At 62.4% G+C, this 102,904-nt stretch carries 89 protein-coding genes and 1 pseudogene; 53 read left to right on the forward strand and 37 right to left on the reverse strand.

All coding sequences use genetic code 11. The features are described from left to right. The 3 genes from PRZ03_RS21005 to PRZ03_RS21015 form a co-directional block, all read right to left on the reverse strand. A protein-coding gene (locus PRZ03_RS21005) for an IS3 family transposase (RefSeq protein WP_273602111.1) occupies positions 1-1,207 on the reverse strand; the annotation gives its coding sequence in 2 pieces (ribosomal slippage) (positions 1-863 and positions 866-1,207; 1,205 coding nt annotated over the 2 pieces). This gene is flagged as partial in the annotation. Positions 1,208-1,315: 108 nt separating this feature from the next. Beyond that, positions 1,316-3,895, reverse strand: coding sequence for a cyanophycin synthetase (cphA, locus tag PRZ03_RS21010; protein WP_263534383.1), 2,580 nt, complete (start codon positions 3,893-3,895; stop codon positions 1,316-1,318). Positions 3,896-3,939: 44 nt separating this feature from the next. Continuing rightward, positions 3,940-6,129: a cyanophycin synthetase gene (locus PRZ03_RS21015; protein ID WP_273602112.1), complete on the reverse strand. Its 2,190-nt coding sequence runs from the start codon at positions 6,127-6,129 to the stop codon at positions 3,940-3,942. A gap of 280 nt (positions 6,130-6,409) precedes the next feature. Here PRZ03_RS21015 and PRZ03_RS21020 point away from each other — a divergent pair, with 280 nt between their 5' ends. After that, positions 6,410-8,704 carry a cyanophycin metabolism-associated ABC transporter gene (locus PRZ03_RS21020; protein WP_458296234.1) on the forward strand — a complete coding sequence of 765 codons (2,295 nt, stop codon included), beginning with the start codon at positions 6,410-6,412 and terminating at the stop codon, positions 8,702-8,704. Positions 8,705-8,721: 17 nt separating this feature from the next. Continuing rightward, positions 8,722-9,189 carry a cyanophycin metabolism-associated DUF1854 family protein gene (locus tag PRZ03_RS21025; protein WP_263534386.1) on the forward strand — a complete coding sequence of 156 codons (468 nt, stop codon included), beginning with the start codon at positions 8,722-8,724 and terminating at the stop codon, positions 9,187-9,189. On the opposite strand, the gene PRZ03_RS21030 is transcribed toward PRZ03_RS21025, so the two are convergent. Genes PRZ03_RS21030 through PRZ03_RS21055 form a run of 6 tightly spaced genes read right to left on the reverse strand, consistent with a single transcriptional unit; the run spans position 9,190 to position 12,614 of the window. Further along, positions 9,190-10,161 (reverse strand): sodium-dependent bicarbonate transport family permease, encoded by a 972-nt coding sequence (locus PRZ03_RS21030; RefSeq protein ID WP_263534389.1) that lies wholly within the window; start codon positions 10,159-10,161, stop codon positions 9,190-9,192. A gap of 45 nt (positions 10,162-10,206) precedes the next feature. After that, positions 10,207-10,842 (reverse strand): exopolysaccharide biosynthesis protein, encoded by a 636-nt coding sequence (locus PRZ03_RS21035; RefSeq protein ID WP_273602113.1) that lies wholly within the window; start codon positions 10,840-10,842, stop codon positions 10,207-10,209. An 18-nt stretch (positions 10,843-10,860) separates the two neighbouring features. After that, positions 10,861-11,316, reverse strand: a complete 456-nt coding sequence (locus PRZ03_RS21040; protein WP_273602114.1) for a TerB family tellurite resistance protein — start codon at positions 11,314-11,316, stop codon at positions 10,861-10,863. A gap of 22 nt (positions 11,317-11,338) precedes the next feature. Further along, entirely contained in the window at positions 11,339-11,494 is a 156-nt protein-coding gene (locus tag PRZ03_RS21045; RefSeq protein ID WP_273602115.1) for a hypothetical protein, read from the reverse strand. A 9-nt stretch (positions 11,495-11,503) separates the two neighbouring features. Continuing rightward, positions 11,504-12,220: a Bax inhibitor-1/YccA family protein gene (locus tag PRZ03_RS21050; RefSeq protein WP_263534393.1), complete on the reverse strand. Its 717-nt coding sequence runs from the start codon at positions 12,218-12,220 to the stop codon at positions 11,504-11,506. A gap of 37 nt (positions 12,221-12,257) precedes the next feature. Then, positions 12,258-12,614, reverse strand: coding sequence for an HPF/RaiA family ribosome-associated protein (locus tag PRZ03_RS21055; RefSeq protein WP_263534394.1), 357 nt, complete (start codon positions 12,612-12,614; stop codon positions 12,258-12,260). A gap of 117 nt (positions 12,615-12,731) precedes the next feature. Between PRZ03_RS21055 and PRZ03_RS21060 the strand changes: the two genes are divergently transcribed. The 10 genes from PRZ03_RS21060 (at position 12,732) to PRZ03_RS21105 (ending at position 23,938) form a co-directional block, all read left to right on the forward strand. Beyond that, positions 12,732-13,616 (forward strand): LysR family transcriptional regulator, encoded by an 885-nt coding sequence (locus PRZ03_RS21060; RefSeq protein ID WP_263534395.1) that lies wholly within the window; start codon positions 12,732-12,734, stop codon positions 13,614-13,616. Between the two features lie 95 nt (positions 13,617-13,711). Continuing rightward, the gene (locus PRZ03_RS21065) at positions 13,712-14,890 is read left to right on the forward strand and encodes an isovaleryl-CoA dehydrogenase (protein ID WP_273602116.1); all 1,179 of its coding nucleotides are present in this window, start codon (positions 13,712-13,714) and stop codon (positions 14,888-14,890) included. Next, complete coding sequence (locus PRZ03_RS21070; RefSeq protein ID WP_273602117.1) at positions 14,891-15,472, forward strand: GNAT family N-acetyltransferase; 582 nt, start codon at positions 14,891-14,893, stop codon at positions 15,470-15,472. It abuts the gene before it with no gap. After that, the gene (gene can, locus PRZ03_RS21075) at positions 15,469-16,149 is read left to right on the forward strand and encodes a carbonate dehydratase (protein WP_263534398.1); all 681 of its coding nucleotides are present in this window, start codon (positions 15,469-15,471) and stop codon (positions 16,147-16,149) included. The genes PRZ03_RS21070 and can overlap by 4 nt, the downstream gene beginning before the upstream one ends. Positions 16,150-16,168: 19 nt before the next feature. Continuing rightward, positions 16,169-18,010: a bifunctional isocitrate dehydrogenase kinase/phosphatase gene (gene aceK, locus PRZ03_RS21080; protein ID WP_263534399.1), complete on the forward strand. Its 1,842-nt coding sequence runs from the start codon at positions 16,169-16,171 to the stop codon at positions 18,008-18,010. Between the two features lie 15 nt (positions 18,011-18,025). After that, complete coding sequence (locus tag PRZ03_RS21085; RefSeq protein ID WP_273602118.1) at positions 18,026-19,204, forward strand: acetyl-CoA C-acyltransferase; 1,179 nt, start codon at positions 18,026-18,028, stop codon at positions 19,202-19,204. Next, positions 19,204-19,872, forward strand: a complete 669-nt coding sequence (locus PRZ03_RS21090) for an SDR family oxidoreductase (protein ID WP_273602119.1) — start codon at positions 19,204-19,206, stop codon at positions 19,870-19,872. The genes PRZ03_RS21085 and PRZ03_RS21090 overlap by 1 nt, the downstream gene beginning before the upstream one ends. 15 nt (positions 19,873-19,887) lie before the next feature. Then, positions 19,888-21,018 carry an acyl-CoA dehydrogenase family protein gene (locus tag PRZ03_RS21095; protein ID WP_273602120.1) on the forward strand — a complete coding sequence of 377 codons (1,131 nt, stop codon included), beginning with the start codon at positions 19,888-19,890 and terminating at the stop codon, positions 21,016-21,018. 115 nt (positions 21,019-21,133) lie between these two features. Continuing rightward, on the forward strand, positions 21,134-22,744 hold the full coding sequence (locus tag PRZ03_RS21100) for a GNAT family N-acetyltransferase (RefSeq protein ID WP_273602121.1): 1,611 nt from the start codon (positions 21,134-21,136) through the stop codon (positions 22,742-22,744). Positions 22,745-23,011: 267 nt separating this feature from the next. Then, positions 23,012-23,938, forward strand: a complete 927-nt coding sequence (locus tag PRZ03_RS21105; RefSeq protein ID WP_273602122.1) for a hypothetical protein — start codon at positions 23,012-23,014, stop codon at positions 23,936-23,938. A 2-nt stretch (positions 23,939-23,940) separates the two neighbouring features. Here the strand turns inward: PRZ03_RS21105 and PRZ03_RS21110 are convergent, their stop codons facing one another. Together PRZ03_RS21110 and PRZ03_RS21115 are read right to left on the reverse strand one after the other, a co-directional pair. After that, a complete protein-coding gene (locus PRZ03_RS21110) occupies positions 23,941-24,702 on the reverse strand; it encodes a substrate-binding periplasmic protein (protein ID WP_273602123.1) in 762 nt (253 codons plus the stop codon). A 66-nt stretch (positions 24,703-24,768) separates the two neighbouring features. Continuing rightward, entirely contained in the window at positions 24,769-28,356 is a 3,588-nt protein-coding gene (locus PRZ03_RS21115) for an indolepyruvate ferredoxin oxidoreductase family protein (RefSeq protein ID WP_273602124.1), read from the reverse strand. Positions 28,357-28,473: 117 nt separating this feature from the next. Here PRZ03_RS21115 and PRZ03_RS21120 point away from each other — a divergent pair, with 117 nt between their 5' ends. From PRZ03_RS21120 to PRZ03_RS21135, 4 genes are all read left to right on the forward strand, one after another. After that, complete coding sequence (locus tag PRZ03_RS21120; RefSeq protein WP_273602125.1) at positions 28,474-28,947, forward strand: Lrp/AsnC family transcriptional regulator; 474 nt, start codon at positions 28,474-28,476, stop codon at positions 28,945-28,947. A gap of 154 nt (positions 28,948-29,101) precedes the next feature. After that, entirely contained in the window at positions 29,102-29,593 is a 492-nt protein-coding gene (locus tag PRZ03_RS21125) for a response regulator (protein ID WP_273602126.1), read from the forward strand. After that, a complete protein-coding gene (locus tag PRZ03_RS21130) occupies positions 29,590-30,942 on the forward strand; it encodes a GAF domain-containing sensor histidine kinase (protein WP_273602127.1) in 1,353 nt (450 codons plus the stop codon). Before PRZ03_RS21125 ends, PRZ03_RS21130 begins: the two co-directional genes overlap by 4 nt. Before the next feature lie 12 nt (positions 30,943-30,954). Next, on the forward strand, positions 30,955-31,419 hold the full coding sequence (locus tag PRZ03_RS21135) for an Lrp/AsnC family transcriptional regulator (protein WP_273602128.1): 465 nt from the start codon (positions 30,955-30,957) through the stop codon (positions 31,417-31,419). Here the strand turns inward: PRZ03_RS21135 and PRZ03_RS21140 are convergent. Continuing rightward, entirely contained in the window at positions 31,411-31,944 is a 534-nt protein-coding gene (locus PRZ03_RS21140; protein ID WP_273602129.1) for a GNAT family N-acetyltransferase, read from the reverse strand. The two genes, PRZ03_RS21135 and PRZ03_RS21140, sit on opposite strands and share 9 nt — an antisense overlap. Before the next feature lie 101 nt (positions 31,945-32,045). On the opposite strand from PRZ03_RS21140, the gene PRZ03_RS21145 reads away from it, so the two are divergent. Beyond that, positions 32,046-32,969, forward strand: coding sequence for an SMP-30/gluconolactonase/LRE family protein (locus PRZ03_RS21145; protein ID WP_273602130.1), 924 nt, complete (start codon positions 32,046-32,048; stop codon positions 32,967-32,969). A 14-nt stretch (positions 32,970-32,983) separates the two neighbouring features. On the opposite strand, the gene PRZ03_RS21150 is transcribed toward PRZ03_RS21145, so the two are convergent. From PRZ03_RS21150 to pdxR, 3 genes are all read right to left on the reverse strand, one after another. Continuing rightward, positions 32,984-33,376 carry a rhodanese-like domain-containing protein gene (locus PRZ03_RS21150; protein ID WP_273602131.1) on the reverse strand — a complete coding sequence of 131 codons (393 nt, stop codon included), beginning with the start codon at positions 33,374-33,376 and terminating at the stop codon, positions 32,984-32,986. Between the two features lie 234 nt (positions 33,377-33,610). Continuing rightward, entirely contained in the window at positions 33,611-34,006 is a 396-nt protein-coding gene (locus tag PRZ03_RS21155; RefSeq protein ID WP_273602132.1) for a nuclear transport factor 2 family protein, read from the reverse strand. Positions 34,007-34,036: 30 nt separating this feature from the next. Continuing rightward, complete coding sequence (pdxR, locus tag PRZ03_RS21160; RefSeq protein ID WP_273602133.1) at positions 34,037-35,485, reverse strand: MocR-like pyridoxine biosynthesis transcription factor PdxR; 1,449 nt, start codon at positions 35,483-35,485, stop codon at positions 34,037-34,039. An 89-nt stretch (positions 35,486-35,574) separates the two neighbouring features. On the opposite strand from pdxR, the gene PRZ03_RS21165 reads away from it, so the two are divergent. Both PRZ03_RS21165 and PRZ03_RS21170 read left to right on the forward strand, forming a co-directional pair. Beyond that, positions 35,575-36,042, forward strand: a complete 468-nt coding sequence (locus PRZ03_RS21165; RefSeq protein ID WP_273602134.1) for a rhodanese-like domain-containing protein — start codon at positions 35,575-35,577, stop codon at positions 36,040-36,042. 28 nt (positions 36,043-36,070) lie between these two features. Next, positions 36,071-36,520 (forward strand): GNAT family N-acetyltransferase, encoded by a 450-nt coding sequence (locus PRZ03_RS21170; RefSeq protein WP_273602135.1) that lies wholly within the window; start codon positions 36,071-36,073, stop codon positions 36,518-36,520. Between the two features lie 46 nt (positions 36,521-36,566). Here the strand turns inward: PRZ03_RS21170 and PRZ03_RS21175 are convergent, their stop codons facing one another. After that, positions 36,567-37,112 (reverse strand): carboxymuconolactone decarboxylase family protein, encoded by a 546-nt coding sequence (locus PRZ03_RS21175; protein ID WP_273602136.1) that lies wholly within the window; start codon positions 37,110-37,112, stop codon positions 36,567-36,569. 139 nt (positions 37,113-37,251) lie between these two features. On the opposite strand from PRZ03_RS21175, the gene PRZ03_RS21180 reads away from it, so the two are divergent. After that, on the forward strand, positions 37,252-38,124 hold the full coding sequence (locus PRZ03_RS21180; protein WP_273602137.1) for an AraC family transcriptional regulator: 873 nt from the start codon (positions 37,252-37,254) through the stop codon (positions 38,122-38,124). A 61-nt stretch (positions 38,125-38,185) separates the two neighbouring features. On the opposite strand, the gene icmF is transcribed toward PRZ03_RS21180, so the two are convergent. From icmF to PRZ03_RS21205, 5 genes are all read right to left on the reverse strand, one after another. Beyond that, a complete protein-coding gene (gene icmF / locus PRZ03_RS21185; protein ID WP_273602138.1) occupies positions 38,186-41,476 on the reverse strand; it encodes a fused isobutyryl-CoA mutase/GTPase IcmF in 3,291 nt (1,096 codons plus the stop codon). A 167-nt stretch (positions 41,477-41,643) separates the two neighbouring features. Further along, a complete protein-coding gene (locus PRZ03_RS21190) occupies positions 41,644-42,882 on the reverse strand; it encodes an HD-GYP domain-containing protein (protein ID WP_273602139.1) in 1,239 nt (412 codons plus the stop codon). A gap of 85 nt (positions 42,883-42,967) precedes the next feature. Further along, positions 42,968-44,593 carry a GDYXXLXY domain-containing protein gene (locus PRZ03_RS21195; RefSeq protein ID WP_273602140.1) on the reverse strand — a complete coding sequence of 542 codons (1,626 nt, stop codon included), beginning with the start codon at positions 44,591-44,593 and terminating at the stop codon, positions 42,968-42,970. Continuing rightward, complete coding sequence (locus PRZ03_RS21200; RefSeq protein ID WP_273602141.1) at positions 44,590-45,591, reverse strand: DUF2157 domain-containing protein; 1,002 nt, start codon at positions 45,589-45,591, stop codon at positions 44,590-44,592. Before PRZ03_RS21200 ends, PRZ03_RS21195 begins: the two co-directional genes overlap by 4 nt. A gap of 58 nt (positions 45,592-45,649) precedes the next feature. Next, positions 45,650-45,865, reverse strand: coding sequence for a YgdI/YgdR family lipoprotein (locus PRZ03_RS21205; protein WP_273602142.1), 216 nt, complete (start codon positions 45,863-45,865; stop codon positions 45,650-45,652). Between the two features lie 218 nt (positions 45,866-46,083). Here PRZ03_RS21205 and PRZ03_RS21210 point away from each other — a divergent pair, with 218 nt between their 5' ends. The 11 genes from PRZ03_RS21210 (at position 46,084) to PRZ03_RS23995 (ending at position 59,576) form a co-directional block, all read left to right on the forward strand. Then, positions 46,084-46,746, forward strand: a complete 663-nt coding sequence (locus tag PRZ03_RS21210) for an ANTAR domain-containing response regulator (protein ID WP_273602143.1) — start codon at positions 46,084-46,086, stop codon at positions 46,744-46,746. Positions 46,747-47,006: 260 nt separating this feature from the next. Next, positions 47,007-48,236 carry a CmpA/NrtA family ABC transporter substrate-binding protein gene (locus PRZ03_RS21215; protein ID WP_273602144.1) on the forward strand — a complete coding sequence of 410 codons (1,230 nt, stop codon included), beginning with the start codon at positions 47,007-47,009 and terminating at the stop codon, positions 48,234-48,236. 13 nt (positions 48,237-48,249) lie between these two features. Next, positions 48,250-49,134: a nitrate ABC transporter permease gene (ntrB, locus tag PRZ03_RS21220; protein WP_273602145.1), complete on the forward strand. Its 885-nt coding sequence runs from the start codon at positions 48,250-48,252 to the stop codon at positions 49,132-49,134. Between the two features lie 4 nt (positions 49,135-49,138). Next, positions 49,139-49,966, forward strand: a complete 828-nt coding sequence (locus tag PRZ03_RS21225; protein ID WP_273602146.1) for an ABC transporter ATP-binding protein — start codon at positions 49,139-49,141, stop codon at positions 49,964-49,966. After that, positions 49,963-52,443, forward strand: a complete 2,481-nt coding sequence (gene nirB / locus PRZ03_RS21230; protein ID WP_273602147.1) for a nitrite reductase large subunit NirB — start codon at positions 49,963-49,965, stop codon at positions 52,441-52,443. Before PRZ03_RS21225 ends, nirB begins: the two co-directional genes overlap by 4 nt. 14 nt (positions 52,444-52,457) lie before the next feature. Beyond that, the gene (gene nirD / locus PRZ03_RS21235) at positions 52,458-52,835 is read left to right on the forward strand and encodes a nitrite reductase small subunit NirD (RefSeq protein ID WP_273602148.1); all 378 of its coding nucleotides are present in this window, start codon (positions 52,458-52,460) and stop codon (positions 52,833-52,835) included. A gap of 140 nt (positions 52,836-52,975) precedes the next feature. Further along, complete coding sequence (locus PRZ03_RS21240; RefSeq protein WP_273602149.1) at positions 52,976-55,777, forward strand: nitrate reductase; 2,802 nt, start codon at positions 52,976-52,978, stop codon at positions 55,775-55,777. Beyond that, positions 55,777-56,610 (forward strand): uroporphyrinogen-III C-methyltransferase, encoded by an 834-nt coding sequence (gene cobA, locus PRZ03_RS21245; RefSeq protein ID WP_273602150.1) that lies wholly within the window; start codon positions 55,777-55,779, stop codon positions 56,608-56,610. Before PRZ03_RS21240 ends, cobA begins: the two co-directional genes overlap by 1 nt. A 52-nt stretch (positions 56,611-56,662) precedes the next feature. Beyond that, positions 56,663-57,220, forward strand: coding sequence for a sugar O-acetyltransferase (locus PRZ03_RS21250; RefSeq protein ID WP_273602151.1), 558 nt, complete (start codon positions 56,663-56,665; stop codon positions 57,218-57,220). A gap of 61 nt (positions 57,221-57,281) precedes the next feature. After that, positions 57,282-58,061, forward strand: coding sequence for a type III pantothenate kinase (locus tag PRZ03_RS21255; RefSeq protein ID WP_273602152.1), 780 nt, complete (start codon positions 57,282-57,284; stop codon positions 58,059-58,061). Positions 58,062-58,604: 543 nt separating this feature from the next. Continuing rightward, positions 58,605-59,576: a phosphatase PAP2 family protein gene (locus PRZ03_RS23995; protein ID WP_273602153.1), complete on the forward strand. Its 972-nt coding sequence runs from the start codon at positions 58,605-58,607 to the stop codon at positions 59,574-59,576. 231 nt (positions 59,577-59,807) lie between these two features. Here the strand turns inward: PRZ03_RS23995 and PRZ03_RS21265 are convergent, their stop codons facing one another. Then, on the reverse strand, positions 59,808-61,385 hold the full coding sequence (locus tag PRZ03_RS21265) for a winged helix-turn-helix domain-containing protein (RefSeq protein WP_273602154.1): 1,578 nt from the start codon (positions 61,383-61,385) through the stop codon (positions 59,808-59,810). 236 nt (positions 61,386-61,621) lie between these two features. Between PRZ03_RS21265 and PRZ03_RS21270 the strand changes: the two genes are divergently transcribed. Beyond that, positions 61,622-62,233, forward strand: a complete 612-nt coding sequence (locus tag PRZ03_RS21270; RefSeq protein WP_273602155.1) for a helix-turn-helix transcriptional regulator — start codon at positions 61,622-61,624, stop codon at positions 62,231-62,233. 209 nt (positions 62,234-62,442) lie between these two features. Further along, positions 62,443-62,925, forward strand: coding sequence for a hypothetical protein (locus PRZ03_RS21275; protein ID WP_273602156.1), 483 nt, complete (start codon positions 62,443-62,445; stop codon positions 62,923-62,925). Positions 62,926-63,016: 91 nt separating this feature from the next. On the opposite strand, the gene PRZ03_RS21280 is transcribed toward PRZ03_RS21275, so the two are convergent. Continuing rightward, positions 63,017-63,805, reverse strand: coding sequence for a potassium channel family protein (locus tag PRZ03_RS21280; RefSeq protein ID WP_273602157.1), 789 nt, complete (start codon positions 63,803-63,805; stop codon positions 63,017-63,019). A 182-nt stretch (positions 63,806-63,987) separates the two neighbouring features. Here PRZ03_RS21280 and PRZ03_RS21285 point away from each other — a divergent pair, with 182 nt between their 5' ends. After that, positions 63,988-68,715: a beta strand repeat-containing protein gene (locus PRZ03_RS21285; RefSeq protein ID WP_273602158.1), complete on the forward strand. Its 4,728-nt coding sequence runs from the start codon at positions 63,988-63,990 to the stop codon at positions 68,713-68,715. Here the strand turns inward: PRZ03_RS21285 and hslU are convergent. The 5 genes from hslU to PRZ03_RS21310 all read right to left on the reverse strand — a co-directional run bounded on the left by hslU (position 68,705) and on the right by PRZ03_RS21310 (position 74,462). Further along, positions 68,705-70,027, reverse strand: coding sequence for an ATP-dependent protease ATPase subunit HslU (gene hslU, locus PRZ03_RS21290; RefSeq protein WP_273602159.1), 1,323 nt, complete (start codon positions 70,025-70,027; stop codon positions 68,705-68,707). The two genes, PRZ03_RS21285 and hslU, sit on opposite strands and share 11 nt — an antisense overlap. Then, positions 70,024-70,587 carry an ATP-dependent protease subunit HslV gene (gene hslV, locus PRZ03_RS21295; RefSeq protein ID WP_273602160.1) on the reverse strand — a complete coding sequence of 188 codons (564 nt, stop codon included), beginning with the start codon at positions 70,585-70,587 and terminating at the stop codon, positions 70,024-70,026. The genes hslU and hslV overlap by 4 nt, the downstream gene beginning before the upstream one ends. Before the next feature lie 46 nt (positions 70,588-70,633). Next, a complete protein-coding gene (locus PRZ03_RS21300) occupies positions 70,634-72,460 on the reverse strand; it encodes a hypothetical protein (protein WP_273602161.1) in 1,827 nt (608 codons plus the stop codon). Between the two features lie 78 nt (positions 72,461-72,538). Next, the gene (dksA, locus tag PRZ03_RS21305) at positions 72,539-73,258 is read right to left on the reverse strand and encodes an RNA polymerase-binding protein DksA (RefSeq protein ID WP_263534436.1); all 720 of its coding nucleotides are present in this window, start codon (positions 73,256-73,258) and stop codon (positions 72,539-72,541) included. A 160-nt stretch (positions 73,259-73,418) separates the two neighbouring features. Further along, positions 73,419-74,462 carry a CobW family GTP-binding protein gene (locus PRZ03_RS21310; protein WP_273602162.1) on the reverse strand — a complete coding sequence of 348 codons (1,044 nt, stop codon included), beginning with the start codon at positions 74,460-74,462 and terminating at the stop codon, positions 73,419-73,421. A gap of 312 nt (positions 74,463-74,774) precedes the next feature. On the opposite strand from PRZ03_RS21310, the gene PRZ03_RS21315 reads away from it, so the two are divergent. From PRZ03_RS21315 to PRZ03_RS21345, 7 genes are all read left to right on the forward strand, one after another. Next, positions 74,775-75,569 (forward strand): HlyC/CorC family transporter, encoded by a 795-nt coding sequence (locus PRZ03_RS21315; RefSeq protein ID WP_409993983.1) that lies wholly within the window; start codon positions 74,775-74,777, stop codon positions 75,567-75,569. 10 nt (positions 75,570-75,579) lie between these two features. Next, on the forward strand, positions 75,580-77,061 hold the full coding sequence (gene lnt, locus PRZ03_RS21320; protein ID WP_273602163.1) for an apolipoprotein N-acyltransferase: 1,482 nt from the start codon (positions 75,580-75,582) through the stop codon (positions 77,059-77,061). A gap of 62 nt (positions 77,062-77,123) precedes the next feature. Beyond that, a complete protein-coding gene (glyQ, locus tag PRZ03_RS21325) occupies positions 77,124-78,041 on the forward strand; it encodes a glycine--tRNA ligase subunit alpha (protein ID WP_263534439.1) in 918 nt (305 codons plus the stop codon). A gap of 3 nt (positions 78,042-78,044) precedes the next feature. After that, positions 78,045-80,150 (forward strand): glycine--tRNA ligase subunit beta, encoded by a 2,106-nt coding sequence (glyS, locus tag PRZ03_RS21330; protein WP_273602164.1) that lies wholly within the window; start codon positions 78,045-78,047, stop codon positions 80,148-80,150. A gap of 55 nt (positions 80,151-80,205) precedes the next feature. Next, complete coding sequence (gene gmhB, locus PRZ03_RS21335) at positions 80,206-80,826, forward strand: D-glycero-beta-D-manno-heptose 1,7-bisphosphate 7-phosphatase (RefSeq protein WP_263534441.1); 621 nt, start codon at positions 80,206-80,208, stop codon at positions 80,824-80,826. Beyond that, positions 80,826-81,620 (forward strand): lysophospholipid acyltransferase family protein, encoded by a 795-nt coding sequence (locus PRZ03_RS21340; protein WP_263534442.1) that lies wholly within the window; start codon positions 80,826-80,828, stop codon positions 81,618-81,620. Before gmhB ends, PRZ03_RS21340 begins: the two co-directional genes overlap by 1 nt. A gap of 12 nt (positions 81,621-81,632) precedes the next feature. Further along, complete coding sequence (locus PRZ03_RS21345) at positions 81,633-82,475, forward strand: M48 family metallopeptidase (RefSeq protein WP_273602165.1); 843 nt, start codon at positions 81,633-81,635, stop codon at positions 82,473-82,475. A 319-nt stretch (positions 82,476-82,794) separates the two neighbouring features. Here the strand turns inward: PRZ03_RS21345 and PRZ03_RS21350 are convergent, their stop codons facing one another. Beyond that, positions 82,795-83,943, reverse strand: a complete 1,149-nt coding sequence (locus tag PRZ03_RS21350; protein ID WP_273602166.1) for an MBL fold metallo-hydrolase — start codon at positions 83,941-83,943, stop codon at positions 82,795-82,797. A gap of 107 nt (positions 83,944-84,050) precedes the next feature. Here PRZ03_RS21350 and PRZ03_RS21355 point away from each other — a divergent pair, with 107 nt between their 5' ends. After that, positions 84,051-84,467, forward strand: a complete 417-nt coding sequence (locus PRZ03_RS21355) for a MerR family transcriptional regulator (RefSeq protein ID WP_263534445.1) — start codon at positions 84,051-84,053, stop codon at positions 84,465-84,467. A 118-nt stretch (positions 84,468-84,585) separates the two neighbouring features. Further along, entirely contained in the window at positions 84,586-87,471 is a 2,886-nt protein-coding gene (locus PRZ03_RS21360) for a histidine kinase dimerization/phosphoacceptor domain -containing protein (protein ID WP_273602167.1), read from the forward strand. Between the two features lie 118 nt (positions 87,472-87,589). Here PRZ03_RS21360 and PRZ03_RS21365 read toward each other — a convergent pair whose 3' ends face one another. Then, a complete protein-coding gene (locus PRZ03_RS21365; protein ID WP_276595332.1) occupies positions 87,590-88,024 on the reverse strand; it encodes a PACE efflux transporter in 435 nt (144 codons plus the stop codon). 197 nt (positions 88,025-88,221) lie between these two features. Here PRZ03_RS21365 and grxC point away from each other — a divergent pair, with 197 nt between their 5' ends. Together grxC and PRZ03_RS21375 are read left to right on the forward strand one after the other, a co-directional pair. Next, positions 88,222-88,485 carry a glutaredoxin 3 gene (gene grxC / locus PRZ03_RS21370; RefSeq protein ID WP_273602169.1) on the forward strand — a complete coding sequence of 88 codons (264 nt, stop codon included), beginning with the start codon at positions 88,222-88,224 and terminating at the stop codon, positions 88,483-88,485. Between the two features lie 49 nt (positions 88,486-88,534). Continuing rightward, the gene (locus PRZ03_RS21375) at positions 88,535-89,200 is read left to right on the forward strand and encodes a pyridoxamine 5'-phosphate oxidase family protein (RefSeq protein ID WP_273602170.1); all 666 of its coding nucleotides are present in this window, start codon (positions 88,535-88,537) and stop codon (positions 89,198-89,200) included. Here PRZ03_RS21375 and PRZ03_RS21380 read toward each other — a convergent pair. Continuing rightward, on the reverse strand, positions 89,193-90,092 hold the full coding sequence (locus tag PRZ03_RS21380; protein ID WP_273602171.1) for a LysR family transcriptional regulator: 900 nt from the start codon (positions 90,090-90,092) through the stop codon (positions 89,193-89,195). The two genes, PRZ03_RS21375 and PRZ03_RS21380, sit on opposite strands and share 8 nt — an antisense overlap. A gap of 153 nt (positions 90,093-90,245) precedes the next feature. On the opposite strand from PRZ03_RS21380, the gene PRZ03_RS21385 reads away from it, so the two are divergent. Continuing rightward, the gene (locus PRZ03_RS21385) at positions 90,246-90,794 is read left to right on the forward strand and encodes a carboxymuconolactone decarboxylase family protein (protein ID WP_273602172.1); all 549 of its coding nucleotides are present in this window, start codon (positions 90,246-90,248) and stop codon (positions 90,792-90,794) included. Positions 90,795-90,877: 83 nt separating this feature from the next. Next, positions 90,878-91,354 carry a nuclear transport factor 2 family protein gene (locus tag PRZ03_RS21390; RefSeq protein WP_273602173.1) on the forward strand — a complete coding sequence of 159 codons (477 nt, stop codon included), beginning with the start codon at positions 90,878-90,880 and terminating at the stop codon, positions 91,352-91,354. Between the two features lie 48 nt (positions 91,355-91,402). Here PRZ03_RS21390 and PRZ03_RS21395 read toward each other — a convergent pair whose 3' ends face one another. Both PRZ03_RS21395 and PRZ03_RS21400 read right to left on the reverse strand, forming a co-directional pair. After that, positions 91,403-91,942 (reverse strand): cysteine hydrolase family protein, encoded by a 540-nt coding sequence (locus PRZ03_RS21395; protein ID WP_273602174.1) that lies wholly within the window; start codon positions 91,940-91,942, stop codon positions 91,403-91,405. A 100-nt stretch (positions 91,943-92,042) separates the two neighbouring features. Beyond that, entirely contained in the window at positions 92,043-92,420 is a 378-nt protein-coding gene (locus tag PRZ03_RS21400; RefSeq protein ID WP_273602175.1) for a TipAS antibiotic-recognition domain-containing protein, read from the reverse strand. Between the two features lie 338 nt (positions 92,421-92,758). On the opposite strand from PRZ03_RS21400, the gene PRZ03_RS21405 reads away from it, so the two are divergent. Together PRZ03_RS21405 and PRZ03_RS21410 are read left to right on the forward strand one after the other, a co-directional pair. Next, complete coding sequence (locus PRZ03_RS21405; protein ID WP_273602176.1) at positions 92,759-93,394, forward strand: glutathione S-transferase family protein; 636 nt, start codon at positions 92,759-92,761, stop codon at positions 93,392-93,394. Positions 93,395-93,413: 19 nt separating this feature from the next. Continuing rightward, positions 93,414-95,525, forward strand: coding sequence for an FAD-binding oxidoreductase (locus tag PRZ03_RS21410; protein ID WP_273602177.1), 2,112 nt, complete (start codon positions 93,414-93,416; stop codon positions 95,523-95,525). Here the strand turns inward: PRZ03_RS21410 and PRZ03_RS21415 are convergent. Both PRZ03_RS21415 and PRZ03_RS21420 read right to left on the reverse strand, forming a co-directional pair. Next, positions 95,503-96,933, reverse strand: coding sequence for an MATE family efflux transporter (locus PRZ03_RS21415; protein ID WP_273602178.1), 1,431 nt, complete (start codon positions 96,931-96,933; stop codon positions 95,503-95,505). The genes PRZ03_RS21410 and PRZ03_RS21415 overlap by 23 nt on opposite strands. 185 nt (positions 96,934-97,118) lie before the next feature. Continuing rightward, complete coding sequence (locus PRZ03_RS21420) at positions 97,119-98,183, reverse strand: zinc-dependent alcohol dehydrogenase family protein (RefSeq protein ID WP_273602179.1); 1,065 nt, start codon at positions 98,181-98,183, stop codon at positions 97,119-97,121. 96 nt (positions 98,184-98,279) lie between these two features. On the opposite strand from PRZ03_RS21420, the gene PRZ03_RS21425 reads away from it, so the two are divergent. The 3 genes from PRZ03_RS21425 to PRZ03_RS21435 all read left to right on the forward strand — a co-directional run bounded on the left by PRZ03_RS21425 (position 98,280) and on the right by PRZ03_RS21435 (position 99,964). Next, a complete protein-coding gene (locus PRZ03_RS21425) occupies positions 98,280-98,909 on the forward strand; it encodes a TetR/AcrR family transcriptional regulator (protein ID WP_273602180.1) in 630 nt (209 codons plus the stop codon). A 228-nt stretch (positions 98,910-99,137) separates the two neighbouring features. Then, entirely contained in the window at positions 99,138-99,638 is a 501-nt protein-coding gene (locus PRZ03_RS21430; protein WP_273602181.1) for a YHS domain-containing (seleno)protein, read from the forward strand. Between the two features lie 38 nt (positions 99,639-99,676). Next, entirely contained in the window at positions 99,677-99,964 is a 288-nt protein-coding gene (locus tag PRZ03_RS21435; protein WP_273602182.1) for a BufA1 family periplasmic bufferin-type metallophore, read from the forward strand. 104 nt (positions 99,965-100,068) lie between these two features. On the opposite strand, the pseudogene PRZ03_RS21440 reads toward PRZ03_RS21435, so the two are convergent. Together PRZ03_RS21440 and PRZ03_RS21445 are read right to left on the reverse strand one after the other, a co-directional pair. Beyond that, positions 100,069-100,917 (reverse strand): annotated as a pseudogene (locus PRZ03_RS21440) (DUF535 family protein); the annotation flags it as partial. Positions 100,918-101,028: 111 nt separating this feature from the next. Then, positions 101,029-101,646, reverse strand: a complete 618-nt coding sequence (locus PRZ03_RS21445) for an outer membrane beta-barrel protein (RefSeq protein WP_273602183.1) — start codon at positions 101,644-101,646, stop codon at positions 101,029-101,031. Positions 101,647-102,287: 641 nt separating this feature from the next. On the opposite strand from PRZ03_RS21445, the gene PRZ03_RS24135 reads away from it, so the two are divergent. After that, the gene (locus PRZ03_RS24135; RefSeq protein WP_409993984.1) at positions 102,288-102,839 is read left to right on the forward strand and encodes a TniQ family protein; all 552 of its coding nucleotides are present in this window, start codon (positions 102,288-102,290) and stop codon (positions 102,837-102,839) included. Positions 102,840-102,904 lie beyond the last annotated feature (65 nt).

Genomic DNA, 102,904 nt, shown 5'->3' on the forward strand with positions numbered 1-102,904 from the left:
GCCATGGACGCCCGGTGCACTGCATCGGGCGTTTGCATTTTCAACGACAGATGCGGTCGCTCGAAGTTGTAGATCTGAACTGACTCCGCAACCATGCGACGAGCTTGGGCGAGGTCTAAAGGCCGATTGAGAAGCAACTCGTTCTTCAGGATGCCATTGACCCGTTCGGCCAAGGCGTTCTGGTAGCAGTCGTAGCCATCGGTCATCGAGCATTTGACACCGTGGCGGCGGTGCAGCGTCTGGTAGTAGGTCGAACAGTATTGAATGCCACGGTCCGAATGATGAACAAGCTGCTGTTGGGTCTGACGGCCACGCAATGCCATTCTCATAGCTTGGGCAACCTCTTCGGTCTGCAAGCTCGGGTGCACATGCCAGCCAACAATCTTGCGTGAGTGCGCGTCGGTCACCAAGCTCAAATAGACGAACTTGTCTGCTGTGGGCAAGTACGTGATATCAGCGACCCACAGCTGTTCGCTTCGTTTGACCTTGATCTGCTCGGGCCCTTCCTTAACCAAGTTTGGATGCCGCCTGAAGCGATGATGGCTGTCGGTGGTCTTGTGATACGCCCGCCGCGTCGGTACGAGCATCCTGGCGTTGCGCAGCACGTCAAACATGGCGTCTCGCCCCAGGGCGATGCCTGCCTGTTGTAGCGGCTGGCGAAGCAAGTAATGCAGCTTGCGAGTGCCCAGCCGCGGCTGGCGTATCCGCTGCTCATTGACCAACTTCACCACCGCCTCGGCGCGCAGCCCTCGCTCAACATTTCTCTGGCGTCCTTGGTAGTACGCCTGGCGGCTGATGCCCATGTAGTGGCAAGCCCTCGACACGCTCAACCCCTGGACGAGGACTTGCCCACAGGCTTTTTTACGACACGCACGCCGTAGTCCTTCTTCAGCACGTCCACGACGGCTTCGAAGAACTTGGCCCGTTCTTGTGCTTGCGCGAGTTGCACCTGCAGCGCCTTGATTTGTTGCTCCGGCGTGAGCGCTTTGGGGTTCTTGTCTATCGGCATAGCCGCCGATGATGCCGCACGCCCCCAACCTTGGCGACCGTGCTTGCGCAACCAGGTCAGCACCGTGCTGCACCCTTGAATGCCATACCGGGTCTGCGCCTGTTTGTAAGTCAGTTCGCCCTTTTCGACCTGCTCCACCACGGCCAGCTTAAAAGCCATCGTGTAGTCGCGCTGTGTTCGCTTGACGCCTGTATCCATCACACATGCCCTTTCTTGAAGGCAAATGTGTCAACCCCGGTCAGGACGGGTCAACACAAAGAAAAAGGCGCTGAGTTCAGCGCCTTTTTTGTGGGGTCAGCGTCAAGCTCAACCCTCGGCGATACGCTTGGCCAAATGCGCCAAGGCCTCTTCGACTTGGTCGACCAGAACCAGGCATAAGTCGCCCGGCTGCAGGCGCGCCAAGGCCTTGTCGATGGCCACAAACTCGCCGCGGATCTCATCGATGAAGGTCGTGCGCTCCGCACCCACCAGGCCTTCGCGCAGCAGGGCCAGCACTTCGCCGTCCGAGCGGCCGCGTTGGCAGGCGTCTTCGAACAACAGCACATCATCAAAGGCGGCGCCCAAGATAACGGTCTGCTCGCGGATGTCCTCGTCGCGCCTATCTCCCGCGCCGCTGATCACGACCGAGCGCCGTTTGCCCGGCAGGGCCGCCACGGCGCTGACCAGCGCCCGCATGGCGTCGGCGTTATGGCCGTAGTCAGCGATCACCGTGGCACCGCGATAGTCCATCACATTGAAGCGGCCAGGCGCGTTGTCGGCGTCGTTGGCGAAGCTGGCCAGGCCACGGCGTACGGTGTCCCAGTCCAGGCCAATGCCCCAGGCGGCGGCGACCGAGGCCATCGCGTTTTCGATCTGGAAGCCGATCGCGCCATTGCGGGTGATGGGGATGTCGCGCAGCGCAATGTTCTCGCGCCATGAGCCTTGCGCGGCCACCAGCATGTCGCCGTCGATATAGACACAGCGCTTGCCCTGCGCCCGGTGGGTGGCCATCAGCGGGTGGTGGCGGTCGGAGGCAAAGAAGATGATCTGGCCCGGGCAGACCTCGGCCATCTTGGCCACCACGGGGTCGGCGGCGTTCAAGACCGCATAACCCGAAGCAGCGACGTTTTGCACGATCACGCGCTTGACCAGGGCCAACTCGTCCACTGTGTTGAGGAAGTTCATGCCGAGGTGGTCGCCGGCGCCCAGATTAGTGACGACCGCCACTTGGCAGCGATCGAAGCCCAGGCCTTCACGCAGCACGCCGCCGCGCGCGGTCTCAAACACCGCAGCTTCAACGTCCGGGTGCATCAGCACATTGCGCGCGCTCTTGGGGCCCGAGCAATCGCCGCTGTCGATCTGGCGGCCGTCCACATAGACGCCATCGGTATTGGTCATGCCGACCTTGAGGCCGCAGGTGGCGAACAAATGGGCGATCAGGCGCGAGGTGGTGGTCTTGCCATTGGTGCCTGTCACAGCAACGACCGGGATGCGGCCGTCTTCACTCTTGTGGCCGTGACCATAGAGGTGGGAGATGATGGCCTCGCCGACATTGCGGCCCTTGCCATAGCTGGGGCTCAGGTGCATGCGCAGCCCCGGTGCGGCGTTGACTTCAACCACGCCGCCATTGATTTCTTCCAGCGGGCGCAGCACGCTCTCGGCCACCACATCGACGCCGCAAACATGCAGGCCGACCACTTGTGCCGCAGCGATTGCGCGTGCCGCTACCTCGGGGTGCACGTCGTCGGTCACATCGGTGGCGGTGCCACCGGTGGACAGATTGGCGTTATTGCGCAGGATCACGCGCTGGCCCTTGGGCGGCACCGACTCGGGGGTCAGGTCTTGCTGCACCAGCCGAGCCACCGCGATATCGTCGAAGCGAATCTTGGTCAGCGAGGTGGCGTGGCCGTCTCCGCGTTTGGGGTCGGCGTTGACCTTGTCGACCAATTGCTTGACGGTCAGCTTGCCGTCGCCGATGACATGCGGCGGGTCGCGGCGTGCGGCGGCGATCAAGCGGTCGCCGACCACCAAAAGCCGGTAATCGCTGCCGGGCAGGAACTTCTCCACCATCACCTGGCCGATGTCTTCGGCGGCCTTGTAGGCAATTTCCATATGCTCGCGGGTGACGACATTGACCGTCACGCCCTTGCCCTGGTTGCCGTCGAGGGGTTTGACCACGACCGGCAGGCCGATTTCCTCGGCCACGGCCCAGGCTTCATCGACAGAATCCACTGGCGCGCCGATCGGCACCGGCACGCCGGCCGATTGCAGCAGGCGCTTGGAGAGATCTTTGTCCTGCGCGATCGACTCGCTGACGGCGCTGGTCGCGTCGACTTCGGCAGCCCAGATGCGGCGCTGTTTGGCGCCCCAGCCGAACTGCACCAGGCTGCCCTGCGTCAGGCGGCGAAAGGGTACACCGCGGGCGAGCGCGGCATTGACGATGGAGCCGGTCGAGGGGCCCAGGCGCACATCCTCGTCCAGCTCGCGCAGCTGCGCCAAGGTCGCGTCGGCGTCGAAGGTGCCACCGTCTCGGGCTGCGGCGACCAGCTTGCAGGCCTCATTGAACGCGAGGCGACCGACGTCTTCTTCGCTGTATTCGACCACCACCTGGTAGCTACCGGCTTCCGAGGTGATGTGAGTCTGGCTGAAGGTCACCGGGCAGCCGGCTTGGGCCTGCAGGGCTAGCGTTGCCTGCTCCAAGACATGGGCCAGTGAGATTGGCGTGCGTGTGGCGCTGGCTGGACGCAGGGCGCCGATGCTGGGGAAAAGGGCGCGCAAGCGAGCCTCGAAGTCGGGCATGTCGGCGATCGACTGCTCGGCGGGTGTGCAATGCACCACGGCTTCGATGGCGGTGTGGCGGCTCCACATATTCGGGCCGCGCAGGGCGCGGGTGCGAGAGACTTCCATGGATGGTCTTCCTCGAAGAAATATTGTTTATGAGTAGCGCGTGCTCAGGCGGCGAGCTCAGGCACAAAGGTGTCCAGCCCGGCTGAAATAAGTTCGGGCGAGATGTTCATGGCCCAGGCGGTGGCGACGGCGCCCAGCACGGTGGCGGCATCAATTTCTGCCGCAGCCTCCATGTCGGCAGCTGCGAAGCGCCGCAGCAAGGCGTCCACATTGGCGCCGACCGTTTCGGACTGGCCATGCGCCAGCACGGCCGCGCCCCCTTGCAAAAAGACCGCCCGCCCGCCTTGTTCGCGGTGCGCGGCCAGGGCCGGCAGCGTGGCGTCCAGGGCATAGAGCACGACCTCGCCGTCGCACAGATCGCTCATCTCGACCAGCAGCGGCTCGGCCGCGTTGAGCACCGCAGCGCCTTCGCCCAAGACCACATCGACTTGCGTGCGCAAGACCTTGAAGAGCTGGTCCGGGTTCATCACGTCGAACTCGGCCAAGCCTTCGATGCCGCCCATATCGGTGACCAAGCCGACTTGGCAGCGGTCATAGGACAGACCGTCACGCAAAATCGCCTCGGCGTTGTTTTCAATCACCACCGCGTCGACGCCGCGATTCATCAGCAAACGGTGGGCAGCGTCCCAACGCACGCTGCTCTTGCGTTCCACGCGGCGGGTGCCGAGGAACAAACCGTTGCGGCAGGCCAGGCCCACATGGCGGCCGTTCAGGTGCAGCAGCCACGCAACCAGGCGCGCGATCGTGTGCGTGCCGCGTGAGCCGGCCACGCCGACGATGGGGATGCGGCCGGTTTCGTCTTCGGCAAACAGGTGGTCGATGATGGCCTTGCCAACCGGCTGGGGCATGCCCTCGGCGGGCTTCAGATGCATCAGCAAGCCTGGCCCGGCGTTGACCTCCACAATCGCACCGCCTTGTTCGGCAAGAGGGCGGCCGATGTTCTCTGCCACCAGATCCACACCGGCGATGTCCAGGCCGATCACACGCGCAGCCAGGCTGACGGCATGGGCCACATCGGGGTGGACCTCGTCGGTGCAGTCAATCGAGACATTGCCATTGCGTTGAATCATCACCTGGCGACCGGCCTCCGGCACGCCGTCGATCTGCAAGCCTTGGCGCTCCAAGTCGAGGGCGATCACCGAGTCTTCCAGCACATTGATGCGGTTGAGCGGGAACTCTTCGGTCAAGCCGCGGCGCGGGTCGTTATTGATCTGCGAATCGATCAGCTGAATGACGGTTTGCACGCCGTCACCGGTGACATAGGCCACCTCGCCACGCGCGGCCGCTACCACCCGCCCGCCCACCACCAGCAGGCGATGCTCATTGCCGGGGATGTAGCGCTCGACCAGCACCTCGCTGCCATGCTGTTCGGCCAAAGCGAAAGCTGCCATCACATCGGGGCGGGTCTTCAGATCCAGCGTGACGCCGCGGCCGTGGTTGCCATCCGATGGTTTGACGACGACCGGCAGGCCGAGGTCCTCGGCCGCTTCCCAGGCTGCTTCGGCGGTTTTGACGGCCACGCCTTCGGGTACCGGCACGCCAACGGCCTTCAGCAGCGATTTGGTCAGGTCTTTGTCGCCGGCAATGCCTTCGGCGATCGCGCTGGTCATATCGGTCTCGGCCGTCCAGATGCGACGTTGGCGCGCACCGTGGCCCAGTTGCACCAGATTGCCGTCGTTCAGGCGGATATGCGGGATGCGACGGTCGGTCGCGGCGGCGACGATGGCGGCCGTCGAGGGGCCGAGATAGCAGTCGTCGAGTTTGTCGCGCACGCGCGCCACGGCTGCATTGACATCGAAGGCTTCGTCATTGATGGTGGCCATCAACAAGGCGTGGCCCTCGGCCAGGGCGCTGCGGGCCACATGTTCGTCGCGGGCCCGGAACACCATGCGGTAGACGCCGCGCTGGCTGGTCGAGCGGGTCTGGCCGAAGCCGGTCGGCATTCCGGCCAAGTTCAGCAACTCGATCACGATGTGTTCCAAGACATGGCCGCACCAGGTGCCTTCGACCAGGCGCTGCAAAAAGCCGCCGCGCTCGCCCACGCCGCAGTGATGCTCGATCAGTGCCGGCAAGGCCTTGGTGATGCGGTCGGTGAAGCCGTCCAGCAGATTGGTGGGCCAGTCTTCCAATTCGCCCAGATCCAGCCAGACTTCCAGCACAGGACGGTAGGTCCACATATTGGGGCCGCGCAAATAATTGATGCGCAGCAGCTTGATGTCTTCTTTCTTGCTCATGTGTGACGAGGAGGTTGAGGGCTGTTTGGGAGCCTGATGCAGGGAGGCGGATTTCTAAACTGGCGCAATTGTGCGCCCTTTGCGGCTGGCTTTGAGGCAGGCTTTGAGGTGCAGGGCCGAGCTGTCGCTAATGCAGGGTTTGAGCAACGTTTGAGCAAGGCTTGGCACGCGCCGTGGCGTCAATGTGCATGAATTCGGCATTGCCCTGGTGGCGATGAGTGAAAATCCGGTCTTGAACCTTGCCGGAGACCCCTTTTGAGGTGGCCGGCCAATAAATAGATTGCGTCATCACATGTCAGTTGAAGTGTCTGTGCAGCACCCCCGATGGCCCGAAGTCCAAGCGCGATTGCTGCCGCATGAGAACGTGCTGGCCCCGCTGGAGGTTGACCTGGACTCGCAATGCCGTTTCGCGCGCGGTTTGCTTGTCTTGACATCGCAGCGTCTGCTGGCCTGGGACCCGGCCAGCGCCCAATGGTCAGACTGGCCGCTGACGGCCGATTTGCGCATGCAGATCTCGGACCATGCCGGCGTCGGCTCGCTGGAGCTGCTCAACGCCGAACGGCGCTTGGGGCTGTGGCGCTTCACATTACAAATGAATCTGCAGGCGCAGCGCTGGCAAGATTTATTCACTCGGCGTATCGAGTCGGGCGGGGTGCAAGAACAGGCTCAAGTTGAGGAAGCGGAATATTGCCCCAGTTGCCAAGCCCCGCTGCCGCCGGAGAGTGAGGAATGCCCGGCTTGCGCGCGCGAACTGCACACGCCGCCGTCGACCTGGGTGTTGCTGCGCCTAGCGCGCTTTGCCAAGCCCTATCAGGGTCAGCTCTTGCTTGGCTTCTTGTTGATGCTCGGCTCGACCGGCGCGACCTTGGTGGCGCCGTACCTGAGCATTCCGCTGATGGACAAGGTCTTGATCCCCTTCCAAGCCGGCCACAAGATCGATCCCTATCTGGTGGCGCTGATTCTGAGCGGCTTGTTCGGCGCATCCCTGGTGTCTTGGTTGCTGGGCTGGGCCAAGACCTATATCTTGGCCTTGGCCTCGGAGCGTATTGCCGCCGACCTGCGCACCGCGACCTTCGAGCATTTGCTCAGCCTGTCGCTGGAGTATTTCGGCAACAAGCGCACGGGAGACTTGATGTCGCGCATCGGCTCCGAAACCGACCGCATCAGCGTGTTTTTGTCCTTGCATGCGCTGGACTTCATCACCGACGTCTTGATGCTCTTGATGACGGCGACGATTTTGTTCTCGATCAACCCCTGGCTGGCGCTGGTCACCTTGGTGCCGCTGCCGTTCATTTCCTGGATGATTCACTTGGTGCGCGACCGTCTGCGCACCGGCTTCGAGAAGATCGACCGCGTCTGGGGCGAGGTCACCTCGGTGCTGGCCGACACCATTCCCGGCGTGCGCGTGGTCAAGGCCTTTGCGCAAGAAAAGCGCGAGGCGCAGCGTTTCCGCGAAGCCAATGCCAATAACCTGAAGATCAATGACAAGCTGAACAAGACCTGGAGCTTGTTTGGCCCGACGGTCTCGCTGCTGACCGAGTTCGGTCTGCTGGTGGTGTGGGCCTTCGGTATCTATCTGGTGTCCAAGCAGGAGATCACGGTCGGTATCTTGACCGCCTTCATTGCCTATATCGGGCGCTTTTATGGCCGCATGGATTCGATGAGCCGTATCGTCTCGGTGACGCAAAAAGCGGCTGCCGGCGCCAAACGCATTTTCGACATCCTCGATCACCAATCGAATGTGCCCGATCCGGTCAACCCGACGCCGCTGCACAACTGCAAGGGCGGCATACAGATTCAAGACATCGGCTTCCGCTACGGCAACCGGGCGGTGATTCGCGGCCTGTCCCTGGACATCAAGCCGGGCGAGATGATTGGCTTGGTCGGCCACAGCGGTTCGGGCAAGAGCACGCTGGTCAACCTGATTTGCCGCTTCTACGACGTCACCGAAGGCGGCATCCGCGTTGACGGGATTGATTTGCGCCGCATCGGCGTGGCCGATTACCGTCGCCATATCGGCTTGGTTCTGCAGGAGCCGTTCTTGTTCTTCGGCACGATTGCCGAGAACATCGCCTACGGCAAGCCCGAAGCGTCGCGGGCCGAAATCGTCGCCGCCGCGCGTGCCGCTCATGCGCATGAGTTCATCTTGCGCCTGCCGCAGGGCTATGACTCGCTGGTCGGCGAGCGGGGGCAGGGCTTGAGCGGCGGCGAGCGTCAGCGCATCTCGATCGCACGCGCTTTGCTGATTGATCCGCGCATCTTGATCCTCGATGAGGCCACGTCCTCGGTCGACACCGAGACCGAAAAAGAAATCCAAAAGGCGCTGGACAACTTGGTCAAGGGCCGCACGACGATTGCTATCGCCCACCGTTTGTCGACGCTGCGCAAGGCCGACCGGCTGGTGGTGATGGATCGCGGGCAGGTGGTCGAAGAAGGCCCGCACGACGTTTTGATGGAAAAGCGCGGCGCTTACTGGCGCTTGTATGAGGCGCAGGTGCGCAGGGTGGACGCCGACGGTGAGCAAGTGCTGCCGATGCTGCCGCCGAATTTGAATGCACACACGGCGCAGCAATGAGGACGAGCGAGAAGACCATGAGCAGCAATCTGAACCTGTCACGCAACGCCTTTGGCCGCCTTTTGCTGACCGATGCGCAGGGCCGTGAGCATGCCGACATCAGCGTCGTGCGGGCTCATCCGATTTCGGCGCCGGATGAGGGCGTGTCCTTGATCGGCAGCGATGGCCATGAATTGGCCTGGATCGAAGACCTGGCAGCCTTGCCTGTGGCCCAGCGCGAGTTGTTGACGGCCGAGTTGGCGAGTCGCGATTTCATGCCGACGATTCAGCACATCACAGCGGTGTCCACCTTCTCCACGCCCAGCCAATGGACGGTAGCGACCGACCGCGGCGAAACGGTCTTCATCTTGAAGACCGAAGAAGACATTCGCCGCTTGCCCGATGGCCGCTTGTTGATCGCCAGCAGCCATGGCCTGCAACTGATGATTCAGGATCGCTTCGCGCTCGACCGGGCTTCGCGCAAGTTCTTGGAGCGCTTTCTCTGATCAAGCGGGAATCACGCGCTGTGCCACGCCGACGTAAAGCGGGATACCCAACAAGATGTTGAAGGGGAAAGTCAGCCCCAGCGACATGCCGAAATAAAGGCTTGGGTTGGCTTCCGGGATGGCGTGGCGGATCACGGCGGGCACGGCGATATAGGAGGCGCTGGCCGCCAACACCATCAGCAGCGCCGCATTGCCTTGCGACAAGCCGAAGACCAGGCTCAGCCCTAATGCGATGCTCGCATGCACCAGCGGCGCACCCAGGGCATAAGCAATCAGCAGCGGTGGCTGGCGTTTGAGCCCACCCATATTGCGCGCCGCCAGCAGGCCCATGTCTAGCAAAAAGAAGGCCAACATGCCTTTGAACAAGTCGCCGGCAAAGGGCTTCATCGCGGCTTGGCCCGACACGCCGCTCAAGATGCCCACCACCATCGCGCCGATCAGGAGCAGCTGCGCGCCGTCGGTGAGGGCTTCGTGCAGCACCTTGGATAAAGGTCCGGGGTTCTGGGTTGCTGCCGTACTGCCCTGTTTGCGCCGCACCAGATTGGCCAGCAACACGGCCATGATGATGGCGGGCGACTCCATCAGCGCCATGGCCGCAGCCATATGACCGCCGAAGGCGATTTCATGCGTGTCCAGGTATTGCACGGCGGTGATGAAAGTCACCGCGCTGACCGAGCCATAGGTGGCCGCAATGGCCGCTGCGTCAAAGCCGGAGAGGAAGCGGCGCAAGACCCAGTAGCCCATCGCCGGCACCAACACCGCCATCAGCAAGGCCAAGCCCAGGCTGACGCTGACTTCGTGCGTCAGGCCGGATTTAGCGAGGGCAAAGCCACCTTTCAGGCCCAGGGCCATCAGCAGATAAAGCGATAGGAACTTTGATATCTGCGGCGGTATCTCGAGATTGGATCTGAGTGTGCCGGCAATGATGCCGAACACGAAAAAAAGGATGGCTGGATCCAGGAAGCTCTGCATGGTTGAATTTTTCTATTGTTGATGCAGGCCAGCATTGTCCTTTAACTAGAGTTGACGCGCGATCCATGAGGGTATTTGCTGCGCGAGCGCCAGCGCTTCAAGGCCCCAAAACCAGGTGGCGGCTGCGACGGCGAGGCTGAACAGCAAGGCCAGGGCGGCCATGGCGGCGCCGGCCAGGACGGCCAAACCGTCGCGGGCCACCAGGCCCACGCCGAGCAACATCAAGGCCAGCGCCGGAAACAAATTGCCCATCGGGATGGGCAAGATGATCAGGGCCGCCATTAAGCCAACCTTGGCGCTCAAGCAGCGTTCTAGCGCGCCGTCGGTCAGATGCGTTAGGCGCTGCCGGGTCAAGCGGCCCGAGTGCGCATAAAAGCGTGCCAGCATGTGCAGCACGCGGGTGGCCCAAAGCCTGGACAGGCCGAACTCACCGACTCTTTGAGGCAGAGCGGCAGACGCTGCCGAAGCGCCGCGCCAAAAAGCCATAGCCATGGCCAGCAGGCCAAAGCCCAGCACTGAGCCAACGCCCGGCAAGGGCATCAGGCAGGGCGCGGCCAAAAGGATCAACAAGGTGCCCTGCGCGGCCGGCCCATGGGCAGCGGCCAGATGCTGCAGGCTGGTACCCTCTGCAGGCAGGTCGGCGGCCGCCTGGCGCAGGCGCTCTGACAAGGCTATGGTCATTGCGTGGCCTAGCCGGCCTCAGTGCATCGCGGCTTGGGGTGCCAGCGTGAGGCCGCTGTCTCTCGGCAGTGCTTGCGGTTGCAGCACGTGGTGCAGATCCCATTGTTCCAGCGCGGTCAACAGCAGCAAGGATTCGCCCGCGTCGATGTGCTGGTCGGCCTCGATCACGGTCACGCAAAGCTGCAGCAGCGTCATGCGCAACTGTGGGTCGTCGACTTCGGCCATCAGGGCTGACATCGCGGCCGGCGCGACGCGGCAGACGCCGGCTTCGGTGAGCTCGGCCTGATTCAGCAAATCATGGCAAAGCGCCCGCATCACCTCTTGCATTTGCAGGCGGTGCAGACCGAGCTGCGCATAGGCATTCGCCTCTTCCAAGGCTTCGAGTTCAAGCATCGAGAGGCTGCCGTCGGCAAGTGCCGCCAGCGACAAGATGCGGGCAGCGGCTTCGGGGCTGTTGCGGGGGTAGTGACGCATGGGTAAAACTTTTGGACAGTGTTTAGAGCAAAAAGAGGCCGGCGCCGGCAATGGCACTGGAGGCACCAATGCCGGCCAAGAGGCGGCCATCGCGGTGGTTCTTGGCCTTGAACTCGATATAGGCCACATAGAGGACGCTGGCCGCTAACAGTGCGATGGCAATAGCAAGTACGTTCATTTGATTTGATTACTCGTCTGAGCCACCGAAGCCGAACAGGCTCAAGAGGCTGGTGAACAGATTGAAGATGGACACGAACAGGCCGACGGTGGCGAGCACATAGTTGGTCTCGCCGCCATTGACGATGCGGCTGGTCTCAAACAAGATCAAGCCGGCCGACAACAAAGCGACCATCGCCGACACCGCCAGGCCCAAAGCCGGGATCTGCAAGAACACGGCGCCCAAGCCAGCCAACAGCGCGATCACCATGCCGGCGAACAGGAAGCCGCCCATGAAGGAAAAGTCCTTCTTGGTGGTCAGCACATAGGACGACAGGGCCAAGAAGGTGGCGCCGGTGGCGGCCAGGGCCAACATGATGGTCTGCGCGCCACCCGGCAAGGCCAGCGACTTGGCCAACACCGGGCCCAGGCTATAGCCCATAAAGCCGGTCAGGGCAAACACGGCCGGGATGGCCCAGCCGCTGTTTTGCAGCTTGTGGATGGCAAACAGCAGGCCGAAAGTGGCGCCTAGCGTCAAGATCAGGCCGGGCGCCGGCAGCTTCATGGCGACCCCTGCGGCAGCGACGGCGGCGCTGAACAGCAGCGTCATCGACAGCAGGGCGTAGGTATTGCGCAAGACTCGGGCGGTGGCCGGGCTGCTGACGGCGGATTGGTCTCGGCTGCCGCTGTGTTGTTCGATGCTGTCAATGACGGCAGGGCTAGCGTAGGTTTTGGTGGCGGTTTCCATGATGGGGTGTTCTTTCGCTTGAAGAGGGTTGATCGGATCAGCGCTCGCTGGATGCGGCGACCACGAACTGCAGCCGCTTGTCGCCACGCGGGTGGCTGCGGCCGCGCTGCCAGGCCTTCACCAAGGCATGTGCGGCGCGCGTCAGGGCGGCCTCGAAAGCGGCGCGCCAGGCTTTTGCCGTGGCGACGATCACCAGCGTGCCGGCGCCATGCGTGCGCAACTCCAGGGTGCAGCGCTTGTCGATGCCGCCGCGCGGGCCGTTGACATCACTCATTTGGACGCGGGCAAGGGGTACGTTCAAGGCGACACGGCGCATGGCAAAGCGCAGCCGCTCGGTGGCGACCTCGCGCAGTGCCAGCGCGTCTGCGTCTTTGGATTCGAAATGGACTTGCATATCGGAACTCCTATGGGCTTGAAGGTGAACGAAGAATAGGTTGCCGCTGACAAATGAAAAAGCAGATAATCGCGCAACAATACTTCTGTTTAACATGATGAATGGCAGGGCCAAGCGATGAGTCTGAGCTACAGCTACAAGCATCTCTATTATTTTTGGGTGGTGGCCAAGGAGGGCGGCGTGTCACGCGCGGCCGACCGGTTGGGTATGGCCGTGCAGACCGTCAGCACGCAGGTGCGGGAGCTGGAACGCGCGCTGGGCTATGCCTTGCTGAAGCCGGCTGGGCGCGGCTTGGTGCTGACCGAGGCGGGGCAGGTGGCGCTGCAGCAGGCCGACCAAATCTTTCAGTTGGGTGAGCAACTACCCGCGCTGGTACGCGACGCGGCCAGCACGCCGACCGTGCGCTTGGCGGTGGGCATCTCCAATGGCCTGCCCAAGCTGGCGGTGCGGCGTCTGCTGCTACCGGTGATGGACGAGCCGGGCCTGCGCCTGCTCTGCCATGAAGACCAGTTCGAGGGCCTGCTGAGCGAATTGGCGCTGCACCGCCTGGATGTCGTGCTGGCCGACCGGCCGGCGCCGCCCAATCCGAATCTGAAGGTTTACAGCCATTCACTCGGCGAGTCGCCAATGGCCTGGTATGCGCCCGAGGCCTTTTATGAGCAGGCCTTGCTCGACTTCCCGCGTTCGCTGGCCAAGGTGCCGGTCTTGCTGCCGACCACGCATTCGGCGGTGCGTGCACGCATTGACCAATGGTTCGAGCGCGTGGGCGTGCAGCCGCGCATCGTCGGTGAGTTCGAGGACAGCGCCTTGCTGGCGACGTTTGGCGGCGGCGGCATGGGCGTGTTTCCGGCCACCGAGCTGGTGCAAGACAAGCTGATCTCCCGCTATGACTTGCGCCGCGTCGGCGATTGCGAGGGCGTGCAGGAGAGCTTTTACGCAATCGGCGCGGACAAGAAGGTGGCCCATCCGCTGATTCGGCAGCTGCTGCTGGCCTGGCATTGAACTAGAATTTGCAAGTTGACGTTTACGTAAGCGTCAACCAAAAAAGCGCGCGTACGGCCTTACGATGGCCGGCGCCCAACAATCTTGGAGACGATATGAACTTGCCCGGCCTGAATTTCCAACTTGGTGAAGACATCGACGCGCTGCGCGATGCCGTGCGTGACTTTGCGCAAGCCGAGATCGCGCCGCGTGCGGCCGAGATCGATCACTCCGACCAGTTCCCCATGGACCTGTGGCGCAAGATGGGTGATCTGGGCGTGCTGGGCATTACCGTCGGCGAGGAATATGGCGGCGCCAATATGGGCTATCTGGCCCACATGATCGCGATGGAAGAAATCAGCCGGGCTTCCGCCTCGGTCGGCCTGAGCTACGGCGCGCACAGCAATCTGTGCGTGAACCAGATCAAGCGCAATGGCAATGCGGCGCAAAAAGCCAAATACCTGCCCAAGCTGATCAGCGGCGAGCATGTGGGCGCGCTGGCGATGAGCGAGCCGGGGGCTGGCTCTGACGTGCTGAGCATGAAGCTGCGCGCCGAAGACAAGGGCGGCTACTTCCTGCTCAACGGCAGCAAGATGTGGATCACCAACGGGCCCGACGCCGATACCTTGGTCGTTTACGCCAAGTCTGAGCCCGAGTTGGGCGCGCGCGGCGTGACCGCCTTCTTGATCGAGAAGGGGATGCCGGGTTTCAGCGTTGCGCAAAAGCTCGACAAGCTGGGCATGCGCGGCAGCCACACAGGCGAGTTGGTGTTTAGAGATGTTGAAGTCCCGGCCGAGAACGTGCTGGGTACGCTCAACGGCGGCGCCAAGGTCTTGATGTCGGGTCTGGACTACGAGCGCGCGGTGCTGACCGGCGGCCCGCTGGGCATCATGCAAAGCGTGATGGACAACGTGATCCCCTATATCCACGACCGCAAGCAATTCGGCCAAAGCATCGGCGAATTTCAGCTGATCCAGGGCAAGGTCGCGGACATGTACACGGTCTTGCAGGCCGGCCGCTCGTTTGCTTATACCGTCGCCAAAAACTTGGATTTGCTCGGCGCCGAGCATGTGCGCCAGGTGCGCAAGGACTGCGCCTCGGTGATTCTGTGGACGGCAGAGAAGGCCACCTGGATGGCCGGCGAAGGCGTACAGATCTTCGGCGGCAACGGCTATATCAATGAGTACCCGCTCGGCCGCTTGTGGCGTGATGCCAAGCTGTATGAGATCGGAGCGGGCACCAGCGAGATCCGCCGCATGCTGATTGGCCGGGAACTGTTTGCGGAGACCATGTAATTGGTCGAGGCAGCGGTTCAGATCCCGACGCTGCAAGGCCAGCGTTGTCGTTTGCGCGAGTTGCGGCCGTTTGATGCCGGCTCGCTGCAAAGGCATGCCGATGACGAGGCGGTCTGGCGCAATATGTTTGAAGGCTTTCCTCACCCCTATTTACAGGGCGATGCCGAGGCCTGGTGCAGTGGCGGTTGGCGTGATGGTGGGCATGTCTGGGGCATTGAGGTCGACGAACAGATCATCGGTTGCGTCGGTTTTCAGGCTCAGGCCGGTTGGCTGCGCTGCAACGCCGAGATAGGTTACTGGATTGGCCAAGCCTTCTGGCGCAGAGGCATCAGCAGTGAAGCGCTAGGCCTGGTGACCGAATGGGCTTGGGCGCATCAGCCTGAATTGAGCCGGCTCTGTGCAGGCATCTTTGCCTGGAATGAAGCTTCGCAGGCAGTGGCTCGAAAAGCCGGCTATCAACTCGAGGCCCGCCTGCCGCAAAGTGCCTTCAAGGCAGGCCGCCTGATCGACCGCGTTGTCTGGGCCAGCTACCGCAATCCCGCAAGTCCGGTGTCATCCGGCGCCGTGACAATGTCCACATGACTACTGAACTCAAAGAACTGCTGGACAGCAACAAGCATTGGGCGGCCGAGACCGAAACGCGGGAGCCCGGCTTTTTCTCACGCCTGCTGAAGCAGCAAACCCCGCAATATCTGTGGATTGGCTGCGCCGACAGCCGCGTGCCGGCCAACGAGCTGGTCAATCTCTTGCCGGGCGAGTTGTTCGTGCACCGCAATGTGGCCAATGTGGTCGTGCACTCGGATCTGAATTGCCTGTCGGTGATGCAGTTCGCGGTTGATGCCTTGAAGGTCAAACATGTGATCGTGGTTGGGCATTCCGGCTGCGGTGGCGTCAAGGCTGCTTTGAACGACACCCGCACCGGCCTCGCCGATAACTGGTTACGTCATGTGCAGGATGTGCGCAACCACCATCAGGAATGGCTGGACACGGTGCCAGCGGCTCAGCGCGTAGACGCCTTGTGCGAGCTCAACGTGCTGGAGCAGGCTCGCAATGCCTGCCAGACCACCGTGGTGCAAGACGCCTGGGCGCGCGGTCAGGAAATCGTCGTGCATGGCTGGGTTTATGGCCTGCACAACGGTTTGCTGGAGGATCTGCGCATCACGGCGGCTTCGGCCGAGCAGGTCGGCCCGGCTTTTTCACGCGCCTTGAGCGCGGTCAAGCTGCGCTATGACAGGCAGCGGCTACAGTCGGCCGACTGACTCAACGCCGAGGCCGCCAATGTTCCCGCAAAAGCTGACCGACTCCCGAGCGTTCGAAATTGCGCAGGCGATGTTGGGCGGCTTTAATCGGCATTACGGCCTGTTTCGCGCTACTTCGGCCGCGGCCAAGGGCCGCTTCGAGCGGGCGGACTGGCACGGCCAGCAGCGTGCTCAGCGCGAGCGTATCGAGTTCTATGACGCCCGGGTCGATGAGGCGATCGCGATGCTGGAGCAGCGCTTCCAGACCAGCAGTTTGCCGATGGACGTCTGGCAGCAGGTCAAGCTGCATTACATCGGCTTGCTGATCGACCACCACCAGCCCGAGCTGGCCGAGACCTTCTTCAATTCGGTCTGCACGCGCGTGCTGCACCACGGCTACTTCCACAACGACTTCATCTTTGTGCGACCCGCCGTCTCGACCGAATACATCGAAAACGAAGAGCCGGCCGCCAAGCCAACCTACCGGGCTTACTACCCGACGCCCGCCAATTTGCGCGAGACCATGCGCCGCGTGGTCACGAACTTCCAGCTCGACCTGGAGTTCGAGGACCTGGGGCGCGATGTGGATTGGGTGCTGAGCGCGGTGCGCAAGGAGTTGGGCAACTTCCGCTGGCGCACCAATTTTCAGATCCAGGTCTTGTCCAGCCTGTTTTATCGCAACAAGGGTGCCTACCTGGTCGGCAAGATCATCAACGGCTTTACCGAGACACCGTTCGCGCTGCCCATTTTGCATAGAGAAGCCCCAGGCAAGCAGGGCCCAGCCTTGCTCTATATCGATGCGATGCTGTTTGGTGAAGACGATTTGCTGATGTTGTTCAGCTTCGCGCGCGCCTACTTCATGGTCGATATGGAGGTGCCCAGTGCTTTTGTAGCTTTTCTGCGTTCGATGATGCCGCGCAAACCGCGCGCCGAAATCTACAGCGCCATCGGCCTGCAAAAGCATGGCAAGAACCTGTTCTATCGCGACTTCCTCTATCACCTGCGCCATTCCTCCGACAAGTTTCGCATCGCACCCGGCATCAAGGGCATGGTGATGCTGGTGTTCGACTTGCCGTCTTACCCCTTCGTCTTCAAGCTGATCAAGGACTTCTTCCCGGCGCAAAAAGAAACCACTCGCGAGCTGATCCAGAGCAAGTATTTGCTGGTCAAACAGCATGACCGGGTTGGCCGCATGGCGGACACGCTGGAATACAGTAACGTCGCATTCCCTCGCCACCGTTTCGAGGATGAGTTGGTGGCGGAGTTGAAGCATTTTTGTCCCAGCCTGCTGGAGATCAAGGGCGACGATCTGGTCTTGAAGCATGTCTATATCGAGCGCCGTATGGTGCCGCTCAATATCTATCTGCAGGAAGCCACACCGGCGCAGATGGAGCATGCGGTGCTGGAGTATGGCAACGCGATCAAAGACCTGCTCGCGGCCAATATCTTCCCCGGCGATATGTTGTGGAAGAACTTCGGCGTCACGCGTCACGGCAAAGTCGTGTTCTACGACTACGACGAAATCGAATACATGACCGATTGCAACTTCCGCCATGTGCCGCAGCCGCGCAATGAGGAAGAAGAAATGTCGGGCGAGATTTGGTACCGGGTCGGCCCGCGCGATGTTTTTCCCGAGACCTTCGGCCCCTTCTTGCTCGGCCACCCCGGTGTGCGCGAGCTGTTCATGCGCCACCATGCCGATCTGCTCGACGCCGACTATTGGCAGCAACACAAGCTGCGCATTCAGGCCGGCCATGTGCACGATGTCTTCCCCTATGACCCGCACAAACGCTTTGCCTACACGGCGGGTCAGAACAAGCATCCCCATGTCGATGGTGCAGCGCTGATCGCAGCAAGCCATCACGATCTTCCCGTTCAATAAACCAGGAGCATTCCCATGTCTGATTCCATCGTCATCGTTTCCGCCGCCCGCACCCCCATCGGCGGCTTGTTGGGCGACTTCGCCGGCCTGCAGGCCTGGGAGTTGGCAGCCGTAGCTATCAAGGCGGCAGTAGAGCGTGCCGGCGTCCCCGGCGACGCGATTCAAGAAGCCTTCATCGGCAACTGCCTGATGGCCGGTCAAGGCCAGGCCCCGGCGCGCCAAGCGGTGCTGAAGGCCGGCCTGCCGCAGTCGGTTGGTGCAGTGACCTTAAGCAAGATGTGTGGTGCCGGCATGCGCGCCACCATGTTCGCGCATGACACGCTGAAGGCCGAGAGCGCCGACATCTTGATCGCCGGCGGCATGGAGTCGATGACCAATGCCCCGCACCTGATGTTCGCCCGCAAAGGCGTCAAGTACGGCGCTGCGCAAATGTTCGACCATATGGCCCTGGACGGCCTGGAAGACGCTTACCAGCGCGGCAAGGCGATGGGCGTGTTTGCCGAACAATGCGTGGCCAAGTACGGCTTCACACGTGAGGCGCAGGACGCCTTTGCGGTCGCATCGACCGAGCGGGCCAAACGTGCCAACGAGGACGGCAGCTTCGCCTGGGAAATGGCGCCGGTCACGGTCAGCGGCCGTGCTGGCGACACCGTCTTCAGCCGCGATGAGCAGCCCTTCAAAGCCAAGCTGGACAAGATCGCCGGCCTTAAAGCCGCCTTCGTCAAGGACGGCACCATCACCGCCGCCACTTCGTCCAGCATCTCCGACGGCGCCGCCGCCATGGTCTTGATGCGCGAGAGCCATGCTGCGAAGTTGGGTCTGAAGCCGGTCGCCCGCATCGTCGGCCATGCCGTGCACGCGAACGCGCCGGAGTGGTTCACCACCGCCCCGGTCGGCGCGATTCAAAAGCTCTTGGCCAAGAACGGCTGGGATGCCAAGAGCGTCGATCTGTGGGAAGTCAACGAAGCCTTCGCGGCCGTCACGATGGCGGCAATGGCCGAGTTCAAACTGCCGCATGAAATCGTCAACGTCAACGGCGGCGCGGTCGCCTTGGGCCACCCAATTGGCGCCTCCGGTGCCCGCATTCTGGTGACCCTGATCGGCGCCTTGAAGCATCGCGGCCTGAAGCGCGGCGTGGCCGCGCTGTGCATTGGCGGCGGCGAGGCGACTGCGATGGGCGTTGAGCTGATCTGATGGCGCAGACCCTGATCATCGGCGCCTCGCGCGGCATCGGCCTGGAGTTTGTGCGCCAATGCCGCGCCGCTGGTGACAAGGTCGTCGGCACGGCGCGCAGCGAGGCCGGTTTGGCCTTGTTGCAGGCCGAGGGCGCGACCGCGATCAAGCTGGATGTGGCCGACACGGCCAGCGCGTCCGGTCTGGCCTGGCAGATCGATGGCTACCAATTCGATCAAGTGCTGTTCGTGGCCGGCGTCTTCGGCCCGCGCAGCGCCGGCCTGCAAACGCCCACCGAGGCCGATTTCGATGCCGTCATGCATGCCAATGTGCTGGGGCCTATGCGGGTCTTGCCGCAGCTGGTGGACGCCTTGGCGCCGGGTGCAAAGCTAGGCCTGCTGTCCTCGCGCATGGGCTCGCTTGCCTTGCGCGAGAACAGCAGCGGCTGGCTCTACCGCGCCTCCAAGGCGGCCGTCAACTCGGTGCTCAAAGATGCGTCGATTGCCTTGCGTGAGCGCGCCATCTGCATCAGTTTTCACCCCGGCTGGGTGCGCACCGAGATGGGCGGCGAAGGCGCCGACATTGATGTGCAAACCAGTGTGGCCGGCATGCGGGCCGTGCTGGCCGGCTTGAAGCCGGCCGACAACGGCAGCTTTTTCAATTACGACGGCCAGCCCCTGGCCTGGTGACGAGACAAAATCAATATGTTGCTTAGCGAAGACCATCTGGCCGTCCAAGACGCGGTGCGCGCCTATGTGCAGGCCGAGATTGCTCCCAAGGCCGCGCAGTGGGACAAGACCCATCACTTTCCTGCCGCTGAGTTGCAGGGTTTGGCCGAACTCGGCTGCTACGGCGTGGCCGTGCCGACCGAGTACGACGGCGCCGGCCTGGACTATCTGGCGCTGAGCGTCATCCTGGAAGAAATCGCCGCCGGCGATGGCGCGACCTCGACTGTGGTCAGTGTGAATAACTGCCCATGTTGTTCGATCCTGATGGGCTTCGGCAATGAAGATCAAAAGCAGCGTTTTCTGAAGCCGCTGGCGCGCGGCGACATGCTCGGCGCTTTCTGCCTGACCGAGCCGCATGTCGGCTCCGAGGCCGGCGGCCTGCGCACCACGGCCGTGCTGGACGGCGGCGAGTATGTGCTCAACGGCGTCAAACAATTCATCACCAGCGGCAAGAACGGCGACGTGGCCATTGTGATGGCGGTCACCGACAAAGCCGCCGGCAAGAAAGGTATCAGCGCCTTCCTGGTGCCGACCAACACGCCCGGCTACGAAGTCGACCGGGTCGAAGACAAGATGGGCCAGCATGCCAGCGACACGGCGCAGATCCGTTTCGAGAACTGCCGCGTTCCCGTTGCCAATCGTCTGGGCGAAGAAGGCCAGGGCCTCAAGATCGCCTTGGCCGGTTTGGAAGGCGGCCGCATCGGCATCGCATCGCAGGCGGTCGGCATGGCGCGCGCCGCCTTCGAGGCGGCGCTGAGCTATGCCAAGCAGCGCGAATCCTTTGGCCAGCCCATCTTCAATCACCAGGCGATCAACTTCAAGCTGGCCGATATGGCCACACAGATCGAAGCCGCAAGGCAGTTGATCCACCACGCCGCCAGCCTCAAGGATGCCGGCAAGCCCTGCTTGAAAGAAGCGGCGATGGCCAAGCTCTTCGCCACCGAGATGGCCGAACGCGTCTGCTCCGACGCGATCCAGGTCCATGGCGGTTACGGTTATGTCAGCGACTTCCCCGTCGAGCGCATCTACCGCGATGTGCGGGTCTGCCAGATCTATGAGGGCACGTCCGAGGTGCAGAAGATTCTGATCGGGCGCGCGCTGGCTTGACCCTTTGGGTAGCGGTTTACGCTACTTGGTCAGATCATTCTGTTCTTGTGCCGCGGCAGGTCTACAGTGCGTCACCGCCGTAGACCGTGCGCTGCACAAAAGGACAGGAATGCCCATGAGCTTGGAGACAAGGCAGCTTGGACCACTCAGCTTCAAGATTGCCGATCAGGCGCAGGAGTTCGAGGCCATTCATGGCCTGAACTACCGCACCTTCGTTGATGAAATCCCGCAGCATCAGAGCAACCCCGAGCAGCGCCTGGTGGACCGCTTCCATGCGCAGAACACTTATGCGATCTGCCTGCACCAGGGGGAGCTGGTCGGCATGATCGCGGGCCGCTGCGAGCGCCCGTTCTCGCTTGACGGCAAGCTCGGCGATCTGCAGCAGCATTTGCCGCGGCATCGGAAGGCGGTGGAGATTCGCTTGTTGGCGGTGGCACCGGCGTTTCGCAAGCATGGGGTGTTTGCTCGGCTTGCCGGTGTTTTGGCCCGTTACTTCCGTGCCCAGGGCTGCGATCTGGCCCTGATCTCGGGCACGCTGCGCCAGACCAAGCTGTACGCGCATCTCGGCTTTCAGGCCTTTGGCCCGCTGGTGGGCAGTGCCGATGCGCCGTATCAGCCGATGCTGATGCGGCTGCCCGACTATGCGGCTAAATCCGGCCATCTGGAGTTCTTGTCTGATGGCCAGCATGCAAGCTTTTTGCCGGGCCCGGTGGCGATCGCCCCGGCCGTCGCGCAGGCCTTGGCGGCGCCGGCACTCTCGCACCGCGGCGCCGTCCATTTGCAGCGTTTGGCGCGGGTGCGGCAGCGTTTATGTGAGCTGGGTCACTGCGAGGGCGCCTTGGTGTTCCCGGGCACCGGCACCTTGGCCAATGATGCGGTGGCGGGCCAGCTGTCCCTGCTCGGTGGGCGCGGGCTGGTGATCAGCAATGGCGAGTTCGGTGAGCGGCTGGCCGACCATGCGCAGCGCTGGCGCCTGCCACACCAGCTGATGCGTCTGCCATGGGGTCAGGCGCTCAGCGCAGCGGCGCTGGAGCAAGCGCTGGCCGAGCAGCGGCCCGATTGGGTTTGGGTGGTGCTGAGCGAGACCTCCACCGGCATGCTCAACCCGCTTGACATGTTGCGCGAGGCCTGCGCGCGCTTCGGTGCGCGCTTGTGCGTGGATGCGGTCAGCGCGTTTGGATTGCAGGCCTTGGACTTGCGCGGCGTGTGGCTGGCGAGCGCTGTCAGCGGCAAGGCCTTGGGTTCTTATGCCGGGCTGGCCATCGTCATGCACAACGGCGATCTGCAGCCCGCCGGGGCCCTGCCTCGTGCGATTGATCTGGGTGGTTTTGCGCAGGCCGACGGTGTGCCCTATACGCAAAGCTCCAATTTATTGGCCGCGCTTGAGGCGGCGCTGGCGATCGACTGGCCGGCGCGCTGGCAGGCTGTGCGCGAGGCCGACGCGGCGCTGCGGCTTGCGCTGGGCGCCGATGGCGAGGTTGAAGCTTGGCGTTTGCTGGTAGATGGCCCGCACGCCATGCCGGGCATTTTGACCTTGGCGCTGGGACCCTCCTTGCGGGCGGGCCGCGTTGGCCAGCGTCTGGAGCGAGCCGGCTTCAAGCTTGCCTGGCAGAGCAGTTATCTGCATGAACGCAACTGGCTGCAGATCTGTTTGATGGGCGCTTGGAGTGAGGCGGCGCTAGCTTTGCTGCCGCAGCGGCTCAGGCTGGCTGCCGGCACGGTCTGAGTCCTTAGCGCCACTGTCGCGCTCAATCAGCTCGCTTTGAGTTGCGAAGCCCGAACGCTTGGAGTCTGGGTCATCTCAGCCCAATTGCTGCATGGACTCGGTTTGTTGCGGCAAGCTCCGATCGTGGGCGCGCCGGCGCGCTGTACAAAACGTACACAGACACTCGAAATCACTTTTCCTAGAATGGCGTCACTTTGCAGCAAGGCCCTCCGATCTGCGTTCAACAGACGGGCCTGCAGCGCCTTCATAAGCTTCTAGGGAGAGATCATGTTCACACCGTCCGTTCAACTCAATCAAAACTCAAGTTTTCGCCCCTTCTTGTTGGGCCTGAGCCTGTCCGCTGCAGTCTTGCTGAGCGCCTGTGGCGGCGGAGGTGGCGGCAGCGACGGTGGCGGCACGGTCGTCCCACCACCACCGGTGGATGGGCCAGACTTGATGGTGACGGCAGACCCGACCTCGATCGGCGAAATTCCTTCCGGCACCGCGCAAACCATGATCAGGTTCAAGTTGAGCAATGTGGGCAAGGGTGCGGCGGTGACGACCGACTTCAATATCGTCGCCGATGCGCTGCTGCAAGACATGAAGGTGCTCAACTGCAAATCAGACAATGCGGGCACCGCCTGCCCGACGATCCTCGGATCGCGCATGGCGATCAGCAATTTGCTGCCGGGCGCGACGCTCAGCTTCGATGTGTTCGGCACGGTCAAGTCCGGCACCAGCGGGACGGTCAATTTCGAGGCTTCAGCCAATTCGACGGGAGCCGGCCAGCTTTCCAGCAGCAAGCAGGCGGTGGGTCTGAAGGCCTACACCGTGGACGTCGGTGTGCAGGTCACCGGGCCGACAGCACCCGTGCCCCCGGGCGACAGTTTTGAATTTGTGGTGACGGTCGGCAACCAGGGGCCCGATGCAGCCAAAGGTGTCGATTTGATCCTGACTGCGTCGAGCATTTCGGTCGGAACAGCGCCTACCCTTGGCGCGATGACCTGCACGGCATCCGGCGGAGCTGTCTGCCCGACTGCTTTGAGCGTCGCCAAGATGACCCTGCCCAATGTGCCCAAGGACGGCAGCCTGGTGTTCAAGCTGCCCTACAGCTTTGCGCCTGGCCAAAGCGCAAAAATGGTGTTCAACGCCGACCTGACTGCCAAGGGTGACAACAACCTCAGCAATAACAGCTTCACGCTGCTGACGCCTTAATCTCAGGGCAAGGTGTTGGCGAGCCCGCCACTCTTGAGGATTCTCTGCAGGCTGCCATCGGCCTTCATGCTGAGCAAGCCCTTGTCGAAGGCGGCTATCAGTTCGCTGGCCTGCGGGTGCGTCTTGGCGAAGGCCAGGTAGGTGTCCTTGCGCTCCAGGCCCGGTGACAGCCATTCGACCTGGGCCTTCAGCGAGGGCTCACGCTCCAAGCTGGCCAGGCCGGCCTCTTTGGCGCCGAAGGCCAGGTCGATGCGGCCAAGGGCTAGCTTTTGCAGGTTCTTTTGCAGCGAGCCGACGGGGTCAAAGCGCAGGCTCTTGTCGCTCAAGATCGGCGGCAGATAACTGCCTCGCTCGACGCCAATCAAGAGGCTCTTCAGCTGTTGTGCCGTTTGTAATTGATGCTTAGCGCCCTTGCGCGCAAAGAAGCCTAGCTCTTGCTGCAAGATCGGCTGGCTGAAATCAAACATCAATTCGCGCTCGGCGTTACGCCAGATACCCAAGATGCCGCAGCGACCGTCGCTGCCGTCCTTCAAGATCCGCGCCCAGGGCATGAATTCGGCCTTGAGTTCATAGCCCGAGCGCCGCAAAGCCTCGGTAGCAATTTGAATCACCGGCCCGCCCTGCGGCAGCTCGGGGCTGTTGTAAGGCGAGAAGTTTCCGACGCAAATGTCCACCGGCGGCCCTGCTGCTCTGGCCGCGCCCATGCCCAGCCAGAGCAGCAGGGCTGCATGCGCAAAGAAACCTGAGAACTTCGGATGGGACATGGCTCGCCCACCATAGCGCCTAAGCGGCGCTGGCTCAAGTGGGTTTAGCCCGGCTGGATCGGAGCGTCAGAGTTCTGCCACGCTCTTGATGCGCTGCGGCATGGCCACCACCTGCTCGGTGGCCGGCGCTGCCCGACCGTGGAATCTATCCAGCAAGGCTTGCTGCTTGGCCCGCACGGTGACCACATTGGCATGTTTGACATGACCATAACCACGGATCTGCTCGGGCAAGCGGGCCAGTTGCACGGCCAGCTCCAGCTTGTCGGCGCTCAAGCCTGTCAGCAACTCATTGACGAGGCTTTCATAGTCACCGATCAGGCGGCGCTCCATGCGGCGCTCATCGGTCTTGCCAAAAATGTCCAGCGCACCGCCTCGCAAGCCCCTGAACTTGGCCAAGACCTTGAAGGCCTTGAAGGTCCAGCTGCCTAGCTCGATCTTCTTGGCGCGGCCATCGGCGCCGGGCTTGGAAACCAAGGGTGGGGCGAGGTGGAAGGAGAGGGAGGCCCAGTTGTCGAACTGCGCCTTCATCGCAGCTTCAAACGTGCCGTCGGTATACAGGCGCGCGACCTCGTACTCGTCCTTGATCGCCAGCAGCTTGGCGTAGTAGCGCGCCACCGCCTTGGCTAAACGCTCGGTCTTGCCGGCTTCACCCAGGGCGGCCTCGGCTTGGCGGACCTTGTTCACCAGACTCATATAGCGCTGCGCATAGGCGCTGTCCTGATAGGCCGTCAGGTGGCTGGCGCGGCGAGCGAGCAGGCCGTCTTCACCGTCAAGACGGTCGAAGTTGAGGACTTGTATGACCTGGCCCAACTTGCCGGCCAAGCGGCGCAAGGCCTCGGGGTTCGCGATCGCCAAACGACCCAGCGCAAACGCGGTCTTGTTGCCTTCGACCGCCACACCGTTGAGTTCCATCGCTCGAATCAGCGCGGCCTCGCTCAGCGGCACCAGTCCGCGCTGCCAGCAGGCACCCAGCATGACGATATTGGCCGGCATGGTGTCGCCCATTAGCTCTTGAGCGATGGCTTGAGCGTCGATGCTGCTCATCAAGCTGGCGTCGCCGCCCACCGCATGCAGCATCTTTGCCAGCAGCGACTCGCCTTGCAAGCTGGCATCCGGGTTGCGCACAAAGGCTGCGGTCGGCAGCTCATGCGTGTTGGCCAGCACGACCGTACGGCCAGGCTTGACGGTGCCCAAAGCGTCCGGCGAGGCGCCGACCACCATATCGCAGGCCAAGAGCACATCGGCCTGTTGCGTATCGATGCGAACCTGGTTGAGCAGGTCTTGCGTCTGCGCCACGCGCACAAAGCTCAAGACCGAGCCGCCTTTTTGCGCGAAGCCCATGAAGTCCAGCACCGAAGCCTGCTTGTGTTCCAGATGCGCGGCCATGCTGATCAAGGCGCCGACGGTGACGACGCCGGTGCCGCCGACGCCGGTCACCAGCAGGTCGAATGGACCGGTCCATTGCCAGGGCGCGGGCGCCTGGATCGCGGCGATTTCACGTGCCAAGTCTTGCGGCGTGAAGCCGGCGCCGCTGCGCTTTTTCAGCTGCGCGCCGTGCACCGACACAAAGCTCGGGCAAAAGCCATTGACGCAGGAGAAATCTTTGTTGCAACTGCTTTGCTCGATCTGGCGCTTGCGGCCAAAGTCGGTTTCCACCGGCACGACAGACAGGCAGTTGGACGCCTGGCCGCAGTCGCCGCAACCTTCGCAAACCGCCTGGTTGATGAAGATGCGCTTGGGCGGATCAATCATCTCCTTCTTCTTGCGGCGACGCCTCTTCTCGGCCGCGCAGGTCTGGTCGTAGATAAGAATCGTCACGCCTTCAATCTCGCGCAGCTCGCGCTGCACCGCGTCAAGCTCGCTGCGGTCGTGAAAAGTCGTGCCGGCCGGGAACAGGCCGTGGTGCCCGTCGTACTTGCCAATTTCATCGGACACCACGACCAGGCGCTTGACGCCCTCGGCCTCGACTTGGCGCGCGATCTGCGGCACGCTGGTCTGGCCGTCCACCGGCTGGCCGCCGGTCATCGCGACGGCGTCGTTGTAGAGGATCTTGTAGGTGATATTGGTCTTGGCCGCGATCGCCTGGCGGATCGCTAAATAGCCGGAATGGTAGTAAGTGCCGTCGCCCAGGTTCTGGAACACATGCTTTTCGGTCGTGAAGCGGCTGTGCGCCGCCCAGTCCACGCCCTCGGCGCCCATCTGAATCAGGCCCGAGGTGCCGCGCTCCATCCAACTGGCCATGAAATGGCAGCCGATGCCTGCCAAGGCGCGCGAGCCTTCGGGCAGCTTGGTCGAGGTGTTGTGCGGGCAGCCCGAGCAGAAGTAAGGCTGGCGGCGCACGCCGTCGGCCGCATTGGAGAGCAGGCAGGGCGTGAGGAAGTCCACCACCAGATGGCGCCGGTCTAGCGCCGGATTCAAGCGGGCCAGCCAGTCGGCGACCGTCGCCATGATGCGCGAGGGCCGCAGCTCGCCCAAGGCGCTCAACACCGCCGCGCCATGCTCATCGGTCTTGCCGATCACATGCGGGCGCTGAGCGTCGGGCAGGTGGTAGAGCAGCTCCTTGATCTGGCGCTCGACGACGGGTGCCTTCTCCTCGATCACCAGCATATCGGTCAGGCCTTGGGCGAACTCGCTCATGCGGGTCGATTCGAGCGGGAACACCAGGCCAACCTTGTAGACGCGCACACCGGCGGCAGCCAAAGCGTTCGGGTCCAGGTCCAGACGGCGCAAGACCTCCATGAAGTCGTAATGCGCTTTGCCGACGGTGACGATGCCTAAAGTTGCCGCCGGGCTGCTGACGATGTGTTTGTCAATGCTATTGAGCTTGGCGAAGGCCTTGACGGCGTTCAGCTTGTGCTCAAGCCTTGTCTCCAGCTCCAGCGAGGGCAGGTCGACCGCGCGGATATGCAGGTCCACCGGCGGCACATGGTCGACAGGCAGTTCGAAGTCCAGCGGCACGCCGTCCAGATCGACCGTCATGCCACTTTCCACCACCTCGGAGATCGCCTTGAAGCCAACCCAGGTCGAGGAGAAGCGGCTCAGCGCCCAGCCGTAGAGCCCGAACTCCAGATACTCGGCCACATTGCCCGGGTGGACGATGGGCATATGCCAAGCTTGCAGGGCCAGATCGCTTTGGTGCGGGGTGCTGCTTGAGACGCAACCATGGTCATCGCCGCAGACCACCAGCACGCCGCCTAACTTCGAAGTGCCGTAGACATTGCCATGCTTGAGCGCGTCGCCGCTGCGGTCCACGCCCGGGCCCTTGCCGTACCACATGGCGAACACACCGTCTGCCGTGCGCTTGGGGTCGAGGGCGACGCGCTGCACGCCCAGGCAGGCGGTGGCGGCGAGGTCTTCGTTGATGGCGGGCAAGAAGTTGACCTTGGCTGCATCGAGGAACTTTTTGGCCTTCCAGAGTTGCTGGTCGACCATGCCCAGCGGGCTGCCGCGGTAGCCGGAGACGAAGCCGGCGGTGTGCAGGCCTTTGCTTTCGTCCTGCGCTTTTTGCGCCAGCAGCAGGCGCACCAAGGCTTGGGTGCCGGTCAAAAAGACCGCGCCGGAGGTGGCGGCGAGGTTGTCCGAGAGCTTGTAGTCCCGCAGGGCTTGCTCGCCGTCTTGTGCGCCATCTTGGGCGGTGGTTTTGATGTCGGACATGGGCTCTCCTGGCGGCGTTGGGCTGGCGAGATTTTTCATCAAGTCAGCAAGTGTTTGTTGCCCTCATTGCCGCTGTCAAGCATTCAAATGAGAGAATTCAACTCAAAGAGGTGGCAAATGGAGAGTGAACGTTTTGATCGGGCAAGCCGCGAGATTCTTGCGGCTTTGCAGGACGATTGCCGGCAGAGCACGCAGGCGCTGGCCGACAAGGTGGGTTTGTCAGCCACACCGGTCTGGCGGCGCATCAAGGAGCTGGAAGACAGCGGCGTGATCCGTCGCCATGTGGCGTTGGTGGACCGCGAAAAGCTGGGTCTGAATATCTGCGTGCTCGCTAACGTTAGCCTGGTGCGGCATAGCGAAGGGGCGGTCGAGCAGTTCGAGCGCCTGGTGCTGGCCAGCCGCGAGATCATCGAATGCCACGGCATCACCGGCGAGGCCGATTACGTGATCAAGGTGGTGGTGCCCGATATGAAGGCCTATGACCTGTTCCTGCAGGGCCAGATATTCAAGGTGCCGGGCGTGGCCAGCGTGCGCAGCAATGTGGTGCTGCGCGAGGTCAAATACGAGACGGCGCTGCCGGTGAATATATAGACCTTGTGGGTTGGACCTTGCCGTACCCGGCAAGCTCCGACCCCAACTGATTGAGCGGGTTTGTGGCGCGCGTTGAGTGGCTCAAATTTATTCGTTTGGCCTCCACTCGTTTCAAGGGTTTGCAATACCATGTGTGAGCTTGCGAGAGGATGCCGTGAACGACGACGATTTGATTGCCTTTGCGGACGAGGAAGTTGCCCATCGATGCGTCCCCGGTGCGTCCTGGGTGTTGCTGGTCGTGGACGACGAGCCCAGTGTGCATGAGGTGACCGCGCTGGTCCTTGCCGAATTGGTGTTGGATGGGCGCGGCGTCGATTTTTTGCATGCCAGCAGCGCTGGCCAGGCCCAGGCGCTGCTGGGGCAGCGCGACGATGTCGCCGTGGTGTTGCTGGATGTGGTGATGGAAACCGAAACGGCGGGTCTGGATTTGGTGGCGCGGATACGCCACGAGTCGCTCAGCCCAAGCACACGCATCGTCATTCGCACCGGCCAGGCCGGCGCGTTCTCGGAGCAGGAGGTGCTGCGCCAGTTTGACGTGAATGAGTATTGCCACAAGACCGACATGACCGATCGGGTCCTGAACAGAATCTGCCTGTTGGCCTTGCGCAATTACCGCGATATCTTGACTGCCAGGAGCCTGCCATGAGTAGCGTCGATGTTGCCGACCGCAGTGCGGCGCTGTTTTCCGCCGATGAGGGCCGCAGCTTGGCCGAAGCGGCTTTGCGCTCCATCACGCTGAGCACCTCGCGTGCGCAAGGCGAGGAGTTCTTTCGCGTGCTGGTGCGCGACTTGGCGCAGGCGCTCGAGGTGCAATACGTGATTGCCGCTGAGGTCTGCACGGTCGAGACCGGTGAAGCCTCGCGCACCTTGGCGGTTTGGGCCGGCAGCGACTTTGCGCCGAATATGACTTATTCGCTGGAAGGCACCCCCTGTCAGAACGTGGCCGACCAGAGCATGTGCTTCCATGCCTGCGGCGTGCAGGCCGCTTTTCCGCAGGATAGCCTGTTGGTAGAGATGGGCGCGCACAGCTATATCGGCATGCCGATGGTCGGCACCCATGGCAAGACCCTGGGTATTCTGATTGCCCTGGATGTGCAGGAGATGCAGGAAAGCAAGCGGCTGCTGGCGCTGTCGCTGTTGTCGATTTTCGCCGCACGCTGCGCCGCCGAACTGCAGCACCGGGCGCGCGAGGCCGAGCTGGAGGCCAAAGTGGCACTGCGTACACGTGCGCTGGAGGAGGCGCGCGCCCATCTGGTCGAGCATGAGAAGCTGGCTGCCTTGGGCGGGTTGGTGGCCGGCATGGCTCACGAGGTGAACACGCCGATCGGGGTGGCGGTCACTTCGGCCTCGGGCCTGCAACGTTTTGCGACCGAGATCACCGAGATGCTGGCCACCGAGAAGGTCTCGCGCAGCCGCTTGGCGACGCTGGCCTCGCAGATCTCACAGTCGGTGGAATTGGTCGAACGCAATCTGCAGCGCGCGGCGGAGTTGATGGGCAATTTCAAAAGCCTGGCGGTGGACCAGAGCTCCGAGGTGGTGACCGAGTTCGAACTGGCCGACTACCTGCGCAAGGTCACGACGGCCCACCAGGCCGAGATCAGCAAATGCGGCGCCAGCCTGAGTTTGCGCGTACCGCCGGGCTTGCGCGTGCGCATGGCGGCCGGCATGCTGGCGCAGATCACGTCCAATCTGCTGATGAACGCGCTGCTTCACGGGGCTCGCCCCGCGCTGGAGTTGTGCCTGACGGTAGAGACGCGTGGCCGCGACCTGCGCTATGTGTTCGAGGACAACGGCGTAGGCGTTAGCGCCGAGGTGCGCGCCCATATGCTCGAGCCCTTTTACACCACCCGCCGTGGCGCGGGCGGCAGCGGCCTGGGCTTGCACATCGTCTACACCCTGGTGCAGCGTCTGGCGGGCAAGCTGTCGCTGGAGAGTCGGCCGGGCGAGGGGCTGCGCGTGACGCTCGACTTGCCCGACTTGCTGGTGGCGGCTTAGAGCTTGTCCGGTTTGGATAAATTCGACCGCCGCATCCTCGAGATGCTGCAAGATGACGCGCGCATCAGCTCGGAGCTGATAGCTGCCGAGGTGGGCCTGTCGGCGACCGCCGTGCAGCGCCGCATCAAGAAGCTGCGCGAGGACGGCGTGATCGTCGCGCAGGTGGTGGTGCTGGAGCCTCGAGCACTCGGGCGCGGCGTGACGGCGCTGATCGAGGTCACGCTGGCCGAGGCCAGCCGCGAAGCGGTGATCGACGGCTTCAAGCGCCGCATGGCCGAGCAGGCAGAGGTGCAGCAATGCTATTACGTGGCCGGCGAGAGCGACTTTGTGCTGATCGTGACGGCGGTCGATATGGCCGACTACGAGCTGTTGACCCGGCGCTTGTTTTTTGACGACAGCAATATCAAAAAGTTCCGCTCCACCTTTGTGCTGGAGGCCAGCAAGCGCAGCCTCAGTCTGCCGGTCGTTTCAATCTAGATTCAAGTCACATTGATAGGCGAGGAGTTCGGGGTCTTTGCCTCGCAGCGCTTCCGACGCGGCCGGGTCTAAACGCACAAAGCCGCATTTCTCCATCACCCGGGCGGAGGCTGGATTGGCTGGGCTGACCACGGCGATCAGGCGCCGCAGACCCAGTTCTTGCAACGCCAAGGCCTTCATTTGAACGACCGCTGCGGTCGCCACGCCGGCGCCGGCCTGGTCTTGCCCCACTCGGTAGCCGAGCTCGGCCACGCCGGCCAGCGAATCCACGTCTTTCAAATTGGATCGCCCCACAATGACGCCGGCCTCGTCCAGCAGCAGGGCGGGAAACCAACGTCCTTGGGCATGAGCTGCCAGCAGCTCGGCGATATGTTGCTCTACACCTGCTCGGGTGTAGAAGGCCTCGCCGCGCGGGGCAACATGCTGCTCGAACCAGCCGCGATTGCGGGTTTCAAAGTCCAGCAGCGCTGGGCAATCGGCCGGCGTCAGCAGGCGTATCTTGACGGTTTTCTTGATGGTTTTCATGCCTGTATTTTGAAGTGGAATCAGCCTAGTACGCAGTTTCGCGGCGCGCAGCTTCAAAGATTCGCCGCTCCGCTGCAGCCTTGTTTGCCGACAATTTCTGCATGACGACATCACACACCACCTCTGCCCCAAGCCACTTCGAAATTCTTGACCCTCGCTTCGAGGACTGCGTGCGCAGCAGCGCCCAGATCGAGCAGCTCTACACCGGCTGCCGCTGGGCCGAAGGGCCGGCCTACTTTCCGGCGCAGCGCTCGCTGGTCTGGAGCGATATCCCGAATGAGCGCATGCTGCGTTTTGACGAATGCACGGGCCAGGTCGGCGTGTTTCGGCAACCCAGCGGCTATAGCAATGGCAATACGGTTGACCGCGAGGGTCGCTTGATCACTTGCGAGCATGGCGGCCGACGCGTCGTGCGCACCGAACATGACGGCAGCCTCACCGTGCTGGCTGATCGCTATCAAGGCAAGCGTCTGAATAGCCCCAACGACGTGGTCGTCAAGTCCGACGGCACGATCTGGTTCACCGACCCGAACTACGGCATCACGTCCAACTACGAAGGTATCAAAGCCGAGCAGGAGCAGCCCGGTTGCTACGTCTACCGCCTTGATCCGCTAACCGGCGAATTGCGCGTGGTGGTGGATGACTTCAAGGGCCCGAATGGACTGGCGTTTTCGCCCGATGAGCGAACGCTCTACATCGTTGATACCGAGCAGGACTGCGGCACCATGCGTCGTTTTGCAGTGGGCGCCGATGGCGTGAGTTTGAGCGGCGGCGAGGTCTTCATCACCTGCGAGACTGGTTTTTATGACGGCTTTCGCTGCGATGAAGAAGGGCGCATCTGGACCAGTGCCGGCCGCGCCATTCACTGCCACTTGCCGGACGGCACCCTGATCGGCCGCATCAAGATGCCCGAGCGCGTGTCCAATCTCGTCTTCGGCGGCCCCAAGCGCAATCGCTTGTTCATCTGCGCAACGACGTCGCTTTACGCTGTCTTGCTGGCTGTGGATGGGGCCAAGACCTTCTGACCCGGGCCAAGCTATCAATGCTCGATCGACTTGCCCAGCGTCTTGCCCAGCGCAATCGCCCCGCCGCCGTTGCGCACATTGGTGTAGCCCATGCGTTGCAGCAAGCCCAATGCTTGCTCAGCGCGGCCGCCCGAAGAGCAATACAGCACGATGGGCGCGTCATGGTCGGGCGCCATCTGAGAGACCAGATGACTCATCTGCGGCAGCGGCAGGCAATGCGCATCAGGGAGATGGCCGGCCATGTATTCGGCATAGGAGCGCACATCGATCAGCAGCGCATCCTCTGGCAGCGCTTGTTCGCGCTGCCTGCCGCCGGCCTGCGGCTGATCGGATTCATGGTGGTAGTGCGGCTCTTCTTGCGCAGCCATTTGCGCGTCAATCGGTAAATAGAACGATGCCCAGGTCATGATGGTCTTCTCCTAAAGCGCAGGGTCGACGGGCTTTAGAGCAAAAACATGGCTAGGCCAAGGAGGCTGTCTTGATCTTGCTGCGAGCCGGACCCTGTTTTACATCAAGTACCCAGACTTGGCGAGTGGGAATTCAGTGCCCGCTTTGTCCGTGGGCCCGCGTGTGAAATATTGTCGCTTTCCGGCCAATCGGGTGACTTGCTCTGGAAGGGGCGACTGCTCTCCCGTAACTCATCAATTGCGCGCCATTGACTGCAGCATTTCGCCCATCTTCTGGTGCAGCAGATTGATCGCCTTGAGCGGTCGGATCATGACCTTGAAGTCGCAGATGCGGCCGGCTTCATCCCAACGGATGATGTCGACGCCATTGATTTCAATCCCGTCCACCTCGGCGATGAATTCCAGCATTGCGTCCCGAGGCCCGGCGATCTCTCGCAAGTAGCGGAACTTGCCCGGCTTGAGCAGCACCTGCAGCGCGCCGGCCAAATACATGCGGGTCAAGGCCTTGCCCTGCTGCGGTTTGTGCACCACGGGCGAATGGAAGATCACGTCATCGGCCAGCAAGTCATCGAGCGCCTGCGCGTCGGCGCTGTCGATGATGTGATGCCAAAGCTTCAAGGTGTCCAACATGCGAGTTCCTCAGTGTTTGTATAGCCCATGCTATATCTTCGCCAGCTGCTTCACGGCTGCCTGAATTTCTGCCGGCGTGAGCGCGGCGAAGCCCAAGAGCCAACCGTCCAGTTTCGAGGGCCCAAGGTATAGACCGCTCAATCCTGGCGTCAGCAGACCCAAGCGGGCGGCTCTTTGAGTGAGCTGCTGCTCTTCGCCCGGTGGCAGCAGGGCGGCAATTTGCAAACCACCAGCGCTAGGCTGTGGCCGCAGCCAGCTGCCAACTTTCGACTGCAGCTCGTTTAAAAGCAGCTCCCGTCGTTGGCGGTAGAGCTGGCGCATCAGGCGCAGATGGGCGGCGAAATGGCCTTGTTTGATGAAGTCGGCAGTGACGGCCTGGGTCAATTGCGCGCTGTGGCCATCTTGCACGCTGCGCGCCAGTCTCAACGGCGCAATCAGCTCGCGCGGCACCACCATATAGGCCAGGCGCAAGGACGGAAACAGGGTTTTGGAAAACGTGCCCAGATAGAGCACCCGCTGCGGGTCTTGCTCGGCCTGCAGGCCTTGCAGCGCGGGCATCGGGCGTCCCTCATAGTGGAACTCGCTGTCGTAGTCATCTTCAATCAGCCAACAGCCTTCGCGTTTGGCCAGATCCAGCAACTGCAGGCGCCGCGGCAAACTGAGTGCGACCCCGCTGGGGTATTGGTGCGAGGGCGTCAGGTAAATCAGCTTGGGCGACGGACCTTCGCTGGGCGCCTGCATGCCCTCTTGATCCACCGGCACCGATTGCAGCTGCGCCCCGGCTGCGGCGAAAGCAGTGGCCGCACCGCGGTAGCCGGGTTCCTCCAGCCAAACGCGGTCGCCTTCGTCCAGCAGCAGGCTGGCCAGTAGCTGCAAAGCTTGCTGCGAGCTGGTCAGCACCAGCACTTGGTCGGCATCGCAGCGCAGGCCGCGTGACTGGCGCAGGTAGTCGGCTATGGCGACCCGCAGTTCCTCGCGTCCCTGCGGGTCGCCATAGCCCAAGAGCTGGTGGCCTTGCGGCCCGTTCAAGCGGCGGGCTTGCAACTTGCGCCAAAGCTGAATCGGGAAGGCTCGTAGATCGGGGCTGCCGGCGGCAAAGGGCAGGGGCAGCTGAGGATCCTCGCAGCCGCCGCCCGCGACGATGCGCTCGCCGCGCTTGGACAAGCTCAAGGGCGTCGCTATAGCGTGCGGCTGATTGCGCTTGCTGTCCGTGAAGCCTTTGAAGGCCACAAAGCTGCCCTGGCCCACGCTGCGGCGCAGATAGCCCTCGGCCTCCAACTGGGTGTAAGCCGCTTCAACCGTCACGCGAGACAGGCCCAAGTCCAGCGCAAGCACTCGGCTGGCCGGCAGCCGCTCGGATTGCCGCAGCTCGCCCGTGTGCATGGTCTGGCGCAAGCTGGCACAGAGTTGCTCGCGCCGGCCCAGGCCTTGTTGAGCTTCGCGCTCAAAACGTTGCAACCAGAGTCTGGGCTTGTCCATTGGTCTTATTGCATGTGCTGAATGGGTATTAATGTTAAGGCCAAGCTGGCAGACACTGTGTACACCTTTTCACCACGAGACGCCCCATCATGAGCACGAATGAAAACCTTGCACCCGCGTCGGTGCTGCTGTCCTATCCTGCGCCCAGCCCGGCCGAGAGCGCCGCCTTCATGCTGGCCAAGCTGAACTATCACGCTGATGCTTGGGATGTGGCCGAAGACCTGAGTGCTGGCGTTGATGCCATCGTCGTCGTCGACACCCGCGCCGAAGCCCATTACGCCGCCGGTCATGTGCCCGGTGCCGTCAATCTGCCGCACCGCCTGATGGATGCCGCCAGCACCACGACGCTGGACCGCAGCAAGACCTACATCTGCTACTGCGACGGCATAGGCTGCAACGGCTCCACCAAGGGTGCCTACAAGCTTGCCAGTTTGGGCTTCAAGGTCAAGGAAATGCTCGGCGGCCTGGACTTCTGGAAGCGCGATGGTCATCCGGTCGCCACCGGCAGCGAGCCCGGCAGCCTGCGCGGCGCGGCGCTGATCGCTTGTGCTTGCTGAGCCGAGCCGCCGGCTCGGATCTGGCGTGATGACGATTCGCTCGGTCATGCCTAGCCAGGCCGCAGACATGGCGGAACTGGCGCAGCTCTGTGTCGAGCATGCCGAATATGAGGGCCTGACTCCTTGTCGTGATGCAGACTTCAGCCAGCGTTTGGCCATCGCAATTGGTGCCGGGCGTTTGCATGTCTGGCTGGCGCAGCAGGGCGAACAAGCACTCGCCTATGCCAGCGCGACCCTGGATTTTTCAACCCTGGCGGCCCAGCCTTTTATGCATATGGACTGCCTCTACCTGCGTCCGGCAGCGCGAGCCCAAGGCCTGGGTGCACGCTTGCTGCACACGGTGGCGGACTTTGCTCGGCAGCGGCGCTGCCAGGCCATGCAATGGCAGACGCCGCTGTGGAACGAAGGCGCCACGCGCTTTTATCTACGCCAAGGTGCGATGGCGCTGAGCAAAACGCGCTTCAGTCTGGCGCTGTGACATGGCGACTCTGTGCCGGTCAGGCGGGACAGGGCGCGCCCTTGGGTCAGGCCGCCCGGCGCAGCTTGACGGCGGGGAAGTCCACCGGCACGGCGAAGGCGATGTTCACATAGTTGGTGAACAGATTGAGCGCCACATGGGCGAGGATCTCGGTGATCTCCGCGTCGCCGAAGCCCACGGCGCGCAGCGCTTGAACGTCGGCACCGCCGACCTGGCCGCGCTCATTGACGAGCTTGAGCGCGAAGCGCAATGCCTCCTGCGTCTTGGGATCAGCGGATTCCCCGGCCTGGGCATGCCGCATCTCCTCGGCGCTGGCGCCGGCCTTGCGACCCAGCGCGGTGTGCGCGGCCAGGCAGTACTCGCAGGCATTGCGGTCGGCCACCGCCACGGCGATTTGCTCGCCGAGTTTGGCCGGGATCACGCTGCCGCCTAGCGCGCCAAACGCGCTCCACATGCTGCTCAAGGCGGCCGGCGAATTCGCCACGGCGCGGAACATATTCGGCACCGTGCCGAAGGCGCCGTGGACGGCGTCGAGCAAGGCTTTGCGCTCGGCAGTGGTGTTGGCGCGGTCGATCAGAGGAATGCGGTTCATGGTGTGTCCTTGTGTAGTTGCTTGGGGTTTGTGTCTTGCGGCACACCAGCAGTTTCTGTCCGCTTGAAGAGCGAATTGCTGCTTAAAATCCATACAACATACCAATTCGTCCAAGGCTTGCTTGGATCCTCGCTCGCTCATGCCTGCCAATTCAGCGCCACCTCTTGATCGTCTGTCGTCGCTGCTCGATCGCTTTCGGGTGCGAGCGCATCTATTCCATGCCGGGGCCTTGTGCGGGGTGACGCATTTCGACGCCCAGCCGGGCCGCGCTTTTATGCATGTGCTGCGCCGGGGTGAAATGGTGCTGACGCACCCGCCGGGCAGCGCCGCGCCACGCAAAGTGAAAGTGAGCGAACCCACGCTGCTGTTTTACCCGCGGCCGCTGGCGCATCAATTCCGTAACGCGCCCAGCGAAGGTGCCGACTTTGTGTGCGCCACCCTGGACTTTGAAGGCGGCGAGCGCCATCCGTTGGTGGTGGCCCTGCCGCCGGTTTTGGTCTTGCCCTTGCGATCGGTGGACGGGCTCGAGCCGACGCTGGCGCTGCTGTTCGCGGAGACCGAACGCTTGCGCTGTGGTCAGCGCCTCTTGGCCGACCGTTTGTTTGAGGTCTTGTTGCTGCAGTTGCTGCGCTGGTTGCTCGATCACCCCGAGCAGGCCGGCATGCCGGCGGGCCTGATCTATGGGCTGGCGAACCCGAAGCTGGCGCGTGCGCTGACGGCCCTGCATGAGGCGCCGGGCGAGGCTTGGTCGCTGCAGAGCATGGCGCTGGTGGCGGGTATGTCGCGCAGCAGCTTCGCAGCCGAGTTCAAACAGCAGCTTGGCCGCACGCCGGCCGAATACCTGTTGCAGTGGCGGGTCTCGCTCGCGCGATCGATGCTGCTGGGCGGCTCGTCCATCAAGAGTGCCGGTGAGGCGCTGGGTTATGCCAGCGCCGCCTCGTTCTCGCGCGCGTTCACCCAAGCGAGTGGGCAGGCACCCCGGGCATGGCTGTTGCAGCAGCGCCAGGGCTAGGCCTCAGGTCTTGGGCACTAGGCTGTAAGCACTGAGCAGGATGCCTTCTGCCTAGTCGGCCTTACATGCTGCGCCGATACTGCCCGCCCACCTCAAAAAGCGCCGAGGTGATCTGGCCCAGCGAGCAAACCCGCACCGCGTCCATCAGCACCTCGAAGACGTTCTTGTTGTCGATGACGGCTTGCTGCAAACGCTGCAACTGAGCGGCGCTGTCGGCCGCATGCGTGGCGTGGAAGTCGCGCAAGCGATGCAGTTGGGACTGCTTTTCTTCGTCGGTCGAGCGCGCCAGCTCGATGCTCTCCATCACCTGATCGCCATGCGGGTTGCGGAAGGTGTTGACGCCGATGATGGGGTACTCGCCGGTGTGCTTGAGCATCTCGTAATGCATGCTCTCTTCCTGGATCTTGCTGCGCTGGTAGCCGGTTTCCATCGCACCCAGCACGCCGCCGCGCTCGGCAATCTTCTCGAACTCGCTCAGCACCGCTTCTTCCAGCAGCTCGGTCAGCTCCTCGATGATGAAAGCGCCTTGTGAGGGGTTCTCGTTCTTGGCCAGGCCCCATTCGCGGTTGATGATCAGTTGGATCGCCATCGCGCGGCGCACCGATTCTTCGGTCGGCGTCGTGATGGCCTCATCGAAGGCATTGGTGTGCAGGCTGTTGCAGTTGTCGTAGATGGCGATCAGGGCCTGCAGCGTGGTGCGGATGTCGTTGAACTGGATCTCCTGCGCGTGCAGGCTGCGGCCCGAGGTCTGGATGTGGTACTTCAGCTTTTGCGAGCGCTCGTTGGCGCCGTACTTGTCACGCATCGCCACCGCCCAGATGCGCCGCGCCACCCGGCCCAGCACCGTGTATTCCGGGTCCATGCCGTTGCTGAAGAAGAAGCTTAGATTCGGCGCGAAATCATCGATGTGCATGCCGCGCGCCAGATAGGCTTCGACGAAGGTGAAGCCATTGGAGAGTGTGAGCGCCAACTGGCTGATCGGATTCGCGCCGGCCTCGGCGATGTGATAACCGCTGATCGAGACGGAGTAGAAATTGCGCACATTGTGGTGCACGAAAAACTCGGCGATGTCACCCATCACCTTCAGGCTGAACTCGGTCGAGAAGATGCAGGTGTTCTGGCCCTGGTCTTCCTTCAGTATGTCGGCCTGCACGGTGCCGCGCACATTGGCAAGCACCCAGTCCTTGATCTTGGCGGCTTCGTCGGCGGTCGGGTCGCGGTGGTTGTCGCACCTGAACTTGGCGAGGTTCTGGTCGATCGCGGTGTTCATGAACATCGCCAGAATCGTTGGCGCCGGGCCGTTGATCGTCATCGACACCGAGGTCGTCGGGCTGCACAGATCGAAGCCGTCGTAGAGCACCTTCATATCGTCCAGGGTCGCGATGCTAACGCCTGAATTACCGACCTTGCCGTAGATGTCGGGGCGCGGTGCGGGGTCGGCGCCGTAGAGCGTGACCGAGTCAAAGGCGGTGGACAGGCGCTTGGCTGGCATGCCTTCGGAAACGAGTTTGAAGCGGCGGTTGGTGCGAAAGGCATCGCCTTCGCCGGCGAACATGCGGGTCGGGTCTTCGCCCTCGCGCTTGAAGGCGAACACGCCGGCGGTGTAGGGGAAGCTGCCGGGCACGTTCTCCAGCAACAACCACTTCAGCAGCTCGCCATGGCATTCGTAGGCCGGCAACACGACCTTGCGGATCTTGGTGCCCGAGAGGCTGGTGTGGACGAGGTTGGTGCGGATCTCCTTGTCGCGGATCTTCACCACATATTCATCGCCACCGTAAGCTTGCTGCATATCGGGCCATTGCTTGAGCAGTTGGCGCGCCGGGGCGTCCATTTGCGCTTCACGCGCTTCGGCCAGCTCGCCCAAGGCCAAGCGGGCGCCTTGCTTGTCCGGGTTGGACTCCAGCAGCATGCGTGAGCTGCCCCAGAGCTGCTGGATCTCGCGCGCCAGCGTCGCTTGTTGACGGGCACGCTTTTTGTAGCCGCGCACGGTGTCAGTGATCTCGGCCAGATAACGCACACGTGCTGCGGGCACCACCGGGGTCTGGTGAGTGCTGTGGCGGGTGTTCACCTGTGGCAGACGGCCTTCTTTCAACTCCAGGCCGAGCTCCGCCAGGCGCGGCTTCAAGGCTTGGTAGAGCGCGGTCACCCCGTCATCATTGAAACGGCTGGCCATCGTGCCGAAGACCGGCATCTGATCCGGCGGCGTGGTCCAGGCTTCCTTGTTGCGCTGCACTTGTTTGGCGACATCGCGGATCGCGTCGAGCGCGCCCTTGCGGTCGAACTTGTTGATCGCCACGAACTCGGCGAAGTCCAGCATGTCGATTTTTTCGAGTTGGCTGGCGGCGCCGAACTCGGGCGTCATCACATACATCGGCACATCGACATGCGGCACGATGGCCGCGTCGCCTTGGCCAATGCCTGAGGTCTCGACGATGATCAGGTCGAAGCCGGCGACCTTGGCTGCGGCGATCGCGTCGGGCAGGGCAGGGGAGATTTCGCTGCCGAAGTCGCGCGTGGCGAGGCTGCGCATGAAGACGCGTTGGCCTTGGCTCCATGGGCCAATGGCGTTCATGCGGATGCGGTCACCCAAGAGCGCACCGCCGCTCTTGCGGCGCGACGGATCGATTGAGATCACGGCCACGCGCAGGCCATCGTTCTGGTCCAGACGCAGGCGGCGGATCAGCTCATCGGTCAGGCTACTTTTGCCGGCGCCGCCGGTGCCGGTGATGCCCAGCACGGGCACCTTGATGCTCTTGGCGGCGGCTTCCAACTCGGCGACCAGCGCCGCGTCGGCCTTGTCGTTCTCTAAAGCGGTGATCAACTGGGCCAGCGAGCGCCAAGCGCCTTCGCCATGGCCTTGCAGGCTGCTCAAGGCCTTGGGGGCATAGACGCTGAAGTCTTGGTCGGCCTTCATCACCATCTCGCCGATCATGCCTTGCAGGCCCATGCGTTGGCCGTCTTCTGGGCTGAAGATGCGCACGCCATGTTCGGCCAGATCGCGGATCTCGGCCGGCACGATCACGCCGCCGCCGCCGCCGAAGACCTGGATATGCGAGCCGCCGCGAGCCTTCAGCAACTCGACCATGTATTTGAAGTACTCGACATGGCCGCCCTGGTAGCTGCTGATGGCGATGCCTTGCGCGTCTTCTTGCAGTGCTGCGGTGACGACCTCGTCGACCGAGCGGTTGTGGCCCAGGTGGATCACCTCGACACCCATGCCTTGCAAGATGCGCCGCATGATGTTGATGGCGGCGTCATGGCCGTCAAACAGGCTGGCGGCCGTCACAAAACGCACCTTGTTGGACGGGCGATAGTTGGCGAGGGCCTTGTATTCGGCGGACAAATCGGTCATGGCGGGTCTCCAGCGGCAGCAGCTAATGTCATCAGGCTTGCCGGTTTGTAGCAGCAAAACTCCTGCGATTCTAGGGCTTGATTGACGTTTACGTAAACGTCAGTTTGACGCGGTGTTGGCAATATGGCTGGCAATTAAATGAACCTGACCCCATTTAAGGGGGTGCTTTAAGCGCCGCCGGGCTGCTGCCAGATATCGTCCAAATAGCTGAAGCCCCAGTCCGAGGGGGTTTCGCGGCTGAGGACCTTGTCGCGCGTGCTGGGGTGCGAGAGGTCCAGGGTCAGAACTGGAATCGGCATGCTGGAGCGGGTCGAATAGAACACCCGCACCACCGGCGCGGCAAGGCTCGCCGCATTCAGCTCGGAGACGACCGCCAGCCGCCCCGACTCCAGCTTGACCAGACTGCCAACAGGGTAGATGCCGACGCTTTTCACAAAGGCCTTGAACACGACCGGGTCGAAATGATCACCCGCCCATTGCGCCATGCGCTGAATCGAGCCGGCCGGGTCCCAGGCCGATTTATAGGGGCGGGTCGAGGTGATCGCGTCATAGACATCGCAAACCGCGCCCATGCGGGCCAAGAGGCTGATCTGCTCGCCCTTGAGCTTTTTCGGGTAGCCAGTGCCGTCCATTTTTTCATGGTGGTGCAGGCAGACATCCAAGGCGCCAGTCGGCACCGAGGCGCCTTCTTTGAGCATTTGGTAGCCGCGCACCGGGTGGGAGCGAATGACGTTGAATTCGGCGTCGGTCAGCTTGCCTGGTTTGTTCAACACATCCATCGGCATGGCCATCTTGCCAATGTCATGCAGCAGGCCGGCCAGGCCGGCCTCGCGGGTCTGCTCGTCACTGAGGCCGAGCTGTTTGGCCAGGGAGACCATCAAGGCGCAGACCGCCACCGAATGCATATAGGTGTAGTTGTCCTTGGTCTTCAAGCGCGCCAGGCTGATCAGCGCGGACGGATTGCGCGAGACCGAGTTGCTGATTTCTTCGACGATGGGCAGGCATTGATCGGCGTCCAGGGCCTTGCCCAAACGCGCCTCGCCAAACATCGAGGTCACGGCCTCGCGCGAGCGGTTGACAAGGATATTGGCGCGGGCCATTTCGGCGGCCATGCTGGTGGGCGCGCGCTGATCCTCCGACTTGGGCTTGGCGGCGGCAGCCGGTTCGGCGGTGGGCGGGCTCACTTGCTGTTCCGGCGGCGCGGTCGGCCTTGCGTCGCTCACGTCCAAGCCGCGCTCGGTATCAATCACCAGCATGGGCACACCGCTGCTCAGCAAGGCATCCAAGTCTGCTGGCTCTTGCAGCAGAAACTTGGTCTTCCAAAAGGGATGGGCCAGCCAAGACCCTTCCAGTGACTGGACAAACATGCCGATGCGGACTTGTTGTACGGAGATTTTCTTCAGCATCAAAAAAGGTCCGGTGCTCGCGCCTGTTCGCTACTTCAAAGGATTGTCATCGGCAACAATGGCAAAAAACTGAACCTGACCCCATTTAAGGCGCGATGCGCTGGAGCTTGGCGTCGGCCAGTCCGACCAGCAAGGCTTGGCCATCGGGGCGGACCCTGAATTCGCCGTATTTGGCCGCTTGCCAGCGCGCGCCATCACCTTCGCGGAAGAACCAGGCATCGCTGACCAGCGTCCAGCTGCCATTCTTGGGGCTCAATTCCATCAATTGCTCATCTGGGGCCAGAGCCCTGCCCGCAGCACCCGGCTCATGCAAGCGCTGTACGCGCGCGACGCCGCGCGCGTCAAGCTTCAGCACCACTTGGGGCCGCGCAGTGCCAAGCCGGTACAACTGGGCCGCATTGATGTCGGAACCTAAATCGTAATTCAGGCGCATAAAGTCGCCCTGCATCAGTGAGCGCGGATCAACGGGTGCCAGCGCTACAAAGAGCGGTCGACCCTCGCTGATCAGGCGCTGCTTTTGCCAGATGCCGGTGTTGACGACGGCCAGGCCCAGCAAGCCCGCGCTCAAGAGCCAGGCGGCGCCGGGCATCCGCCGGGCTTGCGAGTTGGCGCTGACGGTGCTTGCCTCCGTGCTTTGACCCCGAGCCGCGAGCCCGGCGATCAGTGCCAGCAAGCCGGCTGCGCCCACCAGCACCGCCGCCTTGCTGCTCAAACTCCAGCTGAGTTGATAGTAAGACGCCCCCAGCACCCAGACTGCAGCGCTCGCGCTGGCCGTGGCCAATTCCCAGCGCCGGTTGGAACTGCTCCAGGCCAGTAGCATCAAGAGGCCGCCCAGGCAAGGCAGCCAGATGCAAAGGCCGGCCAGCACCAGCGCGACGGCAACAGGGATTGGGCGGCGCAGATCCGGCCAAGCTCGCGCGGCCAGTGCAAAGCCACCCAGCGCGAATGCGACTGCGCCAGCCTGGTAGGCCCATCGCAAGCTGGCGGGCATCTCCAACTCGGGGCCGAAAAAGCCCTGTTCCAGAGCGGCGAAACTGCCCAAGACTGCGAGGCCGAGCACCAGCATCAAGAGCCAACCGGTGGCAACTGCCTCCAGCAGCGCCGCCTTGGCCGCATGCCTGCCGTGCAGCAGCCGGGCCTGCTGCAAGAGCAGCGCGGCCAGCCCCATCGCCAAACCCGCATGCAGGATCAGCCAGTACACCCCGAGCCCCTTGCGCTGGCTCAATCCCGTTGGAATCAGCATGATGCAGAAAAACAGTCCGGCAGCCGCTCCCAGCAACACGCGCAGCCAAGCTTTGTCAATGGCCAGGGCCAGCCCGAAGCAGACCATCAGCAGCAGGGCCGAAGCGACTGATTCGTGCAAATCACGGTACAGACCCAGGCTCAAGGTCAGCGCGCCGCTCAGCAGCAGCGGCAGGGCCAATTGCTCGACGAACAAGGTCGCCTTCCTGGCGCGCAAGATGATGCTCGCCGCCACCATCAGCAGGGCGCCGACGAGATAGGCGCCGCTCCCTTCTGTCAACGCCGGCCCCAGCAGCAAGTAGATGCAAATCAGCAGTGGTACCGCCGCCAACCAGGCGCCCAGCGCCGTCAGCAGCACCAGTGACCAGGGGCGTTCCTCAGTGGCAGGCAACTCTGCTGAACTGGGTAACAAACCCGCTGTGATCGCGCGCTGCAACACTTGCGCCGACGTCAATGCTGCTGTGTTCATTGGGCCGCTCCCGCCGCGCCGGCGTGGTGACGTGCGAGCCGCATCAGGCCGCTGACGCTGGCCGCCAGCAGCAGCGCCGCAAACGCCCCGAGCAGCAGAAGCCGCAGCGGATCGTCGCCGAGCGAGCCATGGCCCAGGCTCAGCCAATGTGCAGCACCGAACACCAGCAGCGTGTTCAGCCCTAAGGCCACTATGCTCAGCTGAGCCATGTCAAAGCCTTGAGCACGGCGGGCGACCAGTGCGGCAGCCAGCAGCCCCAGGATCAGGCCGATCCAATACTGCGGCATCACCTCTGTACGCAGTAAACCATTCAGAGCCACTGCGGTGCCTAAGGCGGTGGCCAGTCCCATCGCCACACGCAGCGTGAGCAGACCAGCGCCGGTCTGGCGGCGGCACAGCGGCCCGAGCAGAATCAGCATCAGGCTGATTGCGCCAAAAGCCAGCGCGTGCACCACGATATCTGCGTCTTGGCCAGCCGGCAGCGCGCTCCAGCGCCCACCTAAATGGGTGTCCAGCCATAGCGCAATCGCTGTTGTCGTGATCGCAGCCCATGGCGTCCACAAAACATCGGAGCGCGCGCCCAAGCACAGCGGCAGGCCCAAGGCGGCCCAGAGCGCAAACAGCTGCCAAGGGTCGGCGCCGGTTTGGTAGGTTTGGCCGAAAAAGGCAAGCAAACCGCCCAAGCTCAGCAGGCATAACAAGGCCAAGGCGGCGCGGGCCTTGGGCCACAGCGCCGCACCTAGCGCGCTGCCGAGCAGCAGAGTTTGCAAGAGAGCAAAACGCCCGGCACGCCCCAGCTCGGCCCAGTTGGCCGCCACCCACATCAAAAGCCCTAAGCCGGCCAAGCCTGCCGCCAACAAGGCCGTACCGCGCAGCAGCTGTGCGCTCAAGTTGCGCGGCTGCTCGGTCAGGCCTGCCGCGCGCTGTAGCTGAAGCGCGGCTTGTTCGTCCAAGCCATATTGGGCGCCAAGTTGAAGGAGCAGGAGTCGTGTTTTCATTGGCGCAAATGATAAGGGCGGCCATGCCGCCCTCAATGACTAGCTTTTGCGGCGGGTGTCAGCGTTCCATGATCTGGACGACGTCGGACTTCATGATGGTGACGCGCTTGCCATCGGCATCGCGGTACTCGTAGCTGCCGGCTTTCTCATCCAAGTCGGGCTTGCCGTGGCTGACGATCATGCGGCCTTCTTTGGTGCTCATGATGTATTGCGTGGAACTGCAGCCGGCCAAGGCTGCAAGCAGAACCAAACAGATGGAAGCGCTGAGTTTCATGGCTTGATCTCCTATCTAAAGTTGATTTGTGAGGCCGGTCGACAAAGGCCGACGCGGCGAGTATTCCATGGCGAGCTGGCGTTAGCACAAGGAATTTCCCACCCTGGCCTTGGCAGCGCAGATTCAAATTAGGGGATTGATCTGGGCCTATGTTCGCGCTAGGGGCTATGCCTAGCTGGGCACGAAACTTGCATTTGGCTGATGACTCGGTCCAGACTATGCAAAACCCCAGCAAGCCCACTCCGCCCATCAAGGCCATCGCCATCGCCGCACCGCCCAGCCCCGCCCAAGGCTTGCGTGTGCTGCTGATCGACGATGGCGCGCACCGTGTGCAGCTGATTCAGCAAGAGCTGGCGCGCCAAGGCTGCGAGGTGGTCGGCGTGATCGAGCAGGGTGCCTTGATCCATGACTGCGTGCTGCGTCTGAAGCCCGATGTGGTGATTGTCGACAGCGAATCGCCGACGCGCGACACCTTGGAGAACCTCGCCACGCTGTCGCTGCAGATGCCGCGGCCGGTGGTGGTGTTCTCGGAGGACGGCGACCAAGGAACGATGCGCCGAGCGCTGCAGGCCGGCGTCAGCGCCTATGTGGTGGCGGGGCTGCAGCCGCAGCGTCTGGCTTCGGTGCTGCAAGTGGCCTGCCTGCGTTTTGAGCAAGACCTGGCCCTGCGCCAGGAGCTGACGCAGGCGCAAGCGCAACTCAGTGGGCGCAAGCTCATCGAGCGGGCCAAGGGCATCTTGATGGCGGAGATGGGCCTGGATGAAGACGCAGCCTACAAGCGCATGCGTCGCTTGGCCATGGACCGTGGCTCGCCCTTGATTGATGTGGCTGAACGCATCATTGATGCACAGGCCTTGTTGCGCTGCACCAAACTGGGTTGATTCTGGCTGGGCATGCCTTCAAAGCGTGCGCAAACCGCTCCCGACCCCCAGCGTTTTGGCTGGCACGAGTCCTGCTAAGTAGATCCTGAGACTCACAACGGCGTGGGTTCACTCAAGCGCAATATAGATTTTCGACGGACAACGGCGTCCGACCTTGGTTCTCGCTTTCTTTGGAAAGCCTGAGCGGGTCGACGCCGTTTTTGTTTTTGGAACTGGAGATGTTGATGAGCAAGAGTCTTGAACTTCAAGGAGAAGGTTTGATGAGCGCAGATCGTCGCAAACTATTGACCGGTGCTGCCGCTGGGGCTGTGACAGGTCTTGCTAGCAGCTTGCCCGGCGGCGCCTGGGCCGCCGGCTCCGACAAGCCCGAGAAGGAAGAGGTCCGCATCGGCTTCATTCCGCTGACCGATTGCGCCAGCGTCGTGATGGCCTCGGTCTTGGGCTTCGACAAGAAGTACGGCGTCAAAATCATTCCGACCAAGGAAGCCTCTTGGGCAGGCGTGCGCGACAAACTGGTCAACGGCGAGCTGGACATGGCGCATGCGCTCTACGGCATGATTTATGGCGTGCACCTCGGCGTGGCCGGCCCCAAGAAAGACATGGCCGTCTTGATGACCCTGAACAACAACGGCCAGGCGATCACGCTGTCCAAGAGGCTGGCCGACAAGGGCGCGGTCGACGGCGCGACGCTTGCCAAGCTGATGGCGACCGACAAGCGTGAGTACACCTTTGCCCAGACCTTCCCTACCGGCACCCACGCGATGTGGTTGTACTACTGGATGGCCGCGCATGGCATCAACCCGCTCAAGGACGCCAAGGTCATCACCGTGCCGCCGCCGCAGATGGTGGCGAATATGCGGGTCGGCAATATGGACGGCTATTGCGTCGGCGAGCCCTGGAACCACCGCGCCATCGTCGACGGCATCGGCATTACCGCCGTCACCTCGCAAGACATCTGGAAAGACCATCCCGAGAAGGTGCTGGCCAGCAGCGGCGACTTCGTTAAGCAGTACCCGAATACTGCGCGTGCCGTCATCATGGCCGTGCTGGAGGCCGGCCGCTGGATAGACGCCGGCCTGCAAAACAAGCTCAAGATGGCCGACACCATCGCCGAGAAGGCCTATGTCAACACCGGCGTCGACGCGATCAATCAGCGCATTCTGGGGCGCTACCAAAACGGCTTAGGAAGGACATGGGACGACCCCAACTACATGAAGTTTTTCAACGACGGGCAGGTCAACTTCCCCTATTTGAGCGACGGCATGTGGTTCCTGACCCAGCACAAGCGTTGGGGCTTGCTGAAAGACCACCCGGACTATCTGGCGGTCGCCAAGCAGATCAACCAGATCGATCTGTACAAGCAAGCGGCCAGCGCGCTCAAGGTCAATGTGCCCAAAGACGCCATGCGCAGCAGCAAGCTGATCGACGGCGTGGTCTGGGACGGGCGCGAGCCGGCCAAATATGCCGACGCCTTCAAAGTCAAAGCCTGAGGAGCAAGCCATCATGGTCAGTGCCGTCTTCCATTCGCCGCGTGACGTCAGCATCGAGCTGGTCAAGCCGCCTGTATCTCCCCCGCAGAAAGTGAAAGCTAAACCGCAAACCGCGCGGATGCCGATCGACTGGCGCGGCGTCTGGCTGCGCGTGCTGCCGCCAGTGCTGGGTCTGGCCTTGTTGATCGGCATCTGGGCGCTGGCGACCCAGAAAGGCGGGCCCTTTCCAAGCCCGTCGGCCACCTTCGATGCCGCCGTCAAACTGTTCGCCGACCCCTTCCGCAGCAACGGTCCGAACGACCAAGGCATAGGTTGGAACATCCTGGCCTCGCTGCAACGGGTCGCGCTGGGCTTTGGCCTGGCGGCGCTGGTCGGTATTCCGCTGGGCTTTGTGATCGGCAGGTTCGAGTTCGCCAGCCGCATGATCTCGCCGCTGATCAGCCTGCTCAAGCCAGTCTCGCCGCTGGCCTGGTTGCCGATTGGCTTGTTGGTGTTCAAGAGCGCCAATCCGGCGGCGATCTGGACCATCTTTATCTGCTCGATCTGGCCCATGGTGGTCAACACAGCGGTCGGCGTGCAGCGCGTGCCCGAGGACTATCTGAACGTGGCGCGGGTTTTGAAGCTATCTGAATGGAAAGTTATCACCCGCATCCTCTTGCCGGCCGTGCTGCCTTACATCTTGACCGGCGTGCGCCTGTCGGTCGGCACCGCCTGGCTGGTGATCGTGGCGGCCGAGATGCTGACCGGCGGTGTCGGCATCGGTTTCTGGGTCTGGGATGAGTGGAACAACCTCAATGTCGCCCACATCATCATCGCGATCTTCGTCATCGGCATCGTCGGGCTGGCGCTGGAATGGATCTTGATGGCCGTGGCCAAACGCTTCTCTTTCGAGGACTGATGTGATGAGTACTCTTGTGAACAAAGCGAAAAGCTTCATCGAAGTGCAGGCGGCCGAGATGGTCTTCAACACCCGCAAGGGTAGCTTCCATGCCCTCAGCAAGATTGACTTGCAGGTGCAGCGCGGCGAGTTCATCACGCTGATTGGCCATTCGGGCTGCGGCAAGTCGACGCTGCTGAATCTGATCGCCGGCCTGCTGCGGCCCAGCAGCGGCGTGCTGCTGTGCGATAACCGCGAGATCACCGAGCCCGGGCCCGAGCGCGCAGTGGTGTTCCAGAACCATTCGCTCTTGCCGTGGCTGTCGTGCTTCGAGAACGTCTATCTGGGTGTCGAATCGGTGTTCGAGCGGGCCGAGTCCAAGGCCAAGCTGATCGAGCGCACCGAGGCCGCGCTGGCGCTGGTCGGCATGAGTCACGCGACACACAAACGCCCGCATGAGATCTCCGGCGGCATGAAGCAGCGCATAGGCATTGCTCGCGCGCTGGCCATGCAACCCAAGGTCCTCTTGATGGATGAGCCCTTCGGCGCGCTCGATGCGCTGACCCGCGCACATCTGCAAGATGAGCTGCTGAAGATCGTCGCCGCGACGCAAAGCACGGTGGTGATGGTCACGCATGACGTCGACGAGGCGGTGCTTTTGAGTGACCGCATCGTGATGATGAGCAATGGGCCGGCCGCAACGATAGGCGAGATCCTCAGCGTTGACCTGCCAAGGCCGCGCAGCCGTGTCGAGTTGTCGGAGAGCGCCGCGTACACCGCGGCCCGCAAGGCGGTGATCGACTTTCTCTACACCCGCCACGCCAAGGAAGCCCGTAGCGAGGTGGCAGCATGAACGCGTCGAGCAAGTTCTTGGGGCCTAAACAGAAACTGGTCTTGATCGGTAACGGCATGGCCGGCGTGCGCACGCTCGAAGAGCTGCTCAAGATGGCGCCGGATCTCTACGACATCACCGTCTTCGGTGCCGAGCCGCACCCGAACTACAACCGCATCCTGCTGAGCCCGGTACTGGCCGGCGAGCAGACGATTGAGGAGATCATCCTCAATCCGCTGGATTGGTATGCAGACAACAACATCACCCTGCACTTGAGCAAGACGGTCACGCAGATCGACCGGATTCGTCGCAAGGTCATCGCCTCAGATGGCACCGAGGCCGATTACGACCGCCTGCTGATCGCCACCGGCTCCGTGCCTTTCATCCTGCCCATTCCCGGCAAGGATCTGGACGGCGTAATCGCCTATCGCGACATCGCCGATACCAACGAGATGATCGACGCTGCGACCAAATACCAGCACGCAGTCGTGATCGGCGGCGGCCTGCTGGGCCTGGAGGCCGCTAACGGCTTGATGCTGCGGGGCATGCAGGTGACTGTCGTGCATATCGGCGATTGGCTGATGGAGCGTCAGCTCGATGATGTGGCCGGTGACCTGCTGCGCAAATCGCTGCAGGCACGCGGCCTGAAGTTCAAACTCGGCGCGCAGACGCAGGCCTTGATAGGAGGCAAAGACGGCCGCGCTGACGGGGAGGACACGACCCGAGGTCGTGTACGGGCCGTCCAGTTCAAAGACGGCAGCGAAATCCCAGCCGACTTGGTCGTGATGGCCGCCGGCATCCGCCCCAATACGGCCTTGGCCGAAAGTGCCGGCATCCACTGCAGCCGTGGCATCGTCGTCAGCGACACGCTGCAGACCACCACCGACCCGCGCATCTACTCGGTCGGCGAATGCGCCGCGCATCGCGGCATCGCTTACGGTCTGGTGGCGCCGCTGTTCGAGCAGGGCAAGGTTTGCGCCACACACCTGGCGCAGTTCGGCATCGGCCGCTACACCGGCAGCTCGGTGTCGACGAAGCTGAAAGTGACCGGCATCGACTTGTTCTCGGCCGGCGACTTTACCGGAGGCGAAGGCTTCGAAGAAATCGTGATGAGCGACCCCTTTGCCGGTGTCTACAAAAAGCTCGTGATCAAGAACGACCAACTGGTGGGCGCCTGTTTGTACGGCGACACGGTCGATGGGTCTTGGTATTTCAAGTTACTGCGCGAGGGCCGCAAGGTGGCCGATATCCGCGACAAGCTGATGTTCGGCGAATCCAATATCGGTGACGTCGGCCATCAAGGTCACAACAAGGCAGCCGCCATGGCGGACAGCGACGAAGTCTGCGGTTGCAACGGCGTCAGCAAGGGCACGATTTGCAAGGCGATCAAGGACAAGGGCCTGTTCACGCTGGACGAAGTGCGCAAGCACACCAAGGCGAGTGCGTCCTGCGGCAGTTGCACCGGTCTGGTCGAGCAGCTGCTGATGTTCACCGCCGGGGGAGACTATTCGGCCACACCGAAGAAGAAGGCGGTTTGCGCCTGTACCGATCTCAGCCATCAGGATGTCCGCGACGCCATCGACAAGCAGCATCTGATCAGCCTGGATAGCGTTTACACAGCCTTGAGCTGGAAGACGCCCAATGGTTGCCCGACCTGCCGCCCGGCCCTGAACTACTACCTGATCTCCAGCTGGCCCAAGGAAGCGCAGGACGATCCGCAAAGCCGCGCCATCAATGAACGAGCCCACGCCAATATCCAGAAGGACGGCACCTACTCGGTGATCCCGCGTATGTGGGGCGGCGAGACCAACAGCTCCGAGCTGCGCCGCATTGCCGACGCGGTGGACAAGTACAAGATCCCGACGGTCAAGGTCACCGGCGGCCAGCGCATCGACTTGCTGGGCGTGAAGAAGGAAGACCTGGTCGGCGTCTGGAAGGACATTGGCATGCCCTCGGGCCATGCTTACGCCAAGGCGCTGCGCACGGTCAAAACCTGCGTTGGCTCCGAGTGGTGCCGCATGGGCACGCAGGACAGCACTCAGATGGGCAAGGACCTGGAGCGCGCTTTCGTGGGCATGTATGCGCCGCACAAGGTCAAGTTCGCGGTGTCGGGCTGCCCGCGCAACTGCGCCGAAGCCGGCATCAAGGACGTCGGCATCATCGGCGTCGACAGCGGCTGGGAGATGTATGTGGCGGGCAATGGCGGCATCAAGACCGAGGTCGCGCATTTCTTCACCAAGCTCAAGACCGCCGAGGAAGTGCTGGAGTACACCGGCGCCTTCATGCAGCTCTACCGCACCGAGGGCTGGTATCTGGAGCGCACCGTGCATTACGTTGCGCGGGTCGGCCTGGACTATGTGAAGCAGAAGATTCTGGATGATGTTGAGGGTCGGCGGGCGCTGTGGGCGCAGCTGCAATTCGCGCTTGCAGGTGAGCCCGATCCTTGGTTCGAGTTCGATAAAGCCAAGGTCGATCTGCGTCAGTTTGAAGCGTTGTGAGAGGGAGATCAGCAATGAAGGAATGGAAAAACATCTGCGCTTTGACCGACATCCCGGTGCTGGGCTCGCGCCGCGTGCAGCGCAGCCAAGGCCCGCAAGTCGCCTTGTTTCGCACGGCCGATGATGCGGTGTTCGCGCTGCTGGATCGCTGCCCCCACAAGGGCGGGCCACTCAGCCAAGGGATCGTGTTCGGCAACAAAGTGGCTTGCCCGCTGCATAACTGGACCATCGCCCTGGACAACGGTCAGGCGCATGCGCCCGACGAGGGCTGCACGGCCAAGTTCAGCGTTAAGGTGGAGGCGGGTCAGGTGATGCTTTGCGAAGGCGAGCTGGCCAGCATAGGCCTGGAATTTGAGCCGATCAAAGCCGGACCCTGCACGCGCAGCTGCTGAACTCAGTATGGATACGCGTTCGACCTGTCCCTATTGCGGCGTGGGCTGCGGACGCGCGCCTTGGCGCGGTCCGCGAAGCGGTGTCATGGGGCTCCCCCCTGCCCCCCTCCGAGAGGGGGGAGTTGCTTCCGGGAGTCGTCATGCTTGAGACCAAATCTACTTGCCCATATTGCGGTGTTGGCTGCGGCATCATTATCGAGAGCGAGGCCGGCGCCATCACCGGCGTGCGGGGCGACCCGGAGCATCCGGCCAACTTTGGCCGCCTGTGCAGCAAGGGCTCCACCCTGCACCTGACTGCTGCGCCAGTGGTGCTGCAAACCCGGCGCTTGCTGCAGCCGATGCTGCGGGCGGAGCGGACGGCACCCATGAAGGCGAGCAGCTGGGATGCCGTCAACCAGCATGTGGCCGACAAACTGGCCGCCGTCATTGGCGAGCACGGACCCGACTCGGTCGGCTTCTACATCTCCGGCCAGTTGCTGACCGAGGACTATCACGCCTTCAACAAGCTCGCCCGCGCGCTGGTCGGTACCAACAACATCGACAGCAACTCGCGTCTGTGCATGAGTTCGGCCGTGGTCGGCTACAAGCAAAGCTTGGGCGTCGACGCGCCGCCGGCCTGCTATGAAGATTTGGATCATGCCGACTGCGTCTTCATCAGCGGCGCCAACCCGGCCTGGGCGCACCCGATTCTGTTTCGCCGGCTGGAGGCTGCCAAAGCCTCGCGCCCGGCGATGAAGGTCATCGTCGTCGACCCGCGCCGCACCGAAAGTGCCGAGTTCGCCGACCTGCATCTGCAGATCCTGCCCGGCACCGATGTGGCGCTGTGCCTGGGTCTGCTGCATGCCTGCATCTGGGACGGCCTGCTGGCTCAGCCTTTTATCGATGCGCATACGACTGGCTTTGCCGAGCTCAAGGCGCTGGCGCGCGACATGACGCCGGCGCAAGCCGCGCGCATCTGCGGCATCAAGGAAGTGGAGCTGCTGCAAGCCGCGCGCTGGTTTGCCCAGTCGCCCGCCACCTTGTCGCTCTATTGCCAAGGCCTCAACCAAAGCAGCAGCGGCACGGCCAAGAACACCGCCTTGATCAATCTGCATCTGGCTACCGGCCAGATCGGTCGGCCCGGTGCCGGACCTTTTTCGCTAACGGGTCAACCCAATGCCATGGGTGGGCGCGAGGTCGGCGGCATGGCGACGCTCTTGCCCGGACATCGTGACCCCAATGACGCCGCACACCGCGCCGAGATCGCCGCCCTGTGGGGTGTGGACGCCTTGCCGAGCAGGCCTGGCAAGACGGCGGTCGAATTGTTCGAGGCGGCCGCGCGTGGCGAGGTGAAGGTCTTGTGGATAGCCTGCACCAACCCGGCGCAGTCGCTGCCCGACCAAGCGCTGGTGCGGCGCGCGCTGGAGCGCTGCGAGTTGGTGATCTTGCAAGAATGCTTTGCCGGCACGGCGACAGCCGCCTACGCAGACGTGATTTTGCCGGCCGCCACTTGGGGCGAGAAGGACGGTAGCGTCACCAACAGCGAGCGCCGCATCAGCCGCGTGCGCGCCGCGATTGCCCCCCCGGGTGAGGCGAGGTCAGACTGGCAAATCGTGCGCGATGTGGCGCGCTTGTTGGAGCCTGTGCTGAGACCTGGCCGCGCGAGTCTGTTTGATTTCGAACGCAGCGAGGCGCTGTGGCTGGAGCATCGCGAAGCGACCCGTGGCCGCGACCTCGACATCAGCGGCCTCAGCTATGCCTTGCTGGACCGCGACGGCCCGCAGCAATGGCCGTTTCCAGAAGGCGCGCTGAAGGGCCGCGCGCGGCTCTATGAAGATGGCCGTTTTGCCGCGCCCGACGGCCGCGCGCGCTTTATTGCCAAGCCCTACCAAGCCTGCGCAGAGCAGGTCGACGCACGCTTTCCTTTGGGCTTGACCACCAGCCGCATGCGCGATCAATGGCATGGCATGAGCCGCAGCGGCGTGGTCAGCCGCTTGTTCGGTCACAGCGGCGCACCGGTTTTGCGTATGAACCCGCAGGACATGCCGCGCCGAGGGCTCAAGGACGGCGATCTGGTGCGGGTGCGTTCACGGCGTGGCGAGATCACCCTACTCCTGCTGGGTGACGCCGACGTCGGCGCGGCGCAAGCCGATCTGGCCATGCATTGGGGCCAGGAATTTGTCTCCGGTCGTGGTGGCCAGGGCCAGCCCTTGCTGGGCGCCAACGCCCTGACACAGCCAGCGTTTTGCCCCGATTCCAAACAGCCCGAATTGAAATTCACGGCGGTGGATATCAAACGCCTGGATTTGCCCTGGCGCCTGAGCGCGGCGGTCTGGGTGGCGCCGGCCGAAGCGGCTGCATTGGGTCTGGCCCTGCAGGGTTTGATGGCCGAATTTGACTATGCCTGTTGCGTGCCGGTCCCGGCTCAAGCCGGCAAAGAGGGCTGGTCTTTCGAAGCCGCGCATGCGACCGCGCCTGCGCCGGAACTGATCGCAAGGATGGCTGCACTGCTGAAGCTGCAGGGCGCCAAGCTGCTGCGTTATGCAGACGCACAGCGCGGCCGCACGCGCCTGCTCTTGCTCGACGGCGTGGGCGCCGAGGCTCGCTTGCAGGCGCTGCTGCGTGTGGGCGAGGTGGATGAACGGGGTGGAGGCGCCTGGCTGAACCAGCTCTGGCGAGACGCCGCTTTGGTGGCGCCCTATGGCCGCAGCTTGCTGGCGCCCGAGGCCGGTGCGCCGCAAGACCTGGCCCCGCGCAGTCCGCAGGTGTGCAATTGCTTTGATGTCTCCGAGGCGAGCATTCGCGCTCAGTTGAGTGCCAGTGGTGGTGCCGGTACGCCCGCGGAGCGACTGCAGTCCTTGCAGGCCAAGCTGCGCTGCGGCACCCAATGCGGCTCCTGTTTGCCGGCGCTGCGGCGCTTGGTCGATGCTCCCATGCCCCAAATCAAGGAAGAGGTGGCCTGATGATGAACAAACTCCCCCATGCAGTCAGTCTGGTCGGCGCCGGCCCCGGCGACCCCGAGCTCTTGACTATCAGGGCCTATCAGCGCATCCAGGCCGCCGATGTGATCCTCAGCGACGATCTGGTCGACCCGCGCGTGCTGGCGCTGGCCAATCCAGCGGCACGCATCTTGTATGTGGGCAAACGCGGCGGCTGCGTCTCCACCGAGCAGCGCTTCATCCATGACTTGATGATTCGCGAAGCCCGCAGCGGTGCCCGCGTCGTGCGTCTGAAGGGCGGCGACCCCTTTATGTTCGGGCGTGGCGCCGAGGAAGTTGACGCGCTGCGCGAAGTCGGCATCGCGGTCGAGGTGGTCAGCGGCCTGACCTCAGGCATCGCCGCGCCCGCCAGCATCGGCATTCCGGTCACCGATCGGCGCCACGCACCCGGTGTTGCCTTCGTCACCGGCCACAGCCGCGACGGTGCGCGCGCCGGCGATGGCCCCGACTGGGCGGCGCTGGCGCGCAGCCGGCTGACCCTGGTGATCTATATGGGCCTCAGCCAGGCCGAACACATCGTGCAAGCCTTGATTGCTGGCGGCTTGGCTGCCGACACGCCGGCCGCTGCGATCTCGGCCGCCCACACAGCGCAGCAGCGCCAACAGGTCTGCCTCCTGGCCGAGTTGCCGGCAATGCTGATGCGCGAGCAATTGCCCAGTCCGGCGATTCTGGTGGTGGGCCAGGTGGTGCGGCAGGCACAGGCTTGGGCTGATCTGCAGCTGAACCTGCAGTCATCTGCGCCGCGCACAACGCAGCAGACGCAGCTGTCCGCGCAAGCGAGGCTGAGACGGGCTTGAGTCTCTGCGCTCGTCGGCCCCGCCGTTACAGTCAAGTTCCACTGGAGCTGACATGTTGAAAACCGAGAAAGAAAAAATGCTGGCCGGCGAGCTCTACAGCGGTGCCGACCTGCAGCTGGTGGGCGAGCGCCTGCGCGCCCGCGAGCTGTGCCGGGCTATTGCCGAGCTGTCGCCGCAGGCCCCTGAAGCTGAGCGCTCTGACTTGCTCAAGCAGCTGTTCGGCGCCGCCACCGACGCCTACATCACGCCGCCCTTCTTCTGCGACTATGGCCGCAATATCGAACTGGGCAAGGGCGTCTATTTCAACTTCAACTGTGTGCTGCTCGACGTCGCCAAGATCAGCATCGGCAACCATGTGCTGTTCGGCCCGGCGGTGCAAATCTATACCGCCAGCCATCCAATGGACGCGGCCGAGCGCCGTAGCGGCTTGGAGTTCGCCAAGCCCATCGCGATAGGCAACGATGTCTGGTTGGGTGGCGGCGTGATCGTCTGCCCCGGCGTCACGATAGGCGCCGGCTCGGTGATAGGCGCCGGCAGTGTGGTGCTGCGCGACATCCCGGCCGGGGTCTTCGCGGCCGGCAATCCTTGCCGGGTGATTCGCACGCTTTAGCCTGAGCTGGCCTTGAGCTGTTAGGCTGGCGGCCCTTGCCCGCTTTTAATCGCCCACACACATGAGCTTTTTGGCCATCGACATCGGTAACACTCGCCTCAAATGGGCGCTCTATGCTTCACCGCAGCCCGGCGCTGTGCTGCTTGCTCATGGTGCGGTGTTTCTGGAGACGATAGAGACCCTGGCCGACAGCGACTGGCGCGGCCTGCCGGCGCCGCACAGCGTGCTGGGCTGTAATGTGGCCGGTGACGCGGTGCGCCGGCGGGTCGAGGAACAGTTGGAGCTGTGGGATCAGGAGCCGCGTTGGGTGGTGTCGAGCGCGCACGCGGGCGGTGTCAGCAATGGCTACGACCACCCCGGTCGGCTTGGCGTTGACCGCTTCGTGGCGCTGATCGGCGCACGCTCCCATATGTTGCAGCGGGCTGTTGCGCCGGCGGGGCCGAGTGCGGCGCTGGTGGTGATGATTGGCACCGCAGTCACCGTGGACGCGCTGGATGCCGAAGGGCGTTTCTTGGGCGGCATGATCATGCCCGGCCACGGCATCATGTTGCGCGCGTTGGAAGGCGGCACCGCCGGCCTGCGCGTGCCCACCGGCGAGGTACGCGACTTCCCCACTAACACCTCAGATGCGCTGACCAGTGGCGGCACTTTTGCCATCACCGGCGCGATCGAGCGCATGCACAGGCATCTGGCGAAAAAAGTCGGCAGCTCGCCGCTAACGCTGATGACCGGCGGCGCCGCCTGGAAGGTCGCGCCGACGCTGGAAATCGAGCATGAGTTGATCGACTCCTTGATCTTCGACGGCATGCTGGCGTTGCAGTCGCACCGGCTGGCGCTTTAGTGGGCCGGCTTCGATCGTGTACTTGCGCGCTGTTGATGCGTTTTATGCCTGGCTAAAGTGGCTCATCGACAGGCCCGGCGGGCCCAATGCCCTCTGAAATGGCCAAATTCATCGGTCTACTTGTCTGCCTTCAAGTGCGCCGCACTACGCGGGTTGACGCGCCCTGGTCGGATCTGGCCGCCGAGAAAGTGCAGCATAGTCGGGTAGTTTGGTGCGAATCGGGGCACTCGCCTCACGGCTGTGGTGGCGCCAATCAGGACGGCGTTTTTTGCGCGCTTGAGTGGTGCAGCCTGGGCGCCTGAACCCCCGGGCGAGGTCATAGCGTGCGCGCATGCTGGGTTTGTTGCGCCACCGAGTCCCGACTGTGTTTTGCCGAGCTATCTGTGCGGTATCCGAATTAGGGAGGGACGACGGCGGCCTTCTGGGTAAACATGGAGCTCCGGCCTGTCTGCGCCGACGTCACGGACCAACCCAGGAAATGCCATGCCAAACAATGTTGCCGTACAAGCAAGTCATTCGCCCGCTCCACAGGAGCCTCCATTCGTGCCATGGTCCCAGAGCGGCTTTCCGCCCTATGGCGCCATTTCGCGGCACTACCGTATCGTCACCGACCATACCTTGGTGCCGGCCTATTTCAAGGTGGACGGGGCTGCTGCCAATGCGGCGCAGTGGCAGGGTTTTATCGATACGAATATGCGGGACATGAGTGACTTTCTGTGGCCCGAGTACGACCGCGCGCGAGGCGCCTGGGTCGGCGCTGCAATCGCCCAGATGGAATCGCTGACGCGTGCCGACCTTGATTTGATGGTCCAGTTGCGCGCGTTTCTTCCACGCGAGGCCGCGGTAGAAGTCATACCTGGCGGTGAGCCTGTCGGTCTTGCGCGCAGTCATCTGGATCTGTTCAAGGCCGAGGATGAATCGGCCAAGCCGACCTTGGCTGTCTATTTGCCCATGTTGAGTACTGATTTGCAGGCTCTAGTGACTTCGGCCGTTGGCGCCGAACTCGAAGGCTTTCCGCGCGCACACATTGCCTTCAAGCAGCGTTTTCAGCGCCCTCGACCCTATCAAATGAGTTTTTTGCTGGACCCGCCCGGAGCAACTTACGCCTATCAATTCGCCAGTTCGGCGGTGACGCCCTCGATGGTCAGCGGGCACTGTTTTTCGGGCATCCTGGCACGCGCCGGGGCCCTGGTCGCCAAGTTGGAGGAGCTTGAGGTGAGCCTGCATGCAGTGGCCTCCATGCAGCAATACATGGTCGATATCGGAGACCGCAGGGTGTTTGCGGGCGTGCACTATCCGAGCGACAACCTGGGATCTTGGTTTCTTTCGCTGCGGCTATGCAAGCATTTGTTCGGCGGCGCCGGGCAAGTGGCCAAGGACTTGATCTGGCAGGCCATCAGCGAGCGCAGCATTGTTTTCAAAGCGATGAACGCCGCAGTGCAAGCCTCGGCGCGAAGCCCGTTTGCCGAACCGATGCGACGCCTTAGAGTCGAAGCGGCTCTGCCCGTGACGTGATGAGGCAGGTGCCTTGCTGCCACTGTTCGGCGCATCAAACCGCGCCCTTGACGCCATGGCGTCGGTGCGAATCCTCGGGATAGCACTCGGCATCCCTGCGGTTTACGCACAGCTGAAGTGGCTCAGCCGTGGGGCCGGTGGACCTCATTGCCCACTGAAGGGCCAATTTCATCGGTCTTCTTGAGTGCCTCCTGGTGCGCAGCACGATAATGGCCGCTCAGCGAGCGAAGCCTAGGCTGGTAGCCCCGCCTGCCGCAAGGCGGCCAAAAGTCGTTCATGGTGCGGGCTTTGAAGCGGATACCAAAGGCCGAATTCCGAGACCTTGAAGTCGGGCTCTCTTTGCAAGAAGCTGGCGCCGCAGGCGCGCGCACCGTCAAGATCGCCGGCCAGGGCGCGAGCCGCAATCAGCAGTCTCGCTGCAGCTCTGTAGCGGGGGTTCAGTCGGAGCGCTTTGTCCAGCCACAGCACGGCTTCGTCGTACTTTTCGCTCACCATGCAGGCCAGACCATGGGTGGTGCAAAAAGTAAACGCGAAGGGGTCAAATGGACTCAGATCCAGGGCGTTGAGAACCCGCTCAATAGCCTCAGCGCCGCGCCCGAGATAGGCCAAGGTCGTGGCGCTGCGCGCCCATGCAACCGCGCTGTTCGGATTGATGCTCAGCGCTTGTTCGAACATGTCGAGCGCCACGCTGAAGCGCTTGAACAAAAAAGACATGGTGTGGCCCGCAATCGCGAGCGCCCAAGCATCCCTGGGGTCGAGTTCGATGGCGCGGTAGGCGTGGTACTGCGCCATTTCGCGGTCCGTTTGCGCCTGCAGAGATCGACCCTCGCCAATGCGCATGCTCAGCCACCACGATAGATTGGCATGGGCCTGTGCAAACTGCGGATCTAGCGCAACCGCTCGTTCGAAGCAAGGGCCTGCGTCTTCGAAAGCGCGCTCGCCCTCGCTGTACATCAGGTGCAGACCCTTGAGCATTGAGTCGTAGGAGTCCAACTTGCCCGTTGGTCTGGAGCGAACATCGTTGAGTTCCACCGAACGGATGCAGGGGTCTATGGCCGCCGTGATCTTGCTGGAAATGCGCGCTTGCAACTTGAATAGCTCATCTTGCTGGCCCTCAAAGCGCTCTGCCCAGAGCACTTGACCGAGCTGGCAGTCGGACAGCTCCGCTCCAATGCGCAAACGATGGCCCTGCCTGCGTACCGTGCCGTCAAGCAAATACCGCACGCCCAGTTCTTGGGCAATGTCGACGAGCCGTTTTGTCTGAGAGCGCAAGTGCAGGGTGGAGCCTCGTGAGATCACGAAAAAGTGCCTGTTCAGAGCCAGGTTGGTGATGATCTCTTCGGTGATGCCATCGCCGAAATACCTCTCCGCGTGGCCGCCGTCAGATTCGAAGGGCAGTACCGCGATGCGGGGCTGCTTGCTTGCAGAAGGCGGGTGCAGTTCGTCTATGCCTGGGTGTGATGGCGAGGCGCTGGAGGGAGATGTCGATCTGGAGTCAGGATCAGCGCCGCTACTTTCACAAGCCAGCGTGAATCGATAACCCCTGCCGGCTACGGTACATACCGAGTCTCGCCCCAATACGCGGCGGATGGCAGATATCTGCACCGAGAGGTTGTTGTCCTCCACAACTAAATTGCCCCAGCCCAGCTCCATCAATTCGGCCTTGGAAACCACTCGATGGCGTCTATCGATCAGCGCAGAAAGGACGTCAAACGCGCGGGCGCCGAGCGTAAGCGTCTGCCCGCCTTCACGCAGTACCCGCTCTTGGGGCCTCAACTCAAAACTGCCGAATCGGATGTTGGGATCCACACATGTCCTTCTGTAGAACGCCACAGCCACCCAATTAATCGGCGACCACGCGCATTAAACGCGTAAGAGCCGCGTGAGGCCTGGTAGCCAAGGAGCATGACATCCAAGTCACAAGTTAGGGGGAGGCGTCGACAAATTAGGAAAATTTAGCAAAGTTTAAGCCCGTCTGATTGTCGCCTTGAAACGGTTCGGTCAGAGTTGAACTTGTGTTAGCAATCAATCAGGGCGGCGTTCTCATGTTGAAGACAAGCGACATAAAGGCAGAGGTCGGCCAAGTCGCAAGAATCCTTGGCGGCTTGCCGCAACCGTTGATGGTCTTGCAAGACGATGGCAGTTTGGTCTATGTCAATCCCCGGGCCGAGCAGGTGTTCGACGGCAGGCATGCTTGGCAACTCAATGGGCGATTGATGCATCTGGGCCAATTGGACGCGCAGACCCTGGTTTGCTTGCTGGGACGAGCATTGTGTGGCCCTGTCGATGTGGCGCTTTGGTTCAGCCCTGGCTTGATGACCGGCTGGCTGCATTTGGCGAAGTTGGGATCAGAACTCGCGCAAGCCGGCGAATGGGGGCCAGACAATCTCCTGCTGACCTTGCACATCGATCAGCCCCAACTGAGCCAAAGCGCCCGCTTGGAGGCGCTTTGCCACCAATACCGGATCAGCAATACCGAGCGCTATGTGCTCATGCTCTTGGCAGACGGCCAGGTGGTGGATTCGGTCGCTCGCCAGCTTGACATTCAAGTCAGTACCCTGCGCACGCATGTGCGTCATTTGCTGGAAAAAACCCACGCAACATCGCTGATGCAATTGCTGTGCTGGCTTGGAAGTGCCGCCGCAGCGCCGCGCTGACGGGGGCGCGACCCTAGCCGGATCTGGTCTGGCCCGGTGCGCCACGATGGGCGCGTTCTGTCGGGACTGGCGCGCAATGCGCAGCGATTTAGCAACTTTTTGGAGAGCTTTATCCCTGCGTTGACTACGCTTGTTTTGGGTCTGACAGAAGCACTGTGTGCAAGCGCAGCGTTCTGTAGGGCCGACTCGTCAATCCACAGGAGAATGTCATGAACAAGCTGTCAAATTACCCCGCACGCATATTGCTGGGACTTGCATTGCCCTTAGTTTCCTCGCTGGCTCTGGCGCAGACCGCAACGCCAGCGGATTTGGGCCGGGTCGACGTGAGCGGCGCCGCCCATACACCCTTGGTGAAGTTCAATGTCAGCCAAGTTTGCCCAGGCATCGCGGCTGAACTGCAAGAGTCATTGCAAGGAATGGCATGGCGGTACGGTGACTTGCCTGCAACTCGTATTGATTTCAAGATCGCCGGCAATCAGATCAGCGAAGTCAAGGCGCCGTTTGGCGACATTGATGCATCGAAGCCGGTCAAAAAAGCTGTGAGGCGCTTGCACTGCGAGGGTACGCCCGGCGTGGTCGAAAAATATGCCTTTATCCTCCAGTTTGTCGAGGACGATATAGGCAGGTCCGAAACCGCAATGACTCAGCAAGGGCAGGGAAGAATTGCTGCCGTGACCTTGATCGGTCGGTGAGTCCTTGTTTCGCGGGCGCAAGCCCGCCCGCGAGCGTCATCCCCTTTGCAGCAAACCGCATGGATGGATCGATTCCTTGGTCCTGGGGGGACTATTCGCGCTCGATGCGGCGCAGCTCTTGCTTTAGCGCCGCCAACTCCTCATGCACGCTGCGCAGCTGTGCGTGCATATCTCTGAGGATGTCTTGCTCCATGCGGCGCTCCGAGCTTTCGACCCAGAAAGACGCGATCGCTGCCGTCACCAGCGACAGCACTGCATAACCCAGCAACACGACAAAGACCGAGAAAATCTTGGCAGCCGGCGTGGTCGGCACGATGTCGCCATAACCCACTGTTGCGGCGGTCGTAAAGGCCAGCCAAAGCCCATCGCCGAGGCTGTGTACGCGCGGCTCCAAGGCCCAGAAACCGACGCCGCAAAAAAACAGCACCAGCATCGCCAGCGCCAGCAAATAGCCCAGCCCCCCGCGCGTGACCCAGAATTTGATCGCCCAGGCCATATGCACCAGGGTCAGCATGGCGACGAATAGGCGCAGGCCCAGTGCCAGCTGCGAATGCACACTGGGCGGCAGGAGCGCGGCAGCGACCAAGCCGACGGCCAGCACCAGATCCATCGCATTGCTCCGCAGGTATTGGCGGGGATGGCTGAGTTGGCTGGCCACCAGGCTCAGTGACAGCACGATCAGCCCGGCCGCGCCCAAATAGATGGCCACGGCCAGCGGCGTCGGCAGGTTCTCAAGCAGCTCGATGTAGAAGGCCGGAATGGTGCATAGCAGGCCAATCAAGACCGGCCAGCGCCAGCGCTTTTCAGTGCGCAGAGCGGCGGCATTCATGGCAGGCGGGCGGGCCAGCCCCCAACTGCGGGTGCTTAGACGGTGAGGCATGGCGCTAGCCTACTTCAAAGTGGTGTGCGACCCTTGACTTGGGACAAGTTCGCGCTTGTCGTCCGCAGCTTCGCAGTTTCGCAGCGCACCCCCCTAGGTTGGCATCGATCATCAAGTTTGTGGAGCGCAAATCCTCCTCGCCTCGGTACAAAGGCCGCTGAATCAAACACCTAGGAGTTGCTATGCATGCACTGAAGACACCGGCAGTTCGCCAAGACCTGAATCCCAAGCGCCTGTGCCTCGCGCTGACTCACGCGGCGGTTTTATTGCTGAGCGGCCCTGCCGCGCAGGCGGCGGTGACGGTGACGGGGCCGTATTGGTTGGTGCCCTGGGACCCGATCGTTTTGGGGCCGGGCGATATTGATTTGACCAATAGTTGGTTGGTCATCGGTTCCGGTGCTGCGGGCAGTTTTTCAGCAACGGCCGGGTCGCAGGTCAAACTGGGTGGTTTGGCGTTGGCGTCAGCCGGGGGCTCGGCGAGCGGCTTGATCGACGGCATAGGCACGCGGGTTGAACTGCATTTCGGCGCCAATCAAGGGCGCTTGGACGTGGGCCACTTTGGATCGGCCGAACTGACGGTCTCGGGTGGGGCGGTCGTAGCCGGCAGGGTCAACAGTGCGGCCTGCGCGCTTGGGGGGTGCTACAACCAGGTCGGCAGCACGGCCGGCTCGACCGGTATCTTGAACATCACCGGTGCGGGCAGCCAGGTCAGCTTGCTGGGCAGCTTCAGCGTCGGCAACATCTACGCCGATAAGGGCTTTGGAGTGCCCGGAGCAGATGTTCATGGCCATGTGAGTATCTTGAACGGCGGCGTGCTGACGACCGATGAGGCATCGCTGGGCAATAGTTATCTCGGCCCAGCTTCGCTGGGCACCGAGCGCAGCTTTGCCGCGGTGAAGATCCAAGGATCAGACTCGCGCTGGCATGTGACGGGCGGCACGGCTGATGGCCGCGAGGCATGGTTCAATATGGCCAACGGCTCGCGCAGCAATGCCGACGTCTCCATGAGCGATGGTGGACGGCTGGACATTGAATCGGTGGCTGGTCGCAATTACGGCATGCGTGTCGGCAATGGCGGCACCGCTACCTTGACGGTCACTGGCAAGGACTCGCAGCTCACGCTGAGCGGTGACGCCGACCGTGGTTTTCTTCATATCGCCGAAGGCGGCGGCGCAGGCGTGCTGAGCATCGAGAACGGCGGCACGCTGAGCAGCACGGCGCGGTGGGTACAAGTGGGCTTGAACGGTGGTGATGGCAAATTCATCGTTACCGGGCCGAAAAGCACGGCAAGTTTTGCCAGTTCGTCCGGCATCACCATCGGGAATGCCGCAACGGGCGACGTGCAGGTCTTGGACGGTGCCACGCTGGCGGCCGGGCAACTCAATATTGCATCCCGCCAAGGCAATGGCAAGCTGCTGCTGACGGGCGCTGGTAGCCAGATCAAGCTCGACGCCGTCGGCATGCACCGGCTGATGGTCGGCGACTGGGGGCAGGGCATCATGGAGGTGTCCGGCGGCGCGCTGCTGGAAGCGAGCGGCAATGCGGTGGCGTGCAAAGGACAGTGGTGCGGCTCCATCATTGGCCAAACGGCCGGCAGTGACGCCAAGTTCACCGTGACCGGCGCGGGCTCGCGCGCCAGCTTTATCAATGACTTGCAGATCGGCAATATCTATGTCTGGGCCCAGGCGTCCGACGGCTGGACCAATGGCACGCCCGGTGGCGTTACACATGCGAGCGTCAGGGTCCTGGATGGCGCCCAGCTTGAATCTGACACTGTCCATGTTGGCGGCTGGATAGGCCAGCCGGCCGCGACGGGGGGCGAGCGCAGCGTTTCTTCGCTGCTGGTAAGCGGCGCCGGCTCCTTATGGCGAGTCAATGGCAGCGAGCAAGACGGCCGCGATGCCTGGGTCGGCACTGGCAGCCATGCCCGTGCCAGCGCCGATTGGCAGATCCTGCAAGGCGGGCAGCTCTTGCTGGACGCGCCGGCCGGACGCAACGCGAGTCTCAATCTCAGTGACGGCGGCGGCCAGACCGATTTATTGATCAGCGACACCGGCTCGGCATTGAACCTGAAGGGGGAAAGGGCCAACATCTCGATTGCCAGCAGTGCTGGAGGCAAGGCGACGTTGACGGTGCAAAACGGGGCGACGGCGAGCCTGCTTGGCCTTGCCGATAGCCATATGCAGATCGGCGGCAATAGCGGGCAAGGTGTGCTGAAGGTCTTGTCGGGTGGGCAGGTCAGCGGTGCGCGTTCCTTGAATGTGGGCGGGCCTGCTGGCGCGGGCGGCGAGCAGGGGCGCGGCGATGTGTTCGTCGACGGCGTAGGTTCGCGCCTGACGCTGATGGATGGTCAATCGACGCTGCGCGTTGGTGAGCGTGGGCTGGGTCAGTTGTCTGTCAGTGGCTGCGGCTTGGTCAGCACGGGCAATATTGAACTCGGCATGGCGCCGGGCAGCCAAGGTACGCTGAACATCAGCGGCGCCGGGTCCAAATTGGAGTTGGCGGCCGTGAACACGCATAGGCTGTACTTGGGCACCGGCTCGGTGACGGTGGCCGCGGGCGGCGAGTTGGATGGCAAGCTCAACGCGAGTGCTTGCAATGGCGGCGTCTGGTGCGCGACGCTGGTCGGCGCCAATGCGGGCGCTAACGCCAGCTTGACGGTGACCGGCGCGGGCTCGAAGGCGAGCTTTCTGGGCCATTTTCAAGTGGGACGGGCCGAGTTGGCGCTGCCGCCGTTTGATGGCTGGACCGAGGGCACGCCGGGCGGTGCCACGGTGGCGACGGTAAGGGTTCTGGACGGCGGGTTGTTGCAGACCGATCATGTCAGCGCCGGGCTAGGAACCTTCAGCCTGGGTGCGACCGGCTCGGAAAGTGCTTTGGTGAATCTGAGCATCAAGGGGAAGGGGTCCACCTGGGCCATCACTGGGGGCGACACGGATGCCTATTTCAACACGCAAGTTTGGAATGCTAAGAATTCCAGCGTCAATCTGAACATCAGCGATGGCGGCAAGATGAAGCTGCTGGCGCCGATGGGTATGGGCGCCTACATGAACTTGTCTGCGATGAATGGTGACACCCAAGTCAATATCAGCGGCAAGGGCTCCAGCCTGGATTTCGTTTCTGATTCCTTTTCATTTTTGGGTCTGGGCAGCTATCAAGGCCGGGCGACGATGACGCTAAGTGACGGGGCTCGTATGACCGGCTTGAATGACTTGACTCTGGGATGGAATCAAGGTCAGGGCAGTTTGACCCTCGACGGCGCGGGCACCGCACTCGAGCTTGGTGCGGATGCTTACATCAGCATTGGGCAAGGGGGTCAGGGGCAAATCAATGTCAATCATGGGGCCAAGATTTTTGATTCCAGTGGGCACGGCGGATTTCTTGATGTGGGCTTCGGCAGAAGCAATGGCCTTGCTCCTGGCTCGGGCAGCGTCAACATTAGCGGCGCCGGCAGCGAGATACATCTGCATTCGCTGTCCTCTATCTCGGCGGATGGCACTGAAGAGGGGTACAACCCCTATGCAAGATTTGGCTACCGAGGTGATGGGCGTCTGAGCATCACCGCCGGAGGCAGTATGGTGTTGCAGGGTGACGCCGTCTCTACAGTGGCAGACCCTAGGCTGACCACTCTGCTGGTGGGCGCCGGCCGAGCGGTTGGTTTGGGCGTGAGCACTGGCATGGCACAGGTGAATGGTGTCAATTCGCGCTTGCAAGTCATAGGCAGCGACGCTCTTATTGCCCTTGGCCAAGGCGAGGGCGGTTTCGGCCAGATGCAGGTCTTGGATCAAGCTCAAGTAGAAACCACGGTTTTGAAGGTCGGCGCTGGTGGCGGCACCGGCAGCCTGCTGGTGGACAAGGCGCAAGTCAATCTGAGTGGGCAATGGACCAGCAGCGACAGCCATGCGGCGCTGGTGGTGGGTGCGGGTGCAGGCTCTAGCGGCCAAGTGCAACTCGCAAATGGCGCTCTGGTGCTGATTTCAAATCCAGGCGCCCAAGGCGCTTCAATGACGCTGGGCGGCAGCAAGCATCAGGATCAGGGCGCGGGCAGTCTGAGCATGGTCAGCGGTTCGCAGATCAAGCTGGAAGCGGCGCCGGGACTGGCGACGGTCAATGTCGGCCGCAGCGGCGTTGGCATCGCCAGCCTTGATGGCGGCAGTAGTCTCGATGTCGGCGACGGGGTCCTCTATATCGGGCGCCTAACCGGCTCGGTCGGGGTGATGACCTTGGCCGGCGGCTCCTCGGTGAAAGCCGGCTACGTGGGCGTGGGCAGCATGCCGGGCGTGGACGGCGGTGTGGGTACTTTGATCGTCAATGACAGCACGCTGAGCACGTCAACGCTGGAGATTGGCGCCAAGGGCTTTGTCGGCGGCAACGGTTTTTTGAACGCGGGCAGCATCGTCAATCGCGGCGTCTTCAGCCCCGGCAATTCGCCCGGCACCTTGACGCTGGGCGGCTCGTTCACCAACCAGGCCGGGGGGCGCTTGGTGCTGGAGGTGCAAGCCAAGGGGACGGGCGGCTTTGACATTGACCAGCTGATCTTCGGCGATGCGGCTGCCATCGATCTGAGCGGGCTGCAGATCAGCTTCAAGTTCTTGGGCAATACCGATCCGAATGCCTTCCAGAGCAGCGGCGGCTTTCAGATCGATAACTTCTTGCACCGCAGCAGCGGCGCAGGGCTCGACGATGCGCTGTTCCAGAAGGTTAGCTTCTCGGCCAGCTCGGATGTCTACCACTTCCAGAGCTTCAGCTTTACGGCGGCCGGCGGCGCAGTATTTGTGGCGCAGGCGGTGCCTGAACCCGGTACTTGGCTGATGCTGCTGGGCGGCCTGGTGTGGATTGGCAGTCTGGCCCGCCGCAGACGGGGCGGGCCGACCAGCAGGCGGCCGCGCAGCGCTTGGTTCAGAGAATAAACCGCGACAAATCCTCGTTCTTCGCCAACTCGCCCAACTTGGCGTCGACCTCGGCTGCGCTCAGTTTGACCGTCTGACCGGCCAGATTGGGCGCATCGAAGCTGATTTCGTCGAGCAGCCGCTCCATCACCGTGGCCAGCCGCCGTGCACCGATGTTCTCGGTGCGCTCGTTGACCTCGAAGGCGATCTCGGCCAGGCGTCGAATGCCGTCTGCGCTCAACTCCAGCGTCACGTTTTCGGTCGCCAGCAGCGCCTGATATTGCTTGACCAGGCTGGCATGGGTGCTGCACAGAATCGCCTCGAAGTCGTCGACCGACAGCGAACTCAGTTCGACCCGGATCGGGAAGCGGCCCTGCAACTCGGGGATCAGATCACTTGGCTTGCTCAAGTGGAATGCGCCAGAGGCGATGAAGAGCATATGGTCGGTCTTGACCATGCCGTATTTGGTGTTGACTGTCGTGCCTTCGACCAGCGGCAGCAGGTCACGCTGCACGCCCTGACGTGAAACCTCAGCGGAGCCAGAGTCCGAGCGCGAGCAGACCTTATCGATCTCGTCGATGAAGACGATGCCCATCTCCTGCGCGCTGTGCAGCGCGGCGGCCTTGATCTCGTCCTCGTTCAGTAGCTTGGCCGCTTCTTCTTCGACCAGATGCTTGATCGCGTCGGCGATCTTCAGCTTGCGAGTCTTTTTCTTGCCCGCGCTCATTTGCGAGAACATGCCCTTGAGCTGCTCGGCCATTTCTTCCATGCCGGGCTGGCCCATGGGGCCGAGGATTTCCATCGTCGGCTTGGCCTCGAGGAGATCGATCTCGATCTCTTTGTCGGCCATCGCGCCTTCGCGCAAGCGCTTGCGCATGATCTGGCGGGCGGTGTTGTCTGCCTCGTTTGTGGTTGAACTGCCGGGCACCAGGATGTCCAGCACGCGGTCCTCAGCGGCGTCTTCGGCTCTCACACGCTGGCGTTTCATCTGCAGCTCGCGTTCCTGCTTGACGGCCATGTCGATCAGGTCACGGATGATGGAGTCAACATCCTTGCCGACATAGCCGACCTCGGTGAACTTGGTTGCTTCGACCTTGATGAAGGGTGCGCCGGCGAGCTTGGCCAGGCGGCGAGCGATCTCGGTCTTGCCGACGCCGGTGGGGCCAATCATCAGGATGTTCTTGGGCGTGATCTCAGCCCGCAGCTTTTCATCGACCTGCTGACGACGCCAGCGGTTGCGCATCGCGATCGCCACCGCGCGTTTGGCCGCGTTTTGGCCGACGATGTGCTGGTCGAGTTCGGAGACGATCTCCTGAGGAGTCATTGAGCTCATTCGAGAATCTCGATGGTGTGGTTCTGATTGGTGTAAATGCACAGATCGCCGGCAATTTCCAGCGATTGCTTGACGATGTCGGCGGCGCTTAACTCGCTGTGCTTGAGCAGCGCACGGGCGGCGGCTTGCGCGTAGGCGCCGCCGGAGCCGATTGCCGCGATGCCCAACTCGGGCTCCAGCACATCGCCGTTGCCGGTGATGATCAAGGAGGCGCTGCGGTCGGCAACGACCAGCATCGCCTCCAAACGGCGCAGCACGCGGTCGGTGCGCCAATCCTTGGTCAACTCGACGGCAGCGCGGGTCAGATGGCCCTGATGTTTTTCAAGCTTGGCTTCGAAGCGTTCGAACAAGGTGAAAGCGTCGGCGGTAGCGCCCGCAAAACCGGCCAGCACCTGGTCGCGGTGCAGCTTGCGTACCTTGCGGGCGCTTGCCTTGACGACGATGGTGCCCAGGGTGACCTGGCCATCGCCGCCAATGGCGACCTGCATGCCGCCATTGGCCGTCGGGCGCCGCACACTGATGATGGTGGTGCCGTGAAAGAGGGGAGATTGTTGGTCCATAGCGGCTCCAGATGAGGCCAATCTGCCCGGGTTCAAGCCAGAACTTCTACAGCTGGCGCACCTTGATCTTGGCATGCTCGTTGATGCCCATGGCGACAAAGAACAGGGCCACCAAACGATGCGCGTCAGTGAAGCTGACGCTGCGGTTCTCGCTGCGGCGGCTCAATACCCAATTGAGCAAGTCGCCGGCGGCCATGAAGTCGAGGCGGATCAACTTCGGGCAATTGATGTTGATCTGGGTCGCCGCGCCCAGTTTGGCGCTCATCAAACTCAAGGTGTCCGAGATGTCGCCGCTGAGTTGGCCATGCAATTCCAGTTCGAGGCTGGTGGGCAGGGGGGGCAACTCGCTGATCTGGGTTTCCATAAAGCGGGTCGAGGGCTGTAGGGACACCGTGTTTGTCGCGGGGCCCATGGTCGACATGCCTGCACTGCTGATACGCACCCGGCAATTGCTGCGCTCCCAGCTCGGCGGTGAAACCTCGTAGGTCACGCAATAGTCGATGGCGACTTCATCGAACTGGTCTGGGCGGTTGACCAGGCGCAGGGCTTCAAGGCGCAGCATCCACAGGGCGGGGTCTGCATCCCGCATGCCGACCGGGGCCATCTCGCTGAGCAGTTGCAAGAACGCGTCTCCGGCCAACCAGCGCATATCGACCTGCTGCAGCGCCCAGCTGCGGAACAAGTCGCGCAAGAGGCCGCAGGCCTCAATGTCCAATTTTTGCAACGGAGCCCAGTCCAGGACCCAGGGCATGGGCATGTTCTGGCAGCGCTTGCTGAGTTGATGGACCGATTCCGCGATCAGGTACTCGGGCGCGGTCCAGCTGACACCTTCGGATGCGCCCATCGGTGCACGTACGGCCCGGGCCGCTTCGGCCGCCAGCTTGGGCATCGAATACCACTGCGGCGCAGACAAGCCGAACAGTCGCGCATAGTCCAGCGCCAAAGCTTCGAACTTGGCTTGTTGGCCGGTGGCGCGGAACAGGTCAAACAAGACCAGCCAAGTCTCACCTTGCAGATTGCGCGGCCCGCCGGGTCGCACCAGGCTGTTCAAGGCGTTCTCGCAAGTCTCGTAGTCGGCATTGGCGAAGGCAATCACGGCCTCGTCGAGCTCTGGATCATGTTGCACCTCGCGCAACTCCGGCATCGCTTGCCCTGCGACCCTGAAGCTGAGCGGCGGCGCGGCTGTATCGGCCTTCACTGACTCCATGGCCTTTTTGGGCGTTTCGGTCGCAGATGCCAGCGTGCCCGAGGAAGTCATCTCCAGCGGCGGCAAATCTTTGATGGCCGGCAAGACGCTGGCCTTGGCATCGGACAGTGGCGACATGCCTGCGCCCATCACAAGGGCGGCCTGCGCTGGCGCTGAGTCCATGCGTTCCATCTCCGCCGCCGAGGCGAATTCGCTCACTCGCGGCGCAGCAGGCTCCGGCGTGGTGGTGGTGGCGAAATGCGCCGGCGTGGTGCTGGTTTCGTAAAACCGTTGGGTATGCGGGACCTGGGGCTCGGTGGTGACATAACCTTCGCCGGCCATTTGCTGCTCGATTTCGTCGATCTTGGCCTTCACGCCTAGATCGATTTTCGAGTTCAGCTCGCTGATTCGTTCAACCTCGTCCAAGCGAGAATTTGATGAGCCCAAGATCGCCAGTTGCTCGGGCGTCAAGCCCTCGCGGCGGATGCGCCGCAGCATATCAAGCTCGCGTTTGCGGACGAAGTCGTTGCGCCGCTTGCGATCCACCATGGCGCGCAACTCGGCCTTGGCCTGATCGCCTTCGGGGTCGTCTTGGCGAGAGTTGATCTCGGCCCATTCGGTGGTCGGATTGGCCACAAAGCGCGCGACCTTGCGGAAAAAACCTTCACCGTCTTTCGGTTCTGTCATGCGCGCGCAACCTGCTTTGGACTTGAACTGGGGCCGCTGACCCGAGGCCGCTCAAGCTGAGCGGCCCGGCATTGCTGATCAGTCTCCGAACATCTTTTGCTTCATCTCGCGGCGCTGCTGCGCTTCGAGTGACAGCGAGGCGGTCGGGCGGGCGATCAAACGGCCCAGGCCGATGGGCTCGCCGGTCTCGTCGCAATAGCCGTACTCGCCATTGTCCAGGCGGGCCAGCGACTGGATGATCTTCTTCAGCAGCTTGCGCTCGCGGTCGCGCGTGCGCAATTCCAGCGCATGCTCTTCTTCGATGGTGGCGCGGTCGGCCGGGTCCGGCACGATGGAGGTGTCTTCACGCAGATGCTCGGTGGTTTCGCCGGCGTTCGACAAAACGCCGTTCTTCAACTCGGTCAGCTTGGTGCGGAAAAACTCGATCTGCTTGGGACCCATGTACTCGGTTTCTGGCATGGCCAGCACTTCGGCATCGGTCAATTCAGCGCCAGTCTTGGACTTCCAGGCGTTGACCAGCTTGGGGTCGGACTTGGCGGCGGTGCGGGGGCTTTCAATCACGGGCGTATTCATCTGTCTGGTGGGCGGCTTCGGGGGGGCGAATCGGTCAGCGAAGCGGCTGTTTCCGGTCGGCGGGGGGCTGTCCTCGATGCTGGCAAGGGCGGGCTGATCGGCGGCCTCGGTCTTGGCCTTGGATGAGGCCTTGCCTGCCTTGATGGCGGGACGAGACTCGGCTCCAGCCTGGGTAGGCTCAAGCTCGGTCGCAACGGCGGGTTTTGGGGCCTGGGTCTTGCTCACGGTTCTCTCCTCGCACTTACATCCCTGACCGGCAGCTTCTCGAAGCTACCAAGCCAGATATCAATCGGGACCAGCTTTGTTCGCATTTTGGGCGCCGCGCATTGTAGTCACGAACCTGCGACGCCCGGCATGTCAATCTACGAAGTTTGACCGCTTTCGCTCAGGCCAAACAGCCTTCCATACCTTGCAACAAAATTTCTTTCGGCAGATCGATGCCGATGAAAACCATTTTGCTCGCCTTTTTCTCACCCGGCATCCATTTCGGTCCCAGATCCGAGCCCATCAATTGATGGACCCCCTGAAAAATCACACGCTTGTCCGTGCCTTTCATGTACAGCACGCCTTTGTAGCGCAGCATCTTGGGACCGTAGACCTGCACGATGGCGCCCAAAAAGTCTTCCAACTTGGCGGGGTTGAAGGGCTTGTCCGACTTGAAGACAAAGGACTTCACATCATCGTCATGCACATGGTGGTGCGGGTGGTCGCAATGCTCGCCATGTTCATGGTCGTGGTCGTGGTCATGCGGAGCCTCAATGGTCAAGAAGTCAGGGTCGATCTCTAACTTGGCATTCAGATTGAAGCCGCGCAGATCGAATACCTTGGACAAGGCCACTTCGCCGAAATGAGCCTGCTGCTGCGGCGCACGCGGGTTCATGTGCTTGATCCGGTGCGACAGTGCCGCGACGGCTTCCGGCAGCGCCAGATCAGCCTTGCTGATGAAGATCTGGTCGGCAAAGCCGATCTGGCGGCGTGCTTCCTGGCGGGTATTGAGTTGCTCTTCGGCGTGCACCGCGTCGACCAGGGTCAGAATCGAGTCGAGCAAATAGCTTTCGGCGATCTCGTCGTCCATGAAGAAGGTCTGCGCCACGGGGCCGGGGTCAGCCAGGCCGGTGGTTTCAATGACGACGCGCTCAAATTTGAGTTCGCCTTTGCGCCGTTTGGCTGCCAGGTCGGACAGCGTGGTGCGCAAGTCCTCGCGGATCGTGCAGCAGACGCAGCCGTTATTCATCTGGATGATCTGCTCCTCGGTGTCGGCGACGAGGATTTCGGTGTCGATGTCTTCTTCGCCGAATTCATTTTCGATCACGGCGATCTTCTGGCCATGGGCCTCGGTCAAGATGCGCTTGAGCAAGGTGGTTTTGCCTGAGCCGAGGAAGCCCGTCAGGATGGTGACGGGGATGAGACCTTTTTGTGGATTTGACATGGTGAGCGGGCTTGGAAGCAGGGAATTCAGGTAAATGACGCTAGTCGGCAATATGGGGGCGGGTGACTGTCATGCAAGAGGCTCGTCATGTCAATCGGTTATTCTGCAAGCCTGTGCAACTACGACACGCCCGTCCCAGTGTCTGACCCTCATCCTATAAAGCCTCCTCATCGAGGGGGCCAAAAACATGCCGCGTCTGAACGCCCCCAGGCCGACGACGTGCGTCGTCCGCCCCCCGAGGGGGGCAAGAAAGCTCGGGGCGGCCCTTCGCTTTCTTCCGCGCGCAGCCAGACTCGCAATCTGTTCGAGCGCATGTTCGAGTTTCTCCATCCCGGCCCGGACTCCAAGTCCGAACTGATGGAGACCCTGGCCGAGGCCGAGCAGCGTGAGTTGATCGAGCCGGAATCGCTGCAAATGCTCGAAGGCGTGCTGCGCATGGCCGAGCTCAGCGCCGGTGACGCGATGGTAGCCGCGCCCCGCATGGACTTGCTGGACATCGACGCCCCTTACGAAGAACTGCTCGCCAGCGTGATCGAAGCCGGCCATTCACGCTTCCCCGTGTTTGATGGTCAGCGTGACAACATCATCGGCATCTTGTTGGCCAAAGACTTGTTGAAAATTCAGCGGGCGCCTGAACTGAACTTGCGCGCGTTGCTGCGGCCGGCCAGTTTTGTGCCGGAAAGCAAGGGTTTGAACGAGTTGCTGCGCGACTTTCGCTCCAACCGCAACCATCTGGCCATCGTTGTCGATGAGTTCGGCAACAACGCCGGCCTGATCACCATCGAGGATGTGCTGGAAGAAATCGTCGGCGAAATCGAGGATGAATTCGACGACAAGGACGGTGAATCCAGCATTTACACCTTGGCCGATGGCAGCCAGCGCGTCGCCGGTGACACCACGATCGCGGCAGTCAATCAGTCATTCGAAGTGAACTTCTCTGAGGAGGACTTTGACACCATCGGCGGACTGATCGCCCAGCATCATGGCCGGGTGCCCAGGCGCGGTGAGGCCGTCGAGGTTGGCGGTCTGCGCTTTTCGGTGATGTTGACCCGGGGCGGCTCGGTGCGCTGGTTCAAGGTCACCCGCGCCGACAAGCCTGCAGCTTGACCCTCCGCCGATGCGCCTGAGATTTGCCGGCCCGCTGGCGCTGCTTGCCGGCTTGGCCCACACCGCCGCCTTCGCGCCGCTGGAGGCCTGGTACTTGCAGCTGTTCGCGCTGGCACTGTTGGCGCGACTCACCCTGGGCGCGACACCGCGCCGGGCGGCCTGCCTGGGCGGCTTGTTTGGCTTGGCTTGGTTGGGCTCGGGTGTTTGGTGGATCCATGTCAGCCTGCATCAGTTCGGCCATCTTCCCTGGCTCTTGGCCGCGATCGCTGTGCTCGGGTTGGCGGCGTTTTTGGCCTGCTATTACGCCGCCACCATGGCCTTGGCCGCTTGGCTCTTGCCGGCGGGCGCGCGGCCATTCGGCCGCATCAGCGTGTGGGCGGCCTGCTGGCTGCTGGCCGAGTTGGGCCGCGCGACGCTGCTGACCGGCTTTCCCTGGTTGGCCTCCGGCTATGCCCACACGGTCGGGCCCTTGGCGGCTTGGGCGCCTTGGGTTGGTGTTTACGGCATCACGGCGCTGGCGGCCTTAAGCGCAGCGGCGCTTGGCTTGGCCTCAACGGGTTTGAGCCTACAGCTCTGGCGGCCGGTCGCTTTGATGGCGCTTGTGCTGGCCGTGGGTACGCAGTTGCCGCAGGATTTCAGCGTCAGCACCGGCAACTTGCGGGTCAGTCTGTTGCAGCCCAATGTGCGGCAGGATCAAAAATTTGACCGTGAACTGATGGACGCGAATCTGGAGCGACTGGCGCTGCAGATCGAGTCGGCGCAGGGCCAGGTCATCGTCACGCCCGAGTCGGTGGTGCCGCTGCCGCTGGACTATCTGGACGCCGTCTTCCTCCAGCGCATGGAGCGGGTGGCGCAGCAGCGGCCGCTCTTGCTGGGCAGTTTCTTGGGCAATGAGCGGGTGGGCTATGTCAACTCACTGGTGGGTTTTGGCGGGCCGCAGGCTTATGACTACGGCAAGCGGCATTTGCTGCCCTTTGGCGAGTTCATACCGCCCGGCTTTCATTGGTTTGTGAGCGCTTTGCAAATTCCCTTGGACGACCAAGCGCGCGGCCAGCATCAGCGCAGCTTCGATGTGGCGGGTCAGCGGCTGCGGCCCCTGATTTGCTATGAAGACCTGTTCGGTGAGGACTTCGTCAGCAGTGTGGTGGGCGAGCAGTCCGCCACGGTGTTAGTCAATGCCAGCAATCTGGCCTGGTTCGGGACCTTGATGGTGCAAGACCAGCACCTGCAGTTCTCGCAGATGCGCGCGCTGGAGTTTCAGCGCCCGGTGGTGCGCTCCACCAATACCGGCGCGACCGCCGTGGTGGACCATCGCGGCCGCGTCACCGCAAGGTTGGCGCCGGCCACAGCCGGTGTGCTCGAGGCTGAGGTCGAGGGCCGCAGTGGCAGCACGCCTTATGCGCGCTGGCTACAGGCTTTTGGACTTTGGCCTTTGTGGCTTGCAATCGCTGTCGTGCTGGGCCTGGCGGGCTGGCGTCGCCGCGCCTCGTAGAATCGGGCGCAATACCCGTCCATCACGGGCGGCTTTTCTCAATTACCGGCTATGAAAACAATATGCTGAGCTTCCAGCAAATCATTCTGACCTTGCAGGACTACTGGTCCAAGCAAGGCTGCGCACTGTTGCAACCCTTCGATATGGAAGTCGGCGCCGGCACCAGCCACACCGCGACTTTTTTGCGTGCGATCGGCCCTGAGCCCTGGAAGGCCGCCTATGTGCAGCCCAGCCGCCGGCCCAAGGATGGCCGCTACGGCGAAAACCCGAACCGCCTGCAGCATTACTACCAGTACCAGGTCGTGCTCAAGCCGGCCCCGGCCAATATTTTGGAGCTCTATCTGGGCTCTTTGGAAGCGCTGGGTTTCGATCTGAAGAAGAACGATGTGCGTTTCGTGGAAGACGACTGGGAAAACCCGACCCTGGGTTGTTGGGGTCTGGGCTGGGAGGTCTGGCTCAACGGCATGGAGGTGACGCAGTTCACTTACTTCCAGCAGGTCGGAGGCATCGACTGCAAGCCCATCACTGGCGAGATCACCTACGGTCTGGAGCGGCTGGCCATGTATTTGCAGGGCGTCGAGTCGGTCTATGACCTCGAATACACGCCTGGCTTGAAATACGGCGATGTGTTCCATCAGAACGAAGTCGAGCAATCGACCTATAACTTCGAGCACAGTGACGTCGATTTTCTGCTGACCGCGTTTGCGGCGCATGAGAAGCAATCCAAGCATCTGATGGAGCAGCAACTGGCGCTGCCGGCCTATGAGCAGTTGCTCAAGGCCGGCCACAGCTTCAACCTGCTGGACGCGCGCGGCGCGATCAGCGTGACCGAACGTGCAGCCTATATCGGCCGGATCCGCAATCTGGCGCGAGCCGTGGCACAGGGCTATCTGGACAGCCGTGCCCGTCTGGGTTTCCCGATGGCCTTGAAAGAGCGTGCCGCTGAAGTGCTGGCGCAGATTGAAAAGAAAGCCGCCTGAGCCATGACTGCCCACCAGAATTTATTGATCGAGTTGTTCGTCGAAGAGCTGCCGCCGAAGGCGCTTAAAAAGCTCGGCGAGTCTTTTTCCAGCGTGTTGGTCGAGAGCCTGAAGGCCCAAGGTCTGGTCGGGCCTGCGGCCGTGGCCACGGCCATTGCTTCGCCACGCCGCCTTGGCCTGCATTTGAGCGATGTGTCGCCCAAGGCCGCCGATCGCGCCGTGCAGCAAAAGCTGATGCCGGTGGCCGTGGCCTTGACGGCGGATGGTCAGGCGACGCCGGCGCTGCTGAAGAAGCTCGCCAGCGTGGGCGCCGATGCCTCTGCTTTGCCGCAGCTCAAGCGGGCGATGGACGGTAAGGCTGAGGCCTTGTTCCTCGATCTGCTGCTGCCTGGCGCCAGTTTGGCCGAGGGCTTGCAAAAGGCCTTGGATGAGACCTTGGCCAAGCTGCCCATCCCCAAGGTGATGACTTATCAGCTCAGCGACGGCTGGACCGATGTGAAATTTGTGCGCCCGGCCCATGGCATCGTGGCCTTGCACGGCAGCGATGTGGTCGAGATTCAAGCTTTGGGTCTGAGCTCGGGCCGCAGCACACGTGGCCATCGCTTTGAGTCCCAGCTTGAGAACCTGACGATTGAGAGCGCAGACAGCTATAGCGCGCAGCTGCGCGAACAGGGCGCCGTGGTCGCCGGCTTTGCCGAGCGCCGCGCTGAAATAAGTCGTCAGCTGGACGCTGCCGCTGCGCGCCAGGGCCTGAAGCCGATTAGCGACGAGGCCTTGCTGGACGAGGTGACCGGTTTGGTCGAGCGCCCCAATGTGCTGAGCTGCTTGTTCGAGGCCGAGTTCCTGGCGGTGCCGCAGGAATGCTTGATTTTGACCATGAAGGCGAACCAGAAATACTTCCCGCTGCTGGACGCTGAGAACAAGCTGACCAACCAGTTCCTGGTCGTCAGCAATATCAGCCCCGGCGACACCAGCGCGGTGATTCAGGGCAATGAGCGGGTGGTGCGCCCACGCTTGGCCGATGCCAAGTTCTTCTTCGATCAAGACCGCAAGAAGACGCTGGCCTCGCGGGTGGCTGGCCTTGCCAAGGTTGTGTACCACGGCAAGTTGGGCAGCCAGGGTGACCGGGTCGAGCGTGTACGTGCGATCGCCTGTGCCATCGCCGCGCAGTTGGGCGGCGGTGCTCTGACCGCGCAGGTTGATCAGGCCGCGCAGCTGGCCAAGTCTGATTTGTTGACCGATATGGTCGGTGAGTTCCCCGAGTTGCAAGGCATCATGGGCGGCTATTACGCTCGCCATGACGGTTTGAGCGAGGCGGTCGCTTTCGCGATTGAAGACCATTACAAGCCCCGCTTTGCCGGCGACGATTTGCCTCGCAATGAGGTTGGTTTGGTGGTGGCGCTGGCCGACAAGCTGGAGACCCTGGTCGGCATGTTCGGCATCGGCCAGCTGCCGACCGGCGACAAAGACCCCTTTGCCTTGCGCCGCCATGCCTTGGGCTTGGTGCGCATGCTGAGCGAGCGTGCTGCCGGCCTGAGTCTGGATGCCTTGATCGCAGCGGCGCTGCCGGCTTTTGGCACCTTGATCAAGGACCCGAGCGTGGCCTTGAGCGAATTCATCTTTGACCGCCTGTCTGGCTCCTTGCGCGAGCAGGGCTATAGCGCGCAAGAGGTGGACGCGGTGCTGGCTTTGCGCCCGCAGCGCCTGGCCGATGTGTCAGCGCGCTTGGGCGCGGTGCGTGCTTTTGCCGCGTTGCCCGAGGCCGCTTCGCTGGCTGCTGCCAACAAGCGCATTGGCAATATCTTGAAGAAGAGCGAGCAGGCTGTTGAGGCGCGCGTGGATGCGGCGCTGCTGCAAGAGCCGGCCGAGAAGGAGCTGGCCGGCGCCTTGGCGCAGGTGCAAGCCTTGAGCGATGCCTTCTTCCATAACGGCGAATATGCAGCGTCTCTGCGCGAGCTGGCGACGCTGCGGGCGCCGGTCGATGCCTTCTTTGAGGGCGTGATGGTGAACGCCGAGGACGCGGCCCTGCGCGCCAATCGCTTAGGCCTGCTGAAGACCTTGCACGAGGCGATGAACCGGGTCGCCGATCTGTCTCGCCTGGCCAGCTGAAGCCGCCACTGAAGCACGACAAGGACGATTGATGCGCTCCGACCACAGCCACACCATGAAGCTCGTCATCCTCGGGCGAGACGGCACGCTCAATCAATACCGCGATGACCATGTCAAAGTGGTCGAGGAATTGACCCCGCTGCCGGGTGCCTTGGAAGCGGTGGCGCGGCTCAATCAGGCGGGCTGGCACACCGTGCTGGCCACCAACCAGCCCGGTATCGGCCGTGGCCTGTTGGACATGGCCTCTTTGACGGCCATTCACATCCGCCTGAATCAGTTGTTAGCCGAAAAGGGCGGTCGCTTGGATGCAGCCTTCTTTTGCCCGCACACGCCGGAGGAGGGTTGCGATTGCCGCAAACCTCTGCCGGGGATGCTGACGCAAATTGGCGAGCGCTTTGGCGTTGATCTGGGCCAGGTGCATATGGTGGGCGCCTCACTGCGCGATTTGAAAACCGCACAAGCGGCCGGCTGCATACCGCACTTGGTGCGTAGCGACCGCTTGGGCGATCTTGATGAAAGCCAGCTGGCCGCCTTGCTGGACTTGGTGCCCGGCGCCAAGTTGCATGACAGTCTGAGTGCTTTTGCCGAAGGCCTGATCAACACCGAACGCCGCAACAAGGCCGATGCCCGTGGCGAGTCCCTAGCCCTGAATACCGGTCCTGGAGACCTGACCTGATGCCTCTCTTTTTATCTGCTCTGCGCTCCTTGTTGTTCGTGCTTTTTCTGATCATCACGGTGATCCCCTGGGCGACGGCGGTTTTGCTGATTTCTATCGTCGCCAAAGGTGACCGAGTCTATTGGGCTTGCGCGGCCTGGCTGCGACTGGCGATTTATGGCGCGCGCTATATCTGCGGCGTGCAGTGGCGCTTGCACGGTATGGAGAATCTGCCGGCCGAGGCCGACACCAAATCGGCAGTGATTCTCTTGTCCAAGCATCAAAGCACCTGGGAGGCTTTTGCCTACCCTGCGCTGATGTCCCACCCGCTGGCCTATGTGTTCAAGCGCGAGCTGCTGTATGTGCCCTTCTTCGGCTGGGCGATGGCCCGCATGGACATGATCCATATCGACCGCAGCAAACGCGCACAGGCCTGGGCGAAGGTGGCAGCCCAGGGCAAGCGTTTGGCGGCGATGGGGCATTGGGTGATCATGTTCCCCGAAGGCACCCGTATCGCGCGCGGCCAAAAAGGCGAGTACAAGTCCGGTGGTAGCCGCTTGGCAATCGACACCGGCGTGCCCATCGTGCCGATCGCGGCGACCTCGGCCCGCTGCTGGCCGCGCAAGAGTTTTTTGTTGCGCCCCGGCGTCGTCGATATCTCTTTTGGCAAGCCCATTGCCTCGGTGGGCCGCGAGTCGGCCGAGCTGATGCGTGAGGTGGAGGGCTGGATCGAAGCGGAAATGCGCCGTTTGGACCCCGAGGCCTATGCGCCAGAGGCCTCCAGCGACGCGGCCACGGTCGCCGCCAAGCCCTGACGACTTACCGCCATGCTCAAGCGCCTCGCTCAGCTGTTGCAAGAACCACCGCAGCTGTCTTTGTTTGGTGCGCCATCTCCGCCATCCCCGCCTTCGCCACCCGCGCCCACAGCCCCCCAGGCACGCGTCAAAACCGAGGCCAGTCCCTTGTGTGAGTTGCACCTCGGCGAGCAGCGCGTCGCTTATGAATTGCGGCGCGCGCGCCGGCGCAGCATCGGCTTTGTGATCGGCAGTGAAGGGCTGCGCGTCAGCGCGCCGCGATGGCTGCCGCATGCCGATATCGAGCGAGCGCTGTTGCAAAAATCAGACTGGATTTTGCGCAAGCTGGTCGAGCAGCGCGAACGTGCGCGACGTGTCGAAGCGGCCCGGATCGACTGGCGCGACGGCGGCAGTTTCAATTTTTTGGGCCGGCTGATCTGGCTGCGCCTGGATCCTGAGGCCAGAGGTGTGCGGCTGGATGAAGCCGGCGTGCTGCTCAAGCTGGGCCTGCCGCTGGCAGCTTCGCAAGAGCAGGTCAGGGATGCCGTGCAAGCTTGGCTTAAGCGACAAGCGCGGGCCGCGTTCGAGCCACGCTGCCAACATTTCGCTGCAGCACTGGGGGTTCAGATGACGCAGCTGCGACTGAGCTCGGCGCAAACCCGTTGGGGCAGCGCCAGCGCCGACGGCAGCATCCGGCTGAACTGGCGGCTGATTCATTTCGCGCCCGACATCATTGACTATGTCGTCGCCCATGAATTGGCCCACCTGCGCGAAATGAACCACAGCGCACGCTTTTGGGCGGTGGTCGCTTCGGTCTTGCCCGGCTACGAGCAAGCGCGCAGCCGGCTGCGCGAAGAGTCCATCATTGCCGAGTAGCGGCGCGCCTGGCCTGTTGGCGCAATATCTGAATACCTAGCAAGCACCAAAAGACGCTGGTCTATCCCACCAAAGAGGGGGATTGTGGATTCGTGGCTAGCCAAGCAAACTGTGTGCATTAGCTGTCATCACCTGCATCAAGAGTCTGCGCCGGCGCAGATTCGCTCGAAGGGCCTTTGATCTTCAACAGGCCCACACCCATGGCAAAGGCCTGGTTCGAGTCGGATGCGATAAAAAGGGCCGAGAACCCGTCGTCGTCGAGCTGTCAAAAGCTCAGCGGCGGCGGTTTTTTTTTGGCCGCTCTGCCGGCGATACCAGTTCAGACGGCGCTGAAGCGGTAGATCCCGTCCGCATCCAAGCTGCGTCGCAGTTGCCCACTCAGCCACAGCGCATTCAAATGCGCGACCGACTCGCCCATCGCAAACGTGGTCTGGTGCAGATCGAGCTTGCGCTTGAACATCATGGCCAGCAACTCGGCCGCATGGCAGGGTTTGGCGGCGCAGGCTTGCTGCACCTCGGCCAAGCGGTCGGCGTGGTGTTCGGCCAACTGGTCGATGCGGGCATGCAGGCCGGTGAAGGGTTTGCCATGCGAGGGCAGCACCAAGGTGTCGGCCGGCAGGGCCAGCATGCGCTTCAGCGATGCCAGGTAGAGCGTCAAAGGGTCGGCCTCCGGCTCCACATCGACGACCGAGACATTGGTCGAAATGCGCGGCAAAACCATATCGCCGGAAATCAGCAGACCCAAATCCGGGCAATGCAGGCTGATGTGCTCTGGCGCGTGGCCGTAACCGGTGTGGCAGACCCAGTCGTGAGCGCCGATTTTGATGCTCAGGCCATCCATCAGTCGATGGAAGCTGCTCGGCACGGCCGGCACCATGCTGGGGTAATAGCTGGCACGGCCGCGAATCTTGGCGAGTGAATCTTCGTCCGTCAGGCCGTGGCTGGCAAAGAAGCTCGCCGCTGCCTCGCCGCCCATGCCCACGGTCGAGCCGCTGGCCAGCCGGGCAAGATTGAAGTCGGTTGCGCTGATGGATAGCCGGCATTCACGGTTCGCCCCCAAGCTCACCGGCTTTGCCGCGTCGCCCCCCCCGACGGGGCTGGCCTCGCCTTGGGGCGGCCCTGCGGCGCGGCCGCTCCACCTCTCGGTCAGCCAAGCCGCCAGTCCGATATGGTCCGGGTGAAAGTGCGTGACGATCACGCGCAACACGGGCAGCCCCTCCAAGTGATTGGCGAATACCTGCTCCCAGTTGGCGCGGGTAGCGTCATTGGCGACGCCGCAGTCGACGATGGCCCAGCCATCCACACCATCCACGTGGTCCCGCAGCAACCACAAATTGATATGGTCGAGCGCAAATGGCAGGCCCATGCGCAGCCAGCGCACGCCGGCTGCGATCTCCAGCACGCTGCCGGCAGCGGGCAGCGCGTCGCCCATGGGGTAGAGAAGTTCTGACTCGCGGGGATTGGCCATTTTTTTAGTCAGTTGATGCCCGAGCTACTCGCTTCGCTCGGGCGGTCCGGCACACAAGGTCGTAAACTGACGTTTACGTTAACGTCACTGAAGCTCCCAGTTTAGCTATGAGTACCCAAGCCAGCGTCGCCCCGACCTCCGACAGCAATGGTCGCTTGTTCACCATCACCGAATTGGCGGCCGAATTCGACATCACGCCGCGCGCGATTCGCTTCTACGAGGACATGGGCCTGCTGGAGCCGTCGCGGGCCGGGCGCAACCGGGTCTACACGCACCGCGACCGCACCCGCTTGAAGCTGACCTTGCGCGGCAAGCGCCTGGGGCTGACGCTGCAGGAGATCAAACAACTGGTCGATATGTATGACGCCTCCACCGGCGCCGCGCCGCAACTGAAAGCGTTTTTGCAGGTCTTGCAGCAGCATCGCCAGGCGCTGGAACAGCAACTCGATGACATCGAGATCACCTTGGCCGAAATCAGCCAGCACGAAGAGCGCTGCCAAAGCCTGTTGGCCGAGCGCAAGTAGGCCTGTTTTCGTCGCTAAGATCCGGCTGAATCGATTCCATTCTTCAGCCCATGTCTCTCAGCACAGAAGCCCTCCAGGTCTTGGTCATAGACAAAAGCCTCGGCGAGCGCCAGCCCGAATGAGCGCCTGGCTGGCCCGCCTCGGTATTCGCCAGCAAATCTATGCGCTGGTCTTGCTGGTTTGCTTGCCCTTGGCCGCGATGCTGACTTGGCAGATGGCGTCGGAGTTGGCCCATGTACGTAACGAAGCGGATGAGCGGGTTAAAGAAATGGCCCATGGCCAGGCGGCCAATCTGAGTCGCTACTTCGCGCAGCAAGAAGCTTTTCTGGCCCGCCTGGCCGAGATGCCGGGTATTCGGTCCATGGATCCCGCCGGTTGCGAATTGTTGATGCGCGATCTGGTGGTCTTGGATCCGCGCCTGAGCAGCCTGGTGCTGCGCGACTTGCAGGCCCGACCGATTTGCTCGACCTTGCCCACTTTGGCTCCCGCCACCGAGATGAGTCACTCGGTCGATTTTGTCCAGGCTTTGCAATATGAGGGCTTCACCGTGGGTGGCGTCGAGCCCGGCTTGGTCAGCGGGCACTGGGTTTCGCTGCTGTCATATCCGGTCCGCAACCAGCAGGGCGAGAAAATAGGCCTGCTTCGCATGGTGGTTGACCTGCAAAAGCTCAGCGCCAATTTGTTGGTCGGACTGCCCTCGACCGCCTTGACCACGGTGGTAGATCAGCGTGAAGGCATTGCCATGCGATCCGTCGGTGCCGACAAATACATTGGTCAAGCGGCACCCGGCGCAGGCACCGAAGCCGCAAGGCGTCAGCGTGACGGATTTGTATCCGTTCAGGGCATGGACGGCGTTGTGCGCCGCATGGCCTATCAAACTCTGCCGGGCAGCAACTGGCGGGTGGTGGCGGGCCTGCCCGAGGCCGAGGTCTTGATTGAATTTCATGCTGCCTTGCAGCGGACCATTGTTGCGGGGCTGGCGGTGCTGGTGTTGGCCCTGCTGCTGGCTTGGCGCTTGGGGCTGCGAGTGGCCGGGCCGATAGACCATTTGGCCGACACCGCTCGGCGCGTCGCGGACGGCGATCAGGAGGCCCGCGCTGACCTGTCCGGCAGCGCCGATGTGCGCCAGGTGGCCGCGCAATTCAACCTGATGCTGGATGCCTTCAAGCGCGAAACCCAGGTCCGCGAGCGCGCCTTCGCCGATCTGCAGCAAAGCGAGGCGCGTTTTCGGGCTTTGATCGAGTTGTCTTCCGATTGGTACTGGGAGCAAGACGAGAATTTCCGCTTCACCACCATGACCGGCCTGAATGGCGCCGCGCTTAACAGCTCGCGCCAGTCCCGCCTAGGGAAAACTCGCTGGGACCTGCCTTGGGTGGATATGGAGGAGCAGGTTTGGCATGAGCATCGGGCGCTGCTGGAGCGCCATGAGCGCTTCGATGAGTTTCAGATGAGCCGGATCGAGGCCAACGGGCAACTCGCGGTCTACCTCAGCTCAGGTCTGCCCCGCTTCGATGCCGAGGGCAAATTCCTCGGCTACCACGGCGTGGCCCGCGACGTGACCGCTGCCCGCAGCGCTGCCGCTCTGTTGAGCGCCACGGTCGACCGGTATCAGCAGGTTTTGGCCAATGTCTATTACGGCATCTTGCTGGTCAATAACGACGGCACGGTCGATTACGCCAACCAGACCTTTTGCGATATGTTCGGCTTGAACCGTCTAGCGGCCGAATTGATCGGTATGGACAACGAGCTGATGATGAAGACCGCCAACCTCAGCTTGGCCAACCCCGCAGCGGGCCTGGCCCGAGTGGCTGAATTGCTGAGTCAGGGCATCGCGGTGCACGATGAAGAAGTTGCCTGCACCCATCAACGTACGCTCTTGCGCGATTTCGTGCCCTTGATGATCAATGGCGAGCCGCGCGGGCGCTTGTGGGTGTTCCGTGACATCACCCAGCGGCAAAAAACCGCCCTGGCTCTGCAGCTCAACGAGAGCCGGCTGCGTATGGCCGAAGAGCTGGCCGGCATCGGCAGCTGGGTTTGGCCGGTGGCCAGGGGCGAGCCGGTGTGGTCCGATCAGATGTTCAATATTTATGGCCGCAAGCGGGCCGATGGTGTGCCCGCTTCCGGCGCTTGGAAAGAGTCCGTCCACCCGGACGACCATGAGCGTCTGGCGCTCGCCATTCAAAGTGCCCGGTCTTCGGCCCAGCAGTTCAGCATCGAGTACCGCATCCATAGCCTGGATGGGGGCGAGCTGCGACACATCTCCTCCAAAGTGGTCTCGGTCGCTGACGCCCAGGGTCAGGTCTTGCATGTGTGGGGGGTTGATCAAGACGTCACGGCGCAAAAGCTGGCGCAGCAAGTGTTGCAAACCTCCTTGAATGAAAAAGTTGCCCTTCTCAATGAGGTTCACCACCGGGTCAAGAACAACTTGCAGGTGATCACCAGCTTGCTGAGGTTGGAGGCCAGGCGCAGTGCCGAGCCGGGGGTCAAGACCGTGTTGGAGGAAATGCAGGCGCGCATCCGCTCGATGTCCTTGCTGCATGAGTCGCTCTACCGCAGCGGTATTTTTGCGGCGGTCGATCTGGCCAAATATTTACGCCAACTGACCGGCGAGGCCTTCCGGGCACAGGCTCCGGATGGCGGCATGCTGCGCTTGGTGCTGGATTTGAGTCCGCTGCGAATGAATATGGACCAAGCCATGCCTTGCGGCCTGTTGGTGAACGAGCTGATCTCCAATTGTTTGAAGCATGGCTTTCCACCCGGCAGTCAGGGCGAAGTGCTCGTCTCCTTGCAGCCGCTGGCCGATACCGACTACTGGCGTTTGCAAGTCAGCGACACCGGGCTCGGTCTGCCAGCTGATTTTGAAGTTAGGCGAAAAACATCCTTGGGTCTGCAACTCGCCAGCGATCTGGCCCGTCAGCTCGGCGGTGAGCTGGAAATCGGCCCCGGCCCGGGTGCCAGCCTGGGTGTGAGCTTCAAGGTGCAGCAGGTGGCACAAGAGAAATGAGCTAAGCCGCGAGCGAGGCGTGCAGCGCCAAGGTCGGCTGCGTCGCCAGTGCCTCCCGCTGCATCCACTAGTTCAGCTCCTGGCACTGTGCCGCCTATGGAGACATCTTGTAATTGACTTAAATCTCAGCGTGCGGCGCGGCCGACTGGGGCAAGCCAAAGACACGGTCAAAAGCCCAGGTAAAGGCCAGGGCATAGACGAAGAAAAATACCAACACGCCCAGGTCCGCCACCAGGGCATGGAGCAGCGAGGTATTCAGCCACCAGGCCATGATGGGGACCAGCCACACGACGAGGCCGCCTTCGAACCCAAGACCATGCGCGAGCCTGCGTTTGAAGGAGCGGCCCTTGATGGGTTGCCGGGCTTCCCAGCGCTCGAACCAGCCGTTGAACAGATAGTTCCAAGCCAGAGCCACCGTGGACATCAGAACCGCAAGGCCGAGCGTGGAACTCAAGGCTTGCTCAAACATCAGCGCCAGGGCAGGGCCGACGGCAGCCGCGGCGAAAACTTCGTAGAGCACGGCTTGCACGACGCGGCGAGTTCTTGGGTTCATAAGCGGCCCAGCATAGCGCGCCGGCCTCTGTGCGCCGGCTGTGTGGCCGAACCGCGCGCTTGCGGACCGCCGGTTACGGCGTTGGGGTGCAGGTGATTGTTCCAGTTCTCGCATAGGTGAATTGACGGCTGAGGAGATTCCGTCTGCGGGCGGGCTCCCGCATAGTTCGCTCCTCGCCAAGCCAAAAGGAAATCCTCATGTCGAACGCCGTCACTCTTTTTCACACCTCGACCTGCCCCTACTGCACCCAAGCCGAGCGCTTGCTGGCTCGCCACGGTGTGACCGATGTGGCCAAGCTCAATATTGGCCAAAGCGCCGAGCTGCGCGACCAAATGGTGGAACGCACCGGGCGGCGCACCGTGCCGCAAATCTTCATCGGTAGCCAGCATGTGGGCGGCTATGACGATCTGCTTGAGCTGGAGCGTCGAGGGGATTTGGCGCCCTTGCTGAAAGCCGCCTAGACAGCAGCAAAACAGCTCAAGCTAACTCAATAAAACACTGGAGCCCGCCATGAGCCGCGCCTATGCAGACATTGCCTTCACCGCCTCGGTCCGTGCCATGCAGTCGCGTATGGGCAGCCGTGCGGCTTATGCAGGGCTCGACCATGCGCCCAAGAGCCCTTTGAGTTTGGGCGGGCAAGAGGCCGCCTTCATCCGCGAGCGCGATGGCTTTTACCAAGCCACCGTGAGCGAGACCGGCTGGCCCTATGTGCAGTTTCGGGGCGGGCCGGCCGGCTTTTTGAAGGTCTTGGATGGCCAGACCTTGGGCTATGCCGACTTCCGCGGCAACCGTCAGTACATCAGCGTCGGCAATTTGCAGGGCAATGAGCGGGTCTCGATCTTCTTGATGGACTACGCCAATCAACGCCGTTTGAAGATTCTGGGCAGGGTGCGCTTGCTCAGTGATCCGGCGGACCCTGAATTTTCGGCAACGCTGGCGCGGCTGGAACTGCCCGGCTACCGGGCCCGGATCGAGCGCGCGGCCATCATCAGCGTCGAGGCCTTTGATTGGAACTGCCCGCAGCACATCAGCCCCAAATTCTCCGAGGCCGAGATCGACGAAGGCATTGCACCACTGCGGGCGGAGTTGGCGCGCTTGCGGGCCGAAGTTGCCGAGCTGAAGGGAATGGCAAAGGCCAAGGCGGCGGGCTCCGTGACAGCCGCAGGCCTCAGTTGATCGCAGGGTTGGCGCGCAGGCGCTCGATCGCCAGATCCAGAAATGCCCGCGCCTTCTTGGAGGCATGGCGGCCTTCGCGGTGCACCAAGTGGATGGGCAGATCCGGCGGCTCGAACTCGCCGAGCACGATCTTGAGCCGGCCCGCACGCACATGCTCGGCTACTTGATAAGACATCAGCCGCGAGAGCCCAAAGCCCGAGGCCACGGCTGCCACGGCCGAGTCATTGGTGGTGGTCAGCATGCGTGGCTGCAGCTTGATCAGCTTGGGCTCGCCCTTGTCGAACAGCCGCCATTCCGGCGTCGGCGAGACGGCGTTGGCGGACACGATGCTGTGCTGCGTTAGCTCCTCGGGCGTCTGTGGTGTGCCGTGAGCGGCCAGATAGTCGGGCGAGCCACAGATCACCCGCCGCACCCGCCCCACACGCACAGCCTGCATGCTGGAGTCGGGCAGCTCGCCCAGACGCACCGCCACGTCCACGCCTTCGTCCATCATGTTTACCACCCGGTCCAAGAACCAGCAGGATGCGTTGACCTCCGGGTAGCGCTGCAGGTATTCGGTCACGATGGGGGTAACAAACAGAGCGCCAAACAGCACCGGCGCGGTCAGCGTCAGGCGGCCGCGCGGCGCGCCATGCATGCCGCTGACCGACTCATCCGCCTCGGCCAAATCGGCCAAGACGCGCCGGCAATCCTCGACATAACGCGCGCCCGCATCGGTCACCCGCACGACCCGCGTGGTGCGGGTGAAAAGGCGCACGCCCAGGTGCGCTTCCAGCTCGCTGATCGCCCGCGTGACGGCCGGCGGCGAGATGTTCAGCTTGCGCGCAGCGCCGGCAAAACCGCTGGCATCTACCACGGCCACAAAGACATTGATCAGGTGCAGACGGTCCAATTGTTTCTCCTGGCGTAACGGTGTATTGGTGGCGCAGGTGATTCTAATCAGTAGGTGAATCAAGGACAGTTCAGTCATTCGCTGCAGACGCACAAACTCCGAAACGTGCGCCGACAGACGAATGAGCTCACTTCTCTTCTCAAGGAAATCACCATGTCACGCATCAGCATCCCTTCCGTTGACCAATCCCTCGCCGCTTCCAAGCCATTGCTTGCCGCCGTGCAGCAGCAACTCGGTGTGGTGCCCAATTTGATGAAACTGGTTGGCCACAGCCCGGCCGCGCTGGAAGGCTATCTGGCGCTGAACGGCGCGCTGGCCAAAGGCAAGCTGAGCGTGCAACTGCGCGAGCGCATCGCCCTGACGGTGGCCGAATTCAATGCTTGCGACTACTGCTTGTCCGCCCATAGCTACCTGGCCACCAACGTCGCCAAGATCAGCGCCGCCGAAGTGGCCGCCGCCCGCGATGGCAAGTCCGACGATGCCCGCACCGCCGCAGCGTTGGCTTTTGCGCGCCGCGTGTCTGAGTCGCGTGGTCAGGTGGCCGACGCCGATCTGGCTGCCTTGCGCGCCGCCGATTTCGATGAAGCCAGCGTGGTCGAGATCGTGCTGAATGTGGCGCTCAATGTGCTGACCAATTACGTCAACAATGTTGCGCACACCGACATTGACTTCCCCGTCGTGACGGCCAAGGCGACAGTCTGATATCAAGCTCAGAGCAGGCTCAAGCTTCGGCCGAGTCATGGTGATTCGGCCGAACACTCAAAGAGTCGAGCAGAGGAAACCTCATGAATCTAGAAGCACCCCGTTTGCCGCTGCCGCCATTCACCCGCGAGAGCGCGATTCTGAAAGTTCGGCTGGCCGAAGACGCCTGGAACAGCCGCGACCCGCAGCGCGTGTCTATGGCTTACACGCCGGATAGCCGCTGGCGCAACCGCAGCGAGTTTCCGCGCGGCCGTGAGGAAATCCGGCAAATGCTGGAGCGCAAGTGGGCACGCGAGTCTGATTACCGTTTGATCAAAGAGTTATGGGCTTTTGACAGCCACCGCATTGCCGTGCGCTTCGCTTACGAATATCGCGACGAAGCCGGCAATTGCTTCCGCGCTTACGGCAACGAGAACTGGGAATTTGATGAGCTGGGCTATATGGCCGTGAGGCACGCCAGCATCAACGATCTGCCGATCCAGGCCAGCGAGCGCCTGTTCCATTGGCCTCTGGGGCGCCGGCCCGATGAGCATGCGAGCCTGAGTGATTTGGGGCTTTGAGTCGCCACCGATTCTTGGTGCCCCTAGGGTGTGACCGACCAAAAGCCCTTAATCAATCCTCAGTGCCGCTGCGCTGACTGGCGTGACCCTTGGCCCGAAGCTGGTGATATTGGCCAGCGTTGCGGTGTGGTGGGCCGTGATCTGCGCGGCGCTCAGGATACCGTTGTCTATGGTCGAGTGCCCATCGGAAATCAAGCTGACGGCATAGCCAAGTCCAAGCGCGCGACGCGTAGTGGTGTCCACGCAGAATTCGCTTTGCAGCCCGCAGATGATCAAGTGCTGAATGCCGCGACTTTGCAACTCGGCCTGCAGGGCTGTGTTGTGGAAGGAGTCGGTCGCCGTCTTGGCGATGATGACATCCGTACTGGCGACATTGAGGCCTTTTGCCAAACGCCAACCCTCGCTGCCGTGGTCCAGCGGCCCGCCGCCCTTGGTTTCATGTTGAATCAAGATGACCGGCGCCGCAGCTTCCCGCGCCTTGGCACTGACTTGATTGATGCGGGCTATCAGCCCTTGGCTGTCGAAAGCTGCGTACTCGCCAAAACACAGCGCGTTTTGAACGTCAATGATGAGCAGGGCTGTATGCATGGAAAACCAGGTGAGAGCTGTGAGCTAGACGGCAGCCTGCCTTGCGGCTCGCTGAGTCAAGAATGGAGGAAGGCCTGAGTTTGCAGGCTAGAGCATGGACTCACAGCTTTGCTTGGGCATATTCAAACATGCCGTGCGCAAGGAACTCAACCATTTCGGGATGGAAGCCATTGTGGAAATCGCGCATGCCCTCGTTCTCGGCATAGAACAGGCTCATGCCGATATAGGCCTCCCTGGACGGTATGTAAAAGCGCGAGGCGATGGAATAGTGCCGGGCGATCAGGGCCTGGACCGTCGGGGCCCTAGCTGCTGAGGAATCAATCAGGGGCGCCAATTCTTTGTACAAATTGGCCCAGTCTGCATGCACTTGCTGCCTATCGACATGCGCCCAGTTGTTGGTTTGCTCAAGTGAGAGGCTTTGTTCCTTGAGCATTGCTGCGCGGCACAGCTCGAGGTATTCGCTTGTAGGTTCTTGCATTTCGAGAAATCGTGTCCGGTCAGCAGATTGGATCGGCGATTGTAAGGGTGCCTAAGCGAATGCTAACGATTAAGTCGAGCGGTTTATCTGAGCAAAGGCGGAGTGCCATCACGGACCGCCACATGCGCCTTAAATCATGTGACAGATGAGGCAAGCCGGCGTTCATTCATGGTTTATTCTGTATTTCGGAATAGTGACTTGCTTGTGCCGGGGATTCTATTGGGGGCGTGATAGGAGGACAGTTCAGTCATTCGCTGCACAGCAAGGCAGCGAAGGCAGAAATCGAAACCCGATTGAGCCCCTTTCTTTGTTTCACACCTCATCTTTTGGAGAACCCCATGTCCGCAGCAATCAATCACCCCGTCAAGCTCTACACCTTCCCTTTGTCCGGCCACGCACACCGCGTGCGGCTGGCACTGTCCCTGCTCAACGTGCCGACCGAATTGGTCGAAGTGGATCTGCGCAAAGGCGCGCAAAAGCAGCCCGGCTTTCTGGCCCTGAACCCCTTTGGCCAGGTGCCTGTGATTGAAGATCAAGGCACGGTGGTGGCAGACTCCAACGCCATCCTGGTCTACCTGGCTCGCAAATACGGCAATAACGACTGGCTGCCCGCCGACCCGGCCGGCGAGGCTGCCGTGCAGCGCTGGTTGTCGGTGGCGGCGGGCCTGGTGGCCTTCGGCCCCGCAGCGGCTCGCTTGGTGACGGTGTTTGGTGCCGGCTTCAACGCGACGGAAGTGATCAATCGCGCCCATGGCCTGCTGAAGGTGATGGATGCTGAATTGACCGGCCGCGACTTCCTGCTCGGCGCCAAGCCCAGCATCGCCGACATCGCCAACTACAGCTATATCGCCCATGCACCGGAAGGCAATGTCTCGCTTGCCGACTATCCTCATGTGCGCGCCTGGTTGGCCCGCATCGAGGCCTTGCCCGGTTTCGTCGGTATGCAAAAGACCGCAGTAGGCCTGGCAGCCTGATCAGTAGAAGATAAGCATCATGTCGACCAACGAATTCATCGCCCCAGCGGGCTCGCCCTGGCATAGCGGCGAGCGCAGCATCCACCAGCGCATGGGTAATGCCGCACAGCTGGAATCGTTTGGCCGACGGGTCATCCGGGACTACATGCCCGATCAGCACCGGGACTTTTACAAGCAGCTGCCCTTTATGGTGATCGGCGCGCTGGATGCCCAGGGCCAGCCCTGGGCCAGCTTGATCGAGGGCGAGCCTGGCTTCATGCATTCGCCAGAGCCCAAGCGGCTCGATGTGGGTGCGCTGCCGGGCCGGGGCGACCCGGTGCGCGCCGCCTTGCTGGCCGGGGCGCCGGTCGGCCTGCTCGGCATCGAGTTGCACAGCCGGCGCCGTAACCGCCTCAATGGGCAGGTGCTGGCGGCCGATTCGGGCGGCTTCTCGCTGCAAGTCGGGCATGCCTTTGGCAACTGCCCACAATACATTCAACACCGCGATTTCTCTTTTGCGCGGCCACCCGCCGGCGAGCATCAAGCAGCGCTGGAGCAACTGACTGCGCTCGACGCCGAGGCTCGCGCGCTGATCGCGGCGGCCGACACTTTCTTTGTCGCCAGCGCCCATCCCGGCGGTGAGGCCGACCATCCCTTGCCGACGGTGGACGTGTCGCACCGGGGCGGCAAGCCGGGCTTTGTGAAGATTGCAGGTACTGAGGATTTGCTGCGCATTCCCGACTTCGCCGGCAATATGCATTTCAATACCTTCGGCAATCTCATGCTCAATCCGCGCGCCGGCTTGGTCTTCGTCGATTTCAGCAATGGCGATGTTTTGCAACTGGTCGGCGAGGCCCAGATTCAATTCGATGGCCCGGAGATCGCCGCCTTTCAAGGGGCGGAGCGGATCTGGACCTTCCGCGTCACGCAGGTGCTGCGCCGGCGCGGCGCGCTGGCTCTGCGCTGGGCGCTGCAACAGTTTTCGCCCAACTCCTTGATGACGGGGTCTTGGGAAGCGGCCGAGGCCAGCTTGGCGGCGGCGGCGCTGAAGCAACACTGGCGGCCGTTCAAGCTCGTCCGCGTGGTGGATGAAAGCAGCACGGTGCGCAGCTTCTATCTGGAGCCGGCCGACGGCCATGCCTTGCTGCCCTTCCTGGCTGGCCAGCATTTGCCGATCCGCGTCCATGTGGACGGCACGCCCTTGATGCGCACCTACACCTTGTCGGCCGCGCCGAGCGATGGCTTTTATCGTCTCAGCGTCAAGCGGGGCGGACGGGTGTCGGAGTTTTTGCACGATCAGTTCAAGCTTGGCGATTTGATCGAGGCGCGTGCGCCGCAAGGTGACTTCACGGTCGACGCGCTGGAGCGCCGCCCGCTGGTGCTTTTGGCCGGCGGCATTGGCGTCACGCCGATGCTAGCTATGCTGCGCCATGTGGTGTTCGAGGGCCTGCGCAAGCGCAGAGTTAGGCCGACCTACTTTTTCTATTCGACCCGCCATATTGCCGAGCGCGGCTTCGATGCCGAGCTGGCCGAGTTGGTGCAGCGCGCCAAGGGGGCGGTGCGGGTGCTGCGGGTGACAGATGCGCCGGAGGAGGGCGCCGTCGCGGGGCGCGACTTCGATGTGCTGGGCCGCATCGATATGGCGCTGCTCAAGGCGCAGCTGCCTCTTGACGAAAATGAGGACGACCACGACTTCTTCCTCTGCGGCCCGCCGCCCTTTATGCAGGCCCTGTATGACGGGTTGCGTGATTTGCGCGTTAGCGATGAGCGCATCCATGCCGAGGCTTTTGGCCCGGCGGCTATGCAGCGGCGCCAAGATGTGGCAGTCGCAGTACCGGAGCTGGCGCCGGTGGCCAGCAGCGATGTGGCGGTGCAGTTCGCTGAGTCCAGCAAGGAAGCGCGCTGGACGCCCGCCAGCGGCAGCTTGCTGGAGCTGGCTGAGGCGCGCGGCCTGAGCCCCGAGTTCTCATGCCGGGGTGGGTCTTGCGGCAGTTGCCGCACTCAGGTGCTGGAGGGCGAGGTGACTTATCTGTCGGCCCCGGCCTTCAAGACCGCACCCGGCGAGGCCTTGATTTGCTGTGCGATGCCGGCTGCACCGCGTGATCAAGGTCAGAGCAAGGTGGTACCAATCAAGCTGGTGTTGAAGCTCTAGCACCGGCTTGCGGCAAGTTTTCTCGCGCCACCCGGCGCAGCAACGCCGACAGCGCCACCGCCGCGATGGTCAGGCCGACGATCAGCGCAATCCAGAAGCCGCTTGCCCCCATCGCCTGCCTAGGCGTCCAAGGCAGCCAAGCCGGTGCCAGCCCCAGCACGCAACCCAAGGGCAGGGCAAAACCCCAGAACGCGGTCAGGTGAATCACCATCGGTGCGCGCGTGACCTTGTAGCCGCGAATCGCGCAGCTGGTGGCCACTTGCGTCGCGTCCGAGAGTTGAAAGATCGCTGCAAAGATCAGCAAATGCGCGGCCAGCGCGGCCACGGCCGCGTCGCCGGTGTAGGCCGCGGCAATCTGCTGGCTGCACAAGGCCATGAAGGCCGCCGAAGCGCAGGCCAGGGTCAGGGCCGTGCCCACGCCCACCCAGGAGCGAAAGCGCGCCTGATACGCATCCCCCGCACCCAAAGACTGGCCCACGCGCGTCAGCAGTGCGATGCCCAGACTCAGCGGCAGCATGAACATCAGCGAGGCAAAGTTGAGCGCAATTTGATGGGCGGCCACTTGGGTGGTGCCGAACTTGGCCACCAGCAAGGCAATCAGGCTGAAGGCGCTGCTCTCGGCAAAATAGGTCACGCCGATGGGCAGGCCTAACTTCAGCAGGCTGCGGATCTCGGGCCAGTGCGGGGCCTCCCAATGCGAGAACGGCCAGGTGCTGCGGTAGGCCGGGCTGCGACGCATCCACCACAGCAGGCCGCCCAGGTTGAACCACACACACAGCATCGTGGACCAGGCGCAGCCCAGGCCGCCCAGCTTGGGCAAACCCCAGTGACCGTAAATAAGCAGCCAGTTGAGCAGCACATTCAGCCCTAAGGCGGCGAGCGCGATCATCATCAGCGGCTTGGTCTGGTTCAGGCTGGCGCTATAGCCGTAGAGCACCCGGTAGCAGGCAAAGGCGGGCAGGGCCAGGCTGGTGACGTGGACGAAGCTTTTGGCCAACTCGCGCACCAGCGGGTCCAACTCCAGCAGGTCAAACACAAGGCTGGACAGGTTGATCACGAGGATCGCCAGCAGGCCCAGCCCCAAGGCCTTCCACAAGGCCTGGCGCACCACATGCGGCACCTGGCGAAACTCCTCGGCCCCGACATGATGGGACACGATGGGGCTGACCGACATCATCACGCCCATCAAGGTGATGATGACCATGCTCCAGATCGAGGCCCCCAGCGAAACGCCTGCCAGATCTTGCGCGGAGGCATTGCCGGCCATCGCCACATCGGCGACCGACATGCCTACCGTGGCCAACTGGCCAATCAAAATCGGCCAAGCCAGCTGCCAAAGTGCGGACACTTCGGCCCGGATCTGAGCGCGAGAAGGCTTGGAGTGGGGGTGCGGGTTCAAATGATTCATCGAATAAGGTCGGCAGCGGCCAAGGTTGGCCGCAGTCTTGGCGCGGCTGCGCCGACCGCGATTGTCGGAGCGATTTGCCCCTTGGCCGCAAGCGAGTAGCTGTTTCTCCGCAACAAGCAGTTTCTCGCCGTGCTCATCGAGCCGCGTGGCTAGCGCCGAGCACTGAATAGCCGCCCGGCCAGCCTTCAGAACTCGATCACCAGTTTGCCGAAGTGAGCGGCCGAGCGCAGTCGCTCGTAGGCCTCGGGCACTTGCTCAAAGGCGAAGCCTTGATCGATCACGGGATGCAACTGCTTCTCCGCCATGAAGCGATTCAAACGCTCGAACTGCTCCACCGAGCCCACGCAGATGCCGTTGATGCTGGCGTTCTTGAACTGCAGTGGCAGGATATTGGGCTGCGAGGCGAAGCCGGTCAACACACCGATCTGGGCGATCTGACCGCCGGGCGCAATCGCGTTGATCGAACGGTCATAGGTGTCGGGGCCGCCCAGTTCCAGAATATGGTCGACCCCGCGCCCATCGGTCAAGTCCAGCGTGACGCGGTCCCAGTCGGGTGTGTGCCGGTAGTTGATGGTGTGCCAGGCGCCGAGCGCGCGGGCGCGGGCCAGCTTCTCGTCGCTGGAGGAGGTCACGATCACCCGCGCACCCGCCGCGCTGGCCAGTTGCAGCCCGAACAGCGCCACGCCACCTGTGCCTTGCACCAGCACGGTGTCGCCGGCCTTTATGCGGCCGCGTTCGAACAAGGCATGCCAGGCGGTCAGGCCCGCGCAGGGCAGGGTGGCCGCCTCGGCCAGGCTCAGGTGCTCAGGCACTGCCACCAAGGCGGAGGCTTCGATCACCAGTCGCTCGCGCAAGATGCCGTCGGTCTGCCCGCCGCCCAGGGCGCGGCCCAGGTAGGTAGCCGAGAAGCGGCCCCCGGTCCATTCGGGAAAGAAGTTAGGGCTGACCCGGTCGCCCGCCTTCCACTGACTGACGCCGGCGCCGACGGCCTCGACGATGCCCGCGCCGTCCGATAGCGGCACCAGCGACTTGCCCTCACTGGCGGGCTCTTGCAGTGTCAACAGATCGCGGTAGTTGAGGCTCGCCGCGCCCATGCGCAGCAGCACCTGGCCGGGGCCGACTTCGGTGTGTGCCTCAAAGCCGCTGCTCAATATGCGGCTTGCGCCCTGGGGCCGCAGGCGATAGCTGCGGTCTGCCTTGGCGGGCTGCGCCTGGGTACTTAAGGGCAAGCGATGGGTGTTTGCGTTCATGAGGGATTGCTTCGAGAAGTTATGTACATGTCTGTATGTTATTTCGATGAGGCGAGGCCTGTCAATCAATTGTTTATTGATCTGTACAATAATCGAATGAGCACCGAAGCCCCAAAAATCAAGCGCTCCGCCGGCCGCCCCCGCGCCTTTGATCGTCAGCTGGCCTTGGAGATCGCCCTCGATCTGTTCTGGCGTCGCGGTTTCGAGGGCACCTCGACCACCGAGCTGACGGCGGCCATGAGCATCTCCCAGCCCAGCTTGTATGCGGCCTTTGGCTCCAAAGAGGGGTTGTACCGCGAGGCGCTGGACTTGTATGTGCTGCGCTACGGCGCGCGCGTTCAGCAGTTGCTGGATGCCAAGGCGGCGGCCAAAGAAACCTTGGCCGCGCTGCTGGCTCATTTCGCCCAGCAATACACCGACCCCGGCCATGCGCCGGGCTGCATGATTGCCGGTGGCGCTTTGCAAGGCGGGCCGGCCAGTGGCGAGTTGTTGGCGCAGATGGTGATGCTGCGGCAGGCCGCGCAAGCAGGCATCCGGCTGCGCCTGGAGCGTGCACTCAGCGAGGGCGAATTGCCAAAACGTACGGACGCCGCTGGTCTGGCGGGCTACTTTGCCATGGTGATCCAAGGCATGGCGGTGCAAGCCCATGACGGCGCCACGATGGCCACGCTGAAGCGGCAGGCCAAGCTCGCCATGGCGGCCTGGCCCGATTTTTCGCCGGGCTGAGAGGCGCTGATCCGCGCTCCCGTTCGCTGATTGTTCCGGTATTTGTAATGCTCTCTTGGACCTGGCGGTGATTCTCCAAACAAGCCCTTTCGCGCACAGTTCAGTCACTCGCTCCTGACCGGAGCGATATGAAGAAAGTGCAGTGACGGCGCCCTCCCAAGGGCCCTCGATCTGCGCGACCGACTGTTAGCCATGCTCGTTGATTGATGAGCGCATTTGGAGTTCGCTATGAAAGCTGTTTTTGCCCGCCGCACCTTGCTGGCCGCCATGATCTCGATGCTCGCCGCCTTGGCCGTCATGCCCAATCTCGCCCATGCTTACGACGAAAAGTCGACCAGCGCCTTGAACGTCGACGCCCATAACGTGGCAGTCAAGGGGCATGACGTGGTGGCCTACTTCACCGCCGGCAGCCCGACCGCCGGCAAGGCCGAGTTCACGGCCAAGCATGAGGGCGCGGTTTACCACTTCAGCAGCGCTGCCAACCGTGACGCCTTCAAGGCCAATCCGACCAAGTACGCACCTCAGTTTGGAGGCTTCTGCGCCATGGGCGTGGCGCTGGACAAAAAACTCGATGGCGATCCGAGCGCTTGGAAAATCGTTGACGACAAGCTCTATCTGAATGTCAACAAAGACGTGCAGAAAAAGTGGGTGGAAGACATTCCCGGCAATCTCGCCAAGGCCGGCAGCGCGTGGCCGCTGATCAAGTCCAAGGCGCCTAAGGATTTGTGAGCCCCGGCCGGCTTCAACTTGAAGACAAGGATGTTGCAATGAGTCGCTATCGAAACACAGTGAGTGCGGCGCTGGCTTGTGCCCTGGCCCTGGGCGCGGTGCAAGCGGCCCAGGCGGCAGACGCCAGCAAAGAGAAATGCTTTGGCGTTGCCAAGGCAGGTCAGAACGACTGCGCCAACTTGGCCGGCACTCATTCCTGTGCTGGTCAATCCAAGCTCGACGGCGATGCCGGCGAATGGAAACTGGTGCCCAAGGGGGAATGCAAGCCCATGGGCGGCTTCTCGCTGGCCGAGGCGAAGGTCAAGTTCGCGGCCAAGAAGGGCTGAAACGGTGTCGGCGTAGGGCTCGGCTCTCCTATCCCTGTGCTGCCCAGGCAGCCCACGCCGATAGGCAATACATGAGCCAATGCACCGGCCAAGGAGTCGGCCAAGGCCCGCAAGGTGTCGAAGCGCTTGCGGGCCTCGGAGCGTTTTTTTGACGCAATTCGGCTCAAGTCGGGCGGCGTCAATCCCTCGCAGTCGAGTTGGTAGTCGCCGTCCGCGCGCGTCTGGGCGCCCATTTCGCGCCACAAGGCGTCGTAGTCGGCGAATATCTTGCCCTTGCAGGCGGCTCTGTGGTTGGCCAGGTTGGCATTGCTGACCAGCAAGAGCTTTCGGCAGCCATGCGCATGGCCTAAGTCAGACAGCAGGCGAACCATCAGGTTGACCGGACGCAGCCCATGCAAGTCGCGGGTCGCAGCGCGTATCAAGTCCAAGGCCGCCTTACCCTGCGGCCCTTGCATGCAGCCGATGGCCAGGTTCATCTGCGCGCCTTCGCCAAAGAAAGTGAAGGCGCTCGAATAAATCAGATCGCTGCCCTGCACAAGGCGCAGCACCAATTCGCCCTCGCGTTCGAGCGGGGCAATCGCCGTGATCTCAATGCCGTAGCGCAAGCCGCTCTTGCCCTCGACCTGGCCCAACAGTACCGGTGCTTGCGAGGCGCGCAGCATCAAGCCACCCCAGCCTTGCCGGGCGATGAAACGGTAGTGCGCTTGCAAGACGGCAAGGCGCTGGCGGCAGCTCAGCCGATTGCTCAGATAGGGGCGGTAGATCTTCACCAGCAAGCGCGGATTGAGCTTGACCAAGGCGTGGCCCAAAGGGTCGGCGTTGAGCCAATGCAGCCAGCGGTAGCTGGCTTTGCGGTTGAGGAAGGCACGGAATTGCAGTTTGACGATCTCGCGCCACTGAGCAAGGCAGCTGGTCTCGCTCAGGCCGAAGTGCAGGGTGATCATCTGGGTCATGCTGGATTGAATAACGGTCAGGCCAAGCGGCAGATCAAGCGCTCGACAGGGGGCGGGAGCACCTGCATGGTGACCCCGCCGCCGGACGAGTCGTGCTGCTCGGCGCTGGGCTTAGAACTTGTAGCTGGCGCCGATCGAGAACATATTGACGGCCGCCTTGTCGCCCGCCTTGTTGTACTTGGCGCTGATGTGGTCGAGATCAGCAGTCAAGCTAACTTGCTTGCTGAACGCATAGCTTAGGCCGGCACCGAACAGCGGGGCGATGCTGTTCTTGCTCTCGCTGGCGCCGCTCTTGTAGTTGGCCGTGCCGTGGGTGTAGGCCGCGCCGAGTCGCCCCTTGAGCGTGAAGTCGCCAAAATTGAGCGGCAACACGCCGACGACACCCAGTCCGCCCATCTTGACGCTGCCTTGTGCGTCTTTGCCGCCGAGCTTGAGTGTGCCTTCGCCCCTGCCGGTGCCGAAAGCCATGGCCTCAACACCCCATTGTTCGTACATCATGCCGCCGTAGACCTTGCCGCCGAAATTGGCAGTTTTGTCGCACTTCTGGCCGGCGCTGCAGCTGATGTCGTATTTGCTGTAAAGGCCAATATTGGCGCCGACATAGGCTTCCGGCTGGGACTGTGGGCCCGCTGCGCTGGCGCTGCTGGCAGCTGCCAGCCCCAGGGCCGCGATCAGCGTCGAGACCAAAGTGGACATGGAACGGGAAAACATAGCTTGCTTCTTGAACATCAGAAAAACTCCTAGGTTTGTGCCGCATCCCGGGCCTGCGCAGCAAGGCTGTTTGTGCTGCCTTGCTGCGTATTCGGGAGGCGACGGAAGCCAGTGTTTCCTTGATCGCGACTCAGAGCCAGCGCCTTGATGGATGTCCACTCTGCCGCGCTGATAGGTACTGAAACTCGCTACCCGGCGGGCCGGTTTGCCGAGCTGTCGATAATCCGCAACTGTGTTGTTGTCCACCGCCACAGCCGCCGCCCAAGTTCACCGACCCCTTTCAACACTCGAGGAAGCGGAAAACAAAGTTTCAAAACGTCGCTCCTGGGTTGTTGCTCGAAAGAGCGGTCAATGCGCGCCTTGCATAGTTTCAAAATTTTGACCGGGCGACCGATGTCGTCGAGCAATAACGTAAAACATAGTCTCAAAAGCCACTGTCACTGCTCATGATTCCGTCCTTCCCTTCGGATGCCACCATCTCCTCTATTCATTTGGCATGTTTTCGCACTGGGCGGCATGCGAGCATGAAGTCATCTATCCGAGACACCTACGGACAACAGGGAGACATTCACACTGAATTGGGCTTTAGGGCGAGCTCTTTCAACGAGCACGTCCTCCAAGGCGCCATGGATGTGGCTGAGTTGATGGATCGGCACTCTATGTTTCCACTCATCACAAGCGTCGTCAGTGCTAAGACTGCGGATCGGTGGCGCGAAGCACTAGCACTTGGTGACGGTAAAACCAAGGTGCTTTGCCGTACTCTCTATGATCATGGATTCGAGAAATTGCCTGTTCTACGGCAGTGCCCTACATGCGTTCGAGAAGACGTCAACATCTTTGGGTCAGGTCATTGGCGCGTCATGCATCAGATTCCTGTCATTCGCTTTTGCCAAGTGCATGGAGAGCTTCTGCAAGACCAATGCGCAAGATGTAACACGTCCTTTGTAAAATATTCCGATAGGGTGTTGCCTGGTGAGCCTTGTCCACGCTGCGGAAGCGACGCCGTCTCTTCAAGCTTGTCAAACGCTACAAGCATGGGCTACACCGCATTGGCAAAGTTGATCGAACGAGCGCTTCGTGGCGAGGCCCCCGAGCTTGACCCGCGGATAAGAACCCGACTTTTGCAAAGCCTAATTGCTGCCGCGAATGACGACTGTTGGCGATCACTGAAAACTGACCCACCTGCAAGGGCCGCGATCGCGCAAAACTGACCCATGTATCGACACTGTCCTGCTCAAGGCTGAGCGGGGAATCAGGAGTGATTAACGTGGGCATG

The sequence above is a fragment of the Roseateles albus genome, assembly GCF_028595345.1.
GTDB classification, from domain to species: Bacteria; Pseudomonadota; Gammaproteobacteria; order Burkholderiales; family Burkholderiaceae_C; genus Paucibacter_A; species Paucibacter_A albus.

Excerpts from the sequence above, each read along its gene's own strand:
- lnt (WP_273602163.1), top strand. The coding sequence starts at position 75,580 with ATGCGCCTGAGATTTGCCGGCCCGCTGGCGCTGCTTGCCGGCTTGGCC.
- PRZ03_RS21165 (WP_273602134.1), top strand. The coding sequence starts at position 35,575 with ATGAGCACGAATGAAAACCTTGCACCCGCGTCGGTGCTGCTGTCCTAT.
- cobA (WP_273602150.1), top strand. The coding sequence starts at position 55,777 with ATGATGAACAAACTCCCCCATGCAGTCAGTCTGGTCGGCGCCGGCCCC.
- PRZ03_RS21445 (WP_273602183.1), bottom strand. The coding sequence starts at position 101,646 with ATGTTCAAGAAGCAAGCTATGTTTTCCCGTTCCATGTCCACTTTGGTC.
- PRZ03_RS21045 (WP_273602115.1), bottom strand. The coding sequence starts at position 11,494 with ATGAACGTACTTGCTATTGCCATCGCACTGTTAGCGGCCAGCGTCCTC.
- PRZ03_RS21435 (WP_273602182.1), top strand. The coding sequence starts at position 99,677 with ATGAGTCGCTATCGAAACACAGTGAGTGCGGCGCTGGCTTGTGCCCTG.
- PRZ03_RS21030 (WP_263534389.1), bottom strand. The coding sequence starts at position 10,161 with ATGCAGAGCTTCCTGGATCCAGCCATCCTTTTTTTCGTGTTCGGCATC.
- PRZ03_RS21390 (WP_273602173.1), top strand. The coding sequence starts at position 90,878 with ATGAATCTAGAAGCACCCCGTTTGCCGCTGCCGCCATTCACCCGCGAG.
- nirB (WP_273602147.1), top strand. The coding sequence starts at position 49,963 with ATGAACGCGTCGAGCAAGTTCTTGGGGCCTAAACAGAAACTGGTCTTG.
- PRZ03_RS21240 (WP_273602149.1), top strand. The coding sequence starts at position 52,976 with ATGCTTGAGACCAAATCTACTTGCCCATATTGCGGTGTTGGCTGCGGC.
- PRZ03_RS21225 (WP_273602146.1), top strand. The coding sequence starts at position 49,139 with ATGAGTACTCTTGTGAACAAAGCGAAAAGCTTCATCGAAGTGCAGGCG.
- icmF (WP_273602138.1), bottom strand. The coding sequence starts at position 41,476 with ATGACCGATTTGTCCGCCGAATACAAGGCCCTCGCCAACTATCGCCCG.
- PRZ03_RS24135 (WP_409993984.1), top strand. The coding sequence starts at position 102,288 with ATGTTTCCACTCATCACAAGCGTCGTCAGTGCTAAGACTGCGGATCGG.
- PRZ03_RS21195 (WP_273602140.1), bottom strand. The coding sequence starts at position 44,593 with ATGAACACAGCAGCATTGACGTCGGCGCAAGTGTTGCAGCGCGCGATC.
- aceK (WP_263534399.1), top strand. The coding sequence starts at position 16,169 with ATGTTCCCGCAAAAGCTGACCGACTCCCGAGCGTTCGAAATTGCGCAG.
- PRZ03_RS21365 (WP_276595332.1), bottom strand. The coding sequence starts at position 88,024 with ATGAACCCAAGAACTCGCCGCGTCGTGCAAGCCGTGCTCTACGAAGTT.
- PRZ03_RS21170 (WP_273602135.1), top strand. The coding sequence starts at position 36,071 with ATGACGATTCGCTCGGTCATGCCTAGCCAGGCCGCAGACATGGCGGAA.
- PRZ03_RS21270 (WP_273602155.1), top strand. The coding sequence starts at position 61,622 with ATGTTGAAGACAAGCGACATAAAGGCAGAGGTCGGCCAAGTCGCAAGA.
- PRZ03_RS21340 (WP_263534442.1), top strand. The coding sequence starts at position 80,826 with ATGCCTCTCTTTTTATCTGCTCTGCGCTCCTTGTTGTTCGTGCTTTTT.
- PRZ03_RS21280 (WP_273602157.1), bottom strand. The coding sequence starts at position 63,805 with ATGCCTCACCGTCTAAGCACCCGCAGTTGGGGGCTGGCCCGCCCGCCT.
- PRZ03_RS21120 (WP_273602125.1), top strand. The coding sequence starts at position 28,474 with ATGGAGAGTGAACGTTTTGATCGGGCAAGCCGCGAGATTCTTGCGGCT.
- PRZ03_RS21345 (WP_273602165.1), top strand. The coding sequence starts at position 81,633 with ATGCTCAAGCGCCTCGCTCAGCTGTTGCAAGAACCACCGCAGCTGTCT.
- PRZ03_RS21025 (WP_263534386.1), top strand. The coding sequence starts at position 8,722 with ATGAGCAGCAATCTGAACCTGTCACGCAACGCCTTTGGCCGCCTTTTG.
- grxC (WP_273602169.1), top strand. The coding sequence starts at position 88,222 with ATGTCGAACGCCGTCACTCTTTTTCACACCTCGACCTGCCCCTACTGC.
- hslV (WP_273602160.1), bottom strand. The coding sequence starts at position 70,587 with ATGGACCAACAATCTCCCCTCTTTCACGGCACCACCATCATCAGTGTG.
- PRZ03_RS21410 (WP_273602177.1), top strand. The coding sequence starts at position 93,414 with ATGTCGACCAACGAATTCATCGCCCCAGCGGGCTCGCCCTGGCATAGC.
- PRZ03_RS21310 (WP_273602162.1), bottom strand. The coding sequence starts at position 74,462 with ATGTCAAATCCACAAAAAGGTCTCATCCCCGTCACCATCCTGACGGGC.
- PRZ03_RS21250 (WP_273602151.1), top strand. The coding sequence starts at position 56,663 with ATGTTGAAAACCGAGAAAGAAAAAATGCTGGCCGGCGAGCTCTACAGC.
- PRZ03_RS21130 (WP_273602127.1), top strand. The coding sequence starts at position 29,590 with ATGAGTAGCGTCGATGTTGCCGACCGCAGTGCGGCGCTGTTTTCCGCC.
- gmhB (WP_263534441.1), top strand. The coding sequence starts at position 80,206 with ATGAAGCTCGTCATCCTCGGGCGAGACGGCACGCTCAATCAATACCGC.
- PRZ03_RS21150 (WP_273602131.1), bottom strand. The coding sequence starts at position 33,376 with ATGACCTGGGCATCGTTCTATTTACCGATTGACGCGCAAATGGCTGCG.
- PRZ03_RS21350 (WP_273602166.1), bottom strand. The coding sequence starts at position 83,943 with ATGGCCAATCCCCGCGAGTCAGAACTTCTCTACCCCATGGGCGACGCG.
- glyQ (WP_263534439.1), top strand. The coding sequence starts at position 77,124 with ATGCTGAGCTTCCAGCAAATCATTCTGACCTTGCAGGACTACTGGTCC.
- ntrB (WP_273602145.1), top strand. The coding sequence starts at position 48,250 with ATGGTCAGTGCCGTCTTCCATTCGCCGCGTGACGTCAGCATCGAGCTG.
- PRZ03_RS21155 (WP_273602132.1), bottom strand. The coding sequence starts at position 34,006 with ATGTTGGACACCTTGAAGCTTTGGCATCACATCATCGACAGCGCCGAC.
- PRZ03_RS21095 (WP_273602120.1), top strand. The coding sequence starts at position 19,888 with ATGTTGCTTAGCGAAGACCATCTGGCCGTCCAAGACGCGGTGCGCGCC.
- PRZ03_RS21040 (WP_273602114.1), bottom strand. The coding sequence starts at position 11,316 with ATGCGTCACTACCCCCGCAACAGCCCCGAAGCCGCTGCCCGCATCTTG.
- hslU (WP_273602159.1), bottom strand. The coding sequence starts at position 70,027 with ATGAGCTCAATGACTCCTCAGGAGATCGTCTCCGAACTCGACCAGCAC.
- PRZ03_RS21175 (WP_273602136.1), bottom strand. The coding sequence starts at position 37,112 with ATGAACCGCATTCCTCTGATCGACCGCGCCAACACCACTGCCGAGCGC.
- glyS (WP_273602164.1), top strand. The coding sequence starts at position 78,045 with ATGACTGCCCACCAGAATTTATTGATCGAGTTGTTCGTCGAAGAGCTG.
- PRZ03_RS21415 (WP_273602178.1), bottom strand. The coding sequence starts at position 96,933 with ATGAATCATTTGAACCCGCACCCCCACTCCAAGCCTTCTCGCGCTCAG.
- PRZ03_RS21285 (WP_273602158.1), top strand. The coding sequence starts at position 63,988 with ATGCATGCACTGAAGACACCGGCAGTTCGCCAAGACCTGAATCCCAAG.
- nirD (WP_273602148.1), top strand. The coding sequence starts at position 52,458 with ATGAAGGAATGGAAAAACATCTGCGCTTTGACCGACATCCCGGTGCTG.
- pdxR (WP_273602133.1), bottom strand. The coding sequence starts at position 35,485 with ATGGACAAGCCCAGACTCTGGTTGCAACGTTTTGAGCGCGAAGCTCAA.
- PRZ03_RS21405 (WP_273602176.1), top strand. The coding sequence starts at position 92,759 with ATGTCCGCAGCAATCAATCACCCCGTCAAGCTCTACACCTTCCCTTTG.
- PRZ03_RS21100 (WP_273602121.1), top strand. The coding sequence starts at position 21,134 with ATGAGCTTGGAGACAAGGCAGCTTGGACCACTCAGCTTCAAGATTGCC.
- PRZ03_RS21085 (WP_273602118.1), top strand. The coding sequence starts at position 18,026 with ATGTCTGATTCCATCGTCATCGTTTCCGCCGCCCGCACCCCCATCGGC.
- PRZ03_RS21375 (WP_273602170.1), top strand. The coding sequence starts at position 88,535 with ATGAGCCGCGCCTATGCAGACATTGCCTTCACCGCCTCGGTCCGTGCC.
- PRZ03_RS21215 (WP_273602144.1), top strand. The coding sequence starts at position 47,007 with ATGAGCGCAGATCGTCGCAAACTATTGACCGGTGCTGCCGCTGGGGCT.
- PRZ03_RS21015 (WP_273602112.1), bottom strand. The coding sequence starts at position 6,129 with ATGAGCAAGAAAGAAGACATCAAGCTGCTGCGCATCAATTATTTGCGC.
- PRZ03_RS21420 (WP_273602179.1), bottom strand. The coding sequence starts at position 98,183 with ATGAACGCAAACACCCATCGCTTGCCCTTAAGTACCCAGGCGCAGCCC.
- PRZ03_RS21145 (WP_273602130.1), top strand. The coding sequence starts at position 32,046 with ATGACGACATCACACACCACCTCTGCCCCAAGCCACTTCGAAATTCTT.
- PRZ03_RS21035 (WP_273602113.1), bottom strand. The coding sequence starts at position 10,842 with ATGACCATAGCCTTGTCAGAGCGCCTGCGCCAGGCGGCCGCCGACCTG.
- PRZ03_RS21360 (WP_273602167.1), top strand. The coding sequence starts at position 84,586 with ATGAGCGCCTGGCTGGCCCGCCTCGGTATTCGCCAGCAAATCTATGCG.
- PRZ03_RS21205 (WP_273602142.1), bottom strand. The coding sequence starts at position 45,865 with ATGAAACTCAGCGCTTCCATCTGTTTGGTTCTGCTTGCAGCCTTGGCC.
- PRZ03_RS21055 (WP_263534394.1), bottom strand. The coding sequence starts at position 12,614 with ATGCAAGTCCATTTCGAATCCAAAGACGCAGACGCGCTGGCACTGCGC.
- PRZ03_RS21315 (WP_409993983.1), top strand. The coding sequence starts at position 74,775 with ATGTTCGAGTTTCTCCATCCCGGCCCGGACTCCAAGTCCGAACTGATG.
- PRZ03_RS21275 (WP_273602156.1), top strand. The coding sequence starts at position 62,443 with ATGAACAAGCTGTCAAATTACCCCGCACGCATATTGCTGGGACTTGCA.
- PRZ03_RS21385 (WP_273602172.1), top strand. The coding sequence starts at position 90,246 with ATGTCACGCATCAGCATCCCTTCCGTTGACCAATCCCTCGCCGCTTCC.
- PRZ03_RS21425 (WP_273602180.1), top strand. The coding sequence starts at position 98,280 with ATGAGCACCGAAGCCCCAAAAATCAAGCGCTCCGCCGGCCGCCCCCGC.
- PRZ03_RS21200 (WP_273602141.1), bottom strand. The coding sequence starts at position 45,591 with ATGAAAACACGACTCCTGCTCCTTCAACTTGGCGCCCAATATGGCTTG.
- PRZ03_RS21140 (WP_273602129.1), bottom strand. The coding sequence starts at position 31,944 with ATGAAAACCATCAAGAAAACCGTCAAGATACGCCTGCTGACGCCGGCC.
- PRZ03_RS21430 (WP_273602181.1), top strand. The coding sequence starts at position 99,138 with ATGAAAGCTGTTTTTGCCCGCCGCACCTTGCTGGCCGCCATGATCTCG.
- PRZ03_RS21050 (WP_263534393.1), bottom strand. The coding sequence starts at position 12,220 with ATGGAAACCGCCACCAAAACCTACGCTAGCCCTGCCGTCATTGACAGC.
- PRZ03_RS21395 (WP_273602174.1), bottom strand. The coding sequence starts at position 91,942 with ATGCATACAGCCCTGCTCATCATTGACGTTCAAAACGCGCTGTGTTTT.
- PRZ03_RS21110 (WP_273602123.1), bottom strand. The coding sequence starts at position 24,702 with ATGTCCCATCCGAAGTTCTCAGGTTTCTTTGCGCATGCAGCCCTGCTG.
- PRZ03_RS21190 (WP_273602139.1), bottom strand. The coding sequence starts at position 42,882 with ATGCTGAAGAAAATCTCCGTACAACAAGTCCGCATCGGCATGTTTGTC.
- PRZ03_RS21105 (WP_273602122.1), top strand. The coding sequence starts at position 23,012 with ATGTTCACACCGTCCGTTCAACTCAATCAAAACTCAAGTTTTCGCCCC.
- PRZ03_RS21255 (WP_273602152.1), top strand. The coding sequence starts at position 57,282 with ATGAGCTTTTTGGCCATCGACATCGGTAACACTCGCCTCAAATGGGCG.
- PRZ03_RS21355 (WP_263534445.1), top strand. The coding sequence starts at position 84,051 with ATGAGTACCCAAGCCAGCGTCGCCCCGACCTCCGACAGCAATGGTCGC.
- PRZ03_RS21065 (WP_273602116.1), top strand. The coding sequence starts at position 13,712 with ATGAACTTGCCCGGCCTGAATTTCCAACTTGGTGAAGACATCGACGCG.
- PRZ03_RS21210 (WP_273602143.1), top strand. The coding sequence starts at position 46,084 with ATGCAAAACCCCAGCAAGCCCACTCCGCCCATCAAGGCCATCGCCATC.
- PRZ03_RS21090 (WP_273602119.1), top strand. The coding sequence starts at position 19,204 with ATGGCGCAGACCCTGATCATCGGCGCCTCGCGCGGCATCGGCCTGGAG.
- PRZ03_RS21300 (WP_273602161.1), bottom strand. The coding sequence starts at position 72,460 with ATGACAGAACCGAAAGACGGTGAAGGTTTTTTCCGCAAGGTCGCGCGC.
- cphA (WP_263534383.1), bottom strand. The coding sequence starts at position 3,895 with ATGGAAGTCTCTCGCACCCGCGCCCTGCGCGGCCCGAATATGTGGAGC.
- PRZ03_RS21400 (WP_273602175.1), bottom strand. The coding sequence starts at position 92,420 with ATGCAAGAACCTACAAGCGAATACCTCGAGCTGTGCCGCGCAGCAATG.
- PRZ03_RS21180 (WP_273602137.1), top strand. The coding sequence starts at position 37,252 with ATGCCTGCCAATTCAGCGCCACCTCTTGATCGTCTGTCGTCGCTGCTC.
- PRZ03_RS21115 (WP_273602124.1), bottom strand. The coding sequence starts at position 28,356 with ATGTCCGACATCAAAACCACCGCCCAAGATGGCGCACAAGACGGCGAG.
- can (WP_263534398.1), top strand. The coding sequence starts at position 15,469 with ATGACTACTGAACTCAAAGAACTGCTGGACAGCAACAAGCATTGGGCG.
- PRZ03_RS21060 (WP_263534395.1), top strand. The coding sequence starts at position 12,732 with ATGAGTCTGAGCTACAGCTACAAGCATCTCTATTATTTTTGGGTGGTG.